This window comes from Pseudomonas paracarnis, assembly GCF_904063055.1.
Taxonomy (GTDB): domain Bacteria; phylum Pseudomonadota; class Gammaproteobacteria; order Pseudomonadales; family Pseudomonadaceae; genus Aquipseudomonas; species Aquipseudomonas paracarnis.
Genome location: NZ_CAJFCN010000014.1, coordinates 56,681 through 140,573, shown reverse-complemented (window position 1 = coordinate 140,573; position 83,893 = coordinate 56,681). Strand labels below are relative to the sequence as shown.

The window sequence follows — 83,893 nt, the reverse complement described above, 5'->3', positions numbered from 1 at the left end:
TGGTCACGTTATGGCGATGCATCTGCTCGTAGGTGTATTCCGGCAGCCACAGGCTGTCGTCACGGATCAACACGCTGGCGCCGTTGATCAGCGGGTGCATCCAGCCTTCGTGGGAGCCGTCGAAAGCAAACGACATGAAGTGCAGTTCGCAATCGGCCGGTGAGGTTTCATAACGCTCGCCAGTGGCGATGATATGCGCCACCAACGGCCCATGAGCCACCGCCACGCCCTTGGGCAAACCGGTGGAACCGGAGGTGTAGATCACGTAGGCGAGGTTGTCGCCGTCCAGCGCCACATCCGGTGCCGTATCGCTGTAACCGGCCCACTCTTCGGTGCGATCAATCGCCAGGGTATCCAGACCCTCGGGAACTGGCAGTTGCTGCAACGCCCGGCTGTGAGTCAGCAGCAGTTGCGCACGGCTGTCTTGCATCATGTACAGCAGGCGATCACGTGGGTATTCGATATCCAGCGGCACATACACACCGCCGGCTTTCATCACCGCCAGGAACGCCACCATGATCTCGGCACTGCGCGGCATGGCGATAGCCACCCGCACTTCCGGGCCGACGCCACGGGCGATCAAGGCATGGGCCAGGCGGTTGGCCTGGCGATCCAGTTCACCGTAAGTCAGGGTTTGCGCGTCGAATTTAACCGCCACTGCGTCCGGGGTTTGCCGGGCGCGATCGCCGACCAATTCGTGCACCAGGCGCTCGGCTGAAAAACCGGCGTCGGTCTGGTCCCACAGCTCAAGAATCTGCTGCTGCTCATCCTCGCCCAGCAGGCTCAATTGGCTGATGGGCTGCTGTGGGTCGACCACCATCGCCCGCAACAGGTTCTGCCAATGCCCGGCCATGCGCTCGATGGTCGCCACGGCGAACAAGTCGGTGGCATAACTCAGGGAGGCACGCAGGGCCGTCGGGCTTTCTTCCACATCCAGCGCCAGGTCGAACTGGGCCACGCCTTCGTCCAGATCCAGGACTTCGACGTGCAAGTCGGCCAGGCGATGCAGATGGCTGTCGGCAGCGCTCACACGGTGGTTGAACAACACTTGGAATAACGGGCTCAGGCTAAGGCTGCGCTCCGGTTGCAATGCCTGCACCAACTGTTCGAACGGCAGGTCCTGGTGAGCCTGGGCCTCCAGGGAACGCTGGCGCACCTGGTGCAGCAATTGCTCGCTGCTCATTTGCCCGTGGATATCGGCCTTGAGCACTTGGGTGTTGACGAAGAAGCCGATCAACCCCTCGGTTTCCAGGCGATTGCGGTTGGCAATCGGCACGCCCACGCGCACATCTTCCTGGCCGCTGTAGCGATGCAGCAACGCTTGGTAAGACGCCAACAGCAGCATCGGCAGCGTGACGCCAGCGTGCTGCGCCAATGCGCGCAAACTGCCCAACAACTCCGGATGCAACTCGATACCCAAGCGTGCGCCGCGATGGCTTGGCTGTGCCGGGCGCGGATGGTCGAACGGCAACTCCAGCACCGGTTGCTCGCCGCTCAACTGCTCGCGCCAGTAGGCCAGTTGACGCGCCTGCTCCCCCGCCTCCATCCAACCGCGCTGCCACACGGCATAATCGCCGTACTGGATCGGCAGCGCCGGCAATTGCACGTCCTGGCCTTGGCTGTTAGCGGCATACGCCTGCACCAACTCCTCGACCATCAACTGCATCGACCAGCCGTCAGAGACGATGTGATGCTGCACCAGCACCAGCACATGGTCGTCCTCGGCCAGGCGCAGCAAGGTGACCCGCAGCAGCGGCCCATGCAGCAGGTCGAAAGGCTGGGCGACCACCTGCGCGACCCGCGCCTTGAGGCCGGCATAGTCGCTGTCGACCTGCTCGATATCGACCCGGCCCTGGGCGTCAATGACTTGAACCGCGCCGGTGGCGTCCTGACGGAAATACGTGCGCAGGCTTTCATGGCGAGCCAGCAAGCTATCAAAGCTCTCTTGCAGCGCGGTCAGGTCCAACGGCCCGTGCAACCGCAAGGCGCTGGGGATGTGATACGCGGCGCCGGCCGGGTCCAGTTGCCAGAGGAACCACTGGCGCTCCTGGGCATAAGACAGCGGCAGAGGCTGCGTGCGATCGGCCTTGATCAGCGCCGGCGCGGTGACGCCCTCCTCGCCCAAGGCCTGCACGAAATCACCCAGTAGCGGCTGTTCGAACAAGGCCTTGAGTGGGACCTCCAGCGCCAGGGCCTGACGCACCCGTGACACCACCCGCGTGGCCAGCAATGAATGCCCGCCCAACTCGAAGAAATGATCGTCGAGGCCCACACGGGGCAATTCCAGTACCTCGGCCCAGATCGCCGCCACCTGCTGCTCGCGCGGGGTGACGGGCGCTACATGGCCTTTGAGCGACAGGCTGGCATCCGGTTTGGGCAGTGCCTTGCGGTCGAGCTTACCGTTGGGGGTCAGCGGCAGGCTGTCGAGGAACAGCCACTGCGCTGGCACCATGTAGTCCGGCAAGCGCTCGCGCAGCGCGGCTTTATACACCTGCAGTGCCTGCGGCGCGGTGCTGACCAGGTAAGCGATCAGCCGGTCGTTATCGGCCAGCACCACGGCTTCGCGTACGCCGTCGAACTCACGCAGGCAGGCTTCGATTTCACCCAGCTCGATACGGAAACCCCGGACCTTGACCTGATGGTCGACACGGCCGATGTATTCCACCACGCCGTTTGCCTGATAGCGTGCCAGGTCGCCGGTACGGTACAGGCGTTCGCCCGGAGCCCCAAACGGGTTGGGCACGAAGCGTTCGGCGGTCAGCGCCGGCTGCCCGTGGTAACCGCGCGCCAGGCCGACACCACCGATCAGCAGCTCACCGGACACACCTTGGGGGCATGGCGTGAGACCGGCATTGAGAATGAACAAGCCGGTATTGGCGATGGGCCGTCCAACGAACGGCAATGCCTGGTGCAAACGATGAGCCGCCGACCAGATGGTGGTTTCCGTAGGGCCATAGAGGTTCCACAGCGGGCCTTGCAGGTCGAGCATGCGCTGGGCCAAATCGACGGGCAGCGCTTCGCCACCGCACAGGCAGGCGATGCCACGCAGTGAATGAGCCCGTGGGCTGTCGAGCAACATGCGCCAGGTCGAGGGCGTGGCTTGCAGCACATTCGCCGCCTGGCGCTGGGCCAGATCGAGGATCGCCTCCGGGTCGAGGGCCATTGCCTGGGCGCTCAGCAACACGGTACCGCCGACACTCAGCGGCACATACAGCTCCAGGGCGAAGATGTCGAACGAGAAGGTGGTCAGCGACAACAGCCGCGCATCCTGGCCGATACTCAACGTGCCGGCCATGGCGCTGGTGAAGCTGCACAGCGCCTTGTGACGAACCATCACCCCTTTGGGCTTGCCAGTGGAGCCAGAGGTGTAGATCACGTAGGCCAGATGCTCCGGTGTCACGGCAACCTGGGGATTGTGCTGCGCTGTGCCGGCCTCCTCCACCATCAGCACCTGCACGCCGTGCGGCTGCGCCAGGTGCCCCAGCAGGTGCGGTTGCGTCAGCAATACCCGGGCGCGGCTGTCTTCAAGCATGTAGCCCAGGCGCTCTGCCGGGAATTGCGGGTCGAGCGGCACATAGGCGCCACCGGCCTTGAGGGTCGCGAGCAAGCCAACCACCATGTCCAGGGAACGCTCCACGTGCACCGCCACCAGCACGTCCGGGCCGACGCCCCTGTCGATCAGACGATGGGCCAGCCGATTGGCGCGACGGTTGAGTTCGCCGTAGCTCAGGTGCTCGTCATTGAAGTGCAGCGCGATGGCGTCGGGTTGCGCCGCGGCCTGGGCCTCAAACAACTGGTGTACGCAGCGTTCGCGCGGGTAGTCGGTGTCGCTGCGGTTCCAGTCGTGCACCATTTGCTGCGATTGCGACGGGCTGAGCATCGCCAGGTCGTTCAAGGCCACCGAGGCATCCTGCAGGACCGCGCGCAGCAGGTTTTGCCAATGCTCGGCCAGGCGTTCCACGGTCGCCGCGTCAAACAGGTCCGTGGCGTAAGTCAGCGAGGCCCAGAGACCGTCCACCGACTCCTCGGTTTCCAGGTTCAGGTCGAACTGCGTGCTGTGACCGGCCCAATCCACGGGCTGCAAAGCCAGGCCGGGCAATTGCACCGGCGCTGAACGCAGGCTGTCCTGATGGTTGAACATCACTTGGAACAGCGGGTTATGGCTGAGGCTGCGCTCGGGCTGCAACACTTGCACGAGCTGCTCGAACGGCAGGTCCTGATGGGCCTGCGCTTCCAGGGCACGTTGCTTGACCTGGGCCAGCAACTGGTCGAACGGCATGTGCCCGTGCACGTCAGCTTGCAGCACCTGGGTATTGACGAAAAAGCCCAGCAGTCGCTCGGTTTCGAAGCGATTACGGTTGGCGACCGGCACGCCGACACGCACCTGTGCCTGGCCGCTGTAGCGGTGCAGCAAGGTCTGGAACGAGGCCAGCAACAGCATGAACAGCGTCACGTCCTGACGCTGGGCCAGGGCCTTGAGTTCAGTCAGCAGCGCACGCTCCAGATGAATCTGGCGGCGCGCGCCACGATGGCTCTGCACTGCAGGGCGTGGATAGTCCAGCGGCAGGTCCAGCAACGAATGCTCGCGCCCCAGACGAGCGCACCAGTAATCGAGCTGGCGTTGTTGTTCCCCAGCCGCCATCCAGTCGCGCTGCCACTGGGCGTAGTCGGCGTACTGGATCGGCAAGGCCGGCAACCCTGCGCTGCCTTGGTACAGCGCCACCCACTCGTCGATCATCACTTGCATCGACCAGCCGTCAGAGATGATGTGGTGCTGGGTGATGACCAGCACATGGTGATCAGGCGCGACGATCAGCAACTTGACGCGCATCAGCGGGCCGTTGCGCAGGTCGAACGGGCGCTGGATCTCTTCGGTGACCGCCTGCTCGATAGCGCCGACGTCGACCTTTTGTTGTTCAACTGGCACTGCCAGGCTTGGGTGGATGACTTGCACAGTGTGCTCGCCCGCCTCCACAAAGGTGGTGCGCAGCGGTTCATGGCGCTGCACCAGGGCCTCGACGGCGCGCTCCAGCGACGCGATGTCGAGTTCACCGCGCAGGTGCAAGGCGGTGGGCACATGATAGGCCGCGCTGGTGGGATCCAATTGCCAGAGAAACCACTGCCGTTCCTGGGCAAAGGACAGCGCCAGCGGCTGCTCACGGCCAACCGCCTGCATCACAGGCGCGGTATCGGCCTGCACGCCTGCGCACGCCGCTGCGAAAGCGGCCAGCGTCGGCTGTTCGAACAGGGCCCGCAACGGCACTTCCAGCTTGAGGTCGTGGCGCACCCGGGAGATCACTTGGGTGGCCAGCAAGGAGTGGCCGCCGCGTTCGAAGAAGTGATCTTCCAGGCCAACCTGCTCGACCTGCAACACTGCTTGCCAGATCGCCGCCAACTGGATTTGCAATGGACTCTGCGGCGCCACGTAGGCGGCGCTGGCCTGGTTCAGGTCGGGTGTGGGCAGCGCACGGCGGTCGAGCTTGCCGTTGTGGTTCAACGGCAAGGCATCGAGGAACACCCAATGGCCCGGCACCATGTAGTCCGGCAACGTCTGGCGCAAGCGCGCCGCCAGTGCCTGTGCCTCCAGCGCTTGGCCTTCGGCGGGCACCACGTACGCCACCAACTGCACGCCGGTCGCGCTCGGCTGCGCAAGCACGGCGGCTTCCCGCACGTTGGGCAAGGCTTGCAGGCTGGCTTCGATTTCGCCCATTTCGATACGCAGGCCACGAATTTTCACTTGATGGTCGATACGCCCGACGTACTCCAGCGCACCCGCCGGGTTATACCGGGCCAGGTCGCCACTTCGATAAAGCCGCGCACCGGGCGTGGCGCAAAACGGGTCCGGCAAGAAGCGCTCGGCGGTCAGCGCCGGGCGGTCGAAATAGCGTTGCGCCAAGCCAACCTCAGCACCAATGCACAGCTCGCCCACGCCATCGGTGGCCAACAGTTCGAAACCGCTGTCGAGTACATACAGGCCGCGCCCGGCAATCGCCTGCCCGATTGGCACGCCGTAGGCGTCGTTGGCATCGGCCAATTGGCACTCATGCACGCTGGAGACCACCGTGGCTTCGGTCGGCCCGTAGGTGTTGACCAGGCGCACATTGCCCAAGCCCGCGGCGTACCACGCACGCACGCCCTCCACTGACATGGCTTCACCGCCCACATGCACCTGGCGCAGCTTGCCCAGGAAGCGACGGTGCTCGGCGCACTCTTGCGCCAACAGGTACCAGTAGGCGGCGGGCAAATCGGCCAGGGTCACGCCCTGCTCGACAATCTCTTGCGCCAGTTGCCCGGCATCCCAGAGTTCATCGCCACGCATGATCAACGCCGCGCCCGCACACAGGGGCGGGAAGCACTGTTCGACAAAACCATCGAAACTGAAGGTCGCAAACTGCAACACGCGGTCTTCGGCGCTCAGTCGGCTGTACAGCGTGGCGCTGTCACAGAACTGGCCAAGGGCGGCATGATCGATGGCCACGCCTTTGGGCTGGCCGGTGGAGCCAGAGGTGTAGATCACATAGGCCAGGTCAGCCGCCGCCGCGTGATTAGGCGGATTGGTCGTCGGGTAGCCGGTCAGTTCGTCGCCACGGGCGCTGAAATCCATGCGGGTCAGGCCGCGGGGCAAAGGCAAGTCGGCGAGCAAGCCGGTTTCGCTGAGCAGCACGTCCAGGCGGCTGTCGGCGAGCATGTAGGCCAAACGTTCCGCCGGGTATTCAGGGTCCAGCGGTACGTAGGCCGCCCCGCTTTTGAGCACTGCCAGCAGGCTGACGATCAACTGCGGGCCACGCCGCGAAGCCAGGCCCACCCGTTGGCCGGGGCCGACGCCAAGCGCCAACAAGCGATGGGCCAGGCGGTTGGCACGCTGGTTCAACTGGGCGTAGCTCAAGCTGGCGTCACCGGCCTGTACAGCCAGGGCGTCTGGCGTCGCCTCGGCCTGGGCTGCAATACGCTGGTGCACGCGTTCGTTGGTCTGGGGCGCTGCGGCTGAGCGGCTCAGAGCGAGCATCTGCCGTTGCGCAGGGGCGTCGAGAAGACGCAGGTTGCCCAGCGGCATGTGAGCGTCTGCGAGCAATTGCGCCAGCAGGTGTTGCAGGTTGGCGCTCAACTGCGCCACGTGCGCCTCGCTGAACTGGGCACGGTCATAACTGAATTCCAGGCGCAGGCTGGCGCCCAGTTCGATGCCCAGGGTTAATGGGTAGTGCGTGCGCTCATGGTTGTGCAGGCGACCGAAAGTCAGGCCGGCCGGCGCGCCTTGCTTGAGCGCCTCGGCGACCGGGAAGTTCTCGAACACCAGCAAGGTGTCGAACAGCGCGCCCTGCTGGCCGGCCCAGCCCTGGATGTCATAGAGCGGCACATGTTCATGGTCGCGCAGGCTGAGGTTGAGCGCTTGCAGTTCGCTGAGCCACGTCGCGGCCGACTGGGCTGGCGAGGCTGCGCTGATGATCGGCAAGGTGTTGATGAACAGGCCCAGTTGCTGCTCGATCCCCGGCAGCGGTGCGGAACGCCCGGCCACGGTGGCACCGAAGGCGACGCAGTCCTGGCCGGTGTAGCGTTGCAGCAACAGGCTCCAAGCCCCTTGCAACAGGGTATTGAGGGTGACTTTGTGCTGGCGTGCGAACTCGCCGAGGCGGCGGGTAAAGTCGCTCTCCAGTGCTACGTGATGGTCAGCCATGCCCACCCCGGCTACCGGCGTGCGCAGCGCTTGCGCCAGCAGAGTCGGCGCCGGCAATGCCGTCAGGGCGGATTTCCAGAACGCTTCGCCCGAGGACTGTTGTTGCAGCCAGGCGAGGTAATCGCGGAACTGCCCGAGCGGCGCCGGCACTGCCTGCCCCGCATAGTGAGCGATGACTTCACCGAGCAACTGCGCGTTACTCCAGCCGTCCATGAGGATGTGGTGGCTGGTGAAGATAAAGTGCCAGGCCGCACCGGCACCGCGCACCAGCGTCAGGCGAAACAGCGGCGCGGCATTCAGGGCAAAACCGCGTTCGCGTTCGGCCTGGGCCAGGGTGTCGAAATCGGCGTCGGGGTCTTCGATCACTTGCAGTTGCAGGTCGACCTGGCGCTGGATCAGCTGATGAGCACTGTCCAGGCCCAGCCAATGGAAGCTGCTGCGCAGGATGTCGTGACGATCCAGTGCGGCCTGCCAGGCACGTCCGAAGGCGAGCAAATCAAGGCCCTCGATGTCGAGGCGCAACTGGTTGATATAGGCCTGTGCCTCGGGTTCCAACAGGGTGTGGAACAGCATGCCTTGCTGCATCGGCGACAGCGGATAAAGGTCGGCAATCGCCGGCCCGGCCACGGGCAAGGCATCCAGTTGCTGCTGGGTGAGGCGTGCCAGCGGGAAATCCGAGGGGCTCACCTGGCCTGCCGGCGTGGCACAGCAATGCTCGATCAACGCCTTGAGTTCGGCTGCGTACTCATCCGCCAACCGCTGCACAGTCGCCGCCTCGAACATCTCCCGACTGAACCCCCATTGCAACGACAACTCGCCGCCATACACCTGACCTTCCAGCGTCAACCAGTTGGCCAGCGGCGCCTCTGGATCCTGGGCCTGGCCACTGCCCTGACTGGCCGGCACGAACAGTGCCGACTCGTTGAACTGACGGTCGAACTGGCCCAGGTAGTTGAACGTGATGCGCGGCGCGGTAAGGTTCGCCAGGCTTTCCTGCGCGTGTGGCGCGCCCAGGTAGCGCAACAGGCCGTAACCCAGGCCTTTGTCGGGCACGGCGCGCAGTTGTTCCTTGACCGCTTTGATCGCCTCGGGCAACTCGCCTTTGGCATGCAGGCGCACCGGGTACAGGCTGGTGAACCAGCCGACGGTGCGGCTCAGGTCGATGTCGTCGAAGAGGTCTTCGCGACCATGGCCTTCCAATTGAATGAGCGCAGCAGGTTGCTCGCTCCAACGGCTGATCACCCGCGCCAGGGCGGTCAACAGCAGGTCGTTGACCTGGGTGCGATAGGCCGCTGGCGCGTCTTGCAGCAGTCGAAGGGTGTGCTCGACGTCGAGGCGTGTTTCCAGCTTGGCACCCAGGCGGTTTTGCAGGCCGCCTTCGGGGTGATCACACGGCAGCTCGGCGTCGATGGATTGGGCTTGCCAGTACGACAGTTGCTCCTCGACGGTCTGCGCGTGGCGGTGCAGCTGTTGCGCCCAGCGCTGGTAGGCACTGGTTTTTGCCGGCAGCACCTGTTCTCGGTAAGCCTGTTGCAAGTCTTCAAGCAGGATGCGCCAAGACACGCCATCCACCACCAAGTGATGGATCACCAGCAGCAGACGTTGGCTGCCATCGGCCCAATTCACCAACGCGGCGCGCAGCAGCGGGCCTTGGGCAAGGTCAAGGCTGCGCTGGGCTTCATCACACAACACCGCCAGTTCAGCGTCGGTGCTGGCCTGGCATTGCCACAACAGCGGTTCGCTGACATCGGCGGCATGGCTCTGCTGCCAGCCGTCAGCCTGCTGCACAAAGCGCAGGCGCAGAGCGTCGTGATGCTGGATCAACCGCGCCAGCGCGGCCTCCAACCGTGCAGGCTCAAGCACCTCACCGGGCACCAGCAACAAAGATTGATTCCAGTGATGCCGCGCCGGGATCGGTTGGGCGAAAAAACTGTGTTGCACGGGCGTCAGCATCACCTCGCCACTGACCGGGCCCTGGTCGATCAGGCTGACCTGCTCGAAGCGCGCCACCAGGGCCAGGCTGCGGATGCTCTGGTACTGGAACAGGTCACGCGGGCTCAGGCGAATGCCGGCCTGACGGGCGCGGCTGACCACCTGGATGGAGATGATCGAATCGCCGCCCAGCTCGAAAAAGTTATCGTCCTGGCCGACCTGCTCAACGCCCAGCACGTCGCTCCAGATGGCAGCCAGGGCTGTTTGCAGGTCGCCTTGGGGGGCGACAAATGCCTGCGGCTGAGCCGCATCCGGCGCTGGCAACGCCTTGCGGTCGAGCTTGCCGTTGGCGGTCACCGGCAGCTTGGGCAGCGCAATGAAATGCGTCGGCACCATGTATTCCGGCAAGCTGCCGAGCAACCAGGCCTTGAGGTCCGTTGGCGCCTCGCCTGCGTGCACCAGATAGGCGATCAACTGCTTGCCGCCCTGTACCAGTACCACGGCTTCGCGCACGTGTGGATGCTGCATCAGGCGTGCTTCGATTTCGCCCAGCTCGATACGCAAGCCGCGCAATTTGACCTGATGATCGAGGCGGCCGAGGTATTCGATCACCCCATCGGCGCGTTGGCGCACGCGGTCACCGGTGCGATACAGGCGCTCGCCCGTCACGAACGGGCTGGGCACGAAACGTTCGGCAGTCAACGCCGGGCGTCGGTGGTAACTGCGCGCCAGGCCAACGCCGCCCAGGTAGAGTTCGCCACTGACACCGGCCGGCACCGGGTTGAGTTGTGCGTCCAGCACGTAGGTGCCGAGGTTGGCGATGGGGCGGCCGATGGGCACGCTGTCGGCGCCTTCGTCGATGCAGGTCCAGTGCGTGACGTCGATAGCCGCCTCGGTCGGGCCATAGAGGTTGTACAGCGCCGCAGCGGGCAACTTGGCGAACACTTGCTGTTGCGCGTCCAGGGGCAAGGCTTCGCCGCTGCACATAATGCGCGTGAGGCTTGCGCACGCCTGTACGCCCGGCTCATGGATAAACGCCTGCAACATCGACGGCACGAAGTGCACGGTGGTAATGGCGTGCCGGCCAATGGTGTCGATCAGGCGCGCCGGTTCACGGTGTTCGCCAGGCGCCGCGACCACCAGGCGGGCGCCGGTCATCAGTGGCCAGAAGAACTCCCACACCGACACGTCGAAGCTGAACGGGGTTTTCTGCAACACCGCGTCGTTGGCACCCAGGCCATACGCCTGTTGCATCCAGCTCAAGCGGTTGACCAAGGCGCGATGGCTATTGCCGGCGCCTTTGGGCTTGCCGGTGGAGCCCGAGGTGTAGATCACGTAGGCCAGGTTAAGGGCATTCAAGGCCACGTTCGGCGATTCGCTGCTGTAGCCGTCGAGCCATAGCGCCGGCTGGTCCAGGGCAATCAACTGGATACCGGCGACGGGCAGCGACGCCAGCAGGCTCTGCTGGCTGAGCAGCAGTTGTATGCCGCTGTCTTCGATCATGTAGGCCAGGCGTTCCTGGGGATACTCAGGGTCGAGAGGCACGTAGGCGCCACCGGCCTTGAGAATCGCCAGCAGGCCAACCACCATTTCGATGGAGCGCTCGATGCAGATACCCACCAGCACGTCGGGCCCCACGCCCTGCTCGCCCAGGGCATGGGCCAACTGGTTGGCGCGCGCATCCAGTTGGGCGTAGGTCAAGGTGGTGGTACCGAACACCAGTGCCGGTGCATCGGGGCTGCGCCGCGCCTGGTCTTCGATCAGGTGATGAATCCCGCGCTCGGTCGGGTACGCCTCGGTGGTCTGGTTCCAGCTGTGGACCAGCCGTTGCTGTTCAGCCGCGTCAAGCATGGGCAATTCGCCAATGCGCTGTTCGCCATCGAGCACCATGGCTTGCAACAGGCTGATCCAATGCCGGGCCATGCGCTCGATGGTGGGCGTATCGAACAAGTCATTGGCGTAGGTCAGCGCGGCATGCAGGGTGCCGGACTTTTCATAGGTGTCCAGGGTCAGGTCGAACTGGGTGGTGCGGCCTTGCCATTCCACCAGGGCCAATTCCAGCCCCGATGCGGTGCTGACCGAGGCGATGTCGGCGACGACCGGCTGATGGTTATACATCACCTGGAACAGCGGCGTGTGGCTCAGGCTGCGCTCGATTTTCAGCGCTTCCACCAGCCGTTCGAAGGGCAACTCCTGATGGGCCTGGGCGCCCAGGGCATGCTCCTTGATACCTTGCAGCAACTCGGCAACCCGGGTTTGCCCGGTCAGTTCGGTGCGCAACACCTGGGTGTTGACGAAGAACCCGATCAGCCCCTCGACTTCGGTGCGATTGCGATTGGCAATCGGCACACCGACACGGATGTCGCTTTGGCCGGTATAGCGGTGCAACAGCACATTGAAGGCACCGAGCAGCAGCATGAACAGGGTAACGTTGTGTTTTTGCGCGCAACTGCGCAGTTGCGCGGCCAGTGCCGGCGCAATCGCGAAGTTATGCCGTGTGCCCTGGTAGCTGGGCATGGCCGGGCGCGGGTGGTCGGTGGGCAGCTCCAGGACCGGATGTTCATCGCCCAGGCGAGCCTGCCAATATTCCAGCTGGCGTGCCTGCTCGCCCGCCTCCAGCCAGCGGCGCTGCCACAGGGCGTAGTCACTGTACTGGATGGGCAGCGCCGGCAGTTGGGGCGCTTCGTTGCGCTCATGGGCGTCATAGCAGCGGATGAACTCGTCGATCAGCACATTCATCGACCAACCGTCGGAGACGATGTGGTGCAGGGTCAGCAGCAGCACGTGTTCCTGCTCGGCAAGCTTGAGCAGTTGCACGCGCAGCAGCGGCCCATGCTCCAGGTCGAACGGCAACAGCGATTGCCGGGTGGCGGCGGCGTTGACGGCATACTCCCGCGCATCGACGGCCAAGGCCGTGAAGTCCAGGTGCTCGACGGTCACCGACGGCTCCACCGCCACCTGCGCCAGCCGCTCATCAGCCTGACGCTGGAACACCGTGCGCAGGGTTTCATGACGCGCCACCAGGCTGGCGAACGCTTGCTCCAGCGCTGGCAGGCTCAGCGCCCCCATCAAGCGCACTGCGCCAGGCAAATTGTAGGCGCCGCTGGCCGGGTCCAACTGCCATAGAAACCACATGCGCTGCTGCGCGTAGGACAGCGCCTGGCGGTCCTCCACCTCCACCCCTGCCGGAATCGGAAACCTTGAAAAATCCACGCCTTCTTTCTGCAAGGCTTGCAGGAACAGTTGGCGTTTTTCCAGAGGCAGCCCGATAAACCGGCGAGCAAGTTTCAAGGAGTCTTCAGCATTCATTTCTTGGAATCCGGGGCAATAGGCGGGAAGCACAAAGGCACGTCGTCCCTATAAAACGAACCGGGCGGGGAAAAATTAGCGGGGGAATGGGTGGCGCCGCACAGGCTGTCATCGGGGGTTAAATCAATCCCCGCGAAGCCGCACGAAGCTGAGCTAGCATTGACGAACACCACTTTTTGCAACTACATTTAGTTACACGCAGGGAACGCCGTGTCCAAGAATGAAAAGCTGCTCGCCAAACTGCTCAATGAGCACATGGCATTTACCTGGTCTGAGCTCGTCACGTTATTACGCCGATTGGGATACACACAGATTGAAGGGGCCGGAAGCCGGGTCAAGTTCGACATGGGCGACCCCAGTGCAATGATCACCCTGCACAAGCCTCACCCCGGCAACGAACTGAAACACTACATTCGGCGCCAGATCATCGAACAATTGAAATCAGGAGAACTGATTCAGTGAACAACCAACTGAAACACAAAGGCTACATCGGCTCCATCGAAGCCAGCCTCGAGGACAACTGCCTGTTTGGTAAAATCCTGTTCATCAAGGCATTGGTGAGCTATGAAGGCAAAACTGTGGCTGAACTGGACGCAGCCTTCCGTGGCGCGGTGGATGATTATCTCGCTACCTGCCAGAGCCTGGGGCACACGCCGGAGAAACCGTGCAAAGGTTCATTCAACGTACGTGTCGGGCATGACTTGCATTTGGCCGCTGCCCTGGCGGCAAACCGTAAGAAAGTGACATTGAATGATCTCACGCGTCAGGCGCTGAACGAATTTCTGCAGCATCATTACCCAGAGCCATGCCCGACGATTGGCTGACTATCCCAACCGCCGGTAACCCACTACCGCCGAACCCGCAACCACCGCCCCCGCCGCCAGCGCCACCCAGAATCCGCTGGTGGCGCCAAAGTGGTCGATCATCCACCCCGAACTCGCGGCGCCAATGGCCACGCCGATGCTCAGGCCGGTGATCAGCCAGGTCATGCCTTCGGTCAGGCGGCTGGCCGGGACGATCTGCTCCACCATGGCCATCGACACAATCAAGGTGGGCGCAAAGAACAGCCCGGAGATAAAGATGGCAGCGGCCAAGCCGGGAATATTGCTCACCAGCAGCAAGGGCAAGGTGGTCAACGCCGTGGCTACGCCGCAGTACAGGAACTGGCGTGGCAACGGCGCCTTGAGTTTGAGGGCACCGAAGGCCAACCCGGCCAGGCACGAACCAATGGCATACACCGACAGCACGATACTCGCCGCCGCCGGTTGGCCCTGATGCTGGGCGAAGGCCACGCTGACCACATCCACCACGCCGACGATCACGCCCATGGCCAACAGCAAAATCATCAGGATCAATACCGACGGCGAAGCAATCAGCCAACGACCGTGCGCGCCCTGATGCGCGTGTACCGGTGGCTCGGTTTGCCGTTGCAGCACAAAGGTGGTGACGCCCACCCCCAGCAACAGCGCCGCCACCAGGGGCCCGGCTTCTGGGAACACCGCCACGCTCAACCCCACCGAAATGGGCGGGCCGATGATGAAGCACACCTCATCGAGTACCGACTCCAGGGCAAACGCGGTTTGCAGCCTGGGCTGGCCACGGTACAACTCGGTCCAGCGCGCCCGCACCATGGCCGACATATTGGGCATGCAGCCCGCCAGCGCGGCGAACAGAAACAGCGTCCAATTCGGCGCCTGCAACCGCGTACACAGCAGCAACATCAATAGCGCCCCGCCGCCGATCAGCGCGGCAATCGGCAGCACCCTGCCCTGGCCGTAGCGGTCCACCCAACGTGACACTTGCGGCGCGCAAATCGCCGTGGCCAGGGCAAACACCGCCGCCACCGAACCGGCCAGGCCATAGCCGCCATGTACCTGGGACAGCATGGTGATCAGGCCGATGCCGGTCATGGATATCGGCATGCGCGCCAGCATGCCCGCGAGCACAAAGGCCCGGGCACCGGGGACCTGGAATAACTCAGCGTAGGGGTTTGCCATCCTGCTTGACCTCTTGCTCGACGCCCTGGGCTTGCTATCTGAATCCATCAGGGCAAAATACATACGACGCGTATGTGGCAGATCATGCTTCGCATACGCAGCGTATGTCAATCACTTAGCCAAGAGACGCCCATGAGCCGAGCCCGAGCTGAAATGATCGAAGACACCCGCGCCCGCCTGATAGCGAGCGCACGCCGGGCCTTCGCCACCCAAGGCTATGCCAATACCTCGATGGATGACTTTACTGCCCGTGCCGGCCTGACGCGCGGTGCGCTGTATCACCACTTTGGTGACAAAAAAGGGCTGCTGGCAGCGGTGGTCGCTCAACTCGACAGCGAGATGGACGTGCGCTTGCAACGCATCTCGGAGCAGGCCGTAGAGCCTTGGAGTGGTTTTTGCGAGCGCTGTCGCGCCTATCTGCGCATGGCCCAGGACCCGGAAATCCAGCGCATTGTATTGCAGGATGCCCCGGCGGTACTGGGCGACACTGGCTCCCAGCAACACTGCGTGGAGTCCTTGCGCCAATTGCTGGAGACCCTGATGCAAGCGGGCCTGATGCCTACGGCCCCCAGCCACGCACTGGCGCAGTTGATCAACGGCAGCCTGGTCAATACCGCATTGTGGATTGCCCGGGATGAACACCCGGGCACACGGCTGGAGGAAGGCTTGCAAGGCCTGGAGCTGCTTTTGCGCGGCCTGAGCCTCACACCAACCGCTTGATCTGCTTATGCCGCCACACCAAGCGGTAATAGGCGATCTGCAACACCAGCATCGCCAGGTAGGTCACCGGAAATGCCATCCACACTCCTTCCAATCCGAAGTGGGCGTTGAAGAGATAGGCCGTTGGCAGTTCCACGCAGAGCACGCAGAAGATCGAGATCGCCACCGGCATCAGCACCACCCCGCTGGCGCGCATGATGCCGCCAATCACCGCCTGGAAGCCAAATACCAGAATGCTCCAGAGCATGATGTGCAGCAGGTGTTCGGCCCGTACCCGTGCGCTGTCGTCGGTGATGAACAGGCCCAGCAACCAGTGGGATAGCCCATAGCCGAGCACGATCAAGCCACCGGTGAGGCACAGGTTGATTACAAGCCCCGTGCGCAGGATCGGCCCGATGCGCTCCAGGCGCCCGGCGCCAATCGCCTGGGCGCCGAGGATCGAGGCGGTAATGGCGATCGACAGCGCCGGGAACTGCACATAGTTGACGATCTGCGTCACCGCGCCATAGGCCGCCGTGGCCTGGGAACCGTGGCCGTTGACCAAAGCCAGGATGACCAACTCCGACAGCGATAGCACCACCATCTGCAAGCCCGTCGGCAGGCCGATGCGCAGGACTTTGCCGAGGATAACGCGGTCCAGGCGCAAGGCGGCAAGCAGCTCGCGGTCTGGCGCCATCACGTGGTTTTTGTGGCGCAGGCGCAGGATCAGAAACAGCATCGCCAAGGCGTTACCCACCAGCCCGGCATACACCGCACTCTGGATGCCCATGGGTGGCAGGCCGATCCAGCCGCGAATCAGCGCAGGCGTGAGCAGCAAGCCCACCAGGGTGGAGACCATCAATGCCAGCAACGGCGAAATCGTGTCGCTGACGCCACGCAGCAGTTGGGTATAGAGGATAAACACCAGCAGCAACGGCATGATCAACATCATCATCTGGGCGTAGCCCACCGCATCGTCGAGCACATCCACCGGCGTGCCCAACGCCTGCAATGCCGGGCGCGCAAACAGGCTGCCCAGCACGGCGGCCACCAGGCCCACCAACGCGCCCAGGGTCAGGGTGGCACCGGTAATCACCTTGACCATTCCGGTCTCCTGGGCGCCCCATGCCTGGCCGATCAACACCGAGGCGCCCGCCCCCAGGCCGATCACCAGGGCGATAAAGAAAAACACGATGGGAAACATCCCCGACACCGCGGCCAAGGCCTGGGTGCCCAGCATCTGGCCGACGTAAATGCCGTTGAGGGTGCCGGAAAAGCTCTGCAGGAAATTGGACAGCACCATCGGTGCCAGGAACAACAGATAGATTTGCCACAGCGGACGTTGCAAAGGGTTTTGCATGAAAAATGGGGCCTCGAATCACGAAAGCGTCTCAGGGTTATACCGTAACTGGATCCAATATGCTGTTGTGAAGGCCCGGGTTAACCCCCAAAGGTCTGCGACGGCCTGCGCAACGTCGGGTCAAACGGATTGAGCCGCGGCCCGATGGCCGCCGCCTCGCGCTTCAACAACTCCACCACCATCGGCAAGCGGCTCGGCCCCAGGCGGTCGCTGATGGTCGCCACGCTCAACGCCGCGACCGCGTACCCGTCGCGGTTGAGGATGGGCACCGCCAGCCCTGCCATACCTTCCAGCACACCGGTGTTGCGTGCTGCATAACCCAGCTTGCGCACGTTCTCCACTTCGGAGCGCAGCAGCACTTCGTCGTACAGGTGGAAGTCCTTGAGCCGTGGCAGGTTGTAGCGGATCACCGTCTCGCGCTCTTCTTCCGGCAGAAACGCCAGGATCGCCAGGCTGCCCTGCCCCACACCCAAGGCCACGCGCCCACCGATATCGCCGGTGAAGGTACGAATCGGGTACGGACCCTCGCTGCGGTCCAGGCAAATGGCGTCGAAGCCGCTGCGCGCCAGCAGGAACAGCGAGTCCCCCAGCGACGCGCTCAGGCGCAACAGGCTGGGGCGCACAAGGTCGCGCAGGTTGCCGGTCTTGCCCGCGTTGGCCGCCAACGCGAAGAACTCCAGACTCAAGCGATAGCGTTTGCTGCGTGCATCCTGCTCAACCATGCCTTCGTCCATCAGGCTGCGCAGCAGACGATGGGTGGTGGGTTGGGACAAGCCCACCTGTTGGGCGAGCTGGGTGACCCGCTCGCCGCCCTCGGGTACCTCCCCCAGGGCTCGCAGCACAGCAAACAACCGGGAGACGCTGCCCGCACCGACTTCTTTGCCGCCATCAATTCGCTCAGTGGAATCCATAACACCTAATCTCGTTAGTAATTCTGCTCAATGAATAAATCGCAAAATAGTAGTCCGTTGAGTGAAATTCTACCTTCCACCCATCCTAGTCTTCGTCCTAATCTGCGTCCACAGGGGCGAATTGAACAACAACCGGCAGCCGACTTGAGATCGAGCGCCAACGCACCGGCACCGCACTTTTCGCATCTGCCCAAAACAAGAAAGCGCGTTTAGACGCGACTGAATAAAGGTGGAACGCAAACATGGCATTTCTCCAACTCAAGGCCTTGAGCAAACGCTACGGCGCCGTCGATGCGGTGGTCGCCACTGACCTGGCGGTGGAACAAGGCGAGTTCGTTTCCCTGCTCGGCCCTTCAGGCTGTGGCAAGACCACCACCCTGCAAATGATCGCCGGTTTCGTCGACGTCAGCGGAGGCCAGATCCTGCTCGACGGTCGCGACATTACCCACGCGAAACCCGCCAGCCGTGGCCTGGGCGTGGTGTTCCAGAGCTACGCGCTGTTCCCGCATATGAGCGTGCGCGACAACGTCGCCTTCGGCCTGAAGATGCGCAAGGTGCCTGCGGCCGACATCGCCACCCGCGTCAATACCGTGCTGGAGCTGGTGCGCCTGGCCCAGCATGCGCAGCGCTACCCTCGTGAGCTGTCCGGCGGCCAGCGCCAGCGCGTGGCCCTGGCCCGTGCGCTAGTGATCGAACCGCCGGTGTTGTTGCTCGATGAGCCGCTGTCCAACCTCGACGCCAACCTGCGCGAAGAGATGCAATTTGAAATCCGTCGTATCCAGTGCGCGGTGGGCATCACCACCCTGATGGTCACCCATGACCAGGCCGAAGCCCTGTCCATCAGCGACCGTGTGGTGGTGATGCAGGCCGGGCGTGTGACCCAGATCGACGCGCCGTACAAGCTCTATGAGCACCCGCGCACGCGGTTTATCTCGGACTTCGTCGGCAAGGCCAACCTGCTGGCCGGCGACTACGATGCGCTCGGCGCACCCCAAGTGCGTCACGACGGCACCGCAGGCGAACTGACCCTGAGCCTGCGCCCGGAAAAAATCCAACTGGTGGAGCCGGGCACCGGGCGCATACAAGGCAAAGTGCTAGACCGCTACTTTTTCGGCAGCCAATGGCTGTACCGCGTACACACCGCCCTGGGCGAAATCACTGTGGTGCGCAGTAACGACGGCAGCGCACCTTTGGCTGGCGGCGCGGCAGTGGGCCTGCAATGGCAGGCCGATTTGCTGCGGGTACTGGCCGCCGATGAGGTGCATCCATGAGTCGCGGTTACCTGCTCTCGCTGCCAGCGCTGGTGCTGTTTGCCGGGCTGCTGATCGTGCCACTGGGCTTGACCCTGGTGCTGTCGTTCAATGTGTTCGACTACCAAGTGGGCGTGAAGGTCGATGAGTGGACCTTGGCCCATTACTGGGCGCTGTTGAGCGACGCCTACTTCTACGAGATTTTCTGGCGCACGTTCTGGATCAGTGCCCTGGTGACGCTACTGTGCGTGGTGATCGGCGTGCCGGAGGCTTACATCCTCAGCCGCATGGGCACGCCGTGGCGCTCGATTTTCCTGATAGTGATCCTCACACCGCTGCTGATTTCGGTGGTGGTACGCGCGTTTGGCTGGAGCCTGCTGCTGGGTGCCGACGGGCTGATTAACCAAATGATCCAGGCTCTCGGCGGCAGTCCGATGAAGCTGCTGTATACGCCCTTCGCCGTGATCATCGCGTTGGTGCACGTGATGCTGCCGTTCATGATCATCCCGGTGTGGACCTCCCTGCAAAAGCTCGATCCGTCAGCCGAACAGGCGGCGTTGTCCCTGGGCGCCAGCCAAGCGACGGTGATGCGCAAGATCGTGCTGCCCCAAGTGATGCCCGGTGTGCTGTCCGGCACCCTGATCGTATTCGGTTTGGCTGCCAGCTCCTTTGCGATCCCCGGTCTGCTGGGCGGGCGACGCCTGAAGATGGTCGCCACCGTGGTGTACGACCAGTACCTCTCGGAACTCAACTGGCCCATGGGCGCGACCCTCGCGGTGGCGCTGCTGTTGGTCAATCTGCTGATCATGCTGAGCTGGAACCGTATGGTCGAAGGCCGCTACAAAAAGTCCCTGGGGGTTTAAGCGCATGTCCAGAAACGGTCCGTTGGCCCTCGGTTTCCATGCAGCGGTGGTGCTGTTCATGATGGCGCCGCTGGTGGTGGTGTGCCTGGTGGCATTCACGCCAGAGAACACCTTGAGCCTGCCCACGTCGGGCTTCTCCCTGCGCTGGTTTCGCGCAGTGTTCGAACGCGCTGACTTTATCCAGGCGTTCTACAACAGCCTTATCCTGGCCTTCACCGCCGCCACGCTGGCGACCCTGATTGCGGTGCCGGCGGCCCTGGCGATCAGTCGCTATGCGTTCCCGGGGCGCAATTTTTTCAGCGCGCTGTTCCTGTCGCCCATCATCATTCCGCACCTGGTGCTGGGGGTGGCCATGCTGCGCCTGTTTGCGCTGATGGGCGTAAACGGCAGCTTTACCTGGCTGATGCTCGCGCACGTGGTGATCATCACCCCCTACGTGCTGCGCCTGGTATTGGCGGCGGCCATCGGCATTGATCGCAGTGCCGAGCAGGCCGCCGAATCCCTCGGCGCCGGGCGCTTTACGCTGTTCCGGCAGATCACCCTGCCAATGATTTTGCCTGGCGTGGCCGGTGGGTGGTTGCTGGCGTTCATCAACAGTTTCGATGAAGTGACCCTGTCTATTTTCGTCAGCTCGCCGGCCACGCAAACCCTGCCGGTGCGCATGTACGTGTACGCCACCGAGTCCATCGACCCGATGATGGCGGCCGTTTCGGCGCTGGTCATCGCACTGACGGCAGCGACCATGATTGTGCTCGACCGGGTCTACGGCCTGGACCGCGTACTGGTGGGGAAACACTGATGGCCTTGTTCAAGCGACTGAGCGAAACCCAACGCCCTGCCCTGGCCTTTACCCTCGACGGCCAACCCGCCACGGGGTTGCTCGGCGACACCCTGCTGACCGCCATGCTGACCTGTGCCGAGCACCTGCGCGGCAGCGATTTCAGTGCCGAGCGCCGCGCCGGGTTTTGCCTGATGGGCGCGTGCCAGGATTGTTGGGTGCGGCTGGCCGATGGGCGGCGGGTGCGCGCCTGTTCGACCCAGCTTGAAGACGGCCAGGCGATCAGCCGTGACCCGGGGCGCCAGCCATGAAGCCGGTGGTGATTGTGGGTGCAGGCCCGGCGGGGATCAGCGCGGCGCGCACGTTGCTCGACCACGGCATCACACCTTGCCTGGTGGATGAGAGCCCGCGCGGTGGCGGGCAGATTTATCGCCGCCAACCTTCAGGGTTTCAACGCACCGCCAGGCAGGTCTACGGGTTTGAAGCGCGCAAGGCCCAAGCCGTGCACCGCACCATGGATGAACTGGCAGCCTTGATCGACTATCGGCCCGATACCTTGGTGTGGAACGCCGAGGACGGTCGCCTGGACATGCTCAATAACGGGCGCGCCGACAGCCTCGAATACGCGCAGGTGATAGTCGCCACCGGCGCCACCGACCGCATCCTGCCTGTGCCGGGCTGGACATTGCCCGGTGTCTACAGCCTGGGCGCGGCACAAATCGCCTTGAAGTACCAAGGTTGCGCGATTGGCGAACGCGTGGTGTTTTGTGGCTCCGGGCCGCTGCTCTATTTAGTCGCGTACCAATACGCAAAGGCCGGTGCCAAGGTGCTGGCGGTGCTTGACAGTGCGCCGCTGAGCGCCCAATGCCGGGCCTTGCCAGCGCTGCTCAGGCAACCGGCGACCCTGGCCAAAGGCATGTATTACCGCGCCTGGCTGACCGCCCACGGGATTGCCGTGCATCAGGGCGCAATGCTCAAGCAGATCGACGGCGACCAACGGGTGCGTGGCATTCGCTTCGGCGAACAGACCCTGCCATGCGATGCGGTGGCCTTCGCCCACGCCCTGCGCAGCGAAACGCAATTGGCCGATCTGCTCGGCTGTGAGTTTGCCTGGAACCCGCTCAATCGCGCCTGGCTGCCGCAACGTGACAGCGCCGGGCGCAGCAGTGTCGAAGGGGTGTACCTGGCGGGCGACGGCGCCGGGATCATGGGCGCCGATGCCGCGCAAATGGCCGGCGAATGTGCCGCGCTGGCGCTGCTGGAAGATACCGGCGTCGCGGTCGACCCGCACCGCCGGGCCACACTGGAGCGGCAGTTGGCGCGTATCCAGCGCTTTCGCCAGGGCCTGGAAACCGCGTTCCCCTTCCCCGAGCACTGGGCCGCGCAGGCGCCGGACGAACTGGTCCTGTGCCGCTGCGAAGAGGTCAGCGTCGGCGAGGTGCGCGCCGTGGTGGATGAAGGCCACTGGGAAATCAACCGGGTCAAAGCCCATTGCCGCGTCGGCATGGGCCGCTGCCAAGGGCGGATGTGCGGGTTGGCGGCGGCGGAAATCGTAGCAGAGCGCAGCGGCCGCGACCTCCCACAGATCGGGCGTCTGCGTGGCCAGGCGCCGATCAAGCCGCTGCCGTTTGGCGTGCAGGTGCAGCCATGATCGACGTCATCGTCTTGGGGGGTGGCATCGTCGGGGCTTCGGCGGCCTTGGTGCTCGCGCAAAAAGGCCAGCGGGTGGCACTGGTAGAACGGGATTTTTGTGGCTCGCACTCAAGCGGCGTCAATTACGGCGGCGTGCGGCGCCAGGGGCGGCCCTTGCATCAGTTACCGCTGTCCCAGCGCGCTCACCAACTGTGGGCCGACCTGCCTGGGTTGATTGGTATTGAGGGTGAATACGTGCGCTGCGGGCATTTGAAGCTGGCGCGCAGCCCCGGGGATTTTGCCGCACTGCAAGCCTACGCCGATCAGACCCGTGGCTTTGGCCTGGGCTTGCAGCTGTTGGACCGCAGCGAGTTGCGCAAGCGTTTTCCCTGGGTGGGCGACGTGGCAGTGGGCGCCTCGTTGTGCCCGGATGATGGGCATGCCAACCCGCGGCTGGTGTCCCCAGCCTTTGCCCGTGCCGCCCAACACCATGGCGCTGCGGTGTACGAGCAAGCCGAGGTGATCCGCATCGCGCACGACAGCCGACTGTTCCAGGTGCACTGCGCCAACGGCCTGCACTTGCAAGCGCCCTGGCTGCTCAACTGCGCCGGCGCCTGGGCTGGCAAGGTCGCCGCGCAATTGGGCGAGCCGGTGCCGATTATCTCGGCGCACCCGGCAATGCTGGTCACCGAGCCGCTGCGGGGAGTGATGACCGTCAGCACCGGCGTCGAGGGCGGCGGCATCTATGCCCGGCAAGTCGCCCGTGGCAATTGCATCCTCGGCGGCGGGCGCGGCTTTGCCCTCGGCCCACAGCAAGCCCGGCCGGGCCAGGCGGCGGTGCTGGAGATCCTGCGCAATGCCGGCGAACTCTACCCGTTTCTCCAGGGAGCCCAGGCCATTCGCACCTGGAGCGGCACCGAAGGTTACCTGCCGGACAACGAACCGGTGATCGGCCCCAGCAGTACCCAACCCGGCCTGCTCCACGGCTTCGGCTTTGCCGGCGCCGGGTTCCAGCTCGGCCCCGCGGTCGGTGAAGCCCTGGCAGAGATCGTCTGCGACGGCGCCTGCCGCCAACCCATCGAAGCGTTTTCCATCCGTCGTTTCCAAGCCTGAGAGGAAAAACCCCATGCAATCACGTCTCGCGTTGTCCTGCTTGTCCCTCGCCTTGCTCACCAGCACGGCCCATGCCGCCCCCACGCTGTACCTGGGCATGAACGGCGGCACCATGGAACGGGTGTACGCCGACAAGGTGCTGCCCGCCTTCGAAAAGGCCAATAACGCCAAGGTCGTGATCGTACCCGGCACCTCATCGGACATTCTTGCCAAGGTCCAGGCCAACCAGGCCAACCCGCAGATGCATGTGATGTTCCTCGACGACGGCATCATGTACCGCGCCATCTCCATGGGCCTGTGCGACAAGCTCGCGCCGAGCCCGCCACTGGAACAGATCCCGGCCAAGGCCCGAATCAAGGACGAAGCCGTGGCCGTGACCCTGGGCGTCACCGGCCTTGGCTACAACGCCAAGATGTTCAAAGACAAAGGCTGGGCCGCGCCCACCTCATGGATGGACCTGGCCGACCCGCGCTTCAAGGACAAAGTGGTGTTCCAATCCCTGGCCTCCTCCACCTTCGGCCTGCATGGTTTCCTGATGTTCAACCGCATCCAGGGTGGCGATGAAAGCAATGTGGAACCGGGTTTCAAGGCCTGGTCTACGACCGTGGGCCCCAACGTGCTGGAATACATCGCCAGCTCCGCAAAGATCTCCGAGATGGTGCAGACCGACGAAGCCGCGATCTTCCCCCTGACCCCGACCCAGGTCGCCACGCAAAAGCTGCTCGGCATACCGATGGAGTACGCGCAGCCCAAAGAAGGTGCGGTGGTGCTCAACGTGGCCGAATGCGTGATCGCCCGCAATGACCAGCCGGAACTGGCGCAGAAGCTCGCAGCGTTCTTGCTGACTGCCGAGGCCCAGGCGCCGGCGTTGGAAGAAGGTGACCAGATCCCGTCGAACCCGACCACCCCCACCACCGACAAAACCCGCGCGCGGGTGGAGGCCATGCAGAGTTATCTGCAAACCGCCATTTCGATTGATTGGGACCAGGTCAACCAGGCACGGCCGCAGTGGAATGCGCGGTGGAGTCGGTCGATTGAGCGTTGAGGCTCAGCCCTGCGCAATCAGGGCCAGTTCTTCGCGGGTGCGACTGATATATGCACCGGCCTTGAGCAATTCGTCGACAGCCTGTACACCGCCCTCCTCGCTGATGCCTCGGCACGCCGGCAAATGCAGGATCACTTGCAAGCCGGCCTTGAGCAATTGCAACGCGGTAGTCTTGACGCAATAGTCCAGCGCCAGGCCCCCGACGATCACACGGGCCACGCCGTGGGCCTTGAGGTACTCGATGACGCCGGTGGACAGTTTGTCGTGCAGGTCGTGGTAACAGGCGCCGTAGGGGTGCAGGTCGGGCTCGACCCCTTTCCAGATGAAGTAGTCGTAGTCATAGGGGGTGGGCAACTCATCGAGCAGGGTGAACCCTTCGGTGCCGGGCACGCAGTGGCTGACCCAGGTCACATCGGCATGGGCCAGGCCGGTGGGTTGCAGCATCTCGCTGTGCTGCCCGACCACCCAGGGTGCGTGGGGGGTGTGGGCGTCCTTGCTGCCGATGCGGTGGCCGGCGAGACTGGCCATGTAATTGAGTTCGGCACCAATGCCGTCGCCACCGGCCACTGGCAACTCGTTGGGACACAAAGGCGTGAAGCTCTTCTGGGCGTCGACGTCGAATGAAGCGATGGCAGCTTTCGAAAGGCTCATGGTCGTTCTCGGGTGGTCTGCACGTACGACCGCCTCCGGGCGAGCGTAGAAATCTTGAAGTATGGGACAGTTTACTGCGGGGATCGATGCGTTGCTGACTTACCCTATTCTCAATAACGCTGAAGTTCAAAGGTGGGGCTTGCCTACGATGACGGGAGTGAATCCACCAACGCTATCGCAGGCAAGCCAGCTCCCACAGTTGGGTCAGCGTCAACCGCTAGTTCATCCAATTGCCGCCATCGACGTTATAGGTCTGGGCCACCACATAATCGGCGTCCGTCGACGCCAGGAAGATCGCCATGCCGGTCAGGTCTTCAGCCGTGCCCATCCGCCCAAACGGCACCTCATCCCCTACGCGCTTTTTCTTCTCGCCAGGCGCCAGCCCTTCATGCCTGGCGAACAACGCATCCACTGCGTCCCAATGCTCGCCGTCCACCACACCGGGGGCGATGGCATTGACATTGATGCCCTGCTTGATCAGGTTCAACCCCGCCGATTGCGTCAGGCTGATCACCGCCGCCTTGCTCGCACAATAAACTGCCACCAACGGCTCGCCTCGCCGCCCGGCCTGGCTGGCCATGTTGATGATCTTGCCGCCATGCCCTTGGCTGATCATCTGTCGGGCTGCGGCCTGCAGGGTGAACAGGGTGCCGGCGACGTTGATCGAGAACAGCCGTTCAAAGCTGTCGCGGGTGATGTCGACGATGGGGGCCAGGTCGAACAGGGCGGCGTTGTTGATCAGGATATCGAGCTTGCCAGCGTGGCTCACCACTGTGGCGATCGCCGCGTCGATGGAGGCCTGGTCGGTGACGTCCATCGCCACGGCGTAAGCCTGGGGCCCCAGTTCGGCGGCGGTGGCCTGGGCCTGTTGCAGGTTGATGTCGGCGATGGCCACGGTGGCGCCTTCAGCGATGTAGGCTTGGGCGAACGCACGGCCAATGCCTCGCGCCGATCCGGTGATCAGCGCGCTTTTACTTTCGAGTCGTTTCATGGGGGCTCCTGTGAAGGTTATTGCCGGTAGCCGGTGAACACCGCCGAGAACAGCTTGCCGACCTTTGTTGTTGAGCCTCGATTACAGCAGCTTGGCTTGCCGCCTCACAAACGGCTGGCGAATGCGCGGCTGATACTTTTTTAACCTGAGGCACAGGATCAAAAAAGTATCAGCCTCAGGCGAAACCGGGGCTAGCGCACCGATTGCCAGTGCGGGTATTTTGGGAAAATTGCACCACCACAAGAGGCAGCATCATGCCCGTCAGCCCCGCCACCCTGTTCGAGCATCGCCCTGCGGAGCTTGAGGTGATCCTGACCGAACCGGAACATGGTTTTCGCTGGTTCGAACATGACTATCCCTATGAACTGGCACGCTGGAACCACCACCCTGAATTCGAAATCCACCTGATCCGCCAAGGCAGCGGCAAGCTGGTGGCGGGCGACTATATCGGTGCGTTCAGCGCAGGGCATGTCGCACTGATCGGCCCTGACCTGCCTCACGACTGGATCGGCGACCTGGCCCCCGGCGAATACCTGCACGGGCGTGATGTGGTGCTCCAATTCGACGGCGCCGCCCTGCTCGCTCTGCGCACCACCCTGCCGGAACTGGGCGAGTTACAGGCGTTGTTTGAACAGGCGCGACGCGGCCTCGAATTCACCGGAGCAACCGCCACACACGCCGCCAGGCTGATGGAGGCCATCGGCAATGCCCATGGTCTGCAACGCCTGACCCTATTTCTGCAACTGCTCGATACGCTGAAGAACGCCCCGCCCTCACAGGCCAAGACCCTGACCAGCCCGTGCTACGCACCGACCCTGGATGCGCGCAGCGCCGAACGTATCAACAAGGCGCTTGACTACCTGATGCGGGAACTGACCGGCGATGTACGCCTGTCGGACATCGCCCGGCAGCTGGACATGAGCGAACCTGGCTTTTCGCGGTTTTTCAAACGCAACACCGGCCACGGCTTTATCGACCTGATGCGCAAGTTCCGCGTGCAGCGTGCCTGCCGCTTGCTGTTGCACAGCCAGATGTCAGTGGCGGACATCTGCTTTGAGGTGGGTTACGCCAACCTGTCGAATTTCAATCGCCACTTTCGTATCGAAATGCACCAGACGCCGAGTGAGTACCGGCGACAGGCCGCACTTCAATTATTCACCCCGGTTGCCCATCACCCGCCGCCCTACTCGTCCGCCCCTTGAGCCAGTGCCTGCTGTGCCAGACGGGCAACCTGCAACTCAATCATGGCACGCTCGCGCTCCTGGTCTTCCAGAAACCAGGCGGCAGACAACCCGGCATGAGCCACCACCCATTGCAACAAACGCGGACGTGAGAGGCCGGCCGCCAGGGCGATAACCCCAACCTGGCGGCTGAAACGCAGTGGATCGCTACTGGTCGGCAAGTCCGGATTGCAGATCAAATTGGCGTAATCGTAACCGCGCTCGCCCATCACCCGCTTTGGATCAATCGCCAGCCAGCCACGAGGGCCAAAGTTGAGGATATTGTCGTGATGGCAATCACCGTGCAGTACCACAACCTCCTGTTGCGCAGCCAGCAATGTCCGGGCCGTCGCCGCGCAGTCGCGTAAGACACCGCCCTCCTGTTCGGCGGCGTGCCACAAGGATCGGAACCACTCATCCAGCCCGACCAACCCTTCGGGCGGCGACACACGAGGCGCATGCAGCCGGGCCAGGGTTGCGCAGGCGATCTGGCTGGCTTCGTCGTCCTGACCATTGAGGGCCATGCGCATCAAGGAACCTGAGCCCGTTGCGCGTTCCATTAACACTGCAGTGTGGTCATGGGCGAACACCCGTGCCGCGCCGTCACCTGCCCACCAGCTCAGCAGGCGGCCGCCGAGTTTTTCCTCAGGGGTATGAGCAATTTTCAACATCGCCGGCACGCCTTTCCAGCGGACCGGCAACAGGTCGCTGCCGGGTGTGACGATAGGCTGTCCATCAGCACTCAGCTCCCAGGCACGCAGGTAGTGTTCGAACATCAAGGTTCCTCCACAGGGGTGACGCATCAGGATGACAGAAATCCCAGTGTTTTCCTGACCAAAGCGTCGGCTAATTGCTCTTTTTTCTAAACGGTTCAAACCATTGACCCAAGTTGGTACAACCTGTGCAAACGTTTGCGGAACGAACTTGACCGCCAAGTTCACTCCTCCCCGTCGAATCGGGTTTAAACCGCGTAAGAATAAGGACTTTCAATGCACCCCACCTCAAAGCCTCGTGCTGGTCTTGGCGTTTCGTTGCTACTGGCCGCCGTTACGGGAGTACTCAGTGCACCCATTTTGGCGCAGGAAAAGCCCGTGGATGACTCAGCACAGGGCGAAACCCTCAGCCCTGAAGCCAACCCCCCGGCGAAAAAAGGCGTGTATCTGTCCGAGTGGTTCAACCAGGACCTCACGCTGATCGGCAGCAAAGACATCAGTTTCGGCCCCAAGCCTCAAGATGACGTCTACCTGGAATACGAGTACTTCGGGCGCAAGGGCCCCTTTGAGTTGTACGGCTATATCGATGTACCGAAGATCCTCACCATCGGTAACAGTAATGACAAAGGTGTGTGGGACCATGGCTCGCCGGTGTTCATGGAGCATGAACCGCGGATCTCCATCGACTACCTCGCAGGACGCAGCCTGGCAATTGGCCCATTCAAGGAATGGTATGTGGCCTTTGACTGGATCTACGACCACGGCAGCCGCAAGGAAAACCGCGCCAACACCCTGTACAGCGGCCTGGGTACCGATATCGACACCCATTCGAGGGTCAACCTGTCGGCCAATTTCTACGGGCGCTACCAGTGGGAAAACTACGGCGCCAGCAATGAGTATTCCTGGGACGGCTACCGAGCGCAGATGAAGTACATCGTGCCCATCGGCAAGTTCGACAACGGCGCCTCGCTGACCTACATCGGTTTCACCAACTACGATTTCGGCTCGGACCTGCACAAGGACAACCCGGCGCGCACCGCCAATTCCCTGGTGGCCACCAACGTGTTGCTGTACTCGTTTACCCATCTGCGCTTTACCCTGGTCGGCCGTTACTTTCACAACGGCGGCAACTGGGAGGACGGCAGCGAGTTGAATTTCGGCGAAGGCAACTTCCGCGCACGCTCAGACGGCTGGGGTTACTACGCCGGCGTGGGCTATCAATTCTGATCAAGGAGCTGTAGATGAACGCATTGACCCGTGTCTCGCTGGCCTTCGGCCTGGCCCTATTGCCCCACATGGTGCTGGCGGATAGCCCAGCACCGATCAAACCCAAGGTGATGCTGATCACCATGTTTGCCCCCGAGGCGCAAACCTGGATCGACCGCCTCGAACTTAAACAAGAAGTACGCGTTCCAGGCTTGTCCGCCGAATATCCAGTGATTCGCTGCAACAACCAGGACGTGTGCCTGCTGGTGACCGGCATGGGCCAGACCAACGCTGCCGCATCTACCCTGGCCCTGGCCTTGTCGCCCAAGTTCGACCTGCGCCAGAGCTACTTCCTGATCGCCGGGATCGCCGGCATCAACCCCAAGCACGGCACCATCGGCACCGCCGCCTGGGCCCATTACCTGGTGGAGTTCGGCACGCAGTGGGAGCTGGATTCACGGGATGCGCCCAAGGACTGGCCGACGGGCTATATCGGGATCAACACCAAGGGGCCCAACGAAAAACCTCCGCTGGACTACAAGACCGAAGTGTTTGAGCTCAACCAAAAGCTGCAAGCTAAGGCGTTTGCCTTGTCGCACAAGGTGGAGCTGACAGAAAGCACAGAGTCCGCCGCCTGGCGCAAACACTACCCCGCCGCCCCGGCCAACCAGCCGCCGCAAGTCACCCGCTGCGACACCCTGGCGGGCAACACTTGGTTTTCCGGCACGCGGTTGAGCGAACGTGCCGAAGTCTGGACCCAGTTGCTCACCGACAATAAAGGCGAATACTGCACCACCCAACAGGAGGACAACTCCACCTACGAAGCGCTGCTGCGCGCCAGCCGCGAAGGCTTGGTGGATATCCAGCGTCTGGCCGTGGTGCGCGCAGGCTCTGACTTTGACCGGCCTTACCCTGGCTACAGCGAAGTGGACAACCTGCTCAAGTATGCCGATCAGGGTGGGTTTGTACCGGCGCTGGAAAACCTGTACCGCACGGGCAATCCGTTGGTCCAAGCGATTGTGAAGAACTGGTCGGCGTGGGAAAAAGGCGTTCCCGAAACCGAATAAAGATCAACATTGTGGGAGCGGGCTTGCTGTGGCGAGCAAGCTTGCTTGCGCTGGGGTGCGTAGCGCCCCCAAAAAAGCCGGCTCCAGCTGCGCTGTCGAGCGGGAGCAAGCTCCCTCGCCACAGCAAGCCCGCTCCCACATTTCTATCCCATCAGGGCAGGAAAATGATTTTGTCTGGGCTGCCGTTGTTCACTTCTGCATAGCACTGAACACCCTCCACCAACGCCACTTCACGCAACCCCGTAGGCAGCGGCAACAGGCCTTCATCAAAGAAGCGCCCAAACGCCTCCAGCATCACCGCGCATTGTTCGCAGCTATAGAGCAAAGAGTTGATCCCCACCACCGACCCGCCCTTACGGTACAGCGCCAGGGCCGGTAACTGCACGTGGCCGTCAACCGGGGCGGCGATGATGGCGATGCGGCCGAACGGTGCCAGCCCCGCCACCGCGGCAGGCAGCCAGAAACCGGTAGTGTCAAAGATCACGTCGGCGCCGCCATTGAACACGGCCTGCACTTGCGCGCCCAGTTCCTCCGGCTTGCCCAAGGCAATCGCCTCCAGCCCTTGGGCCTGCAACAACTCGAGCTGATCGGCCTTGCGCACGGCCGCCAATACCTGCGCACCGCGTATCTTCGCCAGCGCCAACGCCGCACTGCCGACCGCGCCGTTGGCGCCGATCACCAGCAAGCGCGTGCCCTTGCCAACGCCGCTGCGCTCCAGGGCATCCCAGGCGGTGGTAAAGGGCACACCGAGGCTGGCCGCCTGGGCAAAGCTCAAGTGCGTGGGTTTGTGCGCTACGCCCTTGGCTGACACGCGCAGGTATTGGGCATGGGAACCGTCAGCGAAAAACCCCAGGTCACGACCGGTGCCCCAAACCTCCTGGCCGAGCAATGCCTGCGGGCCTTCCACCACCACGCCTGCGAAGTCACGCCCAGGGATGCGTGGCAGCGTGGTGTAGGGGAAACGGCCAAGCACGTTTTTGACGTCGCTGGGGTTCAGGCCCGCCGCGTTGACCTTGACCAACACTTCGTCGGCAGACGGTACCGGCATGGGCACCTCCACCAGGCGCAGGTGGGCGAGGTCGCCGGTGTCGGTAAATTGCAGTGCGTTCATAGAGGGCATCCGTGGAAGGGAAAAGGGATCAGGACAACCAACCACTGACCAACTGCCGCGCCATGGGCCAGAGCTTTTCGCCGAGCAGCATGCCCATCAGGCCGACCAGTGCGATAGCGGGCGGTGCAGGCGAGCGGAAGTCCAGCGCGCCGTAGATCACGCCGACAAACAGGCCGATGGCCAAGGAAATCAAATAGCTCATGAAGGCTGCGCCCGGTGGATTGATGGGCTCAGTCTAGGGCGCACCTACCGTGGGTATCGGCCAAGTGCTTCAGGATTTCGGCCAACTCCGGTACTGCGACGGCGACACGCCCAATTCGCGTCGGAACATGTCGCTGAAGCTGCTGGGCGAGTAACCCAGGGTGCGCGCTATGCCGCTCACCGACTGGCCTTGGATCAACTCCGCAGCCGCCGTGGCCAACTGCACCTGACGGCGCCACTGGGCAAACCCCATGCCCAGGTGCTGCTGGAACAGCCGCGCCAGGGTGCGCACGCTGGCGCCCGCTGCCTCGGCGTGCTGTTCGAACGGGATGTCCAGGGAAGGCGCAGCCATGACCGCCTGGCACGCATTGATCAGCCGACGATCCGCCGCCACCGGCATGGCGATGCGAATAGGCGAGCGCCGTGCGCGTTGCAACTCCAACAGAGCCAGGCCCACCACAGCGTCATAGTAAACCGCATCACCGTGATCACCCTGCTCGACCAAGGTCACGATCAACTCCCGCAACAAGCGGCCCACTTCGATGACCTGCACCTGGCTGTCCAGCGTCGCCGCCAACGCCGGGCGCAGGTAGATATTGCGCATCTGCAAATCGGAGACCACACGGATCCCGTGCTCCACCCCCGGCGGCAACCACACTGCACGCTGGGGCGGCACTACCAGGGCTTCGCGGGGCGTCTCGACCCACATCACACCGCTCATGGCGTAGAGCAACTGGCCCCAATCGTGGCTGTGCGGTTCTACGTACAACCCACGCGGGTAGGTACGCGCCAACGGCTGCACGGGAACGGCGTGATCACTAAGGTCGGGGGGCGCGGCCAGGGCCATGGCGGTACACATCAAACAAGGACGGGCGACCATGGTAAAGACTGGTCGCCGGCAAGCGAACTGTTTTTACTCATCCTGCAGGCACCGGGTGCCCGGGCCTGCAGGTCAATCCTGTCAACCGTGGGCCGACTTGGCGCATTCGCATCCCGTCGCCGCCGCGCAGGGTTCACCGTGAGCATGGTGCTCGGCACAGCCCTGGCAGCAATAGCCCTTGCCGTCTTTCATTATTGCGTCAGCGCCCAGTACACATTTGCAGTGAGGGCAAGCACAGGTTTGATCTGGCATGGTCAGACTCCTTGTTCATGGTCGTCCGATGCGGCGAGCGCCGCACCTTAAGCAGTGACCCTGGGCAAGCAAGCATGGTTCAGCGCCGTCAGTCGGCCCGGCGGCTATTACTGCGGTACATGAACACCAACGCCAGGGCGAGCAACAGCATCGCGAGGATACGACTGCCCGACAGCTCGATCGCCGGGTTGCCCAGCCAGCCAAAGTTGTCGATCAACATGCCCATGCCCAGTTGCCCGACAATCACGGCCACCGTGGCGACGGCCGTACCGACCACCGGCACCGCGCCGACCATCACCATCATGTACACCACGCCAAACAGGGCACCGGTCAATTGCCACTTTGGCACCTCCAGCAGGCTGACGGCCTGGGCCGGCTCGAAGAAAAATATCAACAACGTCGTGGTCAGCGCGCCCACCGCGAAAGTCAACAGACTGCTGCGCAACACTCCCACAGTCTGGCCCAGACGCCCATTGATAGCGGCCTGCACACTCAGCACCGCCCCCGCCGCAATCACCATCACCAACAACATAAATAGATTCATCGCCTTAGCCTCGTGCAATCAGAACCAGTGCCGCCACAATCAACGCCAACGCGATCCAGCGCTCGCCATTGACCCGTTTGCGCGCGGTGCCGAACCAGCCGAAGTGGTCGATCAACACACTCTTGCCCACCTGGCCCGAGAGAATCGCGATCATGGTCATCGCGATGCCGATGTGCGGTGTAGCCAGGGTCAACACCACTACATACATCGGCCCCAGAAACCCGCCGATCAACTGCCAGCGCGGCAGCTGCGTGAATGCCGGGCCCTTTTGCGGGCCGCTGAACAGCAGCAGTAAAAACAGAATCGCCGTGCCAACGCCAAAGATGCTCAACGTCGCCCACAAATGCCCGACCTGCGCGCCCAATGGCCCGAGCAACCCGGCCTCCACCGACAGGCCCATGCCCGCCAGAATCACCAACGGCAACAGCAGCAGCCGTAAAAGGTTGTTGCTCGGCCTGGCCTGCGCCAGGCCTTCGGTAGAACGTGCCTGCATACATCACCCGTGTATCAAAAAAGGAAAAACATGGCGCGCATTATCCGGTGGCCGCGCTGTGCGATAAATGGGAGTATGCGGATAACACCTTTGCGTAAAACGCACAGCCTGGAGAGATGATGCAGGGCTTGAATGAACTGAGTTTCAAGGCGCTACGCCTGTTTGTGGCCGTGCTGGACCAAGGCAGCTTTTCCGAAGTGGCCCGCCGCGAAAGCCTGGCGCCCTCCTCCATTTCGCGGCAGATTCAACTGATGGAACAGGCCGTCGGCCAGCAATTGCTCTACCGCCATACGCGTGCCGTCAGCCCCACCGAAGCCGGCCGCCTGCTGGGCCGCCACGCACGCTTGCTACTGGAGCAGTTGGAGACGGCGAACCAGGCCCTGCAGGAGCAAGACAGCGAGCCCAGCGGCCTGGTGCGCATCAACGCGCCCATGGTGTTCGGCCAGCGCCACCTTGCACCCTGGCTGGGAGCGCTGTGCCGGCGCTACCCGAAGTTGCAGCTGGATATCCAGCAAACCGACACCTTCGTCGACCCGCTGCAAGATGGCACCGACCTGCTGTTTCGTATCGGCGTGCTCAATGACTCGGGCATGCAGGCGCGCATCTTCGCGCCGCAACGCTTTCGCATCGCGGCCAGCCCTGCTTACCTGGCCCAACATGGCACGCCGCGCCACCCTGACGAACTGGCCCACCACCATTGCCTGGCCTACAAAGGCATCACCGGTCAGCAGCGCTGGTTCTTCCGCCGCGGCCAAGGCGACTGGACTGCCTACAGCGTCAGCGGCCCCATCACCGGCAACCACGCCGACACCCTCACCCACGCCGCCGAACAAGGCCTGGGCCTGGTGGTGTTTCCGTCCTGGCTGATTGGCGAAAGCCTGCGCGCCGGTACCTTGCAGGCGGTGCTGAGTGAGTACGAGGTCGCGACAACCCTGGAGCCCCAACAGATCGCTGCGTTGTGGCCGGGCAGCCGCAGGCTGTCGCTGAAGGTGCGCACGGTGATCGACTATTTCGTGGAGTGTTTTGGGACGGTGCCGTATTGGGATCGGTGAGTGTGACCGCCCCTGACGGAGCGCAAACTGTTCGAAGGCCGGGTTGAGAAAAAGAGCACATGACTCAACCCTGGCTCAGAACAACCACTGCCCGATCAACCACGCATTCGCCCCACTGATCACCGCGAACAGAAACCACGCCAGCAGCCGCGTGGGCAACCGGTTGACGAACGGCCCCATCAATTGCTTGTCGCCGGTCATGCGGATCAACGGGTACAACGCAAAGGGCAATTGCAGGCTCAGTACCACCTGGCTGAGAATCAACAGCTTGCCGATAGCATCGTCACCCATCAGCCATACCCCGAGAAACGCCGGGATCAGCGCCAGCCCACGGGTAATCAGGCGGCGCTGCCAGCAGGGTATGCGCAGGTTGAGGTAACCCTCCATAATCACTTGCCCGGCGATGGTGCCGGTAAAGGTCGAACTCTGGCCCGAAGCCAGCAAGGCGATACCGAACAGGACGCTGGCGAAAGCACCGCCGACCAAGGGGTCGAGCAGGTGATAGGCGTCCTGGATTTCCACCACATCGGTATGGCCGGTCTTGTAGAAGGCCGCTGCGGCTAGCACCAGGATCGCGGCGTTGACCAACAGCGCCAAGGCCAGGGAGCCGATGGTATCGATACGCGCCAGCTTGACTGCATCCTGCTTGCTCGCCAGGTCCTTGCCGATCAGGCGGGTCTGCACGATAGAGGTGTGCAGGTAGAGGTTATGGGGCATGACCGTGGCGCCGAGGATGCCGATGGCCAGGTACAACGGCGCCGCATCGCTGATGGCCGACAGTGACGGGGTGAACCCGCTGAGCACGTCGGGCCAGTAGGGTTTGATCAGCACCAGTTCGATGAAAAAGCACACGCCGATGGTGGCGACCAGCGCTAGCATGATCGCTTCCAGGCGCCGAAAACCGCGATTTTGCAGGGCCAGGATCAACAGCGTGTCGAATGCCGTGATGACAATGCCGGTGGTCAGCGACACGCCCAGCAACAGGTGAAACGCCAGGGCGCAGCCGAGCACTTCGGCAAGGTCTGTGGCGATGATGGAGATTTCCGCCAACACCCACTGGGTACGAGCAGAGCGCTGGCTGTAGCGCTCACGGCACAGTTGCGCCAGGTCCTTGCCAGTGGCGATGCCCAGCCGCGAACACAGGCATTGCACCGCCATCCCCGCCAGGCTGGCCAGCAGCACCACAAACAACAGGCTATAGCCGTAGCGTGAACCGGCCTCAATGGCCGTTGCCCAGTTGCCGGGGTCCATGTAGCCGATGGAGATCAACAGGCCGGGGCCAGCGAACATCAGCACCCGTTTAAAAAACGAGGCCTTGGGATCAACAGCGACAGAGCCGGCCACTTCCGGCGGGCAGAACGGGGCGGTGGCGATTTTCGGCAGGCTGAATTTCACGCGGTATTCCAGGCAAATACACAAGACTTGGGCAGCAGCTTATCAGTCGGACGCGACCGTGCGCATCACCGTGTCTCGCGGCAGGTCAAACGCTTCCACCACTTGCACCACCAGCTCCAGTTCCTGGTTGAGCGCCTCGCGCTCCATGCGTTGGCGGATCACGCCGACCACCAGTACCGCCAAGGTGGTGATCGAATACGCCGGGCCGGAAAACGCCCGAACGCCGCTTACCAGCAACATCGCCGCAGCCAGCGCCTGGCCCACTACCGGAATCGCCGTGGCCGCACCGCGCCGCAGGATAAACCCTGTCAGCCCGGCCAACGCCGTGCCGCTCAGGGCGGTGGTGGCCGAACGCCCCAGATCGAACCGGTTGAACAGCCCCTGCTCTTTTTGTGCCGCCGCCTTGAGCTCGGCCTCGAACGCCTGACGATCAGCGCGGCTGAGTTTGTCCTTGTACTGCTCGACCAGTGTTTCTGCGACCTGCCCTTCGATCTCGGCAAGCGCCACATGCTCAAGTGGTTGGTCGAACTTGATGCCCAGGCGTTGCGCCACATCTTCGGCAATCTGGCGATAGCCCACGCCATGGCCACGGGCCAGGTTCATAAAGCTATCACCGCCCATGCGCTGCAATTCAATGGCCAGTTTCAACGGTTCACGCACACTGGCATCAATCGCAGCACTGCGCTTTTGCGCCATCAGTTCGGCAAGAAACTTCAGCTCCTCCGGCCGCGCTTGCACCAACGCCGGGTACAGGTCCACGTCTGCTTCGGCAAACCGCACGTCACTGCTGCGCGAGTCCACACGGATCATGCCGCGCCGTTCCTGCAGCAAATCGGTGTACTGCACCACCGTCTTCAACTGCGGCCAATAGGCGGCATGATCGAAGCTGGCCAGGTGCACATTGGTGACCTTGGCCTTGAGCGCGGGCGTCACGTCAATCGCATAGCGACCGATGCAACGCTCGGTATCGGGCTTCATGGCCAGCGCCCAGTCCTTGCTGGAATGGCAGTTGATGAGCCGCCCCTTGAGCGGCGCCGACACTTCGTCCCACGGGCTCGAAGTACAGATCGCGCCGCCCATCAACAACAGGTTATTCAACGGCAATTCGCGAGCGATCTCGGGGCTGGCCAGCAGGCTCTTGACCAGAATGCGTGCGCCCAGGGAATGGCCGATCAGGTTGATGCGCCGCACCGGCAGCGCCTGGTTGTGCAGGTAGCCGGCCAGTTCGGGCAACAAGGTCTTGGCCACTTCATCCACCCGTGCCTCGACACTTTTGTAATGGTCGAGAAAATAGGCAATAGCCTTGCCCACGCCCACCGTCGCCGCGCCCAGGCCGCCACCGCCGAGCAGCGAGGCGAGCACCTCCTTGAACGGTGCAAACAGGTTTTCCAGAAAATGCCCCGCCGGCCAGAACAGCATCAAGTTGGTCGAGCCTTCGATACCCGCCAACTGCTGCTTGAAGTTGCCCAGTTGCTGGCGGTTGAAGAACGCCGAGTAACCGTGAACATAGAGATTGAGCACATCCCCCTGGGGCTCGCCACACAGGACGAACGTGGGCTTGCGGGTGCGGTGCATTTCATCCCACTGTTGTTGCATAGGGCGGCGACTCCGGTTGACGGGATGGCGATAGTAACAAACAGAGGCGATCAGAACGGTGAATCCTGACCGACGCTTGCAGAAGGGCCTGGCCAAAACAGTATTCAACCAAGACCAAACGCTGCGCGACTGCTTAAACTGTCTGGGGGGCATGGTAAAACAGCGCCCTGCCCCTTTACCGGAGACCACTGTCATGACGTCCAAAGTTGAACAACTCAAGCCATTTACCAGGGGCATGGGTGCAAAGTTGCGCACCTTGAGCCAGATCGAGCAACTGGCCAGCGTATGACCCTACTCTCCCCATTGGCCCAACCGCGCACCTTGGTGTTCCTGACGTATCCGCAGATGGGTTTGCTCGACCTGACCGGCGCGCAAACGGTGTTCTGGGCCGCCACCAAGGCCATGGCCGAACGCGGTTTGCAAGGTTATGTGCTGCACAATGCCAGCCTGGCGGGCGGGCTGATGCCAACCGCCGAAGGCTTGAGCGTCGACACTGTGGCTTTAGCGCAGTTGGACCCAGCCACCATCGACACCCTGGTGGTACCCGGCGCGCCCGCCATTGAGCAAGCCATGCTGGACAATACTGCGCTGGTGGACTGGCTGCGCAACGCCTCCGGTCAGGCGCGACGTACCGCGTCGGTGTGCAGCGGCACGTTTTTGCTGGCGTTGGCGGGCTTGCTGGAGGGTCGCCGCGCGGCGACGCATTGGGCCATGTGCGAGCTGCTCAAGCAACGCTTCCCGAGCATCGAGGTGGACGTGGACGCGATCTTCGTGCAGCAGGGCCAGGTGTGGACCTCGGCGGGCGTCAGTGCCGGGATCGACCTGGCGCTCGCGCTGGTGGAGGCCGACTGCGGGCGCGAAGTGGCGCTGCAAGTGGCACGCGAACTGGTGGTGTTCCTCAAGCGCCCCGGTGGCCAGGCGCAGTTCAGCCAGGTGCTGCAAGCGCAAACCGCCGACAGCGCCGGCTTTGATGCGCTGCATGCCTGGATCAGCGACAACCTGCGCGACAGTGACCTCAGCGTCGAACGCTTGGCCGCGCAGAGCCATATGAGCCCACGCAATTTTGCCCGGGTGTATAAGCAAAAAACCGGTCGCACCCCGGCCAAGGCCATTGAGCTGTTTCGCATGGAAGCGGCGCGCCGCATGCTTGAAGACTCACAGCGCAGCATCGAGCAGATCGCCGGGCTGTGCGGGTTTGGCGACGAAGAACGCATGCGCTGCACCTTCCACCGCCAGCTGGCCATCTCACCGCGCGACTACCGCGAGCGTTTTTCCCGCTAGGCCGACTGACCTGGCAGTCATCCAGGGTTATCTGTCCTTTCGGACAGACCCTGCTGCTTTTACAGTGATCCGGCAATGCCTTGCGGCTTACCTGGTCTCTGGAGCAACCCCATGAAACAACATATTCTGATCATCGGCGCTGGGTTTGGTGGCGTGTGGAGCGCCTTGAGCGCCGCTCGGCTATTGGATAAACACGACCGCAACGATGTGCGTATCAGCCTGCTCGCCCCCCAAGCAGAACTGCGTATCCGCCCGCGGTTCTACGAGCCCGATGTGCATACCATGCTGGCCCCGCTTGATGCGCTGTTCGACGCTGTGGGCGTGACCTTTGTGCAAGGCGCCGCCGACAGCATCGACGCCACTAATAAGCAAGTGACCTACCGCAACGCGGCCGGCATCCCGGCCACCCTCAGCTACGACCGCCTGGTAGTGGCTGCCGGCAGCCGCTTGAACCGCCCAAACATGGACGGCATTGCGCATGTGTTCGATGTGGATCAGATCGAAGACGCCGCGCGCCTTGAGGCCCATATCAAGGCCCTCAAAAATCTGCCCGACAGTCCGGCCCGCAATACCGTGGTGGTGGCCGGCGGCGGCTTTACCGGTATCGAGACCGCCACCGAAATGCCGGCGCGCCTGCGTGCGGCACTGGGTGAGACGGCCAACATCCGTGTGATCGTGGTCGACCGCGGGCCGCAGATTGCCGCGTCGATGGGCGATGGCATACGCCCCTCGATCATCGAAGCCAGCCGCGAGCTGGGGATTGAATGGGTACTGAACACCTCGGTCGCCTCGGTGGATGCCGGTGGCGTGACCCTGGCAGATGGGCAGCGGATTGAATCAAGCACCGTGATCTGGACCATCGGCTTTCGCGCCAACCCGCTGACCGAACAGGTTGAGGGCACCCGCGATCCCCAGGGCCGCCTGCACGTGGACGCCCACCTCAAGGTCAAGGGCCAGGCTGCCATCTTCGCCGCTGGCGACGTGGCCTACGCCGCCACAGACGCGCTGGGCAACTTCGCTGCCATGTCCTGCCAGCACGCCATCGCCCTGGGCCGCTACGCCGGCAACAACGTCGCCGCCGATCTGATCGGCGTGGCCCCCATGGCCTACAGCCAACCCAAATACGTGACCTGCCTCGACCTCGGCGCTTGGGGCGCGGTGTACACCGAAGGCTGGGACCGTCAGCTCAAGCTGGTGGGCCAGGAAGCCAAGGAACTCAAACAGCAGATCAATAGCGTGTGGATCTACCCACCGGCGGCGGATAGAGCAGTGGCACTGGCGGCGGCGGATCCGTTGATTCCGGTGGCGTAGGAAAGTCAGCGAACGCATTGCTCAAGGCAGTGAAGATCAAATGTGGGAGCTGGCTTGCCTGCGAAAGCGGTCGCGCAGCAACAGATGCAGTGGCTGACACACCGCCATCGCAGGCAAGCCAGCTCCCACATTAAGTCTGCAGTTATCCGGTGGATACGGGGCGATCAGCTTGGCATCGGGGCACCACCCAGCCCAAACCGCCGAATCGCCAGGCAATACCCCACCAACGCCAACCCCGCCAGCAAACCGCCCGCCGCGCCGATCCAGGCGAAGCCGAAGTGGCTGCCGACCCAACTGCCCATCAACGCACCACCGCCGATGCCGATGTTGTAGATCCCGGAAAACATCGCCATGGCCACATCGGTGGCGTCCGGTGCCAGCACCAGCACCTTGGACTGCATGGCCAGGCCAAAGCCCATGATCGCCATGCCCCAGAAAATACTCAGCCCCACCAGGTAAGACTCGGCGCCGCTCAACGGCAGCATCAGCGCCAGGCACGCGGCGAGGATAGACACTGCGCCGATCACGAACAGGTGGGGGTTGAGGCGATGCACCAGGCTGAACAACAACGAGCCGATGATGCCAGCACCACCGAACACCAGCAGGATCAGGGTCACGGCACTGCCGCCCAGGCCGGCGACGCCTTCGACGAAGGGTTCGATGTAGCTGTAGGCGGTGAATTGCGCGGTAACGGTCATTGCGGTCAGCACATAGAGCGCCACCAGCGCAGGACGCTTGAACAGCAGCGGCAGACTGCGCAGGGAGCCGGAGTTCTGGCTGGGCAGCAGCGGCAAGGTGCGCCCCAGCCAGAACACCAGGGCTGCGGCGAACGCGGCGATCACCAGGAAGGTAGTGCGCCAGCCCATGGCCTCGCCCAACAGGCGGCCCAAGGGAATGCCCAACACCATCGCCAGGGATGTGCCGGTGGCCAGCAAGCCAAGGGCCTGCACCTGCTTGCCCTCTGGCGCCAGGCGTACAGCCAGCGAAGCCGTGATCGACCAGAACAACGCATGGGCCAGGGCGATGCCGACCCGACTGACCATCAGCAAGCCGAAGCTGGTGGCGACGCTGGAGAGGATATGGCTGGCGATAAACAGACCGAACAGCACAATCAACAATTTGCGCCGTTCGACGTTGCGGGTCAGTAGCATCACCGGCAGCGAGGTCAGCGACACGATCCACGCATAAATGGTGAGCATCAGGCCGACGCTGGCGACGGGCATGTCAAAGCTGGCGCCGATGGCGCTGAGCAGCCCGACGGGGACGAATTCGGTGGTATTGAACACAAACGCGGCCAGCGCAAGGGCGATGACCGGTTGCCAATTGGCTTGTGGGGTTGCGGCTGAAAGGCTCATTGACGGGCGCGGTACTCTGACGGTGATCAAGCGGCCACCCAGGACAAGCGCCGCCGCCGAGCATTCTATAGGTTTCTCGCACCGCTGTTGCTGCGGATCGTCGCCCGGCGGCCTACGGCGAAGTCATGGTAATGATGTAGTTGCCTGACTGGATGAGCTTGCCGGCGCTGTCTACCAACACATAGCGCTGATCGTAATAGCGCCCCTTGCCGCTGTCCGCCACCAGCCGCACATGGGGTGCATCGACACTGACAACCGGCGCCACACTGCGCACCTCGATTCGGCTGCCACGACTGGATTGGGCACAGCCGCGCAGTTCCATCACTGAACCGCTGCGCGCATTTGTCGCACACCCTGACTCGACAATGGCGCCGCTGAACCTGATGGTGCCCTGCCCCACGGTTTGTGCGGCGCCGCAGGTACTTGCCCACAGCCCCAGAAGGCCAGTCATTACCGCTACACGACGAACGTTCATGCCGACACTCCTTCTTGGGTTAGTTAAGAAGTAAGTCGTCGTCACGCCGGTTAACTTGAGCTTATTTACCCGCGAATGAGAGGTGCATCACGGATCCACCTGCCCCATTAACTCGGGGATGCTCTCCGGCCGCTGGGCATAGCGTTGGGCCAACGCCGCGCAGACCATCAACTGGATCTGGTGAAACAGCATCAACGGCAAAATCAACACGCCCATGCTCGCCCCGGCAAACAGCACCTGCGCCATCGGCACGCCGGTCGCCAGGCTTTTCTTCGAACCACAGAACAAGATGGTGATGCGGTCTTCCTGGTTAAAGCCAAACGCCTTGCCCAGCAGCGTAGACGCCACCAATACCAGGGCCAGCAGCACGCAGCAAGCCACCACCAAGCCGCCCAACTCCCACAGCGGGATCTGGTGCCAGATGCCTTCGTTGACCGCCTCGCTGAAAGCCCCGTAGACCACGAGCAGAATCGAGCCCTGGTCGACGAATTTCAGCCAGGCTTTGTTACGCCCGACCCAGCCACCGATCCATCGGCTGGCGACTTGCCCGGCAATGAACGGCAGCAACAACTGCACGCTGATTTTGACAATCGCATCGACTGTGGAGCCGCCATCCCCATGCACGTTGAGCAGCAGCGCTACCAGCAGCGGCGTCAGGAAGATGCCGAACAGGCTGGACGCCGCCGCGCTGCAGATGGCCGCCGGGATGTTGCCGCGGGCCAGGGAGGTAAAGGCAATCGCCGATTGCACAGTGGCCGGCAAGGCGCAGAGGTAGAGCATGCCCATGTACAGCTCGTTGCCGATCAACGGCGACAGCACTGGCTTGAGCGCCAGGCCCAACAACGGAAATAGTACGAAGGTCAGGCTGAACACCAGCAAATGCAAACGCCAGTGGCCGGCACCGGCGACGATAGCCTTGCGCGACAGCTTGGCGCCGTGGAGGAAAAACAGCAGCGCGATGGCCAGGTTGGTGACCCAGCCGAACGCCACGGCGGTCTGGCCGCTGGCGGGCAGCAGTGAAGCGAGGATCACCGTGGCGATCAGAGTGAGGGTGAAGTTGTCGGGGAGAAACCGGGGCCGGGTCATAAGCAATTCTTCCAGGGGTTGCCAAGAGCGTCGCGACGACTCTAACGTAACCACCTGTTACCGACTAACGCCAATGAGCCAGTAAATGCCGCCTAAAGGACATGAAAAAGCCGTTCGCCGCAGTGTCCCAGGGCTTTCCAGCCTGCCGAGGCCGGTGTACGGGCGTACTGAATCCTTGCCCAACCGTGCGCTGACGCGACGCCACAGCCACCCGTGGGTGCAGCTGTCCTACGCGATTTCCGGAGTGCTGGAGATCCAGACCAGCGTTGGCCGTTTCGTCGCACCACCGCAGCGCGCGGTGTGGATTCCGGCCGGCATGCCCCATCGGGTGTTCAGTTCACCCCATACGGAAATGCGCAGCTTATACCTCGATTGCAGCGTCACCGCCTGGGCCGCCGAGCGTTGCCAGGTGCTGGAGGTGAGCAGTTTGCTACGCGAGCTGATCCGCAACTTCAGCCAATTGCCGGTGGAATATACCGAGGACGGGCCGGACGGGCGCCTGGCTCAGGTACTGCTCGATCAACTCGCCGCCGCCCCCCAGGTGGATTTGATGTTGCCACTGCCTCACGACCCACGGCTGCGACAGATCTACCGCAGCCTCAACCTGCATCCCGAGCAGCAGACGACGTTGGGCGAGTGGAGCCGCAAGCTGGAGGTGAGTGAAAAGACCCTGAGTCGGGTGTTCCTGAGTGACACCGGGCTGACGTTTCGCGCATGGCGCCAGCGCCTGCGCCTGTTGAGCGCCCTGCCCGCCCTGGAACAAGGCGAGCGGGTGACGGATGTGGCATTGGGGTGTGGCTATGAATCGACCTCAGCCTTTATCAATGCATTTCGTCAGCAGTTTGATTCCACCCCCGGTGAGTTCTTCCGCTGACCCTCCCGCGACGCAAATAATCCCCAAACCCACGCTCGGCTGGTATTGTGCCGCGCTTTGAGACACAGCAACCGACTGCGAGGAATGGACGTTGAACACTGACGAAAAAATGACCGGGGACCTGTTCGAGGTTGATAAGCGCCTGTCACTCAAGCCCGTGGTGGACTTCAACGCCTACCTGCGCAGCGCCTTCGGTGACGGCCCTTGCACCTGCGTGCGCTGCGCTGCCAGCGGTGGTGATGAAAGTAGTTATGAGTTCCAACATACCTTCGCCTTCGAAGGTAAGCCCGTGCACCGCCGCTTCGCTTCGACGGCAGGCAGTGATGTATTGATGGCGCTGAAAAAGGCATGGTTGTCGTACACCAAAGCCGAGCTGCCGCTCAGTGGCGTGTTGGCGCTGGATACGGTGAAAGAGTTTGTCGAGCCGCAGTTGCACAAACGCCTGGCGCCGTTGTTTGTGGCCAGTGGGCTGGTCAAGGATGTCGACGGCGAACTGCGCATCCAGCCGCAAGCCACGGCCTGACACAGGCTAATGTGGGAAATACCACTTTTGAAGCAAAGAAGATCCATGTGGGAGCTGGCTTGCCTGCGAAAGCGGTAGTGCAGTAACAGTGGCCGTTACCGCAGCAATGGATATGTACACATTCCAACTGTGTTGACTGTCAGGCCGCCTTCGCGAGCAAGCCCGCTCCCACAGTAGGATTGTGGGGTGTCAGGTAGATAGGTATTGCTTGTCATGCCGTCTTCGCAGGCAAGCCAGCTCCCACATTGGTCATGCATTGCCCACAAAATCAGCGTCCGGCACAGATCCCCTGTGGGAGCGGGCTTGCCCGCGAAGGCGGCGCGTCAGTCACTGAATATTCAACTGAACCACCGCTATAGCAGGCAAACCAGCTCCCACATTTTTCCGGTTATTGGCCTAGAACCCGGGAACACCTTGTACGCGCAACTCAGGGGTCAGTTCGTCCACTGGCTCGGTCAGCGGCCGGTCGCTCCCACCCGGTAGCAGGATCACCTTGCGGCATTCCTCTTCGGCTTTATCAAACAGCTCATACCCCCGCGCCGCCTGCTCCAGGGGCAGCCGGTGAGTGATGATCGCCTCCGGGTGCAGATGCCCCAGCTCGATGTGCTCCAACAACTCCGGTAAGAACCGCTGCACATGGGTCTGGCCCATCTTGAAGGTCAGCCCCTTGTCGAAGGCATCGCCGAACATGAAGCCATGGATAAACCCGGCATACACCCCGGCGACACTGACCACGCCACCGCGACGCACGGCGGCGATGCACTGGCGCAGCGCCTTGCCGCTGCTACCTTCGATCTTGAGGGCAGTGAGCAGGGTTTCTGTAGTGCTGCCCTTGGCCTCGAAACCCACCGCGTCCACCACACCATCGACGCCGCGCATGCCGGCGGTCTGGCGGATGATGGTGTCCGCCGGGTCCTCGTCTTCTTCGAAGTTGATCGGGATCACACCGTACATTTTCTGCGCATAGGCCAAACGATACGGATGGTCGTCGACCATGAAGATCTGCTCGGCGCCCAACATTTGTGCGCAAGCCGCACTGAGCAGGCCCACCGGCCCGGCGCCATAAATCGCCACACTAGAGCCTTTGCCAATGCCGGCATTGGTCACTGCCTGCCAGGCGGTGGGCAGGATATCGGAGAGGAACAGCACCTTCTCATCCGCCAGGGTGCCGGGCACCTTGAACGGCCCGGTGTTGGCCTTGGGCACCCGCACCCACTCCGCCTGGCCGCCGGGAATGCCGCCATACAAACGGCTGTAGCCGAACAGCGCGGCACCCGGCGGGATGGCTTTTTTATTCAGGATCGCACCGCGCCCATCGTTGGTGGTTTCGCAAGCGGCGAATTGCTGGAGCTGGCAGAAAAAGCAATCGCCACAGGCAATCACGAACGGAATCACCACGCGGTCGCCGGGTTGCACGGCGGTGACGGCCGGGCCGGTTTCTTCGACGATACCCATGAACTCATGGCCGAAGATATCGCCGTGCTCCACGGTCGGGATCTTGCCCCGGTACAGATGCAGGTCCGAGCCACAGATCGCGGTGGCGGTGACCCGCAGAATGATGTCGTCGGGTTGTTCAATCATCGGATCGGGCACGGTATCCACCTGCACCTTGTGTGCGCCCTGGTAAGTCATCGCTCGCATGCTCTGCGCTCCTGCCGTTGAGGGGTTATTCATTAAGGGCAGAGCAGCCCCCTCAGTGTTCCATCAACCTCGATCAAGACCCGATCAATGGTCGCCGCGAGTCTGGGCCAACAGCAGGTCGACCACCTGGCGCAAGCTGGCAAGCGCATCGGCGCCGCTGGCCTGGGCCTGGGCCTGCCAGCGCAACTGCTCGGCCGCGCTGTTGCCGCGTCGCAGCAGCGCCTGCAGGGTATCGAACAGCAGCGGCTCGCCCATGACCTCAGCGGTGGCGGCAAAGGTCTGCCTGGCGCCTTGCAGCCATTGCTCAGCGCTGCCCAGGGTGCCTGCGTCGTCCAAAGCGAAGGTGCCAGCGGCCCCATAACGCTTGGCCTGCCAGCGATTCTCCTTGAGCAGCCAGCGCGCCTCGGCACTGAAACCAGCGCCAGGACGCTGCATCGCGCAGGCATGGGTAACCATCACCCGAAACAGCGTGGCGAGGGCCAAGGCGTCCGCCAGCCGTGGGCAGGCGTCGGTCATGCGCAGTTCCAGGGTGGGGTAACGCGCCGCCGGGCGAATGCCCCACCAGCCATTGCCATCGGCCTTGATCGCGCCGATGCGCTGCAAAAGGGCCAGGTAGCGCAGGTACTCGGCCCAGTCGCTAAAGTGCTCCGGCACGCCCATGCGGGGCCACTCGTCGCACGCGGCCTGGCGGTAGCTCATAAAGCCGCTGGGCGCGCCGTCCCAGAAAGGCGATGAGCAACTGAGCAGCAACAACAACGGCAGCCACGGCGACACCTGGTTCATCACCGCGATACGGTCCAGCGTTTGAGGCACCTGCACATGCACATGCAGCCCGCACAACACACTGCGCCGCGCTACATATTGAATATCGTCGAACAGTTGCCGGAAATGCGCCTGATCGGTCGGCTGTTGACCACGCCAATCGGCCAGGGGGTGGCTGCCGGCGCACACCACACCGAGGCCGAACTCAGCCAGGGATTGCGCCAGGTTGCGGCGTACTGCTCGGAAGTAGTCCGCCGCTTCGGCGCTGGAGGTGAACACCGGAGAGGCCGCCTCGATCTGGCCCTGGAACATCTCAAACGAGAAGCCTGCGCCAATCGCTTCGCGGCAGGCTGCCAGCACCGCCGCCGAGGGCTCGCCGACCATCTGGCGGCTGTGCAGGTCGGTGATGAAGTATTCCTCTTCAATGCCAAAGGTGAGCATCGGGTATTCAGCGCAATCGGGTGACAGTCAGTGCGACCACGGCGATGCGCTCCACCTGCTCATAGCCGGGCTTTTCCAGTTCTTCACCGAAAACGTCCGGGTCCAGTTCGCGGTAGGTCCAGCCGTAGGCGTCGCTGCCTAGCAGTGGCTTGACCGCCTCCAGGAAAGGGTCGCTGCCGGCCACCATCGCCACCCCGGTATACAGCAGCAGGCTACCGCCCAGGGCCAGGCGCCCGATGGACTCACTGACGATGCGCAGCGACAACTGCTCCCCCAAGGCGCCGCCGCCATGGCGATAGGCGCGCTGGCGGTCATCTTTCATGTACGGCGGGTTGGCGACGATCAGGTCGAATTCGCCCTCCACACTGGCCAGCACGTCACTGTGGTACACGCTGACGTTATTCAGCGCGGCCAGCTCGGCATTCACCGCGGTCATGCGCAGGGCACGGGGGTTGATATCCACCGCCAGCACCTGGGCGTCATGCCGGGCTTTAGCAATCACCAGCGCGCCGACGCCGGCGCCACAGCCGATGTCCACGGCGCGCTTGAGCGGCTCGAAACGTTGTTGCAGGTAAGCTTCGATTACCTGGGCAAAGCGATAGCTGTCGGGGCCGAAAAACACCGCGTCCGCCTGGTCGGTGGGATAAGGCGAATGGGCGAACAGCAGCTCGTCGAGGCTCGACCATCGCACTGCGCTGCGCCATAGCGCGCCGTGCTTTTCGATCACATCCGCTTGCTGCAATTCTTCACGCAGGGCCTCGGGCAGCAGGCCTTGATCGAACGGCATCGACCAACCGAACACATCGCGCAGCGTCATTGCCAGGGGCGTCGCCAGCCGCCGATAGACACGCTCATGGGTCAAGGGCGTTGGCGTGATAAAGCGATAACCACCCTCCTTCAACCCGCGGCCCAAATTCAACAAGGCACGATCAGCCAGTTGTTGCGCAGACATAGGCACATTCCTTAGCGCAGGCGCGCACGCAGTTGGATAAAGCGGCGAGTGGCATACAGCCCGGCAGGCGTGCAGTGACGGCGGGCCGACAGCCACGGGATCAGCGCATTGAGCTGTTGCTCATCGGGCAAGTTGCACAATGACTCCGCCAGGGCCTGGGTATCAGGATCCGCGGGACGATGCTGCTCGCGGGAAAACCGGCTGCCGCGTCCCGGCCGCACGGGCGGCACGCGTTCGCTGGCAACCCATTCACCCGCAATCCAGTCATGGATCAGTTGTTTTTCATAACCGCTGAACACCCCGAACATCGCGGCGCCAGCGCCCTCGATCAATTGCCAGAAGCGACTGTTGGTGGGGTCCTGGTTGTGCTTGATCCAGCCTTTGTCTTCGAGGGCCTTGAGGAAAGCGCCGATCTGCCCAGGCCGGGCCAGCCATTGGTTGACGGTCTGCCCTTCAAAGCGGCAATAGTCCGAATGCATGTGCTGGCCGAAGGCGCGCTTGCGCTCAAGCATCGCCACCACCTCGTCCTGCAAGTTGAATTGTTTGATGATAGACGTGGTACCCAGGCCCAAATTATTCAGACGGTAGCCTGCCGCCACACGGCGATAGAAGTCTGCCCTGCCCTCGCCCAGCGGCAACAGGTTCAGCACCGATTGTGCAGCTTTGCACGCGTGGCCACTGCTGGCGTTGTCGATGGTGACATGCAGCGTGAAGTAATAAGGGTCGATGCCTAGCTCACTGAGTTCATAGGCGGTGATCAACAGGTGCAGCGGCAGTTGCTCGTAACCCAGGTTGAAGCCAATGACCTCCGGCAGGAACTCGTCGGCGCAAACGCCCAGCGCCAGTTGCAGCGCGCCTTGCAGGTAATGGTCATCCTCAAGGCCGGCGTCGCTGTCGGCATCGTGCTCGCTGAGCAACTTGCGGTAGATCACCACATGGTTCTGCGCAGCTTCACCGTCGCCCAATTCTTCCAGGTAAGTGGTGAGCAGGCCGTCGAAGCGCTGGTCTTGCCAATAGCGCAGCAAGCCGTATAGCCAGGCGCCGTCGACCTGTTTGGTCGGCGCCACACACTGCAGGAAATACAACGCATGGGCCTTGTTCTGGAAATACCGCCGTGGCCCACCGTTTCGACGCTGTTCCAGATAGTCGGCATAGGCCTGGGCCACCTCGGCGCAGCGCTGCTCGACCCAGGCCAGCAGCTGTTCGGGGGCCTCTGGCAAGTCGCAGTCGGTGGCCTCTACCAGGGCCAATTGATCGTGCAGGTATTCACGCGCCAGTTCGGTGGCGTCTTGGGTTTCGCCATGCAGCTGTTGGTAGACCCGTTGATGGCGGCCCTGGGCCGAGTCGGTGAGAGAGGCCGGCTGGCCAGACAGCGCTGTAAGGAGTGTCATGATGGCAGTTTCCGCAAAGTCCGTTACAACGGGCCTCCCACAAGGTGGCCCCGCAAGAGCGCTCAACATCACGCGCTTCTAAAATGCAGAGCCTCGGGGCGTGCGGAAAATTCAAATGAGGTTGGGTTGGGAGGGATAAGCGGTCGTTTGTCAGGGCTCACAAAACCAAAAAATGCCTGTAGGAGCGAGCTTGCTCGCGAAAAACGTCAACGATAACGCGTGCTTCCTGAATAAACGCGGCGTCGGTGAGTTCTTCGCGAGCAAGCTCGCTCCTACAGGGGTTGAGATGGCGCTGTTACTTACGCGCCGCCTCCCACTGCTTGAGCAGGTCGTTGTAGTTCACGGTTTCGCCCTTGGGCTTTTCGTTGGCCAGTTTCGGCTTCGGTGCACCCGGCTGGTCGAACCAGTATTGCGCGTCACGCTCGGGGTTCATTTTCGGGCCGCACACCGGTTGCACCTTGGAGCGTTCCAGGCGCGTCATGATCGCATCCTGCTCCTTGGCCAGGTTGTCCAGCGCCTGTTGCGGGGTTTTCTCGCCGCTGGCCGCTGCGGCGATGTTGCTCCACCACAGTTGCGCCAGGCGCGGGTAGTCCGGCACGTTGGTGCCCGTCGGGGACCACTCGGTGCGGGCCGGGCTGCGGTAGAACTCCACCAGGCCACCGAGTTTGGGCGCCATGTCGGTCATGGCCTGGGAGTTGATATCGGACTCACGAATCGGCGTCAGGCCAACGATGGTTTTCTTCAGCGACACGGTTTTTGAGGTCACGAATTGCGCGTAGAGCCAGGCCGCGAGTTTCTGCTTTTCGGGCGTGGACTTGAGGAAGGTCCAGGAACCTACGTCCTGATAGCCCTTCTTCATGCCCTTTTCCCAATACGGCCCGACTGGGGACGGTGCCATGCGCCATTTCGGCGTACCATCGGCATTCACCACCGGCAGGCCCGGTTTGACCATGTCGGCGGTAAACGCGGTGTACCAGAAGATCTGCTGGGCGATGTTGCCCTGGGACGGCACCGGGCCGGATTCGGAGAAGGTCATGCCCGCCGCTTCCGGTGGCGCGTAGGCTTTCATCCAGTCCACGTATTTCTGCGTGGCGAATACCGCCGCCGGGCCGTTGGTGTCGCCGCCGCGGGTGACGCTGGAGCCCACCGGGTGGCAATCCTCTACACGGATGCCCCACTCGTCCACCGGCAAGCCGTTGGGCAAGCCTTTGTCGCCGCCGCCGGCCATGGAGAACCAGGCATCGGTGAAACGCCATCCCAGGGACGGGTCTTTCTTGCCGTAGTCCATGTGCCCATAAATGCGCTTGCCGTCGATTTCCTTGACGTCTTCGCTGAAGAACTTGGCGATGTCTTCATAAGCCGACCAGTTCACCGGCACGCCCAGGTCGTAGCCGTATTTCTCCTTGAACTTGGCCTTCAGCTCCGGCCGCTCGAACCAGTCGGCGCGGAACCAGTAGAGGTTGGCGAACTGCTGGTCGGGCAACTGGTAGATCTTGCCGTCCGGCGCGGTGGTGAAAGACAGGCCGATAAAGTCCTTGAGGTCCAGAGTGGGCGAGGTGAAATCCTTACCTTCGTTGGCCATCAGGTCGGTGATGGACTCGGTCTTGCCGTAGCGAAAGTGCGTACCGATCAAGTCGGAATCGTTGACCCAGCCGTCATAGATATTCTTGTCGGATTGCATCTGGGTTTGCAGCTTCTCCACCACGTCGCCTTCCTGCAGCAGGTCGTGGGTCAGCTTGATGCCGGTGATTTCACTGAAGGCCTTGGCCAGCACCTTGGATTCGTACTCGTGGGTGGTGAGGGTTTCCGACACCACGTTGATCTTCATCCCACGGAACGGCTCCGACGCCTTGATAAACCACTTCAACTCCTCCAACTGCTGGGCTTCGGTAAGGGTCGAGGGTTTGAACTCGCTGCCGATCCATTTTTTCGCGGCATCTTCATACGCATCAGCCCAGGCCGAAGCGCTCAAACCACTGAGGGCCAGTACGGCGGCCAATGAAATGCTATGTCGCAGCTTATTGTTTTTATTCAACATAGAGACCTCCAGGTTAGTTTCAAACGGGGCTTGCAGGAGCGAGCTTGCTAGCCCCAACGCATCACACTCAACAGCCAAACAAGGGAGAGCGCGGACGCCACCCAGATACTCCAGTCGGTAACGCCAATGACCAGCAAATGCAGGTAGGCACTACCGAGAAGACCGATAAACAAGCGATCCCCACGGGTGGTGCTGATCGGCAGCAAACCGCGCCGCGGGATACTCGGCGAACGTAATTCCCAAGTGGTCATGCCCGCCAGAATCAGGGCAATGCCGCCAAAGAACAGCGCAGTGGGGGTGGTCCAGGCCATCCATTCCATCATCGACTCCTCTAGACCCGGCCCAGGGCAAAGCCCTTGGCCACGTGGTTGCGTACAAACCAGATCACCAGCATGCCCGGCAGGATGGTCAACACCCCCGCCGCTGCCAGCACGCCCCAATCAATGCCGGACGCCGACACCGTGCGGGTCATCACCGCTGCGATGGGCTTGGCGTTGACCGAGGTGAGCGTGCGCGCCAGCAGCAGTTCGACCCAGGAAAACATGAAACAGAAAAACGCCGTGACACCGATACCGGAGCCAATCAGCGGAATAAAAATCTTCACGAAGAACTTGGGAAAACTATAGCCATCGATGTAGGCGGTTTCGTCGATTTCCTTGGGTACGCCGGACATGAAGCCTTCCAGGATCCATACCGCCAACGGCACGTTGAACAGGCAATGGGCCAGGGCCACGGCGATGTGCGTGTCGAACAGGCCAATGGATGAATACAGCTGGAAGAACGGCAGCAGGAACACTGCCGGCGGCGCCATGCGGTTGGTCAGCAGCCAGAAGAACAGGTGCTTGTCACCCAGGAAGCGATAGCGCGAGAACGCATACGCCGCTGGTAACGCCACGCTCAGGGAGATCACGGTGTTCAGGCTCACGTAGTACAGCGAGTTGAGGTAGCCGGTGTACCAGCTCGGGTCGGTGAAGATCACCTTGTAGTTGGCCAGGGTGAAATCCTGCGGAAACAGGGTCAGGCCGCCGAGGATTTCGGTGTTGCTCTTGAAGGACATGTTCAGCAGCCAGTAGATCGGCACCAGCAGGAACAGGATGTAAACGAGTAGTGGAATCAGCTTGCGCTTGCTCATGTTGGCGGCCTCAGCGGTTGGCGTCGGAATGGGTCATGGCGGTGTAGAACAGCCAGGACACCAACAGGATGATCAGGAAGTACACCAGGGAAAACGCCGCCGCCGGGCCCAGGTCGAATTGGCCGACGGCCATCTGGGTAAGCGTCTGGCTCAGGAAAGTGGTGGCATTACCCGGCCCGCCGCCGGTGAGCACGAAGGGTTCGGTGTAGATCATGAAGCTGTCCATGAAGCGCAGCATCACCGCGATCAGCAGCACGCTTTTCATCTTCGGCAACTGGATATGTCGGAACACCGCCCAGGCCGATGCACGATCAATCCGCGCAGCCTGGTAGTACACGTCCGGAATGGCGCGCAAGCCGGAGTAGCACAGCAGTGCCACCAATGAGGTCCAGTGCCACACATCCATGACCAGCACGGTGACCCAGGCGTCCATGGTGTTGGCAGCGTAGTTGTAGCTGATGCCCAGGGCGTTGAGGGTCGAGCCCAGCAGGCCGATGTCGGCACGGCCAAAAATCTGCCAGATAGTGCCGACCACGTTCCACGGAATCAGCAAGGGAATGGCGAGGATGATCAGCACCAGCGAGGACCAGCGGCCCTTGGTGGGCATGGTCAGGGCGATGGCGATGCCCAGTGGGATCTCGATCAACAGCACGCAGGCCGAGTAGATGAACTGGCGCAGCAGCGAGTCGTGCAGGCGCGGGTCGAGTAGCACCTGCTTGTACCAGTCGGCTCCGACGAAATAGCGGCTGGATTGGTCGAAAATGTCCTGCACCGAATAGTTGACCACGGTCATCATCGGGATCACCGCACTGAACGCCACCAGCAGGAACACCGGCAACACCAGCCACCAGGCCTTGTTGTTCTGCACTTTGTTCATGGCGCCACCTCCAGCAGGTAATCGTCGGCGTAGAGCATCAGCCATTGCGTCGGGAAGCTGATGGAAGCCTTGCCTTCCGGCACCGGCTTGTCCTCGGCCAGGCGCACCTTGAGGGTGGCGCCGTCGAGGTTGAGGGTCATGATCTTGTAGGTGCCCAGGTCTTCCACATGTACGACGTCGGCTTGCAGGGCGTCAGGGTTGTACTCGTCCCATACGTGGATAAATTCCGGACGAATGCCGACCTGGAGCTTTTTGTAGTCGGTGGTGTTGAGACGTTGCTGCATCGCTTCGGACAGCGGCAACAGGGTATTGGCGAACCCTACACCGCCAGCCTTGGCCTGCACCTCGATCAGATTCATCCCAGGACTACCGATGAAGTAACCGACAAAGGTGTGGCTGGGCCGCTCGAACAATTCACGCGGCGTACCGAACTGCACGATCTGCCCGCCGTACATCACCGCGATCTTGTCGGCGAACGTGGAGGCTTCCAGTTGATCGTGGGTAACGTAGACCATGGTGATATTGAACTGCTCGTGAATCTGCTTGAGCTTGCGCCGCAGTTTCCACTTCAGGTGCGGGTCGATCACCGTCAGCGGCTCGTCGAACAGGATCGCCGACACGTCATCGCGCACCAGGCCACGGCCCATGGAGACTTTCTGTTTTTCGTCGGCGGTGAGGTTGCGGGCTTTTTTGCTCAGCAGGTTTTGCAGGTCGAGGACTTCGGCGATTTCCTGCACCTTGCTGTGAATTTTCGCTTCGGCCATGCCCTGGTTGCGCAGCGGGAACGCCAGATTGTCGAACACCGTCATGGTGTCGTACACCACCGGGAACTGGAACACCTGGGCGATATTGCGTTTCTCTGGGGTGAGATCGTTGACCACTTGGGTATCGAACAGCACCTGGCCTTCGGACGGGCTGAGCAGGCCGGAAATGATATTGAGCAGCGTGGACTTGCCGCAGCCTGACGGCCCGAGCAAGGCGTAGGCACCGCCCTGCTCCCACACATGGTTCATTTCCCGTATGGCGTAGTCCTCAGGCACTTTTGGCGTGGGGCTGTAGCTATGGGCCAGGTTACGCAAATGGATCTCGGCCATCAGGCAACCCTCGCGACACGGCGTCCGGGGGCCTGGACCAAGCGGCCCTGACCATCGAACACAAACAGTTTATGGGTGGGGATATACACACGGATCGGCGCGTCGACATCGTATTCATGCACCCCCGGCAGGTGCAGCACCAGCAGGAAGTGCTCGCTGCGCACATGCAGGAAGGTTTCCGAGCCGCTGATTTCGGCGACTTCCACGGTCACCGCCAGCTCCAGGTCATCATCGTTGCTGGGCACCAGGCTGATATGGCTGGGGCGCACGCCAAAGCGGAATTCGCCTTCGCCGATGGGGCGCAGGTCAACGTTGAGTGGGAAATGCACGAAATTGGCGAAGCTCACTTCATTACCGCTGATGCGCCCTGGCATCAGGTTGATCGGCGGCTCGGAAAACAGCTCAGCGGCGAGGACGGTTTGGGGCTGGTGGTAGACCTCGGCGGCCTTGCCGCTCTGAATCACCCGCCCCTCGTGAAGAATGGTGGTGGTGCCGCCCAAGGCCAGGGCTTCGTTGGGCTCGGTGGTGGCGTAAATGGCGATGGTGTGGCGCGCCTTGAACAGTTCGCGCATTTCCTGGCGCAGCTCTTCGCGCAGTTTGTAGTCCAGGTTGACCAGCGGCTCATCGAACAGAATCAGTTCAGCGTCTTTCACCAGGGCGCGGGCCATGGCGGTGCGTTGCTGCTGGCCACCGGACAATTCCAGGGGGTGACGCTGCAGGAATTTCTCGATGCGCAGCATCTTGGCGGTTTCCAGCACCTTGCTCTGGATCACCTCCTGGGACACACCGGCCTGGCGCAACGGCGAGGCGATGTTCTCGAACACGGTCATGGTCGGGTAGTTGATGAACTGCTGGTAGACCATCGACACATTGCGCAGGCGCACCGGCTTTTGCGTGACATCCACGCCGTTCATCAGGATGCGGCCGCTGTCGGGCTTGTCCAGGCCGGCCATCAGGCGCATCAGGCTGGTCTTGCCGGATAGGGTGCGACCGAGCAGGACGTTGAAAGAACCGGCTTCGAACCGCAGGTTGGCGTCGTCGATCCAGGTTTGGCCGTCGACAACGCGGGAGACATGTTCCAGGGTCAATGACATGACACGACCTTTTTATTATTGGAATGAATCTGGTCCGTTGTCAGAGCGAGTTTCGTGCCAATACCGCAAGCGCTTGATGTGTAAGGAGATGGGTGAATCATGATGTTCAGGAGTGAACAATCCGGCTGAACAACTGAACACTGCCGGGGTTGACAATGAACAGTTGTGAACAACACTTTATGCGCGACGAAGATCAAATGTGGGAGCGGGCTTGCCCGCGATGGCGGTGCATCAGTTTGTAGAGGCTGTGCCTGACCCATTGCCATCGCGGGCAAGCCCGCTCCCACATTGTTCGATGTCTGACGTTAGATGGCGCAAGACCCGACAACAATAATAAAGAAGGTCGCACGATGGCCGAACCCTTGACCCACGACACCCTTATCCAGGAATCCTGGCGCCGTTGCCGCGCCTACGGCCTGGATCACCAGAGCACCCCCAGCTTTGACCAACTGCCCGCCGAGGGCATTCGCCAACTCCTGGAAAGCCAGCATTCCCTGGTACAGACCACCCACCAGGAAGTGTTGCCCTACTACGAGAACATCCTCAGCAATTCAAACTGCCTGATCATGCTGGCCGACAATCAGGGCCAGGTGCTGACCTCGTGGGGCACCCAGCGGTTTATCGAACCCACGCTGGCCCGTGGCTTCAGCCCCGGCGCCAGCTGGATAGAACGCGCCAGTGGCACCAATGCCATCGGCACCGCACTGGCCTGCGCCCAGGCCGTGCATATTGAACACGATGAACACTTCCTCAAGGCCAACCGCTTCATGACCGGCTCCGCGGCGCCCATTTTCGATGCCCAGCGCGAAATCATCGCCGTGCTGGATGTGTCCAGCGACAGTTACCTGCCGCCCTCCCACACCCTGGGCATGGTCAAGATGATGAGCCAGACCGTGGAGAATCGGCTGATCCTCAACCTGTTTCGCGGCGAACATTTCCAACTGACCTTCAACACCGGCTTGAGCAACCTCGACAGTCAATGGGCCGGCCTGCTGATCTTTGATGAAAGCGGCCAGGTCCTGTCGGCCAATCGGCGTGCGGATAACTTGCTGGGCATCAGCCTCTCGCGGGTGATGATCGACAGCCTGTTCAAGGTGTCGCTGCTGGAGTTGCTCAACCAGCCCGAAGGGTTGCCGTTTGCGTTGCAGGCGGCGGGACGCAATCGGTTCCAGTGCCTGTTGAAGCGGCCCAAGCAGATGCCGGTGCAGGCGCGGGTGTTCAACCAACCGCCGCCGCCAGCGCCGACCGCGATCAACCTCCAGACCCTGCATTTTGGCGATGTGCGCGTGGAGAAAGCCGTGCGCCAGGCCGAGCGCCTGCTGGAAAAGGACATTCCATTGTTGATTCACGGTGAGACCGGCGTGGGCAAAGAAGTATTCGTCAAAGCCCTGCACCAGGCCAGTTCCCGCAGCCGACAGGCGTTGATCGCAGTGAACTGTGCGGCGATTCCCGCAGAGCTGGTGGAATCGGAACTGTTCGGCTACGAAAAAGGCGCCTTCACCGGCGCCAACCAAAAAGGCAGCATTGGCCTGATTCGCAAGGCGGACAAGGGCACGCTGTTTCTCGACGAGATCGGCGATATGCCGTTGCCGACCCAGGCCCGCCTGTTGCGGGTGTTGCAGGAGCGCTGTGTGCAACCGGTGGGCAGCAGCGAGGTGTTCCCGGTGGATTTGCGCATCATCTCGGCGACCAACCGTGCATTGCGCGAGCTGGTGCAGGCCGGGCGCTTTCGCGAGGACTTGTACTACCGCATCGGCGGCCTGACCCTGGAATTGCCGCCGTTGCGCGAGCGTACCGACAAGCAGGCGCTGTTCCAGCAACTGTGGCAGCAACACCGCGAGCCGAACCAGTGGGCCGGGCTGAGTGCCGAGGTGCTGAGGTTATTTGAGCAGCATCCGTGGCCGGGCAATTTGCGTCAGGTGAGCAGCGTGTTGCAGGTGGCGCTGGCGATGGCCGAGGAGCAGCCGATTCGCGCGGAACACCTGCCCGATGATTTTTTTGTGGATTTGCAGGCGACGGTGCCGCAGTCCAAACCTGAGCACCTGGATGAACGCCTCGACCTGAGCCAACGCCTGGAAGCCGTGGGCGGGAATATCTCCCACCTGGCGCGGGAGCTGGGGGTGAGTCGCAACACCCTGTACAAGCGACTGCGCCAGCACGAAGGCTGATTTAACGCCAACTCCAGGAAACGCCGGTGTAAATACCCCGCCCATCCGCCGGGGTGGAGCGCGCCGCGTCCATCCCTTTGTCGTCATAACCCGGCGTGACGGTGTTGGCATAACGGCGGTTGGTCAGGTTGCGCAGGTCGACCCAGGCTTGCCAGTCTCGCTGGGGTGCGTCATAGCCGAACGTGGCACCGAGGGTGGTGTAAGCCGCGGCGTAGTAGGAATTGGCGTAGTCCACCGCTACCCGCGAGGCGTGCTCGGTGTTGAGGCTGGTGTAGAAACCCGTCGGGTGGCTGTAGCGCACCTGGGCCTGATAGTAATGCTTGGGGATGCCGGGCAAGGTGTTGTCGCCGAAACGGTCATCGTCGCGGTAGTGGAAGTCGCTGTAGGTATAGGCTTGGCGCAGGTCGAGCCTGCCGTTGCGGCCACCGTCCCATAGCGGGCTGAGCAGGCTCAGCTCCACGCCCTGGTGCACGGTGGGGCTGGCGTTGGATTCGGCAATAATCGCGCTACTGTTGGCGGTTTGGGCCTGGGTTTCGACGGAGAGCAATTCGTGGCGTACTTCGGAGCGGTAGAGGGCCAGGTCCCATTGGCCGAGCCAGGCTTCACCGCGACCGCCGACTTCCAGAGTGGTGGCGGTCTGGTTCTTCAGGCTGACACCTTCGCGTGCCAACCCATTGGCAGGGCCGGCGTCGAAATATTTGTTGGAACCCCAGATCATCGACCAGGCGTGCGGCGGCTCTACCGACCGGCTCAAGTTGGCGTATACCTGCAATTGCGGGGTGAAGTCGTAACGCAGGCCGATGCGCGGTGCGTAGTCCCAGTCATGCTGACTGAGCGGCGCCTGGCCGTCGGGGTAAGTCACCTGGGTTTCGCGGCGGGTGTAGATCGCGGCGAGGCCAGTGGTCAGCCACAGATCCTCCAGCAGTTCCAACTCGTTGCCGACATGCAGCACGGTGTCGGAGCCCAGGTAGCTGTAATCGCGGGTTTTGGTGCCGGGGGCGTAGATTGCGGTCTTGCCCGCCGGGATGCGCACATATTCCGAAGCGCCATTATTGGGCATCGCCTGGGTGGTGCGCAGACCGACGGTGGTTTTGCTGGCATGGCCGAACAGGTTGTCCTGACGGATGTAGTTCAGGGTGCCGCTGATATCGGTGTAGGCGACCTTGAGGCGGTTGGTGCCCTCGCGCAGATCCATCGGGTAATCGTGATAGGCCAGCCCGACTTCGATTCTTGATGCGTCATCGAGTTGCAAGGTGGTCTTGTTGGCGATCCAGGAGGAGCCCGGTTGCAGGCGTTTTGAGTCGCGGGCGGCATTGAGACTGCTGGCGGCATGCGGATCATGGCTGACCTGGTCACGCGTGAGTCTGCCGGGAGAATCGTTGGTGGTTTCGCGATAACGCAAGTAGAAGCGCGTTTCCAGGTCCGGGTTAAAGCGATAGCCAAAGTTGGCGGCGATGCCCTTGCCGGTACCAGCGCTCTGGTGCTGATAACCGTCGGACTCCGAATCGGTGAGGCTGATGTAATAGTCGGCGTCCCCCAGCACCTGCCCGGAACTGACTTCGCGTTGGGCATAGCCGCGACTGCCGACCTCATAGCGCACTTGCAGCTTGGGCGCGTCCAAGCCGGTGCGGGTAACGTAGTTGACCGCACCGCCCAAGGCCAATGCACCCTGATCGAACCCGTTGGCGCCACGCAGCACCTCTACCCGGCTTTGCCACAGCGGGTCCTTGAGCTCATAGGGCGTGCCGCCTGGGCCGGTAAGCGGCAGGCCGTCGAACATTTCATACAGGCCGGAGGCATGGGCACCGGGGGCGCGGTTCAGGCCCGAGCCACGAATGGACACCTTCACCCCTTCGTTATTGGCCGCCTTGGCGTAAACACCAGCCTGGTACTTGAAGACATCCTCGTTGGTGCTGACCCGTCCCTGTTGCACGCTGTCCATATCGATGTAATTGGTGCCGCCGGGCACGCTTTTGAGCTGCGCCTGGGCGATTTCTGCGGCACTGGCCTCAGCCGTAGTGACTTCAACCGGCGCCAATTGCAGGCCTTCGGCCTGTACCAGCGAACTGAGGGTCAAGGCGGCAAAAATAAACGGGGGGTGGCGCAGCAGCATTGGGAGCAGGTCCTTGGAATCCGGGAACGTGCCGGGCCGAGCCCACCACGCGAACAGTGATGGGAAGGCAGGTACGCCCCTCGAGTCACTCCTTAATGACGGACAGGGGCGTATCAAAAACAGGGGTGAATCAGTTTAACCATCGGCAGTTGCCAATGTCCGCATCAGATCATCTGCATCCGACCCCGGCGGAAAGCGAAAGCCATACATTTCGTCAGTGGCGAGAATCGCCCCCAAGGTGTCGCGCAACTGGTCTTCCGTGGGCGAGTCACGCAATAACTTATGCGCCGGCAGCAATAACTCGGCAGACACGCCCTGGGCGGTCGCGGCGTCAATTACCGCATAGAGGATAAACCGCAAGCGTATTTCGCGATCCGTGGGCCAAACCGTTTTTCGTTTACCCAAGGGAGGGCCTCGTGTTTAAGAAAAATCCGAGGCTATTGCCCGCAGACAAGCGTTTCAACCCGCGGGAGGCAAGATAGGCCGCTTCCTACAGCGGAAAGGGAAACACCGCACCGATTGGTCGATGCGACGGGCCTCACTGCACCGGCAGGAAATTCATCAGCAACAAGCTTTGTGCGTAATTGAGGCCAATGCGTCGGTAACGCTCATCGAGGATTTGGGTAAGCAGGTCCAAACGCGCGACGATCTTGCCGAACTCAACGGCAAAACTGAGGTTACTGCCCTCCTCCGATATTTCATTGGAAAACAACAGCAGCACGCCATTGGCATCCTGACGCTGGCTGAGCAGCCAGGTGGCCTTTTCGATATTACGCGCGGCATTGCTGACAAACTGCGGGTTGATCGAGTCGGTCACATAAAACTGCGTGCGCCCGCCGTGAGCGGTCACAAGCATGCTGCCTATCGCATAGATAAAGGCGCCCACCCGGTCACCACGAAAGTCGGGACTCAGGGAGTAACTCAGGGCAGCCAAGTCACGCCTGTCGCCGAGTGCGGGCAAGGGTTGGCGATTTTCGATGGCCTGGCGGATTTGTCGGGCGGCGGTCACCGCATCCGGGTAGCCCGACTGACGCCACTGGCTGGGGTTACGCAGGTAGAGCTTGCTCATCAGCAGATAGAGGCTCTGCAGGTTCTCACGCATGCCCAGGGTCGCCATACGGTCGACACTGGTCTGGAAGAATTCATCGGGCTTGCCCTCGCTGAACTGCCTGGCGATATCGCGGCCCTGGTGTTGGCTGCAACCCACTGCACACAGCGCGAACATCGCAGCCAGCAACAGCGGCCATCGGGTGGTAAAAATCGTAAACGTTCGATCCATCGGCACCGGGTCTGATTCTGTGGGCCGCACGCGGGAGTCGGGTGGCCGGGACAGAGGTAGATCAGCAAAATGGAAAAAAGTGCAGCGGTGCGGGTCGGATCAGCATCGGCTTACAGCCACAAGGAGGTGAACGAGACCAAGGGGGCCAGCAGACAATGCCCGGCACAGGGCCGGGCTCTTTGGCCTGAACGCCTTCAGGTCTTGGGATGCTCAGTAGCTACTGAATCGGCCGCATCTACATCCGACATATCTTCTTCAAGAGGCGCCTCGTCATCCGGCGGCAGCGGGATATTGTCCTCGTCACGCCGCGGGTCATGGCCGGTCTCGTTATCGGTGCCCCGGGTAACCGCTTGCTGGGAAATGTTGCCTGGGGCTTTCTCGTTGATTTCCATGCTGGCACTCCGTTTATAGGCTCGGGATATCCGCGCTTAGGATTGAGAGGCTGCATCGGGATTGAGAGTGCCGGGCGTTAGACGAATGGCGTTTAGTAGGCAGTCGGGGTGAAAGAAAAACTGCTGCCGTGCTGAGAAATTCTGCGGCGAACAAGGTCTCCCGGCTTCATATCAATTTCTGATTCGATGATTCTTGAGGTGCCGAAAAGCATGTATTTCGAGACACCAAGAATATGCTTGCCAGGGGCCAGCCCAAACCTGGCAACCTCCCCAGGGTGAAACTCGGCAGCCGGTTTTCCATCAATATGCAAAATAAAACGGACTTCAGCTCCGTAGATGCCCGAGTCTCTAGTCACCACCAACTGAGCCGCGTTCTTTTCCGTAAAGGCATACATTCTTGTGGATGGCACAGGGTCTGCGATGTCGGCAGATATAGGCGATGTGGAGCACCCACCAAGAGCAGCAAGCAGTAATGCTCCGATTAAGCCTCGCATATCGTTCCCTCAAAAAATTTGTGCGACTTTAACATCCACGATAACCATAACAAGCTGGCTGTTCGCTATGTCTTATCTGATGATCGTTCTCCCCACCCACCGTTTGCCGCAGCAGAGCGACACCGGTCATCAATCTTCGGGATTGTTGTCAGCAAACGACTTATTCAGTAGGCCCTGAACGACACTGTCGGGATCACCCAGTAATTGCTTACTGAATGCCTCTCCCTCGGCTGGACGCGTCGCGAGTAGCCCCCAGGACTTTGTTCCATCTGCGTTAAAGACCACTATTAGCTGATTGTCTGCACAATCATGTGCCTTGCACATGTGGCCTACCGTAAAGCGCTTACCATCCGCCGAAACCGTCTCGACTGGCGACGCTGTGCCCTGAGCTTTACTGACCCAGTCCGGATAACTGAGCATCTCTGCGTAGGCTTTTTTGTAAGGCGCTTTGCTGGCAATCTCGGGCAGATATTGCTCAGCCCAAACGCCTTCAGAGACTAGCATCATGGAGGCACCCGCCAGCATCGAAAGGCTCAGTATTTTCATTCGAATGACTCCATCTCGCTGACTTTTCAGCCGCTTTCGCAGGTTGCACTTAAACATCGGTATGAAAGCTGGGACAGGGCACTGTTTTAGAAGTTTCGACGTTCACCTAACAAACAAGCTTGAAATCATGAGGCAGGCCATGGCTGCCGTGGAGAGGAATAAATCAGTCAAGCTAAAAGCTCCGTACTGTGCTTAGTAATGAATACGCAGTGCGAGGGCACGTGCACGATGACAGCTCCATACGGATCCAGTAAGACAGCATAGTCTTGTAGAAAAAGTGCTGTGATGACGGCGGTCATTTGCTTCGTGTACTTTCGACCCTCGACTTCACTTACGGATGAGTATCATGAATGACGATTTGAAGCAGTCAGGCTCTACGACTACATCACAAGCCACCACCTCTCTAGAGCAGGTCAAAACCGGCAGGGTCCTGGATTTTACCTGGGCGCCAAACGCCAACACCACGACCACCATCGTCTCGGCAGACTTTGTCGACTACAAGGTCGATACTGCCCAGGGCAGCCCCACTGGCGACAGCCATTCCATTGCACGATTTACCTATGTCCAGGGCAAAGGCGGTGGCCAGATCAGCCAGCTCTTTCTGGAAGAAATGCGTGCCGGTGTACGTGCCAATACCCAGATCGGGTTGATGGTAGGACGCAAATGGGTTCTGGACCCCAATGGGGAAGTTTCCGGCAGCATTGGTACATACGTGGTTGAGCAATTCGACGACATGCGCGCCAGTGTGAATTATGTCGGCTCCTTCGCCCGGGTCTTCGCTGATCCGAGAATGGTCAGTTACCACGCTGGCGGACATGTGCACACCAATGTTTCTATCACCGGCAGCAGGCCCTTGACCATGTCGGATTCAGGCAAGTCGATGCTGGTCATCAGCGATACAGATGTCACGCTGACAATCGGTGATGATGTGATTGAAGGGTTCAAGGTGAATCTAATCCAGGCAGCCGCCGGCAAGATCAACATTGCCGTATCCAGCAGCCACGTGATCTACAGCAACGCTGGAAGCCGCACGCACACGCTCAATCCACTGGATGAGCTGGAAGTCAGTACCTTCCCATTCGGGCCGGTGTTCCTGGCCTTTCGAGTTAGACCAACTGCCTAAATAGCCCGGTATAACCAAACCCCAGAAACGCAAAAGCCCCGCTTTCGCGAGGCTTTCGTGTAAATCTTGGCGGGAAACCAGGGATTCGAACCCTGGAGACGCTATTAACGTCCGCCGGTTTTCAAGACCGGTGCATTCAACCACTCTGCCAATTTCCCTTGTGCATCACAGGATTATAGTAGCCCATCCCGTGTCAGCGGGCGCCATAATACCCGAATGAAACACACTGTCAAACTCTCTGCATCGCTTGTTACAAGGCGTCTGTTATGATCTTTGCGACTGAACGTTTCAAAACTGAAGGAGTGTCGCCATGCGCGAACAGAATTACGCAGTGAATGGCAACGCGCAGGCTGAGCAGCTTGAAGTCAGCCGCGTGTTGCGCAACACCTACGGCTTGCTCGCCCTTACCCTCGCATTCAGCGGCGTGATGGCTTACGTGGCCCAGCAGATGCGCGTCGGCTACCCGAATATCTTTGTCGTGTTGATCGGCTTCTACGGTCTGTTCTTCCTGACCAACAAGCTGCGTGACTCGGCCTGGGGCCTGGTGTCGGCGTTTGCCTTGACCGGTTTCATGGGTTTCATCCTCGGCCCGATCCTCAACCGTTACCTGGGCATGGCCGGCGGTGCTGAAGTGGTCAGTTCGGCGTTTGCCATGACCGCCCTGGTATTTGGTGGTCTGTCGGCCTACGTGCTGATCAGCCGTAAGGACATGAGCTTCCTGGGTGGTTTCATCACCGCAGGCTTCTTCGTGCTGCTGGCGGCGGTGGTGGCCAGCATGTTCTTCCAGATCAGCGGCCTGCAATTGGCGATCAGCGCGGGTTTTGTGCTGTTTTCCTCGGTGTGCATCCTGTTCCAGACCAGCGCCATCATCCACGGCGGTGAGCGTAACTACATCATGGCGACCATCAGCCTGTATGTGTCGATCTACAACCTGTTCATCAGCCTGTTGCAGATCTTCGGCATCATGAGCCGCGACGACTGATCAGCCGACGCAATAAAAAATGCCCCGTATCGCGAGATACGGGGCATTTTCATTTTCAGGCCCGATAGCTCAGTACTGATTGGGTTCCATTTCCAGCTCGACCTTGAAGCGCTTGAAGATATCTTGCTGGATGCGTAGCGCCAGCTGGGCAATCTCCTGCCCGGTGGCGGTGCCGTAGTTGACCAGTACCAACGCTTGCAGCTTGTGCACGCCCGCATCGCCCTCCCGGAACCCCTTCCAACCGGCTTTGTCGATCAGCCAGCCGGCGGCGAGTTTCATTTGGCCGTCGGCCTGAGGGTAGGCCACCAGGTCCGGATACTGGCTTTGCAGCTCAACAGCCAAGGCTTGGGGTACCAGTGGGTTCTTGAAGAAGCTGCCGGCATTGCCCAGCTCTGCCGGGTCTGGCAGTTTCTCGCGGCGAATGCTGCAGATCGCGCGGCTCACATCGCTTGGCGTGGCCTCGGTGATTCCCTGCGCGACCAGGCGCTGTTGCACCGGGCCGTAATCGAGTTTCAGGTGGGTGGCGCGGCTAAGGGCAAAGCGTACCCGCAGGATCAGCCAGCGTCCGACTTCGTGCTTGAACAGGCTGTCACGGTAGGCAAAGTTGCATTCGTCCAGGCTGAAGTCCCGCAGTTCGCCCGTCTGGCGATCCAGGGCGGTGAGGCCGGCAAACACATCCTTGATCTCTACGCCATAGGCACCGATGTTCTGCATCGGCGCGGCGCCGACAGTGCCCGGGATCAGGCTGAGGTTTTCCAGGCCGCAGAAGCCGTGCTCAAGCGTCCACAGCACAAACGGATGCCAGGCTTCGCCCGCTTCGGCTTCGACCACCACGCGCGTGCCATCGTCGCTCAGCACGCGAATGCCTTGTGTCGCCATACGCAACACCAGCGCCGGAACATCCTGGGTCAACAGCAAATTGCTGCCGCCTCCAATCACCAGCAACGGCACCGCCTGTGCGGCGGCATAGGCGATGGCCGCGCGCACGTCAGCATCACTGTGGGCCTCGGCAAATAATTGCGCGCTCACATCGATGCCAAAGCTGTTGAATGGCTTGAGCGATACCTGCGCACGCACTTGCAAGGTCATAACCGCCCCTTCAATTCGATCACCAATAAGTCACAGGCGCGCTCGATCAGGTCCAGGACCCGTTCGAAACCTTGCTCACCTTCATAGTAAGGGTCTGGCACCTCGTCCACTTCGCCATCAAAGCGACGCAGGAATAAATCCAGCTCCGCCTTGCCCTGCCCCGGCTGCATGGCTTTGAGGTTGCGCAGGTTGCTGCTGTCCATGGCAAGGATCAGGTCGTAGCGGGCAAAGTCCGCGCGACAGACCTGCTGGGCACGCTGGCTCGACAAGTCATAGCCGCGCGCCAGCGCCGCACGCTGGCTGCGCTGGTCCGGTGGGTTGCCGACATGCCATTCGCCGGTACCGGCAGACGCCACCTCAACCTGGCCCGCCAAGCCGGCTTCGCGCAACTTATGGCGCAAGATACCTTCAGCGGTTGGCGAGCGGCAGATATTGCCCAGGCATACAAACAGAACTTCCATCAGGCGCCCAGCAGGCGACGGACGCGTTCGAGGTCTTCCTGGGTGTCGACACCGGCTGGCGGTGCTTCCAACGCATCGCCCACGTGGATACGCACGCCGTGCCAGAGGGCACGCAGTTGCTCCAGGGACTCGGTGTTTTCCAGCCAGCACGGGCCCCAGCTGACGAAGTCGTGCAGGAAACCGGCGCGGTAGGCATAGATGCCGATATGGCGGCGATATGGCACGCCCTCCGGCAACACGTCGCGATTCTTGGCAAAGGCATCCCGCGCCCACGGCAAGGTGGAGCGACTGAACGTCAGTGCCAGGCCGTTGATGTCGCTGACCACTTTCACCACATTCGGGTTGAACAGCGTCTCGATGTCTTCGATCGGTTCGGCCAGGGTCGCCATACGCGCCTCGCCATGGGCCGCGAGGTTGGCAGCGACCTGATCGATGACACTCGGCGGTATCAATGGCTCGTCACCCTGCACATTCACTACGATCGCGTCGGGTGCCAGACTCAGCTGAGTGGCGACTTCGGCCAGGCGATCAGTACCGGAGTTATGGTCTTCGCGGGTCAGGACCGCTTCGGCACCAAAACCTTTGCACGCCTCGATGATGCGCGGGTCGTCGGTGGCCACCACCACCCGTTCGGCGCTGCTCTTGCACGCTTGTTCCCACACCAGCTGGATCATCGGCTTGGTGCCGATCATTTGCAGCGGCTTGCCCGGCAGGCGCGTCGAGGCATAGCGCGAGGGAATGACAACGGTAAAGGCGGTGGTCATTTATCCAGGCGCTCATCGGTGGTCAGAGTACGGGCTTCGCTTTCGAGCATGACCGGGATGCCATCACGGATGGGGTAAGCCAGGCCGGCACCTTTGCTGATCAGCTCGGTTTTGTCGGCGCTGAGCTTGAGCGGGCCTTTGCAGATCGGGCAAGCGAGGATATCGAGCAGTTTGGTGTCCATGAATGTTTCCTGGAAAGAAGCGTTTTAAGGCAAGAGACGGTTGGGCAGCAGACGCATCAGCTGCGTGTCGAACCAGGCGACGAACGCCGGCGACGGTACCGCATCCACCGCAAGGTACCACCAGTCGGGCTGGGCAAAGGCGCGGCACTTCACCGCGTCCTTTTCGGTCATGACCAGCGGCAATGACGGGGTAAAACTCAAGACCTCGGCGCTGTAGGGCGCGTGGTCGGCAAAAGCATGGGGTAGCGGCTGCCAGTGTAGCGTTTCAAGGGTATTGAAGAAACGTTGCGGGTTACCGATACCGGCCACCGCATGCACCTGCTGGCCCTGCGGGAAATAGGTGACCGGCTGGCGCTCGCCGCTGTGCAGGTTAACCAGCGCTGTGGGCTGCAGGCGGAAGGCATAACCCTCTTCACGGTCCGAGACGGCACCGTTATAAAGCACCGCATCCACACTGTGCAGGCGCTCCACCGGTTCGCGTAACGGCCCGGCAGGCAGGCACCGGCGGTTGCCGAGGCCGCGGGCGGCATCGATCAGCACCAGTTCAAGATCGCGGGCCAGGCGGTAGTGCTGCAGGCCGTCATCGGAGAGGATCAGGTCCAGGGGCTCACTGGCCAGCAGGGCCTTTACCGCACGACTGCGATCGGGGTCGATCATCAAAGGCACGCCACTGCGCTGCACGATCAGCAAGGGTTCATCACCGGCCACCTCGGCACTGTGGCCGGCCTCGACCCGCCACGGCAACTGCGACGGCTTGGCACCGTAGCCTCGACTGACCACGCCCACGCGCAAACCGCTGCGGCGGCAGTGCTCGATCAACCACAGGATCAACGGCGTCTTGCCGGTGCCGCCTACCGTGATATTGCCCACCACGACCACCGGCACCGGCGCTTGATAAATCTCGCCCTCGCCTGCCACAAAGCGCGCACGCTTACGTTGCACCACGCGGCGATACAGCGATTCCAGTGGCCGCAACAATGCCAGTGCCGGGTGGCCCTCGTACCAGGCCTTGAGTAAGCGATCGGACATGGCCATCAGGGCGGGCTCGCCGCCTCGACGGTGGTCATGCGCAAATGGCTGAAACCGAGCTTGCCGGCAGCGTCCATGGCGGTGATCACGGCTTGATGCGGGGTCTTGCCATCGGCGCTGATGGACAGCGGCAACTGGGTGTCGCCGCCAGATTCCTTCTGCAACGCCTCCATCAAGCTGGCAAGGTCGTTTTTCTCCAGCAACTGGTTATTCACCGAAAACACCCCTTCGGCGCTGATGGCGATGTCCAGTTGCTTGACCTGCTGGTCTTCGGCAGGCGAGCCGCTTACCGCTTCAGGCAAGTCGACACGCAGCTGGGTTTCGCGGGTGAAGGTGGTGGTCACGACAAAGAACAGCAGCAGGATAAACACCACGTCGATCAACGACGCGAGGTTGATATCGACATTTTCCCGTTGCTTGCGGCGAAATTTCACGCTTTGCCCTCGACCAGGTCTACATCACGGTCGCCCTGCACCACTTCTACCAACTTGATGGCTTCCTGTTCCATACCGACCACCAGCTCATCAATGCGCCGCTGTAGGAAACGGTGGAAGAACACCGAAGGGATACCCACCATCAAGCCCGCGGCGGTGGTGATCAGGGCCTTGGAGATACCGCCGGCCAGTACCGACGCGTTGGTGGTCATGCCCGAGCCCGTGAACGCGCTGAAGATATCGATCATGCCCAATACCGTGCCGAGCAAACCCAGCAACGGCGCCATGGCGGCGATAGTGCCGAGGGCGTTGATATAGCGCTCCAGCTCATGGATAACCCGGGCGGCCGCTTCTTCAATGCACTCTTTCATGATCTCGCGACCATGCTTGGAATTGGCCAAGCCGGCGGCGAGGATTTCACCCAGTGGCGAATTGGCACGCAGCTCCTTGAGCTTTTGCTTGTCGAGCTGCTTGTTCTTGATCCAGCCCCAGACCTGCCCCAGCAAGTGCTCGGGGGTGACGCGACTGGCGCGCAGGGTCCACAGGCGTTCGGCGACGATGCCGAGTGCGACGATGGAGCTCAGAATGATCGGCAACATCATCCAGCCGCCGGATTTGACCAATTCCCACACAGTGAATGTCCCCTCGAAAAAGTGCGCCACTTTACCATATAGGGTCAACAGAGGGGTTCACCGGCTACAGGCCCTTCTGTCGCGGTTCGAAACTTTGGTAACGCCTGATTACGGTAACGGTTCGCGCCAGAAACGACGTTGGCTGCGCGCAACCGTCGCCGGCACAAACGCCCCCAGGCGCAGGCGCACGGCGCCCTGTTCGGCGCTGTCATACACCCGGCTGCCCAGTGCTTGGTAGCGCTCCAGGACCTGCGGATGAGGATGGCCGAACGTATTGCTGCGCCCGCGGGAAATCAGCACCGAGGTGGGCGCCAACCGTTGTACGAAAGGCCAGGACGAAGAACTGCGGCTGCCATGGTGCGGGGCCTGTAGCCAGTCGGTCGGAACCGCCAGCGGGGAAGCTAGAAACGCCTGTTCTGCAGCGCGGTCAATGTCGCCGGTGAGCAGCAGGCGTTCGCCATTGGCCTGGACGTGCAGCACGCACGACCTCGGATTGCCCTCAAGCCCACCCGCCCACTGCCACAGTTCAAACCACACCCCGTCCCATTCCCATCGCTCGCCGCTGGTACAGGGCTGGGTGGCGAGAAAGGCTGGCAAGCCCTCGGTTTCGCCGCCCACCACGCGTTTGACGGGCAACCCCCGAGCCACTGCTGCCGCACCACCGGCGTGATCGGCGTCGGCATGGCTGAGCAGCATCATGTCCAACTGCCCTACCCCGAGTTTTTTCAACGACGGCAACACGACGCGCGCGCCGAGGTCGACAGGCCCCGAGCGCGGCCCGGCATCGTAGAGCAAGGTGTGATGACGGGTGCGCAGGATCAGTGCCTGCCCCTGGCCGACATCCAGTTGCAGCACCTCTACCTGTCCGTGGGGCACCCACTCCCGGGGCGGAAAAACGGCCATCAACAGCATGGGCCAGCCCAACACCCGGAACGGCACCCCTTTGGGCAGCAGTAACACCACCGCGCCCATCAGGCTGACCAGCCAATACCCCAGCGGCACCTCGGGCGGCACCCAGGCCGGCAATTGCCCGGCCAGCAGCGCCAGGCCCTTGAACAATCCGTCCAGCGCGCCGCCGGCCAGCCACAGCACAGCTTCCCCCGCCAGCGGTACCCACAACAACGCCGTGCCCAGCAGCGCCAAGGGCAGCACCACCAGGCTGATCCACGGCACGGCAAACAGATTGGCCACCGGTGCGCTGAGGCTGATGGGCAAACCCAACACCAGCAACACCGGAAACAAGCCAATGGCAATCAACCACTGAGGCCGGGTCCACGCCTGCCAGACGCTCCACGGCCCCAAGCGCCCGCCGAACGCCAGCAACAATACCGCGACCGCCGCAAACGATAACCAGAACCCTACCTGCAGGCTGGCCAAGGGCTCCAGCACCAGCACGCCGTTCAGCGCCAGCAGCAACGGCCACCACAGCCCCAAATGGCGGAAACGCAGACGCCACAGCAACACCAGGCCGACCATCATACAAGCCCGCTGCACCGGCACGCCAAACCCCGCCAGCAGGCCATAACCCAACGCTGCGCCAAAAGCCAGGCCGCACGCCCACGGCAGCCACGGCCAGGTTTGTGGCCAGCAACCATAGCGCGCCAATACCGCGACAAAGCCGTAGATCAAGCCCGCCAACAAGCCGATATGCTGCCCGGAAATCACCAGCAGATGCACCGTGCCCGTGTCCTGCAACACCTGCCAATCCTCAGGCGCCAAGCCGGAACCGTCGCCCAATACCAACGCCGCCAAGCCCGCCTCGCGGCCTTGGGCATCCACCGCCATCAGGCGCTGGCGAACAGCATCGCGCCAGGCATTGCGGGCCGGTGCGAGGCGTTCACCATCTTTTACCGTTGCAGTGGCACCGATACGCTGGGCCAGCAGCCAGGCTTCGTGGTCAACTCCATGAAAATTGAGCAGGCCCGCAGGCCGCTTGAGTTTCAGCGCCAGGCGCCAGCGTTCGCCGCTGTTCACCACTGGCCCGCCGTGCCAGGACACGCGGATACGTTTGGGCAGCCGCCCCTTGCGCAACCGGCCGTCGGCCAGTTCAAAGCGCACGCCCGTAACCGTCTGCTGGGGCAAGCCGACCACGCGCCCCTCCACCCAACGAGTCTGCCCATCCAGGGCCGGCTGCAGTCGATCATCCAACGCCCGCTGCGCGCTGAAGCAAGCCCAGCTCAAGCCCACCAGAAAAAAGGCCAAGGGATAGGACCGAAAAGGCAACAGCATCAAGGCCAACACCAGCATGCCCAATAACGCGCCGCCGGGCGGCAGGGCCGGCAACCAACGCAACATCAGCAACCCCAGCGCCAACGCCAACATCCCTGTCTTCATGGATCATCCTTTTCCCGTGATCCACTCAGTCTTAGTCGGCTGAACGACAGCGCCTATGATGTTTTGTCACAAAGTCTGAATTTTCTGTTTATAGAATCCGGGCATACTTGCCCCTCGAATTGACCTGGACCCCATATGCCCCGGCGCTTATTCAAACGGTACATGCCAGACCCCAGCAGTATCAGGGAACACAAGTCATTACAGTTTCTTGGCACGCTGCTGCATGACCCCAACCTCTGGCACCTGAACCGGCACTCCGTGGCGCGCGCCATGGCGGTGGGTTTATTTGCGGCGTTTATCCCGATTCCGTTGCAGATGTTGCTCGCCGCAGTGCTCGCGATCTCGGTGCGCGGCAATATGCCCATCGCCATCAGCCTGGTGTGGTTGACCAACCCCATCACCATGCCGGTGGTGTTCATCTGCACCTATATGACCGGCGCCTGGCTGATGAACGTGCCGCCACGCAGCTTGCCCGACAACCTGACGTGGGAATGGATCAGCGGCCAGTTGAGCACACTCTGGCAGCCGTTCCTGCTGGGTTCGGTGGTATTGGGGGTAGTATTGGGCGCCCTGGCCTATTGCCTGACCATGGCGTACTGGCGCTGGTGGGTGGCGCACCAGTGGAAAAAACGCAAACTGCGTAGGCGCTGAGCGCTAACGGGCCAGCAAGTGCAAATGCACCCGCAGGCCCTGCCCGGTATTTTCCGCCCATAAGCGACCGCCCTGGCGCTGCACGGCGTTGCGGGCAATGCTCAGGCCCAGGCCGAAACCACCATCGCCGGGTCGCGAGCCGTCCAGGCGGGTAAAGGGCGCGAAGATGCGCTCCAGATCATCCTCAGCAATCCCAGCGCCCTGATCCTGCAGCCAGATATGCCAATAGTCCCCCTCCCGACAGCCGTCGAGTTGCACCCAGCCGCCCTGGGGCGAGTGGCGTACGGCGTTGCGCAGGATATTTTCCAAGGCCTGGGCCAGTGCATTGAGGTTGCCACGCACCCAACTGTCCGCGGGTAACAGGCACGGCAAGCGCGATGCGGGCCAACCGCTTTCAAAACACGCGTTCTCGCGCAAGATGTCCCATAACGCCTGGAGCTGAATGTCTTCCTGTGGCAGCGGCGTTGTTTCGCTGTCGAGCCACGCCAGTTGCAGGCTGTCTTCCACCAGGCGCTGCATGGCGTCGATTTCCCGGCCCAGGCGCTCGCGCAGCTTGGCCGGGTCTTGCTCGCTGTCGCAGGCCACCCGCAGGCGGCTCAAGGGGGTACGCAATTCATGGGACATATCGCGCAGCAACTGCTGCTGCAAACGCACGGTGCCCTGCAAGCGTTCGGACATATGGTCAAAGGCGCGGCCCAACTCGCCCAGTTCATCCTGGCGGCTGGTGGCATCGCGAGACATCCGCGTATTGAGTTGGTCCGCACGCCAGGCATTGGCCTGCTCGCGCAATTGATTGAGGGGCATGATCAACAGCCGGTAGAGGCCGATGCACAGCAACAGGGTAAACAGGCCGGGAATCACACCATTGGTGACCACCCGCCAGAACAGTTGATAGCGCCCTGGCATAAAGCGCTGCGGCAGCTCGATCACCAGCGACCCCGCGCCAGGGTCGACCGGAAACGGCACCTTCATCCAAGGCAGGCCAATGACATGCCGGCTGACCGGCCAATCCAATCCGCGCAAAAACGTCAGGCGCTGGCTTTCCTTGTCACTCAAGGGCGTGCTGCCCAGGGACTGTAGGTCGTTACCGATCACCCCCACCCAAGTGCTTTCGCGCTCGGCCATCCGCCGCAGCCAGGCGTCCACGCCGGCGCTGCCTTGAGTGCTCCACGCCAGCTCGGCACCCGCGGCATAGCCAGTGAGAATCTCCCGCGACTTGTCCGACAGGTACGCGCTCTGCTGCTCCATGTAGCGGCCCCAGGACCAACTGAGCCAGATCATCAGCAAACAGAAGGCGATCAACAGACAGGCCAGCTTCCAGAACAACGAGTGCCTGCCGGGCAATCGCTCAAAGCCCTTCATCGTGACCGCTCAGCACGTAGCCCTTGCCCCATACGGTGCGTACTTCACGCTCGATGTAACCGATGGCCTTGAGCTTGCGGCGGATCTGGCTGACATGCATGTCGAGGCTGCGGTCATGGGGCGCATACCCGCGCTGCAACACCTGCTGATACAGGAAGGCTTTGCTGAGGACTTCTTCGGCATTGCGGTGCAGGGTTTCCAGAAGGCGGTATTCGCTGCGCGTGAGCCCGGCCCACTGGTCCTGGCAGGACACATCGCAGCGTTCATCATCAAAGTGCAGCACCCGGGCATGTTCAGGGACCGAGGCGCGCGGCGGCTCGGGCCGGCGATCCAGGGCAACGCGGCGTAGGATCGCTTCAATTCGCACGCACAGTTCAACCATGCTGAACGGCTTGGGCAAATAGTCGTCCGCGCCCAGGCGAAAACCGCTGATACGGTCGGCTTCAGCGCCCAGGGCCGACATCAGGATCACGGGCATGGCGTGGCTCTGGCGCAAATGGGTGAGGATCGACAAACCGTCCAGCCCCGGCAGCAGAATGTCCATCAGCACCAGGTCGAAGGCCTGGGCGCGGGCCAGTTGCAGGCCCTGCTGGCCGTTCTGGCACCAGGTCACCTGGAAGCCGCTGCGGCCAAGCTGCTCGTGCACGTAGGCGCCCAACACCGGGTCGTCTTCGATGGTCAGGATACTGGGTAGGCCAACTGCTACGGGAGTCATTAGCGTCTGCAAGTCATTCTCAATCACTGATTATTCAAGATTAAACGTTCACAGGCAATCGCCACCCGGCGCCGAATGGCCCGAAGATTGCCGCATGTCATTAATTTGCAAGATTCCAGACCGTGCAAATGGCTACACTGCGCAGGTGGCGCGGGCCGGATGCCGGCGTGGATCATTGATAACAACGTGGTAGCAGGAGAGTGGCGTGCTTAGAAGAATGGGGATAAAAGGCCGCGTACTGTTGCTGACCTTATTACCGACCAGCCTGATGGCGCTGTTGTTGGGCGGCTATTTCACCTGGATGCAACTCTCGGAGTTGCAGACCCAACTGCTGCAACGCGGCGAAATGATCGCCGAGCAATTGGCACCCTTGGTGGCACCCGCGCTGGGCCATAAGAACACCGACCTGCTGGAGCGCATCGCGACCCAGTCCCTGGAGCAGCCGGATGTGCGCGCCGTGTCGTTCCTGGCGCCCGACCGTTCGTCCCTGGCCCATGCCGGTCCGACCATGCTCAACCAGCCGCCCACCGGCAACAGTTCGCACCTGTTGCAGCGCACCGGCAATGACGCCACTCGCTATCTACTGCCGGTGTTTGGCCGCCATCGCAACCTGGCGGGCGAGTTGATTCCCGATGAGGCCGACCGTCTACTGGGTTGGGTCGAAGTGGAGCTGTCCCACAATGGCATGTTGCTGCGCGGCTATCGCAGCCTGTTCGCCAGCCTGCTGCTGATCGCCATCGGCCTGATGTGCACCGCCGCCCTCGCCCTGCGTATCAGCCGCACCATCAATTCGCCGATTGGCCAGATCAAGCAAGCCGTGACCCAGCTCAAGGACGGCAACCTGGAGACACGCCTGCCACCCTTGGGCAGCCAGGAACTGGACCAACTCGCGTCGGGCATCAACCGCATGGCCGAAACCCTGCAAAATGCCCAGGAAGAGCTGCAACACAGCATCGACCAGGCCACCGAAGACGTGCGCCAGAACCTGGAAACCATCGAGATCCAGAACATCGAGCTGGACCTGGCGCGCAAGGAAGCCCTGGAGGCCAGCCGTATCAAGTCGGAGTTCCTGGCCAACATGAGCCATGAAATCCGCACGCCGCTCAACGGCATCCTCGGCTTTACTCACCTGTTGCAAAAAAGCGAGCTGTCGCCGCGCCAGTTGGACTACCTGGGCACTATCGAAAAGTCTGCGGATAACTTGCTGGGCATCATTAACGAGATCCTCGATTTCTCGAAGATTGAAGCCGGCAAGCTGGTGCTCGACAGCGTGCCTTTCAACCTGCGCGACTTGCTGCAAGACACCTTGACCATCCTCGCTCCCGCCGCCCATGCCAAGCAGCTCGAACTGGTGAGCCTGGTTTACCGCGACACGCCCCTGGCGTTGGTGGGCGACCCGCTGCGGCTCAAGCAGATCCTGACCAACCTGATCAGTAATGCGATCAAGTTCACCCGCGAAGGCACCATTGTGGCCCGGGCCATGATCGAGGACGAGCAGGAAGACAGCGTGCAATTGCGCATCAGTGTGCAAGACACCGGCATTGGCCTGTCGAACCAGGATGTGCGCGCCCTGTTCCAGGCATTCAGCCAGGCCGACAACTCGCTGTCGCGCCAGCCCGGCGGCACCGGTTTGGGCCTGGTGATTTCCAAGCGGTTGATCGAGCAGATGGGCGGCGAAATCGGCGTCGACAGCACGCCGGGTGAAGGTTCGGAATTCTGGATCAGCCTGAACCTGCCCAAGACCCGTGACGACGTCGAAGACCTGCCCGCCGCGCCGCTATTGGGGCGTCGTGTGGCCGTGCTGGAAAACCACGAACTGGCGCGCCAGGCCCTGCAACATCAGTTGGAAGACTGCGGCCTGGAAGTCACGCCGTTCAATACCCTGGAAAGCCTGACCAACGGCATCACCAGTGCGCACCAGACCGAACAGGCCATCAGCCTGGCGGTGCTCGGCGTCACGGCCAACGACATTCCGCCCGAGCGCCTCAACCAACACCTGTGGGACCTTGAACACCTGGGCTGCAAGGTGCTGGTGCTGTGCCCGACCACCGAGCAGATGCTGTTCAACCAATCGGTGCCCAACCCCAACAGCCAATTGCAGGCCAAGCCCGCCTGTACGCGCAAGTTGCGCCGCTCCCTGGCCGACCTGATCAGCCCGCGCCCTTCGCGCAGCGAACCCGGTGAGCCGTTGTCCAGCCGTGCGCCACGGGTGCTGTGCGTGGACGACAACCCGGCCAACCTGTTGCTGGTGCAAACCCTGTTGGAAGACATGGGCGCCAAGGTGCAGGCGGTGGAAAGCGGTTACGCGGCGGTCGACGCCGTGAAGCAGGAAACGTTCGATTTGGTGCTGATGGACGTGCAAATGCCCGGCATGGATGGCCGCCAGAGCACCGAGGCGATCCGCCAGTGGGAAAGCGAGCGCCACGGCACGCCGCTGCCGGTGGTGGCCCTCACGGCCCACGCCATGGCCAACGAAAAACGCGCCCTGCTGCAAAGCGGTATGGACGACTACCTGACCAAACCCATCAGCGAGCGGCAATTGGCCCAGGTGGTATTGAAATGGACCGGCCTGGCGCTGCGTAACCAAGGCCCGGAGCGCACCCATGAAGGTGCGGCCCAGGGCGTGCAGCTCTTGGTACTCGACCACGAAGAAGGCCTGCGCCTGGCCGCCAACAAGGCCGACCTGGCCGCCGATATGCTCGCCATGCTGCTGGCCTCCCTGGAGGCTGATCGCCTGGCAATTACCCACGCCCGCGAAGCCAATGACAACCACGCCTTGATCGAGCGCGTGCACCGTTTGCACGGCGCCACCCGCTACTGTGGCGTGCCGCAATTACGAGCAGCCTGCCAACGCGCCGAAACCCTGCTCAAGCAGGATGACGCCAAGGCCATGGCCGCACTGGACGAACTGGACATGGCGATTGCGCGGCTGGCCAGTGAAGCCAGAGTCAGCGCCTGACCCTGTTTTCATGGGCAACGAATCAACAATGTGTAAATTGCAGGGAGCCTTCTCAATGCGCGTCATTCTCTTCAGCAGCCAAACCTACGACCGCGAGAGTTTCCTCGGCGAACCGCTGCCGGCTGGCCTGGAACTGCAATTCCAACCCGCCCGGCTCAACCTCGATACCGTGGCCCTGGCCGAACACCACGAGGTGGTCTGTGCCTTTATCAACGACGACCTCAGCGCCCCGGTGCTGGAGCACTTGGCCAAGGGCGGCACACGCCTGATTGCCCTGCGCTCGGCGGGCTACAACCACGTCGACCTACCCGCCGCCCAGCGCCTGGGCTTGACCATCGTGCGCGTGCCCGCCTATTCGCCCCACGCAGTGGCCGAGCATGCCGTCGCCCTGATACTGGCCCTCAACCGTCGCCTGCACCGTGCCTACAACCGTACCCGCGACGGTGATTTCAGCCTGCACGGGCTGACCGGTTTTGATCTGGTCGGCAAAACGGTCGGCGTGGTCGGCACCGGTCAGATCGGCGCGACCTTCGCCAAGATCATGGCCGGCTTCGGCTGCCAGTTGCTGGCCTACGATCCCTTCCCCAACCCACAGGTACAGGACCTCGGGGCCCGCTACGTGAGCCTGCCTGAACTGTTGGCCGAGGCGCAAATCATCAGCCTGCACTGCCCGCTGACCGCCGACAGCAAACACCTGATCAATGCCCGCTCACTCGCGCAGATGCAAACCGGTGCGATGCTGATCAACACCGGGCGCGGTGGCCTGGTCGACACGCCAGCACTGATCGAAGCGCTCAAGCTTGGCCGGTTGGGCTACCTGGGGCTGGACGTCTACGAAGAAGAAGCCCAATTGTTTTTCGAGGACCGCTCGGACCTGCCCCTGCAGGATGACGTGCTTGCCCGCCTGCTGACCTTCCCCAACGTCATCATCACCGCGCACCAGGCCTTCCTCACCCGTGAGGCCCTGGCGGCGATTGCCGGCACCACATTGGCCAACATTGCCGCGTGGGCCGATGGCCGGGCGCAGAACCTGGTCAAGGGATGATCAGCGGTCACATACCAGGCTCATGATAGGCCGGCACCCGTGATAGGATGCCGCGCCTATTTGGAGGATCCATGGCCGAACACGATTTCCGCTTCAGCTTGCTGAGCCCGCAACATACCCTGATCGAATGCCGTGCCCTGGTGCCGGGCCGTTACCAAGTCACCGGCAACGGTGGTTCGATCAAACATGGCGACGTCCTGATCGTCAGCCTGCGCGGCAGTAAAACCCTGTCGATGCGACTGACCGTCGAAGGTGACGCACGCTACTCCATCCGCCCAGCGGGCCAGTGGGTCGCCATGGCCCAAGGGCCGAAGTTCGGCGAACTGGAGATTCACACCTGGAAGGTCAATTGCGACAGCTGCGACGCCGTGCTGGAGTTTGAATTCGCGGTAGAAACCAAGCTGACCAAGGCACCGCTGCAACCGGCCGCCAACGCGCGTATCAAAGAACTGGGCTGGGCCAGCGAAGGCGATAAGCACCGCTGCCCGAAATGCCAGCAGGCCGCGCAATGAAAGGCCCGCTGCTGCTCGCCGCCATCGGCATGGGCCTGGCAGGCTGCGCTGCCGATGGCGCCAAGCTCGAGCGCGACCACAGCTACGTAGTGGAATGGATCGGTGAGCGGCCGTTGATGGACTACGCGCACCTCACCGTCACCCTGGGCGCCGATGGCCGCGCCTATGGCAATGGCGGCTGTAACCACTGGTTTGCGCCGTACACGGTCGAAGGCGACAAGCTCAGCTTCGGCCCAGTCGGCAGCACCCGGAAAATGTGCGCCGAGGCCCTGATGGAGCAAGAGCATCGCTTCTTCCAGGCCCTGCAAGGCGTGCAGCGCTGGGACATCTCGCCGATCGAGCAGACGCGGTTCTGGCCGGCCGAAGGCAAGCCGATCCGCTTGTGGCTCGAAGAAGGCTGATCTAGGCGCACTCTCCTGTATTAACGCGGTGTCCTCTGGTTCTGTGGGAGCTGGCTTGCCTGCGATGCGGACGACGCGGTGTATCAGGTACACCGCAGCGATGCCATCGCAGGCAAGCCAGCCCCCACAGTTTTATCCTTTCAGCGCCTTGAGCTTGGCCAACACCCCTTCCGCTGTCTGCTCACCCATCAACTGCTCACGCACCTTGCCCTTGTCGTCGATGATGTAGGTCACCGGCAATGCCTCGCTGCGCGGAATCTCGAAGATCCCGTCCGGGTTCTGGGCCAGTACCGTGAACTTGATCCCCAGCTTGTCGCTGGCGGCCTTCAGTTCTTCACCCTGCACATTGTCGAAGTTGACGCCGAACACCCCGACATTCTGGCCTTTCAACTGTTCTGCCAGGGCATTGAGCTCGGGGATTTCCGTGCGGCACGGCCCACACCATTCGGCCCAGTAGTTGACCACCAGCCACTGTTTGTCCAGGCGTTCGGCCGCCACTTTCTGGCCATATTGGTCAACGCCGTAATCGTTACCGCAGCCGCTGAGCAGCAGGGTTGTGATGATCGCCAATGCACCGATCAGTCGCCTTGTCATGGGGTATTCCTTCGCAAAAATGAACGTTGGCTGCGGCCTATCGCCTCTTACGGTTTAAGGACAGGCGCCAGCGCAGGTAGAATACCCGCCACCTTACGCAAGATGCGACCCGCACATGACCGATCTGACGCTTTATCACAACCCGCGCTGCTCGAAATCCCGCGGTGCGCTGGAACTGCTGGAAGCCCGCGGCCTCACCCCGACCGTCGTGCGCTACCTGGACACCCCGCTGGATGCCGCGCAAATCGAGGCCCTGCTGAAAAAACTGGGGATCAGCGCACGCCAACTGCTGCGCACCGGCGAAGACGAATACAAAACCCTGAACCTGGCAGACGCCAGCCTCAGCGACACCCAACTGATCGCCGCCATCGCAGCCCATCCCAAGCTGATGGAACGCCCGATCCTGGCAACCGCCGACAAAGCCATCATTGGCCGCCCACCCGAGAACGTGCTGGAGATCCTGCCGTGACTACGCCCTATGTGCTGGTGTTGTATTACAGCCGCAACGGCTCGGTGAGCGAGATGGCCCGGCAGATTGCCCGCGGTATCGAGCAAGGCGGCATGGAAGCGCGGTTGCGCACCGTGCCGGCGATTTCCACCGAGTGCGAAGCGGTGGCGCCGAGCATTCCCGACGAAGGCGCGCTGTATGCCAGCCTGGACGACCTGAAGCACTGCTCGGGCCTGGCCCTGGGCAGCCCGACCCGGTTTGGCAACATGGCCGCGCCGCTCAAGTACTTCCTCGATGGCACCAGCAACCTGTGGCTCACCGGCGCTTTGGTCGGCAAGCCGGCCGGCGTGTTCACCTCCACCGCCAGCCTGCATGGCGGCCAGGAAACCACGCTGATGTCGATGCTGCTGCCGCTGCTGCACCACGGCATGCTGATCACCGGCCTGCCCTACAGCGAGCAGGCACTGCTCGACACCCAGGGCGGCGGCACGCCGTATGGCGCCAGCCACCATTCCGGGCCAGACGGCAAGCGTATGCTCGATCAACATGAAATCACCCTGTGCCGGGCCTTGGGCCTGCGCCTGGCCAAGACCGCCACGCTGTTGGAGAACGGCCGTGGCCAGGAAGCCTAAGGTCCTGCCAACGCGGGAATGGCTGGCGCCGCGGGTCAAGGTGGCACGCACGCTGAGCCTGCTGGCGTTTTTAGGCCTGGTGGGCTTGTTGTGCGCGTACTACCTGTTGGTCGCCGACCTGCATGGGGCGCGCCCGTGGGTCATCCTGCTGATCGAGTTGGTGCCGCTGCTGATACTTGCGCCAGGCATGCTGATGGGCAGCGCACGCGGGCATTCGTGGATGTGCTTTGTGGTGAACCTGTATTTCATCAAGGGCGCGCTGGCGGCGTATGACCCGAACCGCCAGTGGTTCGGTGTGCTGGAAATGCTGGCGAGCCTGGCGGTGTTTTGCACGGCGTTGCTGTATGTGCGTTGGCGGCATCAGTTGAACCGTCGACTGGCCGATTGACTGATCGTTCCCACGCTCCGCGTGGGAATGCTGCCCAGGACGCTCTGCGTCCCGGGCCTAGTGCAAGGGTGACGCGGAGCGTCACAGGATGCATTCCCACGCGGAGCGTGGGAACGATCAGGTGATCAATGATTCACCGTGTAAGCCAACATCATCGACAACTGACACATCGGCCGCCCACTCTCGGCATGCCACTGGTTGAAGGCGCCCTGCACCGTCGCCAGGTCGCGCAGGCTGGTCGGGGCCTTGTCGACAATCTTCTGCGCATTCAGCGCCGCCACCACGTCATCGCTCGGCACAAAGGTGTCCTTGCCGACCATGCGCAGAAAGCGCGGCGCCGACAGCCCGCCCAGTTGATGGCCATGCTTGCTCAGGTACTTCCAGAGCCCAACGATGTCAGTCACCGGCCAATCGGCGATAAACGCACCGAAGCTACCTTTTTCCTGCTCGATATCCAGGATCATCTGCGCATTGCGCGGCACACTCTTGAGCTTGCCCAGGTGGCGGATGATGCGGGCGTCCTGCATCAACCGTTCCAGGTGCTCGGCGCCCATCAACACGACTTTTTCCGGGTCGAAGCCGAAGAACACCTGCTCGAACGCCGGCCATTTGGCATCGACCACGCTGTGCTTCAAACCGGCGCGGAACACCCGCAACGCCAAGGTCGACAGGTAACGGTCATCGGTGATCTTGCGCAATTGCGCCGGGGTCTTGGGCACCGGCAGATGGGCTTCCAACTTGGCCGCCGAACCGAAGCGGTTCAGACAATATTCGTGCAGCCACTTGTAATCGCGCATGCCCTCTCCTGTCAGTCGAATTGAAAACGGCGCCCGCAAGCGCCGTGTACTAGAGCCTCGGGAAGACTCAGAGGTTCACTACATTGACGAAACGCGATGCGGCGGTCTCATCGATTTTCAAGCTGGTGAAGTCAAACAGGTTGCGGTCGGCCAATTGCGACGGGATTACGTTTTGCAGGCTGCGGAAGATACTTTCGGTACGCCCCGGGGTCTTGCGCTCCCAGTCCACCAGCATCTCCTTGACCACCTGGCGCTGCAGGTTTTCCTGGGAGCCGCACAGGTTGCACGGGATGATCGGGAATTGCTTGAAGTCGGAATAAGCCTGGATGTCCTTCTCGTTGCAATACGCCAGCGGGCGGATCACCACGTTGCGCCCATCATCGGCACGCAGCTTGGGCGGCATGGCCTTGAGCGAGCCGTTGAAGAACATATTGAGGAAGAAGGTTTCGACGATGTCATCGCGGTGATGACCCAAGGCCATCTTGGTCGCGCCGATCTCATCGGCAAAGGTATAGAGCGTGCCACGGCGCAGGCGCGAGCACAGCGAGCAGGTGGTCTTGCCTTCCGGGATCAATTCCTTGACCACCGAGTAGGTGTCTTTCTCGACAATGTGGTACTCCACGCCCAGTTCTTTCAAATAGGCCGGCAGCACATGCTCAGGGAAACCGGGTTGTTTCTGGTCCATGTTGACCGCCACGATCTCGAACTTGATCGGCGCGACCTTTTGCAGGTGCAGCAACACGTCGAGCATGGTGTAGCTGTCTTTGCCGCCGGAGAGGCAGACCATGACCTTGTCGCCGTCCTCGATCATATTGAAATCGGCGACCGCTTCACCGGCCAGGCGACGCAGGCGTTTTTGCAGTTTGTTCTGGTTGACTGTAAGAGTGCCCATGGCGCTTGGATCCGCAAAGGTGTGTGACGAAAAGCGCAGCATTTTACCGGTAAGACTCGCCGAGTTCCAATGTGGGAGCTGGCTTGCCTGCGATAGCGGTGTGCCAGTCAACATCTCTGGTCCGGACAGGCCGCCATCGCAGGCAAGCCAGCTCCCACACTGGATCCCATGAATCCTGACAGACCGCACCGCGATTAGCGTGAGTGTTTACAGCG

General features: G+C 62.0%; 76 protein-coding genes and 1 tRNA gene. 29 read left to right on the top strand and 48 right to left on the bottom strand.

From position 1 onward, the window contains the following. A partial coding sequence (locus tag JMV15_RS24065; RefSeq protein WP_201491940.1) for a non-ribosomal peptide synthase/polyketide synthase occupies window positions 1-12,913 on the bottom strand: 12,913 nt, incomplete at its 3' end. Between the two features lie 210 nt (window positions 12,914-13,123). Between JMV15_RS24065 and JMV15_RS24060 the strand changes: the two genes are divergently transcribed. Both JMV15_RS24060 and JMV15_RS24055 read left to right on the top strand, forming a co-directional pair. Continuing rightward, entirely contained in the window at window positions 13,124-13,375 is a 252-nt protein-coding gene (locus JMV15_RS24060) for a type II toxin-antitoxin system HicA family toxin (protein WP_014718823.1), read from the top strand. Beyond that, on the top strand, window positions 13,372-13,737 hold the full coding sequence (locus tag JMV15_RS24055) for a type II toxin-antitoxin system HicB family antitoxin (protein ID WP_014718824.1): 366 nt from the start codon (window positions 13,372-13,374) through the stop codon (window positions 13,735-13,737). The genes JMV15_RS24060 and JMV15_RS24055 overlap by 4 nt, the downstream gene beginning before the upstream one ends. On the opposite strand, the gene JMV15_RS24050 is transcribed toward JMV15_RS24055, so the two are convergent. After that, window positions 13,738-14,910, bottom strand: coding sequence for an MFS transporter (locus JMV15_RS24050; protein WP_014718825.1), 1,173 nt, complete (start codon window positions 14,908-14,910; stop codon window positions 13,738-13,740). Between the two features lie 132 nt (window positions 14,911-15,042). Here JMV15_RS24050 and JMV15_RS24045 point away from each other — a divergent pair, with 132 nt between their 5' ends. Further along, the gene (locus JMV15_RS24045) at window positions 15,043-15,630 is read left to right on the top strand and encodes a TetR/AcrR family transcriptional regulator (RefSeq protein WP_038450459.1); all 588 of its coding nucleotides are present in this window, start codon (window positions 15,043-15,045) and stop codon (window positions 15,628-15,630) included. Here the strand turns inward: JMV15_RS24045 and JMV15_RS24040 are convergent. Both JMV15_RS24040 and JMV15_RS24035 read right to left on the bottom strand, forming a co-directional pair. Next, complete coding sequence (locus tag JMV15_RS24040; RefSeq protein WP_038450461.1) at window positions 15,614-16,969, bottom strand: MATE family efflux transporter; 1,356 nt, start codon at window positions 16,967-16,969, stop codon at window positions 15,614-15,616. The genes JMV15_RS24045 and JMV15_RS24040 overlap by 17 nt on opposite strands. Window positions 16,970-17,049: 80 nt before the next feature. Then, window positions 17,050-17,880, bottom strand: a complete 831-nt coding sequence (locus JMV15_RS24035; RefSeq protein ID WP_019816829.1) for an IclR family transcriptional regulator — start codon at window positions 17,878-17,880, stop codon at window positions 17,050-17,052. 242 nt (window positions 17,881-18,122) lie between these two features. Here JMV15_RS24035 and JMV15_RS24030 point away from each other — a divergent pair, with 242 nt between their 5' ends. The 7 genes from JMV15_RS24030 to JMV15_RS24000 are packed head-to-tail and all read left to right on the top strand — an operon-like array spanning window position 18,123 to window position 24,561. Further along, entirely contained in the window at window positions 18,123-19,151 is a 1,029-nt protein-coding gene (locus JMV15_RS24030; protein WP_032902896.1) for an ABC transporter ATP-binding protein, read from the top strand. Then, complete coding sequence (locus JMV15_RS24025; protein WP_014718830.1) at window positions 19,148-19,993, top strand: ABC transporter permease; 846 nt, start codon at window positions 19,148-19,150, stop codon at window positions 19,991-19,993. Before JMV15_RS24030 ends, JMV15_RS24025 begins: the two co-directional genes overlap by 4 nt. Window positions 19,994-19,997: 4 nt before the next feature. Beyond that, window positions 19,998-20,792: an ABC transporter permease gene (locus JMV15_RS24020; protein ID WP_020303062.1), complete on the top strand. Its 795-nt coding sequence runs from the start codon at window positions 19,998-20,000 to the stop codon at window positions 20,790-20,792. Next, window positions 20,792-21,082: a (2Fe-2S)-binding protein gene (locus JMV15_RS24015; protein WP_019816827.1), complete on the top strand. Its 291-nt coding sequence runs from the start codon at window positions 20,792-20,794 to the stop codon at window positions 21,080-21,082. The genes JMV15_RS24020 and JMV15_RS24015 overlap by 1 nt, the downstream gene beginning before the upstream one ends. Then, the gene (locus JMV15_RS24010; protein ID WP_019816826.1) at window positions 21,079-22,422 is read left to right on the top strand and encodes an FAD-dependent oxidoreductase; all 1,344 of its coding nucleotides are present in this window, start codon (window positions 21,079-21,081) and stop codon (window positions 22,420-22,422) included. Before JMV15_RS24015 ends, JMV15_RS24010 begins: the two co-directional genes overlap by 4 nt. Beyond that, a complete protein-coding gene (locus JMV15_RS24005; protein WP_201491939.1) occupies window positions 22,419-23,516 on the top strand; it encodes an NAD(P)/FAD-dependent oxidoreductase in 1,098 nt (365 codons plus the stop codon). The genes JMV15_RS24010 and JMV15_RS24005 overlap by 4 nt, the downstream gene beginning before the upstream one ends. 13 nt (window positions 23,517-23,529) lie before the next feature. Further along, window positions 23,530-24,561, top strand: a complete 1,032-nt coding sequence (locus tag JMV15_RS24000; RefSeq protein WP_038450466.1) for an ABC transporter substrate-binding protein — start codon at window positions 23,530-23,532, stop codon at window positions 24,559-24,561. A gap of 3 nt (window positions 24,562-24,564) precedes the next feature. Here the strand turns inward: JMV15_RS24000 and JMV15_RS23995 are convergent, their stop codons facing one another. Beyond that, on the bottom strand, window positions 24,565-25,212 hold the full coding sequence (locus JMV15_RS23995) for a nicotinamidase (RefSeq protein WP_014718836.1): 648 nt from the start codon (window positions 25,210-25,212) through the stop codon (window positions 24,565-24,567). Window positions 25,213-25,429: 217 nt separating this feature from the next. Continuing rightward, a complete protein-coding gene (locus JMV15_RS23990) occupies window positions 25,430-26,203 on the bottom strand; it encodes an L-iditol 2-dehydrogenase (protein ID WP_014718837.1) in 774 nt (257 codons plus the stop codon). Window positions 26,204-26,457: 254 nt separating this feature from the next. Here JMV15_RS23990 and JMV15_RS23985 point away from each other — a divergent pair, with 254 nt between their 5' ends. Continuing rightward, the gene (locus tag JMV15_RS23985; protein WP_201491938.1) at window positions 26,458-27,405 is read left to right on the top strand and encodes a helix-turn-helix domain-containing protein; all 948 of its coding nucleotides are present in this window, start codon (window positions 26,458-26,460) and stop codon (window positions 27,403-27,405) included. On the opposite strand, the gene JMV15_RS23980 is transcribed toward JMV15_RS23985, so the two are convergent. Then, window positions 27,387-28,199: an aminoglycoside phosphotransferase family protein gene (locus JMV15_RS23980; protein WP_201491941.1), complete on the bottom strand. Its 813-nt coding sequence runs from the start codon at window positions 28,197-28,199 to the stop codon at window positions 27,387-27,389. The genes JMV15_RS23985 and JMV15_RS23980 overlap by 19 nt on opposite strands. 213 nt (window positions 28,200-28,412) lie before the next feature. Between JMV15_RS23980 and JMV15_RS23975 the strand changes: the two genes are divergently transcribed. Continuing rightward, window positions 28,413-29,363 (top strand): nucleoside-specific channel-forming protein Tsx, encoded by a 951-nt coding sequence (locus tag JMV15_RS23975; RefSeq protein ID WP_032872109.1) that lies wholly within the window; start codon window positions 28,413-28,415, stop codon window positions 29,361-29,363. A gap of 14 nt (window positions 29,364-29,377) precedes the next feature. Beyond that, window positions 29,378-30,409: a purine-nucleoside phosphorylase gene (locus JMV15_RS23970; RefSeq protein ID WP_014718841.1), complete on the top strand. Its 1,032-nt coding sequence runs from the start codon at window positions 29,378-29,380 to the stop codon at window positions 30,407-30,409. Between the two features lie 151 nt (window positions 30,410-30,560). Here JMV15_RS23970 and JMV15_RS23965 read toward each other — a convergent pair whose 3' ends face one another. From JMV15_RS23965 to JMV15_RS23940, 6 genes are all read right to left on the bottom strand, one after another. After that, window positions 30,561-31,520 carry a quinone oxidoreductase family protein gene (locus tag JMV15_RS23965; RefSeq protein WP_014718842.1) on the bottom strand — a complete coding sequence of 320 codons (960 nt, stop codon included), beginning with the start codon at window positions 31,518-31,520 and terminating at the stop codon, window positions 30,561-30,563. Between the two features lie 28 nt (window positions 31,521-31,548). Further along, the gene (locus JMV15_RS23960; RefSeq protein WP_014718843.1) at window positions 31,549-31,722 is read right to left on the bottom strand and encodes a DUF1427 family protein; all 174 of its coding nucleotides are present in this window, start codon (window positions 31,720-31,722) and stop codon (window positions 31,549-31,551) included. Between the two features lie 69 nt (window positions 31,723-31,791). Continuing rightward, window positions 31,792-32,568, bottom strand: a complete 777-nt coding sequence (locus JMV15_RS23955) for an AraC family transcriptional regulator (RefSeq protein WP_019816817.1) — start codon at window positions 32,566-32,568, stop codon at window positions 31,792-31,794. 114 nt (window positions 32,569-32,682) lie between these two features. Then, window positions 32,683-32,853: a putative metallothionein gene (locus tag JMV15_RS23950; protein WP_019816816.1), complete on the bottom strand. Its 171-nt coding sequence runs from the start codon at window positions 32,851-32,853 to the stop codon at window positions 32,683-32,685. 88 nt (window positions 32,854-32,941) lie between these two features. Continuing rightward, window positions 32,942-33,397 carry a DMT family transporter gene (locus JMV15_RS23945; RefSeq protein WP_201491937.1) on the bottom strand — a complete coding sequence of 152 codons (456 nt, stop codon included), beginning with the start codon at window positions 33,395-33,397 and terminating at the stop codon, window positions 32,942-32,944. Window positions 33,398-33,401: 4 nt separating this feature from the next. Further along, a complete protein-coding gene (locus JMV15_RS23940; RefSeq protein WP_014718846.1) occupies window positions 33,402-33,890 on the bottom strand; it encodes a DMT family transporter in 489 nt (162 codons plus the stop codon). A 119-nt stretch (window positions 33,891-34,009) separates the two neighbouring features. On the opposite strand from JMV15_RS23940, the gene JMV15_RS23935 reads away from it, so the two are divergent. After that, window positions 34,010-34,942, top strand: coding sequence for a LysR family transcriptional regulator (locus tag JMV15_RS23935; protein ID WP_014718847.1), 933 nt, complete (start codon window positions 34,010-34,012; stop codon window positions 34,940-34,942). A 75-nt stretch (window positions 34,943-35,017) separates the two neighbouring features. Here JMV15_RS23935 and JMV15_RS23930 read toward each other — a convergent pair whose 3' ends face one another. After that, window positions 35,018-36,337, bottom strand: coding sequence for an Nramp family divalent metal transporter (locus JMV15_RS23930; RefSeq protein WP_201491936.1), 1,320 nt, complete (start codon window positions 36,335-36,337; stop codon window positions 35,018-35,020). Window positions 36,338-36,379: 42 nt separating this feature from the next. Then, window positions 36,380-37,933 carry a DUF726 domain-containing protein gene (locus JMV15_RS23925; protein ID WP_201491935.1) on the bottom strand — a complete coding sequence of 518 codons (1,554 nt, stop codon included), beginning with the start codon at window positions 37,931-37,933 and terminating at the stop codon, window positions 36,380-36,382. A gap of 285 nt (window positions 37,934-38,218) precedes the next feature. Between JMV15_RS23925 and JMV15_RS23920 the strand changes: the two genes are divergently transcribed. Then, window positions 38,219-39,214: a GlxA family transcriptional regulator gene (locus tag JMV15_RS23920; RefSeq protein WP_032902879.1), complete on the top strand. Its 996-nt coding sequence runs from the start codon at window positions 38,219-38,221 to the stop codon at window positions 39,212-39,214. Window positions 39,215-39,325: 111 nt separating this feature from the next. Then, complete coding sequence (locus JMV15_RS23915; protein ID WP_201491934.1) at window positions 39,326-40,525, top strand: NAD(P)/FAD-dependent oxidoreductase; 1,200 nt, start codon at window positions 39,326-39,328, stop codon at window positions 40,523-40,525. Window positions 40,526-40,689: 164 nt separating this feature from the next. Here the strand turns inward: JMV15_RS23915 and JMV15_RS23910 are convergent, their stop codons facing one another. The 3 genes from JMV15_RS23910 to JMV15_RS23900 all read right to left on the bottom strand — a co-directional run bounded on the left by JMV15_RS23910 (window position 40,690) and on the right by JMV15_RS23900 (window position 43,441). After that, window positions 40,690-41,880 (bottom strand): sugar transporter, encoded by a 1,191-nt coding sequence (locus tag JMV15_RS23910; RefSeq protein ID WP_038450480.1) that lies wholly within the window; start codon window positions 41,878-41,880, stop codon window positions 40,690-40,692. A gap of 112 nt (window positions 41,881-41,992) precedes the next feature. Continuing rightward, complete coding sequence (locus JMV15_RS23905; protein WP_014718853.1) at window positions 41,993-42,355, bottom strand: type 1 fimbrial protein; 363 nt, start codon at window positions 42,353-42,355, stop codon at window positions 41,993-41,995. 87 nt (window positions 42,356-42,442) lie between these two features. Further along, window positions 42,443-43,441 (bottom strand): bile acid:sodium symporter family protein, encoded by a 999-nt coding sequence (locus JMV15_RS23900; RefSeq protein ID WP_034127750.1) that lies wholly within the window; start codon window positions 43,439-43,441, stop codon window positions 42,443-42,445. A gap of 85 nt (window positions 43,442-43,526) precedes the next feature. Between JMV15_RS23900 and JMV15_RS23895 the strand changes: the two genes are divergently transcribed. Together JMV15_RS23895 and JMV15_RS23890 are read left to right on the top strand one after the other, a co-directional pair. After that, entirely contained in the window at window positions 43,527-44,315 is a 789-nt protein-coding gene (locus JMV15_RS23895; protein ID WP_014718855.1) for an AraC family transcriptional regulator, read from the top strand. Between the two features lie 91 nt (window positions 44,316-44,406). Then, complete coding sequence (locus JMV15_RS23890) at window positions 44,407-44,838, top strand: hypothetical protein (RefSeq protein WP_019816809.1); 432 nt, start codon at window positions 44,407-44,409, stop codon at window positions 44,836-44,838. Between the two features lie 396 nt (window positions 44,839-45,234). Here JMV15_RS23890 and JMV15_RS23885 read toward each other — a convergent pair whose 3' ends face one another. From JMV15_RS23885 to JMV15_RS23840, 10 genes are all read right to left on the bottom strand, one after another. Continuing rightward, on the bottom strand, window positions 45,235-46,479 hold the full coding sequence (locus JMV15_RS23885) for a zinc-dependent alcohol dehydrogenase (protein ID WP_166405948.1): 1,245 nt from the start codon (window positions 46,477-46,479) through the stop codon (window positions 45,235-45,237). Between the two features lie 84 nt (window positions 46,480-46,563). Beyond that, window positions 46,564-47,682 (bottom strand): carboxylate-amine ligase, encoded by a 1,119-nt coding sequence (locus JMV15_RS23880; protein ID WP_106111275.1) that lies wholly within the window; start codon window positions 47,680-47,682, stop codon window positions 46,564-46,566. Between the two features lie 7 nt (window positions 47,683-47,689). After that, entirely contained in the window at window positions 47,690-48,634 is a 945-nt protein-coding gene (locus JMV15_RS23875; protein WP_102666272.1) for a N5-glutamine methyltransferase family protein, read from the bottom strand. Between the two features lie 11 nt (window positions 48,635-48,645). Next, a complete protein-coding gene (locus JMV15_RS23870) occupies window positions 48,646-50,025 on the bottom strand; it encodes an iron-containing redox enzyme family protein (RefSeq protein WP_201491933.1) in 1,380 nt (459 codons plus the stop codon). A gap of 295 nt (window positions 50,026-50,320) precedes the next feature. Further along, on the bottom strand, window positions 50,321-52,063 hold the full coding sequence (locus JMV15_RS23865) for an ABC transporter substrate-binding protein (RefSeq protein WP_003192009.1): 1,743 nt from the start codon (window positions 52,061-52,063) through the stop codon (window positions 50,321-50,323). A gap of 47 nt (window positions 52,064-52,110) precedes the next feature. Continuing rightward, a complete protein-coding gene (locus JMV15_RS23860; protein WP_014718862.1) occupies window positions 52,111-52,383 on the bottom strand; it encodes a DUF2160 domain-containing protein in 273 nt (90 codons plus the stop codon). Between the two features lie 11 nt (window positions 52,384-52,394). After that, a complete protein-coding gene (locus JMV15_RS23855) occupies window positions 52,395-53,195 on the bottom strand; it encodes a carbohydrate ABC transporter permease (protein WP_003192012.1) in 801 nt (266 codons plus the stop codon). 10 nt (window positions 53,196-53,205) lie between these two features. Further along, window positions 53,206-54,072: a carbohydrate ABC transporter permease gene (locus JMV15_RS23850; protein ID WP_003192014.1), complete on the bottom strand. Its 867-nt coding sequence runs from the start codon at window positions 54,070-54,072 to the stop codon at window positions 53,206-53,208. After that, a complete protein-coding gene (locus tag JMV15_RS23845) occupies window positions 54,069-55,166 on the bottom strand; it encodes an ABC transporter ATP-binding protein (RefSeq protein WP_014718864.1) in 1,098 nt (365 codons plus the stop codon). The genes JMV15_RS23850 and JMV15_RS23845 overlap by 4 nt, the downstream gene beginning before the upstream one ends. Beyond that, on the bottom strand, window positions 55,166-56,260 hold the full coding sequence (locus tag JMV15_RS23840; RefSeq protein ID WP_014718865.1) for an ABC transporter ATP-binding protein: 1,095 nt from the start codon (window positions 56,258-56,260) through the stop codon (window positions 55,166-55,168). Before JMV15_RS23840 ends, JMV15_RS23845 begins: the two co-directional genes overlap by 1 nt. A 350-nt stretch (window positions 56,261-56,610) precedes the next feature. On the opposite strand from JMV15_RS23840, the gene JMV15_RS23835 reads away from it, so the two are divergent. Next, window positions 56,611-58,428, top strand: coding sequence for a sigma-54-dependent Fis family transcriptional regulator (locus JMV15_RS23835; protein WP_014718866.1), 1,818 nt, complete (start codon window positions 56,611-56,613; stop codon window positions 58,426-58,428). Window position 58,429: 1 nt separating this feature from the next. Here JMV15_RS23835 and JMV15_RS23830 read toward each other — a convergent pair whose 3' ends face one another. From JMV15_RS23830 to JMV15_RS23805, 6 genes are all read right to left on the bottom strand, one after another. Beyond that, complete coding sequence (locus JMV15_RS23830) at window positions 58,430-60,541, bottom strand: TonB-dependent receptor family protein (RefSeq protein ID WP_014718867.1); 2,112 nt, start codon at window positions 60,539-60,541, stop codon at window positions 58,430-58,432. A gap of 135 nt (window positions 60,542-60,676) precedes the next feature. After that, the gene (locus tag JMV15_RS23825; protein WP_019816804.1) at window positions 60,677-60,946 is read right to left on the bottom strand and encodes a hypothetical protein; all 270 of its coding nucleotides are present in this window, start codon (window positions 60,944-60,946) and stop codon (window positions 60,677-60,679) included. Window positions 60,947-61,079: 133 nt separating this feature from the next. After that, window positions 61,080-61,820 carry a hypothetical protein gene (locus JMV15_RS23820; RefSeq protein WP_014718869.1) on the bottom strand — a complete coding sequence of 247 codons (741 nt, stop codon included), beginning with the start codon at window positions 61,818-61,820 and terminating at the stop codon, window positions 61,080-61,082. Between the two features lie 194 nt (window positions 61,821-62,014). Next, window positions 62,015-62,212: a hypothetical protein gene (locus JMV15_RS23815; RefSeq protein ID WP_014718870.1), complete on the bottom strand. Its 198-nt coding sequence runs from the start codon at window positions 62,210-62,212 to the stop codon at window positions 62,015-62,017. A gap of 92 nt (window positions 62,213-62,304) precedes the next feature. Then, window positions 62,305-62,706, bottom strand: coding sequence for a hypothetical protein (locus JMV15_RS23810; RefSeq protein WP_014718871.1), 402 nt, complete (start codon window positions 62,704-62,706; stop codon window positions 62,305-62,307). 129 nt (window positions 62,707-62,835) lie between these two features. After that, complete coding sequence (locus JMV15_RS23805; RefSeq protein WP_014718872.1) at window positions 62,836-63,252, bottom strand: Ivy family c-type lysozyme inhibitor; 417 nt, start codon at window positions 63,250-63,252, stop codon at window positions 62,836-62,838. A 346-nt stretch (window positions 63,253-63,598) separates the two neighbouring features. Here JMV15_RS23805 and JMV15_RS23800 point away from each other — a divergent pair, with 346 nt between their 5' ends. Further along, window positions 63,599-64,375 (top strand): hypothetical protein, encoded by a 777-nt coding sequence (locus tag JMV15_RS23800; protein ID WP_019816803.1) that lies wholly within the window; start codon window positions 63,599-63,601, stop codon window positions 64,373-64,375. Between the two features lie 67 nt (window positions 64,376-64,442). Here the strand turns inward: JMV15_RS23800 and JMV15_RS23795 are convergent. Then, a tRNA-Ser gene (locus JMV15_RS23795) sits at window positions 64,443-64,533 on the bottom strand. 152 nt (window positions 64,534-64,685) lie between these two features. Here JMV15_RS23795 and JMV15_RS23790 point away from each other — a divergent pair. Further along, entirely contained in the window at window positions 64,686-65,357 is a 672-nt protein-coding gene (locus tag JMV15_RS23790; RefSeq protein ID WP_003192030.1) for a Bax inhibitor-1/YccA family protein, read from the top strand. Between the two features lie 69 nt (window positions 65,358-65,426). Here the strand turns inward: JMV15_RS23790 and murB are convergent, their stop codons facing one another. The 8 genes from murB to JMV15_RS23750 all read right to left on the bottom strand — a co-directional run bounded on the left by murB (window position 65,427) and on the right by JMV15_RS23750 (window position 72,282). Further along, the gene (gene murB / locus JMV15_RS23785) at window positions 65,427-66,446 is read right to left on the bottom strand and encodes a UDP-N-acetylmuramate dehydrogenase (RefSeq protein ID WP_014718873.1); all 1,020 of its coding nucleotides are present in this window, start codon (window positions 66,444-66,446) and stop codon (window positions 65,427-65,429) included. Beyond that, window positions 66,443-66,907: a low molecular weight protein-tyrosine-phosphatase gene (locus JMV15_RS23780; RefSeq protein ID WP_168224266.1), complete on the bottom strand. Its 465-nt coding sequence runs from the start codon at window positions 66,905-66,907 to the stop codon at window positions 66,443-66,445. The genes murB and JMV15_RS23780 overlap by 4 nt, the downstream gene beginning before the upstream one ends. Continuing rightward, complete coding sequence (kdsB, locus tag JMV15_RS23775) at window positions 66,907-67,671, bottom strand: 3-deoxy-manno-octulosonate cytidylyltransferase (RefSeq protein ID WP_038450504.1); 765 nt, start codon at window positions 67,669-67,671, stop codon at window positions 66,907-66,909. Before kdsB ends, JMV15_RS23780 begins: the two co-directional genes overlap by 1 nt. Beyond that, window positions 67,668-67,853 carry a Trm112 family protein gene (locus JMV15_RS23770; protein WP_003174668.1) on the bottom strand — a complete coding sequence of 62 codons (186 nt, stop codon included), beginning with the start codon at window positions 67,851-67,853 and terminating at the stop codon, window positions 67,668-67,670. Before JMV15_RS23770 ends, kdsB begins: the two co-directional genes overlap by 4 nt. A gap of 24 nt (window positions 67,854-67,877) precedes the next feature. Next, window positions 67,878-68,888 carry a tetraacyldisaccharide 4'-kinase gene (lpxK, locus tag JMV15_RS23765; RefSeq protein WP_014718876.1) on the bottom strand — a complete coding sequence of 337 codons (1,011 nt, stop codon included), beginning with the start codon at window positions 68,886-68,888 and terminating at the stop codon, window positions 67,878-67,880. After that, window positions 68,888-69,316, bottom strand: coding sequence for an ExbD/TolR family protein (locus tag JMV15_RS23760; RefSeq protein WP_014718877.1), 429 nt, complete (start codon window positions 69,314-69,316; stop codon window positions 68,888-68,890). The genes lpxK and JMV15_RS23760 overlap by 1 nt, the downstream gene beginning before the upstream one ends. Then, the gene (locus JMV15_RS23755; protein ID WP_003192043.1) at window positions 69,313-69,948 is read right to left on the bottom strand and encodes a MotA/TolQ/ExbB proton channel family protein; all 636 of its coding nucleotides are present in this window, start codon (window positions 69,946-69,948) and stop codon (window positions 69,313-69,315) included. Before JMV15_RS23755 ends, JMV15_RS23760 begins: the two co-directional genes overlap by 4 nt. 108 nt (window positions 69,949-70,056) lie before the next feature. Then, window positions 70,057-72,282, bottom strand: a complete 2,226-nt coding sequence (locus JMV15_RS23750) for a DNA internalization-related competence protein ComEC/Rec2 (RefSeq protein ID WP_231125716.1) — start codon at window positions 72,280-72,282, stop codon at window positions 70,057-70,059. Window positions 72,283-72,417: 135 nt separating this feature from the next. On the opposite strand from JMV15_RS23750, the gene JMV15_RS23745 reads away from it, so the two are divergent. Continuing rightward, entirely contained in the window at window positions 72,418-72,933 is a 516-nt protein-coding gene (locus JMV15_RS23745; protein ID WP_003192045.1) for a DUF2062 domain-containing protein, read from the top strand. A gap of 3 nt (window positions 72,934-72,936) precedes the next feature. On the opposite strand, the gene JMV15_RS23740 is transcribed toward JMV15_RS23745, so the two are convergent. Both JMV15_RS23740 and JMV15_RS23735 read right to left on the bottom strand, forming a co-directional pair. Next, on the bottom strand, window positions 72,937-74,295 hold the full coding sequence (locus JMV15_RS23740; RefSeq protein ID WP_014718879.1) for a sensor histidine kinase: 1,359 nt from the start codon (window positions 74,293-74,295) through the stop codon (window positions 72,937-72,939). Continuing rightward, complete coding sequence (locus tag JMV15_RS23735) at window positions 74,282-75,010, bottom strand: response regulator transcription factor (protein WP_038450508.1); 729 nt, start codon at window positions 75,008-75,010, stop codon at window positions 74,282-74,284. The genes JMV15_RS23740 and JMV15_RS23735 overlap by 14 nt, the downstream gene beginning before the upstream one ends. A gap of 205 nt (window positions 75,011-75,215) precedes the next feature. On the opposite strand from JMV15_RS23735, the gene JMV15_RS23730 reads away from it, so the two are divergent. The 4 genes from JMV15_RS23730 (at window position 75,216) to JMV15_RS23715 (ending at window position 79,927) form a co-directional block, all read left to right on the top strand. After that, entirely contained in the window at window positions 75,216-77,969 is a 2,754-nt protein-coding gene (locus tag JMV15_RS23730) for a response regulator (RefSeq protein WP_019816717.1), read from the top strand. A 55-nt stretch (window positions 77,970-78,024) separates the two neighbouring features. Continuing rightward, entirely contained in the window at window positions 78,025-79,014 is a 990-nt protein-coding gene (locus tag JMV15_RS23725) for a 2-hydroxyacid dehydrogenase (RefSeq protein ID WP_014718882.1), read from the top strand. A gap of 71 nt (window positions 79,015-79,085) precedes the next feature. Beyond that, window positions 79,086-79,526 (top strand): hypothetical protein, encoded by a 441-nt coding sequence (locus JMV15_RS23720; protein WP_003192054.1) that lies wholly within the window; start codon window positions 79,086-79,088, stop codon window positions 79,524-79,526. Continuing rightward, entirely contained in the window at window positions 79,523-79,927 is a 405-nt protein-coding gene (locus JMV15_RS23715) for an META domain-containing protein (protein ID WP_014718883.1), read from the top strand. The genes JMV15_RS23720 and JMV15_RS23715 overlap by 4 nt, the downstream gene beginning before the upstream one ends. 132 nt (window positions 79,928-80,059) lie before the next feature. Here JMV15_RS23715 and JMV15_RS23710 read toward each other — a convergent pair whose 3' ends face one another. Then, window positions 80,060-80,521 (bottom strand): TlpA disulfide reductase family protein, encoded by a 462-nt coding sequence (locus tag JMV15_RS23710; RefSeq protein WP_003192057.1) that lies wholly within the window; start codon window positions 80,519-80,521, stop codon window positions 80,060-80,062. Between the two features lie 115 nt (window positions 80,522-80,636). Between JMV15_RS23710 and arsC the strand changes: the two genes are divergently transcribed. From arsC to JMV15_RS23695, 3 genes are read left to right on the top strand one after another with little or no spacing between them, the layout of a single operon-like run. Beyond that, entirely contained in the window at window positions 80,637-80,990 is a 354-nt protein-coding gene (gene arsC, locus JMV15_RS23705) for an arsenate reductase (glutaredoxin) (protein WP_014718884.1), read from the top strand. Then, window positions 80,987-81,601, top strand: coding sequence for an NAD(P)H:quinone oxidoreductase (wrbA, locus tag JMV15_RS23700; RefSeq protein WP_014718885.1), 615 nt, complete (start codon window positions 80,987-80,989; stop codon window positions 81,599-81,601). The genes arsC and wrbA overlap by 4 nt, the downstream gene beginning before the upstream one ends. Beyond that, complete coding sequence (locus JMV15_RS23695) at window positions 81,585-81,989, top strand: DUF2069 domain-containing protein (RefSeq protein WP_019816716.1); 405 nt, start codon at window positions 81,585-81,587, stop codon at window positions 81,987-81,989. Before wrbA ends, JMV15_RS23695 begins: the two co-directional genes overlap by 17 nt. A gap of 125 nt (window positions 81,990-82,114) precedes the next feature. Here the strand turns inward: JMV15_RS23695 and JMV15_RS23690 are convergent, their stop codons facing one another. Both JMV15_RS23690 and ttcA read right to left on the bottom strand, forming a co-directional pair. Then, the gene (locus JMV15_RS23690; RefSeq protein ID WP_014718887.1) at window positions 82,115-82,786 is read right to left on the bottom strand and encodes a DNA-3-methyladenine glycosylase I; all 672 of its coding nucleotides are present in this window, start codon (window positions 82,784-82,786) and stop codon (window positions 82,115-82,117) included. A gap of 67 nt (window positions 82,787-82,853) precedes the next feature. Beyond that, the gene (gene ttcA / locus JMV15_RS23685; protein WP_014718888.1) at window positions 82,854-83,678 is read right to left on the bottom strand and encodes a tRNA 2-thiocytidine(32) synthetase TtcA; all 825 of its coding nucleotides are present in this window, start codon (window positions 83,676-83,678) and stop codon (window positions 82,854-82,856) included. Window positions 83,679-83,893: the final 215 nt, after the last annotated feature.

Coding starts and splice junctions, on each gene's coding strand:
- JMV15_RS24050 (WP_014718825.1), bottom strand. CDS start 14,910: ATGGCAAACCCCTACGCTGAGTTATTCCAGGTCCCCGGTGCCCGGGCC.
- JMV15_RS24045 (WP_038450459.1), top strand. CDS start 15,043: ATGAGCCGAGCCCGAGCTGAAATGATCGAAGACACCCGCGCCCGCCTG.
- JMV15_RS24040 (WP_038450461.1), bottom strand. CDS start 16,969: ATGCAAAACCCTTTGCAACGTCCGCTGTGGCAAATCTATCTGTTGTTC.
- JMV15_RS24035 (WP_019816829.1), bottom strand. CDS start 17,880: ATGGATTCCACTGAGCGAATTGATGGCGGCAAAGAAGTCGGTGCGGGC.
- JMV15_RS24030 (WP_032902896.1), top strand. CDS start 18,123: ATGGCATTTCTCCAACTCAAGGCCTTGAGCAAACGCTACGGCGCCGTC.
- JMV15_RS24025 (WP_014718830.1), top strand. CDS start 19,148: ATGAGTCGCGGTTACCTGCTCTCGCTGCCAGCGCTGGTGCTGTTTGCC.
- JMV15_RS24020 (WP_020303062.1), top strand. CDS start 19,998: ATGTCCAGAAACGGTCCGTTGGCCCTCGGTTTCCATGCAGCGGTGGTG.
- JMV15_RS24015 (WP_019816827.1), top strand. CDS start 20,792: ATGGCCTTGTTCAAGCGACTGAGCGAAACCCAACGCCCTGCCCTGGCC.
- JMV15_RS24010 (WP_019816826.1), top strand. CDS start 21,079: ATGAAGCCGGTGGTGATTGTGGGTGCAGGCCCGGCGGGGATCAGCGCG.
- JMV15_RS24005 (WP_201491939.1), top strand. CDS start 22,419: ATGATCGACGTCATCGTCTTGGGGGGTGGCATCGTCGGGGCTTCGGCG.
- JMV15_RS24000 (WP_038450466.1), top strand. CDS start 23,530: ATGCAATCACGTCTCGCGTTGTCCTGCTTGTCCCTCGCCTTGCTCACC.
- JMV15_RS23995 (WP_014718836.1), bottom strand. CDS start 25,212: ATGAGCCTTTCGAAAGCTGCCATCGCTTCATTCGACGTCGACGCCCAG.
- JMV15_RS23990 (WP_014718837.1), bottom strand. CDS start 26,203: ATGAAACGACTCGAAAGTAAAAGCGCGCTGATCACCGGATCGGCGCGA.
- JMV15_RS23985 (WP_201491938.1), top strand. CDS start 26,458: ATGCCCGTCAGCCCCGCCACCCTGTTCGAGCATCGCCCTGCGGAGCTT.
- JMV15_RS23980 (WP_201491941.1), bottom strand. CDS start 28,199: ATGTTCGAACACTACCTGCGTGCCTGGGAGCTGAGTGCTGATGGACAG.
- JMV15_RS23975 (WP_032872109.1), top strand. CDS start 28,413: ATGCACCCCACCTCAAAGCCTCGTGCTGGTCTTGGCGTTTCGTTGCTA.
- JMV15_RS23970 (WP_014718841.1), top strand. CDS start 29,378: ATGAACGCATTGACCCGTGTCTCGCTGGCCTTCGGCCTGGCCCTATTG.
- JMV15_RS23965 (WP_014718842.1), bottom strand. CDS start 31,520: ATGAACGCACTGCAATTTACCGACACCGGCGACCTCGCCCACCTGCGC.
- JMV15_RS23960 (WP_014718843.1), bottom strand. CDS start 31,722: ATGAGCTATTTGATTTCCTTGGCCATCGGCCTGTTTGTCGGCGTGATC.
- JMV15_RS23955 (WP_019816817.1), bottom strand. CDS start 32,568: ATGGCCCTGGCCGCGCCCCCCGACCTTAGTGATCACGCCGTTCCCGTG.
- JMV15_RS23950 (WP_019816816.1), bottom strand. CDS start 32,853: ATGCCAGATCAAACCTGTGCTTGCCCTCACTGCAAATGTGTACTGGGC.
- JMV15_RS23945 (WP_201491937.1), bottom strand. CDS start 33,397: ATGAATCTATTTATGTTGTTGGTGATGGTGATTGCGGCGGGGGCGGTG.
- JMV15_RS23940 (WP_014718846.1), bottom strand. CDS start 33,890: ATGCAGGCACGTTCTACCGAAGGCCTGGCGCAGGCCAGGCCGAGCAAC.
- JMV15_RS23935 (WP_014718847.1), top strand. CDS start 34,010: ATGCAGGGCTTGAATGAACTGAGTTTCAAGGCGCTACGCCTGTTTGTG.
- JMV15_RS23925 (WP_201491935.1), bottom strand. CDS start 37,933: ATGCAACAACAGTGGGATGAAATGCACCGCACCCGCAAGCCCACGTTC.
- JMV15_RS23920 (WP_032902879.1), top strand. CDS start 38,219: ATGACCCTACTCTCCCCATTGGCCCAACCGCGCACCTTGGTGTTCCTG.
- JMV15_RS23915 (WP_201491934.1), top strand. CDS start 39,326: ATGAAACAACATATTCTGATCATCGGCGCTGGGTTTGGTGGCGTGTGG.
- JMV15_RS23910 (WP_038450480.1), bottom strand. CDS start 41,880: ATGAGCCTTTCAGCCGCAACCCCACAAGCCAATTGGCAACCGGTCATC.
- JMV15_RS23905 (WP_014718853.1), bottom strand. CDS start 42,355: ATGAACGTTCGTCGTGTAGCGGTAATGACTGGCCTTCTGGGGCTGTGG.
- JMV15_RS23900 (WP_034127750.1), bottom strand. CDS start 43,441: ATGACCCGGCCCCGGTTTCTCCCCGACAACTTCACCCTCACTCTGATC.
- JMV15_RS23895 (WP_014718855.1), top strand. CDS start 43,527: ATGCCGCCTAAAGGACATGAAAAAGCCGTTCGCCGCAGTGTCCCAGGG.
- JMV15_RS23885 (WP_166405948.1), bottom strand. CDS start 46,479: ATGCGAGCGATGACTTACCAGGGCGCACACAAGGTGCAGGTGGATACC.
- JMV15_RS23880 (WP_106111275.1), bottom strand. CDS start 47,682: ATGCTCACCTTTGGCATTGAAGAGGAATACTTCATCACCGACCTGCAC.
- JMV15_RS23875 (WP_102666272.1), bottom strand. CDS start 48,634: ATGTCTGCGCAACAACTGGCTGATCGTGCCTTGTTGAATTTGGGCCGC.
- JMV15_RS23870 (WP_201491933.1), bottom strand. CDS start 50,025: ATGACACTCCTTACAGCGCTGTCTGGCCAGCCGGCCTCTCTCACCGAC.
- JMV15_RS23865 (WP_003192009.1), bottom strand. CDS start 52,063: ATGTTGAATAAAAACAATAAGCTGCGACATAGCATTTCATTGGCCGCC.
- JMV15_RS23860 (WP_014718862.1), bottom strand. CDS start 52,383: ATGGAATGGATGGCCTGGACCACCCCCACTGCGCTGTTCTTTGGCGGC.
- JMV15_RS23855 (WP_003192012.1), bottom strand. CDS start 53,195: ATGAGCAAGCGCAAGCTGATTCCACTACTCGTTTACATCCTGTTCCTG.
- JMV15_RS23850 (WP_003192014.1), bottom strand. CDS start 54,072: ATGAACAAAGTGCAGAACAACAAGGCCTGGTGGCTGGTGTTGCCGGTG.
- JMV15_RS23845 (WP_014718864.1), bottom strand. CDS start 55,166: ATGGCCGAGATCCATTTGCGTAACCTGGCCCATAGCTACAGCCCCACG.
- JMV15_RS23840 (WP_014718865.1), bottom strand. CDS start 56,260: ATGTCATTGACCCTGGAACATGTCTCCCGCGTTGTCGACGGCCAAACC.
- JMV15_RS23835 (WP_014718866.1), top strand. CDS start 56,611: ATGGCCGAACCCTTGACCCACGACACCCTTATCCAGGAATCCTGGCGC.
- JMV15_RS23830 (WP_014718867.1), bottom strand. CDS start 60,541: ATGCTGCTGCGCCACCCCCCGTTTATTTTTGCCGCCTTGACCCTCAGT.
- JMV15_RS23820 (WP_014718869.1), bottom strand. CDS start 61,820: ATGGATCGAACGTTTACGATTTTTACCACCCGATGGCCGCTGTTGCTG.
- JMV15_RS23815 (WP_014718870.1), bottom strand. CDS start 62,212: ATGGAAATCAACGAGAAAGCCCCAGGCAACATTTCCCAGCAAGCGGTT.
- JMV15_RS23810 (WP_014718871.1), bottom strand. CDS start 62,706: ATGCGAGGCTTAATCGGAGCATTACTGCTTGCTGCTCTTGGTGGGTGC.
- JMV15_RS23805 (WP_014718872.1), bottom strand. CDS start 63,252: ATGAAAATACTGAGCCTTTCGATGCTGGCGGGTGCCTCCATGATGCTA.
- JMV15_RS23800 (WP_019816803.1), top strand. CDS start 63,599: ATGAATGACGATTTGAAGCAGTCAGGCTCTACGACTACATCACAAGCC.
- JMV15_RS23790 (WP_003192030.1), top strand. CDS start 64,686: ATGCGCGAACAGAATTACGCAGTGAATGGCAACGCGCAGGCTGAGCAG.
- murB (WP_014718873.1), bottom strand. CDS start 66,446: ATGACCTTGCAAGTGCGTGCGCAGGTATCGCTCAAGCCATTCAACAGC.
- JMV15_RS23780 (WP_168224266.1), bottom strand. CDS start 66,907: ATGGAAGTTCTGTTTGTATGCCTGGGCAATATCTGCCGCTCGCCAACC.
- kdsB (WP_038450504.1), bottom strand. CDS start 67,671: ATGACCACCGCCTTTACCGTTGTCATTCCCTCGCGCTATGCCTCGACG.
- JMV15_RS23770 (WP_003174668.1), bottom strand. CDS start 67,853: ATGGACACCAAACTGCTCGATATCCTCGCTTGCCCGATCTGCAAAGGC.
- lpxK (WP_014718876.1), bottom strand. CDS start 68,888: ATGGCCATGTCCGATCGCTTACTCAAGGCCTGGTACGAGGGCCACCCG.
- JMV15_RS23750 (WP_231125716.1), bottom strand. CDS start 72,282: ATGAAGACAGGGATGTTGGCGTTGGCGCTGGGGTTGCTGATGTTGCGT.
- JMV15_RS23745 (WP_003192045.1), top strand. CDS start 72,418: ATGCCCCGGCGCTTATTCAAACGGTACATGCCAGACCCCAGCAGTATC.
- JMV15_RS23740 (WP_014718879.1), bottom strand. CDS start 74,295: ATGAAGGGCTTTGAGCGATTGCCCGGCAGGCACTCGTTGTTCTGGAAG.
- JMV15_RS23735 (WP_038450508.1), bottom strand. CDS start 75,010: ATGACTCCCGTAGCAGTTGGCCTACCCAGTATCCTGACCATCGAAGAC.
- JMV15_RS23725 (WP_014718882.1), top strand. CDS start 78,025: ATGCGCGTCATTCTCTTCAGCAGCCAAACCTACGACCGCGAGAGTTTC.
- JMV15_RS23720 (WP_003192054.1), top strand. CDS start 79,086: ATGGCCGAACACGATTTCCGCTTCAGCTTGCTGAGCCCGCAACATACC.
- JMV15_RS23715 (WP_014718883.1), top strand. CDS start 79,523: ATGAAAGGCCCGCTGCTGCTCGCCGCCATCGGCATGGGCCTGGCAGGC.
- JMV15_RS23710 (WP_003192057.1), bottom strand. CDS start 80,521: ATGACAAGGCGACTGATCGGTGCATTGGCGATCATCACAACCCTGCTG.
- arsC (WP_014718884.1), top strand. CDS start 80,637: ATGACCGATCTGACGCTTTATCACAACCCGCGCTGCTCGAAATCCCGC.
- JMV15_RS23690 (WP_014718887.1), bottom strand. CDS start 82,786: ATGCGCGATTACAAGTGGCTGCACGAATATTGTCTGAACCGCTTCGGT.
- ttcA (WP_014718888.1), bottom strand. CDS start 83,678: ATGGGCACTCTTACAGTCAACCAGAACAAACTGCAAAAACGCCTGCGT.